The organism is Mesorhizobium sp. M0802 (genome assembly GCF_040320115.1).
Lineage (GTDB): Bacteria > Pseudomonadota > Alphaproteobacteria > Rhizobiales > Rhizobiaceae > Mesorhizobium.
Genome location: NZ_JAMYOY010000020.1, coordinates 1 through 112,000, shown reverse-complemented (window position 1 = coordinate 112,000; position 112,000 = coordinate 1). Strand labels below are relative to the sequence as shown.

Annotated in this window: 114 protein-coding genes, 2 tRNA genes and 1 pseudogene (1 of these 117 cut by a window edge); 72 read left to right on the top strand and 45 right to left on the bottom strand. The window is 62.5% G+C overall.

From position 1 onward, the window contains the following. Window positions 1-594 carry the 5' portion of a class I SAM-dependent methyltransferase gene (locus NKI10_RS24930; RefSeq protein ID WP_352862185.1) on the bottom strand. The gene continues 657 nt to the left of window position 1, outside the view, so only the first 594 of its 1,251 coding nucleotides appear in the window; its start codon is at window positions 592-594; its stop codon lies beyond the left edge, outside the window. 260 nt (window positions 595-854) lie between these two features. On the opposite strand from NKI10_RS24930, the gene NKI10_RS24925 reads away from it, so the two are divergent. The 6 genes from NKI10_RS24925 (at window position 855) to NKI10_RS24900 (ending at window position 3,944) form a co-directional block, all read left to right on the top strand. After that, window positions 855-989, top strand: coding sequence for a hypothetical protein (locus NKI10_RS24925; RefSeq protein WP_023668905.1), 135 nt, complete (start codon window positions 855-857; stop codon window positions 987-989). A gap of 113 nt (window positions 990-1,102) precedes the next feature. Next, window positions 1,103-1,393 carry a Dabb family protein gene (locus NKI10_RS24920; protein ID WP_023682566.1) on the top strand — a complete coding sequence of 97 codons (291 nt, stop codon included), beginning with the start codon at window positions 1,103-1,105 and terminating at the stop codon, window positions 1,391-1,393. 55 nt (window positions 1,394-1,448) lie between these two features. After that, window positions 1,449-2,321: a VOC family protein gene (locus NKI10_RS24915; RefSeq protein ID WP_023714175.1), complete on the top strand. Its 873-nt coding sequence runs from the start codon at window positions 1,449-1,451 to the stop codon at window positions 2,319-2,321. After that, the gene (kdsA, locus tag NKI10_RS24910; RefSeq protein WP_031196594.1) at window positions 2,318-3,196 is read left to right on the top strand and encodes a 3-deoxy-8-phosphooctulonate synthase; all 879 of its coding nucleotides are present in this window, start codon (window positions 2,318-2,320) and stop codon (window positions 3,194-3,196) included. Before NKI10_RS24915 ends, kdsA begins: the two co-directional genes overlap by 4 nt. 97 nt (window positions 3,197-3,293) lie before the next feature. Continuing rightward, window positions 3,294-3,497 carry a dodecin family protein gene (locus NKI10_RS24905; protein WP_023668908.1) on the top strand — a complete coding sequence of 68 codons (204 nt, stop codon included), beginning with the start codon at window positions 3,294-3,296 and terminating at the stop codon, window positions 3,495-3,497. Between the two features lie 81 nt (window positions 3,498-3,578). Next, window positions 3,579-3,944: a PRC-barrel domain-containing protein gene (locus NKI10_RS24900; RefSeq protein ID WP_023668909.1), complete on the top strand. Its 366-nt coding sequence runs from the start codon at window positions 3,579-3,581 to the stop codon at window positions 3,942-3,944. Between the two features lie 82 nt (window positions 3,945-4,026). Here the strand turns inward: NKI10_RS24900 and NKI10_RS24895 are convergent, their stop codons facing one another. Both NKI10_RS24895 and NKI10_RS24890 read right to left on the bottom strand, forming a co-directional pair. After that, window positions 4,027-4,149 (bottom strand): hypothetical protein, encoded by a 123-nt coding sequence (locus NKI10_RS24895; RefSeq protein ID WP_023682563.1) that lies wholly within the window; start codon window positions 4,147-4,149, stop codon window positions 4,027-4,029. Window positions 4,150-4,258: 109 nt separating this feature from the next. Next, entirely contained in the window at window positions 4,259-5,722 is a 1,464-nt protein-coding gene (locus tag NKI10_RS24890; RefSeq protein WP_352862184.1) for a glycoside hydrolase family 19 protein, read from the bottom strand. Window positions 5,723-5,946: 224 nt separating this feature from the next. On the opposite strand from NKI10_RS24890, the gene eno reads away from it, so the two are divergent. The 12 genes from eno to NKI10_RS24830 all read left to right on the top strand — a co-directional run bounded on the left by eno (window position 5,947) and on the right by NKI10_RS24830 (window position 16,587). Next, on the top strand, window positions 5,947-7,221 hold the full coding sequence (gene eno, locus NKI10_RS24885; RefSeq protein WP_023682561.1) for a phosphopyruvate hydratase: 1,275 nt from the start codon (window positions 5,947-5,949) through the stop codon (window positions 7,219-7,221). A 138-nt stretch (window positions 7,222-7,359) separates the two neighbouring features. Continuing rightward, complete coding sequence (locus NKI10_RS24880) at window positions 7,360-7,683, top strand: FtsB family cell division protein (protein ID WP_023682560.1); 324 nt, start codon at window positions 7,360-7,362, stop codon at window positions 7,681-7,683. A gap of 195 nt (window positions 7,684-7,878) precedes the next feature. After that, window positions 7,879-8,925: a pyruvate dehydrogenase (acetyl-transferring) E1 component subunit alpha gene (pdhA, locus tag NKI10_RS24875; RefSeq protein WP_023682559.1), complete on the top strand. Its 1,047-nt coding sequence runs from the start codon at window positions 7,879-7,881 to the stop codon at window positions 8,923-8,925. Window positions 8,926-8,940: 15 nt separating this feature from the next. Beyond that, window positions 8,941-10,362, top strand: a complete 1,422-nt coding sequence (locus tag NKI10_RS24870; protein ID WP_023696091.1) for a pyruvate dehydrogenase complex E1 component subunit beta — start codon at window positions 8,941-8,943, stop codon at window positions 10,360-10,362. A 26-nt stretch (window positions 10,363-10,388) separates the two neighbouring features. Next, window positions 10,389-10,694: a hypothetical protein gene (locus tag NKI10_RS24865; RefSeq protein ID WP_023714177.1), complete on the top strand. Its 306-nt coding sequence runs from the start codon at window positions 10,389-10,391 to the stop codon at window positions 10,692-10,694. Window positions 10,695-10,696: 2 nt separating this feature from the next. Continuing rightward, window positions 10,697-12,118 (top strand): pyruvate dehydrogenase complex dihydrolipoamide acetyltransferase, encoded by a 1,422-nt coding sequence (locus tag NKI10_RS24860; RefSeq protein ID WP_352763327.1) that lies wholly within the window; start codon window positions 10,697-10,699, stop codon window positions 12,116-12,118. Window positions 12,119-12,132: 14 nt separating this feature from the next. Continuing rightward, window positions 12,133-12,552, top strand: a complete 420-nt coding sequence (locus NKI10_RS24855; RefSeq protein ID WP_023832202.1) for a hypothetical protein — start codon at window positions 12,133-12,135, stop codon at window positions 12,550-12,552. Further along, complete coding sequence (locus NKI10_RS24850) at window positions 12,549-13,190, top strand: SGNH/GDSL hydrolase family protein (protein WP_023701742.1); 642 nt, start codon at window positions 12,549-12,551, stop codon at window positions 13,188-13,190. Before NKI10_RS24855 ends, NKI10_RS24850 begins: the two co-directional genes overlap by 4 nt. 22 nt (window positions 13,191-13,212) lie before the next feature. Then, window positions 13,213-14,661: a dihydrolipoyl dehydrogenase gene (lpdA, locus tag NKI10_RS24845; RefSeq protein WP_023682554.1), complete on the top strand. Its 1,449-nt coding sequence runs from the start codon at window positions 13,213-13,215 to the stop codon at window positions 14,659-14,661. A 102-nt stretch (window positions 14,662-14,763) separates the two neighbouring features. Beyond that, entirely contained in the window at window positions 14,764-15,021 is a 258-nt protein-coding gene (locus NKI10_RS24840) for a GlsB/YeaQ/YmgE family stress response membrane protein (protein WP_023668920.1), read from the top strand. A 127-nt stretch (window positions 15,022-15,148) separates the two neighbouring features. Further along, a complete protein-coding gene (lipA, locus tag NKI10_RS24835; protein ID WP_023688453.1) occupies window positions 15,149-16,114 on the top strand; it encodes a lipoyl synthase in 966 nt (321 codons plus the stop codon). An 11-nt stretch (window positions 16,115-16,125) separates the two neighbouring features. Then, complete coding sequence (locus tag NKI10_RS24830) at window positions 16,126-16,587, top strand: type II toxin-antitoxin system RatA family toxin (protein ID WP_023682552.1); 462 nt, start codon at window positions 16,126-16,128, stop codon at window positions 16,585-16,587. Here the strand turns inward: NKI10_RS24830 and NKI10_RS24825 are convergent. Together NKI10_RS24825 and NKI10_RS24820 are read right to left on the bottom strand one after the other, a co-directional pair. After that, on the bottom strand, window positions 16,563-17,072 hold the full coding sequence (locus tag NKI10_RS24825; RefSeq protein ID WP_023682551.1) for a CinA family protein: 510 nt from the start codon (window positions 17,070-17,072) through the stop codon (window positions 16,563-16,565). The two genes, NKI10_RS24830 and NKI10_RS24825, sit on opposite strands and share 25 nt — an antisense overlap. Then, a complete protein-coding gene (locus NKI10_RS24820; protein ID WP_352862183.1) occupies window positions 17,069-18,292 on the bottom strand; it encodes a bifunctional 2-C-methyl-D-erythritol 4-phosphate cytidylyltransferase/2-C-methyl-D-erythritol 2,4-cyclodiphosphate synthase in 1,224 nt (407 codons plus the stop codon). The genes NKI10_RS24825 and NKI10_RS24820 overlap by 4 nt, the downstream gene beginning before the upstream one ends. 139 nt (window positions 18,293-18,431) lie before the next feature. Here NKI10_RS24820 and dusB point away from each other — a divergent pair, with 139 nt between their 5' ends. From dusB to hflX, 8 genes are all read left to right on the top strand, one after another. After that, window positions 18,432-19,454, top strand: a complete 1,023-nt coding sequence (dusB, locus tag NKI10_RS24815) for a tRNA dihydrouridine synthase DusB (protein ID WP_352862182.1) — start codon at window positions 18,432-18,434, stop codon at window positions 19,452-19,454. Then, window positions 19,451-20,596 (top strand): two-component system sensor histidine kinase NtrB, encoded by a 1,146-nt coding sequence (locus NKI10_RS24810; RefSeq protein ID WP_023668926.1) that lies wholly within the window; start codon window positions 19,451-19,453, stop codon window positions 20,594-20,596. Before dusB ends, NKI10_RS24810 begins: the two co-directional genes overlap by 4 nt. Beyond that, window positions 20,593-22,050, top strand: a complete 1,458-nt coding sequence (gene ntrC / locus NKI10_RS24805) for a nitrogen regulation protein NR(I) (protein ID WP_023701735.1) — start codon at window positions 20,593-20,595, stop codon at window positions 22,048-22,050. Before NKI10_RS24810 ends, ntrC begins: the two co-directional genes overlap by 4 nt. A gap of 144 nt (window positions 22,051-22,194) precedes the next feature. After that, the gene (locus tag NKI10_RS24800; RefSeq protein ID WP_023688460.1) at window positions 22,195-24,483 is read left to right on the top strand and encodes a sensor histidine kinase NtrY-like; all 2,289 of its coding nucleotides are present in this window, start codon (window positions 22,195-22,197) and stop codon (window positions 24,481-24,483) included. Then, the gene (gene ntrX, locus NKI10_RS24795) at window positions 24,473-25,834 is read left to right on the top strand and encodes a nitrogen assimilation response regulator NtrX (RefSeq protein WP_023668929.1); all 1,362 of its coding nucleotides are present in this window, start codon (window positions 24,473-24,475) and stop codon (window positions 25,832-25,834) included. Before NKI10_RS24800 ends, ntrX begins: the two co-directional genes overlap by 11 nt. Window positions 25,835-25,936: 102 nt before the next feature. Then, window positions 25,937-26,797 carry a D-amino-acid transaminase gene (locus NKI10_RS24790; RefSeq protein WP_023682546.1) on the top strand — a complete coding sequence of 287 codons (861 nt, stop codon included), beginning with the start codon at window positions 25,937-25,939 and terminating at the stop codon, window positions 26,795-26,797. A 145-nt stretch (window positions 26,798-26,942) separates the two neighbouring features. Beyond that, entirely contained in the window at window positions 26,943-27,188 is a 246-nt protein-coding gene (gene hfq / locus NKI10_RS24785; RefSeq protein WP_006202172.1) for an RNA chaperone Hfq, read from the top strand. Further along, a complete protein-coding gene (gene hflX, locus NKI10_RS24780) occupies window positions 27,189-28,580 on the top strand; it encodes a GTPase HflX (RefSeq protein WP_352862181.1) in 1,392 nt (463 codons plus the stop codon). Window positions 28,581-28,586: 6 nt separating this feature from the next. Here the strand turns inward: hflX and mazG are convergent, their stop codons facing one another. The 3 genes from mazG to NKI10_RS24765 all read right to left on the bottom strand — a co-directional run bounded on the left by mazG (window position 28,587) and on the right by NKI10_RS24765 (window position 31,239). Further along, window positions 28,587-29,411, bottom strand: coding sequence for a nucleoside triphosphate pyrophosphohydrolase (gene mazG, locus NKI10_RS24775; protein ID WP_352862180.1), 825 nt, complete (start codon window positions 29,409-29,411; stop codon window positions 28,587-28,589). Window positions 29,412-29,487: 76 nt separating this feature from the next. Further along, window positions 29,488-30,672, bottom strand: a complete 1,185-nt coding sequence (locus NKI10_RS24770) for an amino acid aminotransferase (RefSeq protein WP_352862179.1) — start codon at window positions 30,670-30,672, stop codon at window positions 29,488-29,490. 129 nt (window positions 30,673-30,801) lie between these two features. Further along, window positions 30,802-31,239, bottom strand: coding sequence for a DUF3592 domain-containing protein (locus tag NKI10_RS24765; RefSeq protein WP_023706554.1), 438 nt, complete (start codon window positions 31,237-31,239; stop codon window positions 30,802-30,804). 175 nt (window positions 31,240-31,414) lie between these two features. Here NKI10_RS24765 and NKI10_RS24760 point away from each other — a divergent pair, with 175 nt between their 5' ends. From NKI10_RS24760 to NKI10_RS24720, 9 genes are all read left to right on the top strand, one after another. Then, on the top strand, window positions 31,415-31,948 hold the full coding sequence (locus NKI10_RS24760; RefSeq protein WP_023688465.1) for a sigma-70 family RNA polymerase sigma factor: 534 nt from the start codon (window positions 31,415-31,417) through the stop codon (window positions 31,946-31,948). Continuing rightward, complete coding sequence (locus tag NKI10_RS24755; protein ID WP_023736656.1) at window positions 31,945-32,721, top strand: anti-sigma factor family protein; 777 nt, start codon at window positions 31,945-31,947, stop codon at window positions 32,719-32,721. The genes NKI10_RS24760 and NKI10_RS24755 overlap by 4 nt, the downstream gene beginning before the upstream one ends. Window positions 32,722-32,759: 38 nt before the next feature. Next, the gene (locus NKI10_RS24750) at window positions 32,760-33,476 is read left to right on the top strand and encodes a Bax inhibitor-1/YccA family protein (protein WP_023710521.1); all 717 of its coding nucleotides are present in this window, start codon (window positions 32,760-32,762) and stop codon (window positions 33,474-33,476) included. A gap of 175 nt (window positions 33,477-33,651) precedes the next feature. Next, complete coding sequence (locus tag NKI10_RS24745; protein ID WP_023736654.1) at window positions 33,652-34,530, top strand: aldose 1-epimerase family protein; 879 nt, start codon at window positions 33,652-33,654, stop codon at window positions 34,528-34,530. A 23-nt stretch (window positions 34,531-34,553) separates the two neighbouring features. After that, window positions 34,554-35,330, top strand: a complete 777-nt coding sequence (locus NKI10_RS24740; protein WP_352546045.1) for a pyrroline-5-carboxylate reductase — start codon at window positions 34,554-34,556, stop codon at window positions 35,328-35,330. A 107-nt stretch (window positions 35,331-35,437) separates the two neighbouring features. Then, entirely contained in the window at window positions 35,438-36,217 is a 780-nt protein-coding gene (locus NKI10_RS24735) for a DUF8605 domain-containing protein (RefSeq protein WP_245265789.1), read from the top strand. Between the two features lie 52 nt (window positions 36,218-36,269). Continuing rightward, window positions 36,270-37,190 carry an alpha/beta fold hydrolase gene (locus NKI10_RS24730; protein WP_352862196.1) on the top strand — a complete coding sequence of 307 codons (921 nt, stop codon included), beginning with the start codon at window positions 36,270-36,272 and terminating at the stop codon, window positions 37,188-37,190. A 190-nt stretch (window positions 37,191-37,380) separates the two neighbouring features. Then, window positions 37,381-37,710, top strand: coding sequence for a hypothetical protein (locus tag NKI10_RS24725; RefSeq protein ID WP_352862178.1), 330 nt, complete (start codon window positions 37,381-37,383; stop codon window positions 37,708-37,710). 341 nt (window positions 37,711-38,051) lie between these two features. Then, a complete protein-coding gene (locus tag NKI10_RS24720) occupies window positions 38,052-38,813 on the top strand; it encodes a GNAT family N-acetyltransferase (protein WP_352862177.1) in 762 nt (253 codons plus the stop codon). Window positions 38,814-38,826: 13 nt separating this feature from the next. Here NKI10_RS24720 and NKI10_RS24715 read toward each other — a convergent pair whose 3' ends face one another. From NKI10_RS24715 to NKI10_RS24685, 7 genes are all read right to left on the bottom strand, one after another. After that, window positions 38,827-39,645, bottom strand: a complete 819-nt coding sequence (locus tag NKI10_RS24715; protein ID WP_352862176.1) for an MBL fold metallo-hydrolase — start codon at window positions 39,643-39,645, stop codon at window positions 38,827-38,829. A gap of 3 nt (window positions 39,646-39,648) precedes the next feature. Then, a complete protein-coding gene (locus NKI10_RS24710) occupies window positions 39,649-40,437 on the bottom strand; it encodes a TatD family hydrolase (RefSeq protein ID WP_352862175.1) in 789 nt (262 codons plus the stop codon). Continuing rightward, window positions 40,437-41,987: a methionine--tRNA ligase gene (gene metG, locus NKI10_RS24705; protein ID WP_352862174.1), complete on the bottom strand. Its 1,551-nt coding sequence runs from the start codon at window positions 41,985-41,987 to the stop codon at window positions 40,437-40,439. The genes NKI10_RS24710 and metG overlap by 1 nt, the downstream gene beginning before the upstream one ends. Window positions 41,988-42,078: 91 nt before the next feature. Continuing rightward, window positions 42,079-43,134 carry a DNA polymerase III subunit delta' gene (locus NKI10_RS24700; RefSeq protein ID WP_352862173.1) on the bottom strand — a complete coding sequence of 352 codons (1,056 nt, stop codon included), beginning with the start codon at window positions 43,132-43,134 and terminating at the stop codon, window positions 42,079-42,081. Beyond that, entirely contained in the window at window positions 43,131-43,805 is a 675-nt protein-coding gene (gene tmk, locus NKI10_RS24695) for a dTMP kinase (RefSeq protein WP_023668949.1), read from the bottom strand. Before tmk ends, NKI10_RS24700 begins: the two co-directional genes overlap by 4 nt. Window positions 43,806-43,877: 72 nt before the next feature. After that, window positions 43,878-45,044, bottom strand: a complete 1,167-nt coding sequence (locus NKI10_RS24690; protein WP_352862172.1) for a D-alanyl-D-alanine carboxypeptidase family protein — start codon at window positions 45,042-45,044, stop codon at window positions 43,878-43,880. Window positions 45,045-45,146: 102 nt separating this feature from the next. Beyond that, window positions 45,147-46,352, bottom strand: coding sequence for a septal ring lytic transglycosylase RlpA family protein (locus NKI10_RS24685; protein ID WP_352862171.1), 1,206 nt, complete (start codon window positions 46,350-46,352; stop codon window positions 45,147-45,149). Window positions 46,353-46,647: 295 nt separating this feature from the next. Between NKI10_RS24685 and NKI10_RS24680 the strand changes: the two genes are divergently transcribed. After that, on the top strand, window positions 46,648-47,127 hold the full coding sequence (locus NKI10_RS24680; RefSeq protein WP_352862195.1) for an MgtC/SapB family protein: 480 nt from the start codon (window positions 46,648-46,650) through the stop codon (window positions 47,125-47,127). Between the two features lie 212 nt (window positions 47,128-47,339). Beyond that, window positions 47,340-47,429, top strand: a tRNA-Ser gene (locus tag NKI10_RS24675). Between the two features lie 136 nt (window positions 47,430-47,565). On the opposite strand, the gene NKI10_RS24670 is transcribed toward NKI10_RS24675, so the two are convergent. Beyond that, window positions 47,566-47,727 (bottom strand): hypothetical protein, encoded by a 162-nt coding sequence (locus NKI10_RS24670; protein WP_023691300.1) that lies wholly within the window; start codon window positions 47,725-47,727, stop codon window positions 47,566-47,568. 186 nt (window positions 47,728-47,913) lie between these two features. Between NKI10_RS24670 and NKI10_RS24665 the strand changes: the two genes are divergently transcribed. After that, window positions 47,914-48,105: a DUF3606 domain-containing protein gene (locus NKI10_RS24665; protein WP_023668952.1), complete on the top strand. Its 192-nt coding sequence runs from the start codon at window positions 47,914-47,916 to the stop codon at window positions 48,103-48,105. A 347-nt stretch (window positions 48,106-48,452) separates the two neighbouring features. Here the strand turns inward: NKI10_RS24665 and NKI10_RS24660 are convergent, their stop codons facing one another. Beyond that, window positions 48,453-49,178: a hypothetical protein gene (locus NKI10_RS24660; protein ID WP_023706818.1), complete on the bottom strand. Its 726-nt coding sequence runs from the start codon at window positions 49,176-49,178 to the stop codon at window positions 48,453-48,455. 431 nt (window positions 49,179-49,609) lie between these two features. On the opposite strand from NKI10_RS24660, the gene NKI10_RS24655 reads away from it, so the two are divergent. The 6 genes from NKI10_RS24655 (at window position 49,610) to rimO (ending at window position 55,094) form a co-directional block, all read left to right on the top strand. Beyond that, entirely contained in the window at window positions 49,610-49,999 is a 390-nt protein-coding gene (locus tag NKI10_RS24655; RefSeq protein WP_352862170.1) for a sugar 3,4-ketoisomerase, read from the top strand. Window positions 50,000-50,042: 43 nt separating this feature from the next. Then, window positions 50,043-51,263, top strand: coding sequence for an FAD-dependent oxidoreductase (locus tag NKI10_RS24650; protein ID WP_352862169.1), 1,221 nt, complete (start codon window positions 50,043-50,045; stop codon window positions 51,261-51,263). Next, a complete protein-coding gene (locus tag NKI10_RS24645; protein ID WP_352862168.1) occupies window positions 51,264-52,190 on the top strand; it encodes a glycosyltransferase family 2 protein in 927 nt (308 codons plus the stop codon). It begins immediately after the preceding gene. A 119-nt stretch (window positions 52,191-52,309) separates the two neighbouring features. Then, entirely contained in the window at window positions 52,310-52,717 is a 408-nt protein-coding gene (locus NKI10_RS24640; protein ID WP_032904882.1) for a DUF930 domain-containing protein, read from the top strand. Window positions 52,718-52,979: 262 nt separating this feature from the next. After that, complete coding sequence (locus NKI10_RS24635) at window positions 52,980-53,639, top strand: TerC family protein (RefSeq protein WP_023668959.1); 660 nt, start codon at window positions 52,980-52,982, stop codon at window positions 53,637-53,639. Window positions 53,640-53,780: 141 nt separating this feature from the next. Further along, the gene (gene rimO / locus NKI10_RS24630) at window positions 53,781-55,094 is read left to right on the top strand and encodes a 30S ribosomal protein S12 methylthiotransferase RimO (RefSeq protein ID WP_023691314.1); all 1,314 of its coding nucleotides are present in this window, start codon (window positions 53,781-53,783) and stop codon (window positions 55,092-55,094) included. Between the two features lie 139 nt (window positions 55,095-55,233). Here the strand turns inward: rimO and NKI10_RS24625 are convergent, their stop codons facing one another. The 8 genes from NKI10_RS24625 to NKI10_RS24590 all read right to left on the bottom strand — a co-directional run bounded on the left by NKI10_RS24625 (window position 55,234) and on the right by NKI10_RS24590 (window position 63,518). Then, on the bottom strand, window positions 55,234-56,301 hold the full coding sequence (locus NKI10_RS24625; protein ID WP_023668961.1) for a BMP family ABC transporter substrate-binding protein: 1,068 nt from the start codon (window positions 56,299-56,301) through the stop codon (window positions 55,234-55,236). Between the two features lie 50 nt (window positions 56,302-56,351). After that, a complete protein-coding gene (locus tag NKI10_RS24620) occupies window positions 56,352-57,272 on the bottom strand; it encodes an ABC transporter permease (RefSeq protein WP_352519925.1) in 921 nt (306 codons plus the stop codon). Then, entirely contained in the window at window positions 57,272-58,396 is a 1,125-nt protein-coding gene (locus tag NKI10_RS24615) for an ABC transporter permease (protein ID WP_352862167.1), read from the bottom strand. Before NKI10_RS24615 ends, NKI10_RS24620 begins: the two co-directional genes overlap by 1 nt. Beyond that, entirely contained in the window at window positions 58,393-59,970 is a 1,578-nt protein-coding gene (locus NKI10_RS24610) for an ABC transporter ATP-binding protein (RefSeq protein WP_352862194.1), read from the bottom strand. The genes NKI10_RS24615 and NKI10_RS24610 overlap by 4 nt, the downstream gene beginning before the upstream one ends. Before the next feature lie 209 nt (window positions 59,971-60,179). Then, complete coding sequence (locus tag NKI10_RS24605; RefSeq protein WP_352862166.1) at window positions 60,180-61,157, bottom strand: quinone oxidoreductase family protein; 978 nt, start codon at window positions 61,155-61,157, stop codon at window positions 60,180-60,182. A gap of 17 nt (window positions 61,158-61,174) precedes the next feature. After that, window positions 61,175-62,005 carry a phosphatidylcholine synthase gene (pcsA, locus tag NKI10_RS24600; RefSeq protein ID WP_023668966.1) on the bottom strand — a complete coding sequence of 277 codons (831 nt, stop codon included), beginning with the start codon at window positions 62,003-62,005 and terminating at the stop codon, window positions 61,175-61,177. Next, complete coding sequence (locus tag NKI10_RS24595) at window positions 62,002-62,616, bottom strand: DUF1326 domain-containing protein (RefSeq protein ID WP_352862165.1); 615 nt, start codon at window positions 62,614-62,616, stop codon at window positions 62,002-62,004. The genes pcsA and NKI10_RS24595 overlap by 4 nt, the downstream gene beginning before the upstream one ends. A gap of 14 nt (window positions 62,617-62,630) precedes the next feature. Further along, window positions 62,631-63,518 carry a DUF2182 domain-containing protein gene (locus NKI10_RS24590; RefSeq protein ID WP_023702251.1) on the bottom strand — a complete coding sequence of 296 codons (888 nt, stop codon included), beginning with the start codon at window positions 63,516-63,518 and terminating at the stop codon, window positions 62,631-62,633. A gap of 95 nt (window positions 63,519-63,613) precedes the next feature. Here NKI10_RS24590 and NKI10_RS24585 point away from each other — a divergent pair, with 95 nt between their 5' ends. Then, window positions 63,614-64,825 (top strand): UbiH/UbiF family hydroxylase, encoded by a 1,212-nt coding sequence (locus NKI10_RS24585; RefSeq protein ID WP_352862164.1) that lies wholly within the window; start codon window positions 63,614-63,616, stop codon window positions 64,823-64,825. Here the strand turns inward: NKI10_RS24585 and NKI10_RS24580 are convergent. After that, the gene (locus NKI10_RS24580; RefSeq protein ID WP_352862163.1) at window positions 64,802-65,764 is read right to left on the bottom strand and encodes an AEC family transporter; all 963 of its coding nucleotides are present in this window, start codon (window positions 65,762-65,764) and stop codon (window positions 64,802-64,804) included. The genes NKI10_RS24585 and NKI10_RS24580 overlap by 24 nt on opposite strands. Window positions 65,765-65,988: 224 nt before the next feature. Between NKI10_RS24580 and hspQ the strand changes: the two genes are divergently transcribed. Further along, on the top strand, window positions 65,989-66,312 hold the full coding sequence (hspQ, locus tag NKI10_RS24575) for a heat shock protein HspQ (protein ID WP_023668971.1): 324 nt from the start codon (window positions 65,989-65,991) through the stop codon (window positions 66,310-66,312). Between the two features lie 81 nt (window positions 66,313-66,393). Here hspQ and NKI10_RS24570 read toward each other — a convergent pair whose 3' ends face one another. Continuing rightward, window positions 66,394-67,017, bottom strand: coding sequence for an invasion associated locus B family protein (locus NKI10_RS24570; protein ID WP_023668972.1), 624 nt, complete (start codon window positions 67,015-67,017; stop codon window positions 66,394-66,396). A 260-nt stretch (window positions 67,018-67,277) separates the two neighbouring features. On the opposite strand from NKI10_RS24570, the gene NKI10_RS24565 reads away from it, so the two are divergent. Continuing rightward, window positions 67,278-69,098 carry an extracellular solute-binding protein gene (locus NKI10_RS24565; RefSeq protein WP_352626257.1) on the top strand — a complete coding sequence of 607 codons (1,821 nt, stop codon included), beginning with the start codon at window positions 67,278-67,280 and terminating at the stop codon, window positions 69,096-69,098. Window positions 69,099-69,147: 49 nt separating this feature from the next. Further along, window positions 69,148-69,828, top strand: coding sequence for a DsbA family oxidoreductase (locus NKI10_RS24560; RefSeq protein WP_023755261.1), 681 nt, complete (start codon window positions 69,148-69,150; stop codon window positions 69,826-69,828). Between the two features lie 6 nt (window positions 69,829-69,834). Here the strand turns inward: NKI10_RS24560 and NKI10_RS24555 are convergent, their stop codons facing one another. Further along, complete coding sequence (locus NKI10_RS24555; RefSeq protein WP_352862162.1) at window positions 69,835-70,269, bottom strand: hypothetical protein; 435 nt, start codon at window positions 70,267-70,269, stop codon at window positions 69,835-69,837. 604 nt (window positions 70,270-70,873) lie between these two features. Here NKI10_RS24555 and NKI10_RS24550 point away from each other — a divergent pair. Both NKI10_RS24550 and mgtE read left to right on the top strand, forming a co-directional pair. Then, window positions 70,874-72,760, top strand: a complete 1,887-nt coding sequence (locus NKI10_RS24550; protein ID WP_023696128.1) for an ABC transporter ATP-binding protein/permease — start codon at window positions 70,874-70,876, stop codon at window positions 72,758-72,760. Between the two features lie 290 nt (window positions 72,761-73,050). Further along, window positions 73,051-74,421, top strand: a complete 1,371-nt coding sequence (mgtE, locus tag NKI10_RS24545) for a magnesium transporter (protein WP_352862161.1) — start codon at window positions 73,051-73,053, stop codon at window positions 74,419-74,421. Between the two features lie 73 nt (window positions 74,422-74,494). Here the strand turns inward: mgtE and gor are convergent, their stop codons facing one another. The 3 genes from gor to rpiA all read right to left on the bottom strand — a co-directional run bounded on the left by gor (window position 74,495) and on the right by rpiA (window position 77,364). Then, entirely contained in the window at window positions 74,495-75,886 is a 1,392-nt protein-coding gene (gene gor / locus NKI10_RS24540; protein WP_023825562.1) for a glutathione-disulfide reductase, read from the bottom strand. Window positions 75,887-76,010: 124 nt separating this feature from the next. Continuing rightward, window positions 76,011-76,646: a DUF2059 domain-containing protein gene (locus NKI10_RS24535; protein WP_023820740.1), complete on the bottom strand. Its 636-nt coding sequence runs from the start codon at window positions 76,644-76,646 to the stop codon at window positions 76,011-76,013. Then, a complete protein-coding gene (gene rpiA, locus NKI10_RS24530; RefSeq protein WP_023820739.1) occupies window positions 76,633-77,364 on the bottom strand; it encodes a ribose-5-phosphate isomerase RpiA in 732 nt (243 codons plus the stop codon). Before rpiA ends, NKI10_RS24535 begins: the two co-directional genes overlap by 14 nt. A gap of 155 nt (window positions 77,365-77,519) precedes the next feature. On the opposite strand from rpiA, the gene NKI10_RS24525 reads away from it, so the two are divergent. Together NKI10_RS24525 and NKI10_RS24520 are read left to right on the top strand one after the other, a co-directional pair. Then, the gene (locus tag NKI10_RS24525; protein ID WP_023818903.1) at window positions 77,520-78,203 is read left to right on the top strand and encodes a phosphoglycolate phosphatase; all 684 of its coding nucleotides are present in this window, start codon (window positions 77,520-77,522) and stop codon (window positions 78,201-78,203) included. Window positions 78,204-78,331: 128 nt separating this feature from the next. Beyond that, window positions 78,332-78,406 (top strand) — tRNA-Val (locus NKI10_RS24520). Window positions 78,407-78,444: 38 nt separating this feature from the next. On the opposite strand, the gene NKI10_RS24515 is transcribed toward NKI10_RS24520, so the two are convergent. Both NKI10_RS24515 and NKI10_RS24510 read right to left on the bottom strand, forming a co-directional pair. Then, a complete protein-coding gene (locus NKI10_RS24515; protein ID WP_023818904.1) occupies window positions 78,445-78,717 on the bottom strand; it encodes a hypothetical protein in 273 nt (90 codons plus the stop codon). Window positions 78,718-78,914: 197 nt separating this feature from the next. After that, window positions 78,915-81,179, bottom strand: a complete 2,265-nt coding sequence (locus NKI10_RS24510) for a DNA/RNA non-specific endonuclease (RefSeq protein WP_352758229.1) — start codon at window positions 81,177-81,179, stop codon at window positions 78,915-78,917. Between the two features lie 508 nt (window positions 81,180-81,687). On the opposite strand from NKI10_RS24510, the gene NKI10_RS24505 reads away from it, so the two are divergent. After that, a complete protein-coding gene (locus tag NKI10_RS24505) occupies window positions 81,688-82,374 on the top strand; it encodes a Crp/Fnr family transcriptional regulator (RefSeq protein ID WP_023668987.1) in 687 nt (228 codons plus the stop codon). Window positions 82,375-82,381: 7 nt separating this feature from the next. On the opposite strand, the gene NKI10_RS24500 is transcribed toward NKI10_RS24505, so the two are convergent. Together NKI10_RS24500 and NKI10_RS24495 are read right to left on the bottom strand one after the other, a co-directional pair. Then, complete coding sequence (locus NKI10_RS24500; protein ID WP_352862160.1) at window positions 82,382-86,704, bottom strand: cytochrome P450; 4,323 nt, start codon at window positions 86,702-86,704, stop codon at window positions 82,382-82,384. 129 nt (window positions 86,705-86,833) lie between these two features. After that, a complete protein-coding gene (locus NKI10_RS24495; RefSeq protein WP_023726586.1) occupies window positions 86,834-88,606 on the bottom strand; it encodes an adenylate/guanylate cyclase domain-containing protein in 1,773 nt (590 codons plus the stop codon). Window positions 88,607-88,962: 356 nt separating this feature from the next. Between NKI10_RS24495 and NKI10_RS24490 the strand changes: the two genes are divergently transcribed. The 3 genes from NKI10_RS24490 (at window position 88,963) to NKI10_RS24480 (ending at window position 90,606) form a co-directional block, all read left to right on the top strand. Beyond that, entirely contained in the window at window positions 88,963-89,220 is a 258-nt protein-coding gene (locus NKI10_RS24490; RefSeq protein ID WP_023726587.1) for a PepSY domain-containing protein, read from the top strand. 83 nt (window positions 89,221-89,303) lie between these two features. Then, window positions 89,304-90,044 carry a lysozyme inhibitor LprI family protein gene (locus tag NKI10_RS24485; protein WP_352534795.1) on the top strand — a complete coding sequence of 247 codons (741 nt, stop codon included), beginning with the start codon at window positions 89,304-89,306 and terminating at the stop codon, window positions 90,042-90,044. A gap of 91 nt (window positions 90,045-90,135) precedes the next feature. Further along, window positions 90,136-90,606, top strand: coding sequence for a hypothetical protein (locus tag NKI10_RS24480; RefSeq protein ID WP_023668992.1), 471 nt, complete (start codon window positions 90,136-90,138; stop codon window positions 90,604-90,606). 97 nt (window positions 90,607-90,703) lie between these two features. Here NKI10_RS24480 and NKI10_RS24475 read toward each other — a convergent pair whose 3' ends face one another. Together NKI10_RS24475 and NKI10_RS24470 are read right to left on the bottom strand one after the other, a co-directional pair. Then, window positions 90,704-92,584, bottom strand: a complete 1,881-nt coding sequence (locus NKI10_RS24475; RefSeq protein ID WP_023690750.1) for a L,D-transpeptidase family protein — start codon at window positions 92,582-92,584, stop codon at window positions 90,704-90,706. A 212-nt stretch (window positions 92,585-92,796) separates the two neighbouring features. Beyond that, the gene (locus NKI10_RS24470) at window positions 92,797-93,543 is read right to left on the bottom strand and encodes a 3-oxoacyl-ACP reductase family protein (protein WP_023726589.1); all 747 of its coding nucleotides are present in this window, start codon (window positions 93,541-93,543) and stop codon (window positions 92,797-92,799) included. Between the two features lie 100 nt (window positions 93,544-93,643). Between NKI10_RS24470 and NKI10_RS24465 the strand changes: the two genes are divergently transcribed. Together NKI10_RS24465 and NKI10_RS24460 are read left to right on the top strand one after the other, a co-directional pair. Continuing rightward, on the top strand, window positions 93,644-94,252 hold the full coding sequence (locus NKI10_RS24465; protein ID WP_023690748.1) for a TetR/AcrR family transcriptional regulator: 609 nt from the start codon (window positions 93,644-93,646) through the stop codon (window positions 94,250-94,252). Window positions 94,253-94,314: 62 nt separating this feature from the next. Continuing rightward, a complete protein-coding gene (locus NKI10_RS24460) occupies window positions 94,315-94,713 on the top strand; it encodes a rhodanese-like domain-containing protein (RefSeq protein ID WP_023690747.1) in 399 nt (132 codons plus the stop codon). A 45-nt stretch (window positions 94,714-94,758) separates the two neighbouring features. Here the strand turns inward: NKI10_RS24460 and NKI10_RS24455 are convergent, their stop codons facing one another. Beyond that, window positions 94,759-95,667, bottom strand: a complete 909-nt coding sequence (locus NKI10_RS24455) for an alpha/beta hydrolase (RefSeq protein WP_352597224.1) — start codon at window positions 95,665-95,667, stop codon at window positions 94,759-94,761. Between the two features lie 48 nt (window positions 95,668-95,715). Here NKI10_RS24455 and NKI10_RS24450 point away from each other — a divergent pair, with 48 nt between their 5' ends. Continuing rightward, complete coding sequence (locus tag NKI10_RS24450) at window positions 95,716-96,168, top strand: MarR family winged helix-turn-helix transcriptional regulator (protein WP_023668997.1); 453 nt, start codon at window positions 95,716-95,718, stop codon at window positions 96,166-96,168. Window positions 96,169-96,194: 26 nt separating this feature from the next. Here NKI10_RS24450 and NKI10_RS24445 read toward each other — a convergent pair whose 3' ends face one another. Beyond that, complete coding sequence (locus NKI10_RS24445) at window positions 96,195-96,806, bottom strand: pyridoxamine 5'-phosphate oxidase family protein (RefSeq protein ID WP_023726591.1); 612 nt, start codon at window positions 96,804-96,806, stop codon at window positions 96,195-96,197. Between the two features lie 64 nt (window positions 96,807-96,870). Beyond that, a complete protein-coding gene (locus NKI10_RS24440; protein ID WP_023668999.1) occupies window positions 96,871-97,224 on the bottom strand; it encodes a gamma-butyrobetaine hydroxylase family protein in 354 nt (117 codons plus the stop codon). A gap of 200 nt (window positions 97,225-97,424) precedes the next feature. Between NKI10_RS24440 and moaA the strand changes: the two genes are divergently transcribed. The 12 genes from moaA to NKI10_RS24380 all read left to right on the top strand — a co-directional run bounded on the left by moaA (window position 97,425) and on the right by NKI10_RS24380 (window position 106,793). Then, complete coding sequence (gene moaA, locus NKI10_RS24435; RefSeq protein ID WP_031193366.1) at window positions 97,425-98,420, top strand: GTP 3',8-cyclase MoaA; 996 nt, start codon at window positions 97,425-97,427, stop codon at window positions 98,418-98,420. Window positions 98,421-98,474: 54 nt separating this feature from the next. Further along, entirely contained in the window at window positions 98,475-98,945 is a 471-nt protein-coding gene (locus tag NKI10_RS24430; protein ID WP_023726592.1) for a hypothetical protein, read from the top strand. A 121-nt stretch (window positions 98,946-99,066) separates the two neighbouring features. Further along, the gene (locus tag NKI10_RS24425) at window positions 99,067-99,423 is read left to right on the top strand and encodes a hypothetical protein (protein ID WP_023669002.1); all 357 of its coding nucleotides are present in this window, start codon (window positions 99,067-99,069) and stop codon (window positions 99,421-99,423) included. Between the two features lie 228 nt (window positions 99,424-99,651). Further along, window positions 99,652-100,572, top strand: a complete 921-nt coding sequence (locus NKI10_RS24420; RefSeq protein WP_352543587.1) for a DMT family transporter — start codon at window positions 99,652-99,654, stop codon at window positions 100,570-100,572. 7 nt (window positions 100,573-100,579) lie between these two features. Next, window positions 100,580-101,212 (top strand): molybdenum cofactor guanylyltransferase MobA, encoded by a 633-nt coding sequence (gene mobA, locus NKI10_RS24415; protein ID WP_352862159.1) that lies wholly within the window; start codon window positions 100,580-100,582, stop codon window positions 101,210-101,212. Beyond that, a complete protein-coding gene (mobB, locus tag NKI10_RS24410) occupies window positions 101,209-101,712 on the top strand; it encodes a molybdopterin-guanine dinucleotide biosynthesis protein B (protein WP_023714210.1) in 504 nt (167 codons plus the stop codon). The genes mobA and mobB overlap by 4 nt, the downstream gene beginning before the upstream one ends. A gap of 317 nt (window positions 101,713-102,029) precedes the next feature. Then, the gene (locus tag NKI10_RS24405; RefSeq protein ID WP_023688509.1) at window positions 102,030-102,815 is read left to right on the top strand and encodes an ABC transporter substrate-binding protein; all 786 of its coding nucleotides are present in this window, start codon (window positions 102,030-102,032) and stop codon (window positions 102,813-102,815) included. Between the two features lie 74 nt (window positions 102,816-102,889). Next, window positions 102,890-103,606 carry an ABC transporter permease gene (locus NKI10_RS24400; protein ID WP_023669007.1) on the top strand — a complete coding sequence of 239 codons (717 nt, stop codon included), beginning with the start codon at window positions 102,890-102,892 and terminating at the stop codon, window positions 103,604-103,606. Beyond that, the gene (locus NKI10_RS24395) at window positions 103,603-104,433 is read left to right on the top strand and encodes an ABC transporter permease (RefSeq protein ID WP_023688511.1); all 831 of its coding nucleotides are present in this window, start codon (window positions 103,603-103,605) and stop codon (window positions 104,431-104,433) included. The genes NKI10_RS24400 and NKI10_RS24395 overlap by 4 nt, the downstream gene beginning before the upstream one ends. 104 nt (window positions 104,434-104,537) lie before the next feature. Then, window positions 104,538-105,407 carry an NAD(P)-dependent oxidoreductase gene (locus NKI10_RS24390; protein WP_352862158.1) on the top strand — a complete coding sequence of 290 codons (870 nt, stop codon included), beginning with the start codon at window positions 104,538-104,540 and terminating at the stop codon, window positions 105,405-105,407. A gap of 9 nt (window positions 105,408-105,416) precedes the next feature. Then, the gene (locus NKI10_RS24385) at window positions 105,417-106,121 is read left to right on the top strand and encodes a DNA alkylation repair protein (protein WP_352862157.1); all 705 of its coding nucleotides are present in this window, start codon (window positions 105,417-105,419) and stop codon (window positions 106,119-106,121) included. A 102-nt stretch (window positions 106,122-106,223) separates the two neighbouring features. Continuing rightward, window positions 106,224-106,793: a DUF3299 domain-containing protein gene (locus tag NKI10_RS24380; protein ID WP_352626180.1), complete on the top strand. Its 570-nt coding sequence runs from the start codon at window positions 106,224-106,226 to the stop codon at window positions 106,791-106,793. Between the two features lie 48 nt (window positions 106,794-106,841). Here the strand turns inward: NKI10_RS24380 and NKI10_RS24375 are convergent, their stop codons facing one another. The 4 genes from NKI10_RS24375 to NKI10_RS24360 form a co-directional block, all read right to left on the bottom strand. Next, on the bottom strand, window positions 106,842-107,333 hold the full coding sequence (locus tag NKI10_RS24375; RefSeq protein ID WP_023669013.1) for an Lrp/AsnC family transcriptional regulator: 492 nt from the start codon (window positions 107,331-107,333) through the stop codon (window positions 106,842-106,844). A gap of 143 nt (window positions 107,334-107,476) precedes the next feature. Next, entirely contained in the window at window positions 107,477-108,094 is a 618-nt protein-coding gene (locus NKI10_RS24370) for a uracil-DNA glycosylase family protein (protein ID WP_352862193.1), read from the bottom strand. Continuing rightward, window positions 108,094-108,705, bottom strand: a complete 612-nt coding sequence (locus NKI10_RS24365) for a glutathione S-transferase (protein ID WP_352862156.1) — start codon at window positions 108,703-108,705, stop codon at window positions 108,094-108,096. Before NKI10_RS24365 ends, NKI10_RS24370 begins: the two co-directional genes overlap by 1 nt. A 39-nt stretch (window positions 108,706-108,744) precedes the next feature. Continuing rightward, window positions 108,745-109,368: a thermonuclease family protein gene (locus tag NKI10_RS24360; protein ID WP_023750711.1), complete on the bottom strand. Its 624-nt coding sequence runs from the start codon at window positions 109,366-109,368 to the stop codon at window positions 108,745-108,747. A 75-nt stretch (window positions 109,369-109,443) separates the two neighbouring features. On the opposite strand from NKI10_RS24360, the gene NKI10_RS24355 reads away from it, so the two are divergent. Then, window positions 109,444-110,967: a sensor histidine kinase gene (locus NKI10_RS24355; protein WP_023825547.1), complete on the top strand. Its 1,524-nt coding sequence runs from the start codon at window positions 109,444-109,446 to the stop codon at window positions 110,965-110,967. Window positions 110,968-110,976: 9 nt separating this feature from the next. Here the strand turns inward: NKI10_RS24355 and NKI10_RS24350 are convergent. Next, window positions 110,977-111,975, bottom strand: a pseudogene (locus tag NKI10_RS24350) (nicotinate-nucleotide--dimethylbenzimidazole phosphoribosyltransferase). Window positions 111,976-112,000 lie beyond the last annotated feature (25 nt).

The following is a 112,000-nucleotide window of genomic DNA, read 5'->3' as shown; positions in this document are numbered from 1 at the left end:
GCCGGTATCCTTGGCCAGCGCGCGGTATTTGGCGGCCTGAGCGCTTTCCAGGTCGTTGGCGCCGGTCGCATAGAGCGCCGACGAATAGGTCATGCTGGGATCGAGCCATTGCTTGTAGAAGGCGTTGCCGAGATCGTAATGCGCCGAGATGTTGCGCTTCGAGCCGGTGCGGGTGTTTTCGTTGAACCAGTGGCGGATGCGCTGGACCGTGTTGATGAGCCAGTTGGCGCCGCCGGCAATGCGTTCCCCAACGGCCGAGTTGACGACGAACAGTTCGAGGAAGCTGGTTACATCAGGGCTTTCCCAGTCGCCGTCCATGTAGGATTCGGCAACGCCGATGGTGCCGCCGGAAAAGGCACGGCCGGGCAGGCGCCAGTTCTTCAACACCAGCTCGGCATCCGGCCCGGGTCCGTTGCCGCCGACAAGCACCGCCCGGCCATCCGGCATCCTCACCTTCAGCGAACCGCGCGGCAATTTCATCGCCGCCGACAGCACCATGCGCGCCTTGGCCGGCAGGCCCTTGACGATCTCGGCGAAATTGAGTTCGTCCAGCCTGATGGCGTCGCCGATGCCTTTGTATTCCCTGACAGCCATCTCACACCCCCCTGGACTTCCGCGGGGGCGGCGCAAGATCTGCCGGCCTCCACATCCTCCACTTTCATTCGCCAGGCGCGAACGCCGTAGCCTGCTTAAATTTTCGCCACAATCTTCCACCGCATCGACCGGAACTTCAAGAGGCAAGCCGTGCCCGGCAACTGGCCCAGGTGGCGTGCCTGGGGCCAGAATCGGTGAGGGCGAGCGACCGCCGGTGAAATCGCTATGGTTAGGAACAGCCACATACGTTAGTTTCAGCCATGCGTTACGTCATCGTCATCACCGCCATCGCCTTTTTCCTGATCTGGGATGGCCTCTATAATCAGGGCCGCTATCTCGACACGACGGTCAGGGAAATGTCGCGCGTCGTGCGCTACGTCACCGGCAAAGCCTAGCTTTTGCGCCTCTGCAAAGTCGCCTGCCGGCATTGCCGGGCGCGACATCGTGGCGGTTGACGCGACGGTCCCGCTCACACAAAACATGCCGCAAATCGAACGTGGAGGCAGGTGTGATCCGGCATATCGTTTTCTTCAGCGCGCGGCGCAAGGACGATGTCGAGGCCGTGCGCACGGGCTTGCTCGCGCTGGGCAAGATCCCGCATTCAAGCCTCTTCGAGGTGACGCTCAACACCAAGGTCGATCCGCTGTCGGATGCGATCGACGTGGTCGTCTATGCCGAGTTCGAGGATGATGCCGCGCTTGCCGCCTACAAGGCGCACCCGCTCTATGCCGAGACGACCAGTCGGGTCAAACCATTGCGCGAATTGCGCTATTCGGCCGATGTCGTGGCGATGGCCTGATCGGGCTGGCAAGAGGCCTTGAACCGATTTCCGGAATGATGCACACCGCGCCGGCATGACCAGCACGATCCATCCGCTTGACCATCTTGTGTTGCCGACGGCGAGCCTCGCCGTGGCGCGGGCGCGGCTGACATCGCTTGGCTTCATCGTCGCACCAACCGGCATCCACCCTTTCGGCACCGAAAATTGCTGCGTCTTCTTCGCCGACGGCACCTACCTCGAACCGCTGGCGGTCGGGAATGAACAGGCTGCAGACGAGGCATTTGCCGGTGGCAATGTCTTTGTCGCGCGCGACCGGCTCTATCGCGCCAGGCTGGGCGATGAGGGCTTTTCCGCCGTGGTGCTGGCCACCGACGATGCCGATGCGGACCATGCGCGCTTTATCAAAGCCGGCCTGTCGGCGGGAGACGTACTGAGCTTTTCCCGCGCCTTCACCGACACGGCCGGAAAGAGCGACATGGCCTCGTTCAAACTGGCTTTCGCCGCCGGCGCCGAGACGATGGACGCCTTTCTGTTCGCTTGCGAGCGGATCAACGCCCCTCAAATCGACCGTACGGCACTGCAGGCCCATGCCAACGGCGTGACCGGCATTGCCGAAATCGTCGCGGTCAGCGGCGTGCCATCCGAAAAGCGCCACCTGATCGAGACAGCGACGGGTTCGAGGCAGAGGAGCAGCACGGCGTTCGACCTGGCGAACGCGCGTTTGAGCGTTCTCAAGCCCGCGGCTTTCGCTGAGCGCTTCGGCATGTCGGCTGGCGCGCCGACGGACCTTCGCTTCGCCGCGATCGTCTTTTCGGCCCGCAGTGTCGGCGCTGTCGCGAGGCTGCTTGCAGACAACGCCGTCGGGCACGATATAGCGGGCAACGAAATCGTCGTGCAGCCGGCATCCGGACAGGGCGCGGCTTTCATCTTCCGGGAGACCCCATGAGCAAGCCGCAAGGGCCCAATTCGCTGGCGCCGAATTCGTCAGTAACCGTCGGCAACGTCGTCTTCGACAACAGCGGGCCCTTGGCGTTGATCGCCGGCCCGTGCCAGTTCGAATCGCGCCAGCACGCTTTCGACATGGCCGGCGCGCTGAAGGAACTGACCGGCAAGCTCGGCATCGGCCTCGTCTACAAGACCAGCTACGACAAGGCCAACCGCACCTCGCTGTCGGCAACGCGCGGCGCCGGCATGGACGCGGCGCTTCCGGTGTTCGACGAGTTGCGCAAGGCGTTTTCGCTTCCCATTCTGACCGATGTCCACACCGAGGAGCAGTGCGCGATCGTCGCACACCATGTCGATGTGCTGCAGATTCCGGCCTTCCTGTCGCGCCAGACCGACATGCTGGTCGCCGCCGCCAAGACCGGCAAGGTGATCAACGTCAAGAAGGGGCAATTCCTGGCGCCTTGGGACATGAAGAACGTGGTGGCCAAGATCACCGGTTCGGGCAACCTCAATGTGCTGACCACCGAGCGCGGCGCGTCTTTCGGCTACAACACGCTGGTGTCGGACATGCGGGCTTTGCCTGTGATGGCCGAGATCGGCGCGCCGGTGATTTTCGACGCCACCCATTCGGTGCAGCAGCCGGGCGGGCAGGGCGGTTCCTCCGGTGGTGAGCGCCGCTTTGTCGAGACGCTGGCGCGGGCTGCCGTTGCCGTCGGCGTCGCCGGCGTGTTCATAGAGACCCACCAGGATCCCGACAATTCGACCTCCTCCGACGGGCCCAACATGCTGCCGCTGAAGGACATGCCGGCGCTGCTCGAAAGACTGATGGCATTCGACCGCATCGCCAAGAATGCTGCTGACCTGAACCGAGGCTGATGGTTTCGGCTATGGCGCGCGCGCTGCCCTGCTTGTGGAAGGCATAAGCCGGCTGTAGGCTCGCTCCTGCAAATGAGCGTCTTGGCAGGAGGAAGCCATGTCCGTCGCCCGCGTCACCGAAATCACGTCGTCGTCGAAAAAGAGCTTTCAGGACGCCATCGAGAAGGGGATTGAGCGCGCATCCAAAACCCTGAAGAACGTCGAAGGCGCTTGGATCCAGGACCAGAAGATCGTCGTCGAGGACGGCAGGATCGCGGCGTATCGCGTCAACATGAAGGTGACGTTCATCCTCGCGGAGTAACCGCCCGCTCGAAAAAACGGGAACTTTCGCCCGCGCACCTCATTGTCAAAGTATAGATCAATGACATGAGGAGCATCAGCCATGACCACCCAAACAGGCCACACCGAAGCAATCGCCGCTTCGCGCGTCATCGGCACGTCGGTCTACAACACCGAGGGCACGAGCATCGGCAGCATCGAGGACATCATGCTCGACAAGACGTCGAACGGCATCATGTTCGCGGTGATCGGGTTCGGTGGATTTCTCGGCATTGGCGAGAAGTATCACGCCATTCCGTGGGCGAGCCTCGACTATGACGAGGACAAGGGCGGCTATGTCGTGCCGTTCTCGAAGGAGCAGCTGAAGGCAGCACCCGCCTATTCGATCAATGAACTGGCCGGCGCCGATGGCGAGGCCGCACGTGATGCTTCCTATGATTACTACAAGGTCACGCCGTATTGGCATTGATCAGCTGCGCTGACGCCTGACGTGAAAAGGCCCCCGAATTCCGAAACGGGGGCCTTTTCAGTGCAACCCGACAGTTTCTAAATTATTCTGCTGCATGAAGCGTAGACAGCTGCGTCGCCGCCCTGGGCGGCTGCTGCGTATCGCAGGACGTCAGGAACGCCGCCGCGATCAGGAACAAACTCACGATACCGCTCAACTCGGACATGGCGAAACTCCTCCTGTTTCGCCCCGCGCATCACCATCCTAGTCGACACAGAGATTGTTATCTCTGAATTATGATGACGTGGTGTTGTCGAACGTGATCCGAGGCATGCTCAGCCGAGGAGTCCGGCATTCTTCACCGCCTTGAAAACCTTTTCGTGCCAGGCGATCCGATCCGCTTCGCCATTGGCCTGCGTGGCGGAATTGGCGTTGCCGACGTTGATCGCGCGCGAGATCTTTTTGATCAGGCCGGCATCGGCAAAGGCATTGCAGCCTGACCCTTTCCATTCGGCGCAAGCTGCGAGCAGCGAAGTCTGCGGATCCTCGATCAGTTCAGGATGATTGGCGAGGTCAACCTTGGCGAGCTTGCCCTTGGCCGTGTACGCGTCGCGCCCGGTGGTCTGGAACGTGCCGCCGCCGCGGAAATTGAAGCCGTCCAACGTTCCTTTAACATTGCCCATGCGGCCGCCATAGGCCCAGTCGCCCAGGGCTTGCGGCTTGCGCAGCAGGTTGTCCCCGATCCACTGATCGGTCTTGCCCGCGGCTCGCGACCTCCATGCGTTCCGGATTGCCGCCACGGTCGTGTAGGTCAGGGATTCGCGAATGAGGGTGAAGCCACCGGTTTCCATCGCCGCTTGAGCGAAGAAATGCATCAGCCGATCATAATTGTTGCACACGCCATGATCGCCAAGTGCCTTGAGGCCCTTGTCGGAGGTAAAGGCGCCGATGTAACCGTCATAGATTGTTCGCTTGGAACCGCTTGCCGGTCTCGGCGCGAATTTCTGGAAGACCGCTGCCGGCAAACCCTTGTTCGGATCGCCCGCAACCGCTTCGAGCACGCTCTCGACACTCTCGGTCGACAGCACCGGTTCGCCTTCGACGACCACCGAAGCATTGGGAATTCGCTTGCCGTTGCTTTTCGGGAAGCCACCGCCGGCAAAGGTTTTCAGATCGTCAATGAGGGCGATTACGCGTGTCCGGCTCTCCGTGAAATCCATGTCGGAAAGCGGACCGCTCACCTTCTTCGTTGGGTTGATGCATCCGACGCTGGACAGGAAATTGACGCCCGGATGGATCAGGATTTCGGTGCGCTTGTTGGTCTTCAGCAGTTCGAGTCCAGGTTTGGGTGGCGTCTTGGCGCCAGTGTAGCCGATGGTCACATATTTGCCTCCGGCCTGTGTCGCCAGTGGATAGGTTCCGGGCTCGATGCGCCTGCCATTGTCTTCTTTGGAATTGTCGCCAGGGCCGCGAGATTCACACACGAACCCCGATAGACCCGTTACTGCCGTGCCGTTGTGGAAGACTTTATAGGTACCGACCGTCCTGCGTCTGGTGCCCCTCATATGCTCGACTCTGCGGCTAATAAGAAGTTCCCAGCCAGTACCTGAAATCGCTGCCATTGCCACCTCCCCAAAGAGTTCAAGTTTGTTGATTTCACTGTCGTCGTCAAATAGTCCGCGTTGTAGATGTGACCCTAACATCTTCGAATTCTCTGCATTGTGAAGTTTGTCACGTTGGCGGTAGCCTCTTTTGAAGCATCGGCTGGAGTTTGTGTGCCGTCTGGTATTTCGTGACAAAGGCATTGCCGCGATAAAAGGGGGAGGGGCATCCGCCCCATGGGCGTAGACATATGAGGTCAGGTAGGGGTTGTTGTTTGCGTCAGATGGCGTCGCCCATGGCCCCTGGGCCTGGCCGCATGGGGCGATCGTCGCTATTATTTCATGCCATTCCTGATTGCCTTTTGCGGCACTTTGGCTAAGAGGGGCGCGACGCTTTCAATCGATCAATCGGGGACATCGCAATGACCGCCATCATCGACATTGTCGGGCGTGAAATCCTGGACAGCCGTGGAAATCCGACCGTCGAGGTCGACGTCGTTCTCGAAGACGGCTCGATGGGCCGCGCCGCGGTGCCGTCCGGCGCGTCGACCGGCGCGCATGAGGCCGTCGAACTGCGCGACGGTGGCGCCCGCTATCTCGGCAAGGGCGTGCTCAAGGCGGTCGAGGCCGTCAATGGCGAGCTGTTCGAGGCGATCGGCGGCATGGAAGCCGAAAACCAGATCCACATCGACCAGACCATGATCGAGCTCGACGGCACGCCCAACAAGAGCCGGCTCGGCGCCAACGCCATTCTCGGCGTTTCGCTGGCGGTCGCCAAGGCAGCAGCGGAAGCCGCCGGCCTGCCACTCTACCGCTATGTCGGCGGCACCAAGGCGCATTTACTGCCGGTGCCCATGATGAACATCATCAATGGCGGAGCGCATGCCGACAATCCGATCGATTTCCAGGAATTCATGATCCTGCCGGTCGGCGCGCCGACTTTGCGCGAAGGCGTGCGCTGGGGCTCGGAAATCTTCCACACGCTGCGCAAGAAGCTCAAGGATGCCGGCCACAACACCAATGTCGGCGACGAAGGCGGCTTCGCGCCCAATCTGAAGAGTGCGCCGGTGGCGCTCGATTTCATCATGGAATCAATCGAGAAGGCCGGCTTCAAGCCGGGCGAAGAGATCGCGCTCGGTCTCGACTGTGCGGCGACCGAATTCTTCAAGGACGGCAATTACGTCTATGAGGGCGAGAAGAAGACCCGCGATCCGAAGGCGCAGGCCAAGTACCTGGCCAAGCTCGCCGCCGACTATCCGATCATCTCGATCGAGGACGGCCTGGCCGAGGACGACTGGGAGGGCTGGAAGTACCTGACCGATTTGATCGGCAACAAGACGCAGCTGGTTGGCGACGACCTCTTCGTCACCAACACGGCGCGGCTGCGCGACGGCATCCGCATGGGTGTCGCCAATTCGATCCTGGTCAAGGTCAACCAGATCGGCTCGCTTACCGAAACGCTCGACGCTGTCGAGACCGCGCATAAGGCAGGCTACACCGCAGTCATGTCGCACCGTTCGGGCGAAACCGAGGATTCGACCATCGCCGACCTCGCCGTCGCCACCAATTGCGGGCAGATCAAGACCGGTTCGCTGTCGCGCTCGGATCGCATGGCCAAGTACAACCAGCTGATCCGCATCGAGGAAGAGCTCGGCAAGCAGGCGCGCTACGCTGGCAAGTCGGTGGTCAAAGCCTAAATTCTGCCGAACTGGCGAAAACGATGGAAGGGCGGGATTTTCCCGCCCTTTTTCGTTGCGGCCGCTGGCTAATGCACCTGTCCGTAACCGTCCATTAAGCACAATCGAGCGACAAATGGCGGTCAAAGGATTGCGACCATGTGGACACGCCAACACAAGCAGAGAAACACCGGCCGGCTGATCATCCCGTCGCTTTGCGTGGCGTTCCTGGCCTATTTCGGCTTCCATGCCTATCATGGCGAGTTCGGCATCAATTCCAAATATCAGCTCGAAGCGCAGACCATCGAATTGCAGGCCAAGTACGATGCCATCAAGGCGCGCCGGATCGATCTGGAGCGACGCGTCCAGCTGATGCATGAGGGCACGCTTGAAAAGGATATGCTCGACGAGCAGGCACGCCGGGCGCTCAATCTGTCCCAGCCCGATGAAATCACCATCATGCTGCCGGCCAATTCGAAATAACCTAATTTCGGTTAATCGCTTTTATTTCCAATGATTCTAGACGTTTAGATGCATGCCAGCCATGCGTTTTTCTGCATGGCGAAACGCGGTCTCGCATGTTAGCTTCCTTCCAATCGGTGGGGAGGAGCTGATCCTCCCCGGAGCAGACATGGTCTGCTTTAGTGTCCGCAAAGAGACGCCAACAGGGAGTGATGCATGGCCACCGCCGCCAAAAAAGCGCCTGCCAAATCCGTTAAATCGACATCCGCCAAATCAACCGGGCTTTCCGCCCCCAAGCCGGCCGACTTCACCAAGGACGAGGAGCTTGCCGCCTACCGGCACATGCTGCTTATCCGCCGCTTCGAGGAAAAGGCCGGCCAGCTCTACGGCATGGGCTTTATCGGCGGCTTCTGCCACCTCTATATCGGCCAGGAAGCGGTCGTCACCGGCATGAAGATGTCGCTGATCAACGGCGACCAGATGATCACCGCCTATCGCGACCATGGCCACATGCTGGCGATGGAACTGTCACCGCGGGGCGTCATGGCAGAGCTGACCGGACGCCGTGGCGGCCTGTCGAGGGGCAAGGGCGGCTCCATGCACATGTTCTCCAAGGAGAAGCATTTTTACGGCGGCCACGGCATTGTCGGCGCGCAGGTCTCGCTCGGCACCGGTCTCGCCTTCGCCAACCGCTACCGCGACAACAACAATGTGTCGCTGACCTATTTCGGCGATGGCGCTGCCAATCAGGGTCAGGTCTATGAAAGCTTCAACATGGCCTCGCTGTGGAAGCTGCCGGTGATCTACATCATCGAGAACAACCGCTACGCCATGGGCACTTCGGTGTCGCGCTCGTCGGCCGAAACCAATTTTTCGCATCGCGGCGCCTCGTTCAAGATTCCCGGCATCCAGGTCGACGGCATGGATGTGCGTGCGGTCAAATCCGCCGGCGATCAGGCGACCGAATGGTGCCGTGCCGGCAACGGTCCGATCATCCTCGAGATGCAGACCTATCGCTATCGCGGTCACTCGATGTCGGATCCCGCGAAATACCGCTCCAAGGAAGAAGTGCAGAAGATGCGCTCGGATCATGATCCGATCGAGCAGGTCAAGGCGCGGCTGACGGCCAAGAAGTGGGCGACCGAGGACGAACTCAAGAACATCGACAAGGAAGTCCGCGACATCGTCGCCGACGCCGCCGAATTTGCCCAGCACGACGCAGAGCCGGATCCGTCCGAGCTCTGGACCGACATCGTATTGTAACGGGAGGGCAAGGACATGCCGATCGAAATTCTCATGCCCGCTCTCTCGCCGACCATGGAAGAGGGCAATCTTTCCAAATGGTTGAAGAACGAGGGCGACAAGGTCGTCGCCGGTGATGTCATCGCCGAGATCGAAACCGACAAGGCGACGATGGAAGTCGAAGCCGTCGATGAAGGCACGATCGGCAAGATCGTGGTTCCCGCCGGCACCGAAGGCGTCAAGGTCAATGCGGTGATCGCCGTGTTGCTGCAGGACGGTGAAAGTGCAGGCGATGTCGAAAAGAGCGGCAAGCCTGCGTCCACCCAGGATGCCGTTTCCGCTGGCGGTCAGCGGACCGATGCAGCCGAGGAAGGTTCAAAAGCGGCTCCCCAGGATGCCGGCGAGGCTCCGAAGGCAGTTCCCGCCGCTCCGGCGGCCAAACCTGCGGCCGATCCCGATATTCCCGCCGGCACCGAGATGGTCTCGACCACGGTGCGCGAGGCCTTGCGCGATGCCATGGCCGAGGAAATGCGCCGCGACGGCGATGTCTTCGTCATGGGCGAGGAGGTCGCGGAATACCAGGGCGCCTACAAGATCACGCAAGGCCTGCTGCAGGAATTCGGGCCGCGCCGCGTGGTCGACACGCCGATCACCGAGCATGGCTTTGCCGGCGTCGGCGTCGGTGCGGCGATGGCGGGCCTGAAGCCGATCGTCGAATTCATGACCTTCAACTTCGCCATGCAGGCGATCGACCAGATCATCAACTCCGCCGCCAAGACGCTCTATATGTCGGGCGGCCAGATGGGCGCACCGATCGTGTTCCGCGGACCGAACGGGGCTGCCGCCCGCGTCGGCGCCCAGCATTCGCAGTGCTATGCCGCCTGGTACAGCCATATTCCCGGGCTAAAGGTGGTGATGCCGTATACGGCGGCCGACGCCAAGGGCCTGCTCAAGGCAGCGATCCGCGATCCGAACCCGGTCATCTTCCTCGAAAACGAAATCCTCTACGGCCAGTCCTTCGACGTGCCGAAGCTTGACGATTTCGTGCTGCCGATCGGCAAGGCGCGCATTCACAAGCAGGGCAAGGACGTCACCATCGTCTCGTTCGGCATCGGCATGACCTATGCCATCAAGGCGGAAGCCGAGCTGCGCGGCATGGGCATCGATGCCGAGATCATCGATCTCAGGACCATCCGCCCGCTCGACCTCGACACCGTCATTGCCTCCGTAAAAAAGACCAACCGCCTGATCGTGGTGGAAGAAGGTTTCCCGCAAAGCTCGGTCGGCGACCACATCGCCAATCAGGTGTCGCAGCGCGCCTTCGACTTTCTCGACGCGCCGGTCATCACCATCGCCGGCAAGGACGTGCCGATGCCCTATGCGGCGAACCTCGAAAAGCTGGCCTTGCCCAATGTCGGCGAGGTCATCGAGGCGGTCAAAGCCGTCACGTATCGCTGACGGTCTTTCTTGCGGGGGAGGCAGAAATGGCGACGATGGCAGATGTGAGGAGAATAGCTTGGTCTCTATTTTGGCGGAGCTTCCTGTCTAGTATCGCTTGTGGATTTGTTGCTGGCGCGATTGTTGGGTTCGTCATTGGGTTCATTGGCGGTTTTTTTGGACTTCGCCATGAGGCAATTCAGGTACTGAGCTCTGTTGGGGGAGCATGCCTTGGGCTTGTAGCATCATTCCTTTGTTTGAATTTCTTCTTGGCCCGATCGATTGGCAAGGAATTCAAAGGCAAACGTCTAGAACTTGCCGTGGTTAGCCCGGCTGGCTTGCAGGGAGAGTAACTATGCCAATCAACATCACCATGCCGGCACTCTCGCCCACGATGGAAGAGGGCAATCTTTCCAAGTGGCTGGTCAAGGAGGGCGACAGGGTTTCGCCGGGCGACGTGATTGCCGAGATCGAGACCGACAAGGCGACGATGGAAGTCGAAGCGGTCGATGAGGGCACCGTCGCCAAGCTGGTCGTTCCGGCCGGCACTGAAGGCGTCAAGGTCAATGCTCTGATCGCCATTCTGGCTGGCGAAGGCGAGGATGCAGGGGCGGCGGCAAAGGGCGGCGGCGATGCCGCGCCCGCGAAAGCCGATGCCAAACAGGATAAGGCGTCAATCTCCCCACCCGTGGGGGAAATGTCGACGAAGTCGACAGAGGGGGGCGCTGCCCCGCCGACCTCTCAGTCTGTCGCGCCCCCCTCTGGCCTGCCGGCCATCTCCCCCACAAAGGGGGAGATCAGCCAATCGTCAGGCGAGCGCACCCTCGCCTCGCCGCTAGCTCGCCGCATCGCCAAGGACGCCGGCGTCGATGTGTCCGCCGTGAGTGGCACCGGCCCGCATGGCCGTGTCGTCAAGGCCGATGTCGAGGCGGCGATTGCCGGCGGTGGCGCCAAGGCTGCACCGGCCGCGAAAGCCGCACCTGCCGGCGCTCCGGCACCTGCGGCTCCGGCTGCGGCACCCAAGGCGATGTCGGACGAACAGGTGCTGAAGCTGTTTGCCGAAGGATCCTACGAGCTCGTCCCGCACGACAATATGCGCAAGACCATTGCGCGCCGCCTGGTCGAGGCCAAGACAACCATCCCGCATTTCTACCTGACGCTCGACTGCGAGCTCGATGCCCTGCTGGCGCTGCGCACACAGATCAATGCGGCGGCTCCGATGAAGAAGACCGACAAGGGCGAAGTGCCCGTCTACAAGCTGTCGGTCAACGACATGGTGATCAAGGCGATGGCGATGGCGCTGATGGCGGTGCCGGATGCCAATGCATCGTGGACCGAAAGCGCCATGGCCAAGCACAAGCACGCCGATGTCGGCGTTGCCGTGTCGATCCCCGGCGGCCTGATCACACCGATCATCCGCCACGCCGACGAAAAGACGCTGTCCACTATCTCCAACGAGATGAAGGATCTGGCGAGCCGTGCGCGCAGCCGCAAGCTGAAGCCTGAGGAATATCAAGGCGGCACGACGGCGGTTTCCAATCTCGGCATGTTCGGCATCAAGGACTTTGCCGCCGTCATCAACCCGCCGCATGCGACGATCCTGGCCGTGGGTGCGGGCGAGCAGCGGCCGGTGGTCAAGAATGGCGAGATCAAAATCGCCAACGTCATGTCGGTGACGCTGTCGACCGATCACCGCGCCGTCGACGGAGCGCTCGGCGCCGAACTTCTGGTCGCCTTCAAGCGCATGATCGAAAATCCGATGGGCATGCTGGTCTAGGAAGGAAAAAGGCTGTGCGGAAATTCGTCACCAGCCTTTTCGCCCTGATCCTTTCCGGCCTGGCCGGCGGGCTGGTGGCGCTGTGGCTGGCAATCGTCACCAATGCGAATTCCGAATACATCCTGGTCTTCATGGTTTCGGCGCTGGTCACCATCGTTGCGACGGTGGCGTTTTTCATCGCGCAGTTCGTGCCAAACCCGCAAAGGGCGATAAACCTGACGGGGCTTGTTGGGATTGCGTTGTTCGTGCTGGCCGGGATCGGGCTGATTGCCTGGACCTTCTCTCAGCCGCCGGGCAAGGCCCAGTGGTCGGGCGATCTCCCCGTTGTCGCCGGTCTGATTTTGCCAAGCATCGCCACGGTTATCGTGCAGTGGCTGCTCGTGGGATGGCGCGTACGGCGCGGGCTTAGGGCGGAGGCGGGTGCGGGTGCATGAAGACGATCCTCTGCTACGGCGATTCCCTGACCTGGGGCTATGACGCGGCGAGCCTCGGGCGCCATGCGCTGGAAGATCGCTGGCCGAGCGTGCTCAAGGCGGCGTTGGGCGACGATGATATCGAAGTCATTGCCGAAGGTCTGAACGGCCGCACCACGGCTTTCGACGATCACCTGGCTGGTGCCGACCGCAATGGCGCCAAGGTGCTGCCGACGATCCTGACCAGCCATGCGCCGCTCGACCTGATCATCGTCATGCTCGGCGCCAACGACATGAAGCCCTGGATCCACGGCAATCCGGTCGCGGCCAAGCAGGGGGTGCAGCGGCTGATCGACATCGTGCGCGGCCACGATTATCCGTTCGACTGGGCCGCGCCGCAAATCCTGATCGTCGCGCCACCAGCGGTCAGCCGCACCGACAATGCCGAATTCAAGGAAATGTTTGCCGGCGGCGACGAGGCCTCGAAGCGGCTGGCGCCGCAATATTCCGCGCTCGCCGACGAGGCCGGCTGCGGCTTTTTCGATGCCGGCACGGTGGCCGAGACCACACCGATCGACGGCGTCCATCTCGATGCCGAAAACACGCGAAATATCGGCCAGGCGCTGGCGCCATTGGTGCGCGTGATGCTGGAACTCTAGAGAAAAATCAGGGAGAAACCCCGTGGCTGAATCCTACGACGTGATCATCATCGGCTCAGGCCCCGGCGGCTATGTCACGGCGGTGCGCTCCGCCCAGCTCGGCTTCAAGACTGCCATCGTCGAGCGCGAGCATCTCGGCGGCATCTGCCTCAACTGGGGCTGCATCCCGACCAAGGCGCTGCTGCGCTCGGCCGAGATCATGCACTATTCCGATCATCTGAAGGACTACGGCCTGAAGCTCGAAGGCGGCAAGGTCAGCGCCGACACGGCCGCTGTCGTCGACCGCTCGCGCAAAGTGTCGTTGAGGCTCAATGGCGGCGTCGCCTTCCTGATGAAGAAGAACAAGGTCGACGTTATCTGGGGCGAGGCCAAGCTCTCCAAGCCGGGTGAAATCGTCGTCTCCAAGACGGCCAAGAAACCGATGGAGCCGCAGCCGCCGGTGCCCAAGGGCGTCAAGGGCGAGGGCACCTATACCGCCAAGCACATCATTCTGGCCACCGGCGCCCGGCCGCGCGCGCTGCCCGGCATCGAGCCGGACGGCAAACTGATCTGGACCTATTTCGAGGCGATGGTGCCGAAGGAGATGCCGAAGTCGCTGCTGGTTATGGGTTCGGGCGCCATCGGCATCGAGTTCGCCTCCTTCTATCGCACCATGGGCGCCGAGGTGACGGTGGTCGAGCTTTTGCCGGCGGTGATGCCGGTCGAGGATGCCGAGGTCTCGAAATTCGCGCAGAAGCAGTTCGAGAAGCAGGGCATGAAAATCATCCTCGAGGCCAAGGTGACCAAGGTCGAGAAGGGTGCCAACTCGATCACTGCCCACGTCGAGATGAAAGACGGCAAGGTCGAGAAGATCACCGCCGACCGCATGATCTCGGCCGTCGGCGTGCAGGGCAACATCGAGAATCTCGGCCTCGAGACGCTCGGCGTGAAGACCGATCGCGGCTGCGTCGTCATTGACGGCTATGGCAAGACCAACGTTCCCGGCATCTACGCTATCGGCGATGTCGCCGGACCGCCTATGCTTGCCCACAAGGCCGAGCATGAAGGCGTGGTGTGTATCGAAAAGATCGCCAATTTCCCCGGCGTGCATGCGACAGACAAGCTGAAGATCCCGGGCTGCACCTATTGCAACCCCCAGGTCGCATCGGTCGGGCTCACCGAAGCCAAGGCCAAGGCCGAAGGCAAGGACATTCGTGTCGGCCGCTTCCAGTTCGGCGCCAACGGCAAGGCGATCGCGCTTGGCGAGGACCAGGGCTTCATCAAGACCATCTTCGACAAGAAGACCGGCCAGCTGCTCGGCGCGCATATGGTCGGCGCCGAGGTGACGGAGCTGATCCAGGGCTTCGTCGTGGCGATGAACCTGGAGACCACCGAGGAAGAACTGATGCACACCATCTTCCCGCATCCGACGCTGTCGGAGATGATGAAGGAAAGCGTGCTCGATGCCTATGGCCGTGCGCTCAACGCGTGATAAATTGCTGCCGCGAGACTCAGACGCATGCGCCGGAGGAACCTTACGGCAAGACAGTTCGTTTCCGGATGCATTTTCACCTGACACTGGAGGAGTTGGCATATGGACGTGAATGGCGTGGGCTGGATTGCGGCCATCATCATCGGCGGTTTGGCCGGGTGGCTGGCCGAGATGGTCATGAAGAGCAATACCGGCGTCTTGATGAACATCATTATGGGCATTGTCGGCGCGGTGGTGCTGAACGCAATTCTCAGGGCGCTCAACATCGAACCCTTCGGAGTCGGCTGGCTCGCCTACCTGATCACCGGCTTCATCGGCGCCTGCCTGCTGATTTTTGCCGGGCGGCTGATACGCCGCTAGACTACCGCTATGCGAAAAAGGCTGTGGCGGCATGCGCCGCCGCGGCCTTTTTCTTTGCACCGAAAAGTCCTAGATGACGTCAGGAGGGCGAATGCCGACGGGCAGACGCCAACAAGTCAGGTTTGAGATGGTCACCGTCCTCGACACGATCGCCAACGCGCCGCGCCTGCGGCACCCCGAGAAGGCGCACAAGCCTGATCAGGACGTGCTGCGCAAACCCGACTGGATCCGCGTCAAGGCGCCGATGTCCAAGGGCTATGCCGAAACCCGCGAGATCGTGAAGTCGCACAAGCTGGTCACGGTGTGCGAAGAGGCCGGCTGCCCCAATATCGGCGAGTGCTGGGAAAAGAAGCACGCCACCTTCATGATCATGGGCGAGATCTGCACGCGCGCCTGCGCGTTCTGCAATGTTGCCACCGGCATTCCGACCGCGCTCGATGCCGATGAGCCGGCGCGTGTCGCGCATGCCGTAAAGCAGATGGGGCTGACCCATGTCGTCATCACCTCGGTCGACCGCGACGATCTCGCCGATGGCGGCGCGCAGCATTTCGCCGAGGTTATCCGGGCGATCCGGGCAGCGACACCTCTGACCACGATCGAAATCCTGACGCCCGATTTCCTGCGCAAGGAAGGCGCGCTGGAGATCGTCGTGGCGGCCAAGCCCGATGTCTTCAACCACAATCTCGAAACCGTGCCGTCGAACTACCTGACGGTGCGGCCGGGTGCCCGCTATTTCCACTCGATCCGGCTGTTGCAGCGGGTCAAGGAGCTCGATCCGTCGATCTTCACCAAGTCCGGCATCATGGTCGGCCTCGGCGAAGAGCGCAACGAGATCCTGCAGCTGATGGATGACCTGCGCTCGGCCAATGTCGACTTCATGACCATTGGCCAGTATCTGCAGCCGTCGAAGAAACACCACCCGGTGATCCGCTTCGTCACGCCGGAGGAGTTCAACTCCTTCGCGACGATCGGCAAGACCAAGGGTTTCCTGCTGGTGGCGTCGAGCCCGCTGACGCGCTCCTCGCATCATGCCGGTGACGATTTCGCCAGGCTGCGGGCGGCGCGTGAGGCGCAGCTCAAAAAAGCCAGTTAAATCCTGCTTCAATGCCGAAATTCGAAGCCACACGCCGCGTTGCCCACACGCCGGAGCAGATGTTTGCTCTGGTCGCCGATATCGAGACCTATCCGCAATTTCTGCCGCTTTGCGAGGCGCTGACGGTGCGCTCGCGCAAGGAGCGTGACGGCCGCACCATTCTCCTCGCCGATATGAGCATCGGCTACAAGGCGATCCGCGAGACCTTTACGACGCAGGTGCTTTTGAAGCCGGACGAGAACACAATCGATGTCAAATACATCGATGGACCGTTCAAATATCTCAGCAATATCTGGCGCTTCGAGCCGGCCGACGGCGGCGGCTGCAACGTCCGCTTCTTCATCGACTACGAGTTCAAGAGCCGCATCCTCGGCGTGGTGATGGGCACCATGTTCGATCGCGCCTTCCGCATGTTTTCCGAAGCCTTCGAAAAACGTGCGGACGTCATCTACGGAACGACGCCCATCTCATGAGTGTCGCCGAGCGCGCGCAGCCCGATCTCCAGCGCATGCTTGACCGTCTCGCGGCGGATGAAGTCGCGGCCATTGTCGGCAAACATATTGAGCTCGGCAGCCACCGGCCCACGTCTTAGGGCAACTCCGAACCAGACGAGGCCGACCGGTTTTTCCGGCGAACCGCCGCCTGGGCCGGCAATGCCGGTGACGGCAAGCGCCAGCCCGGCGCGCGAGCGCGCCAGAGCGCCCGCCGCCATCTCCAGAACCGTTTCGCGCGAGACGGCGCCATGCGCCTCGAGTGTGGCGGGCGAGACGCCGAGCATCTCCATCTTTGCTTCATCGGAATAGGTGATGAGGCCGCGATCGACGACAGCGGACGAGCCGGCAATGTCGGTCAGTGCCGAGATGATCATGCCGCCGGTGCAGCTCTCGGCCGTCGCCAGCATGATGCCGCGCTGCTGGCAGACCTGGAGCAGGGCGTTGGCAAGATCGCTGTTGTTCATGCGGGAACCTCCCCGGGGAAGACGACACTGGCTGTGGCGATGGCGGCGATGCCTTCCTCGCGGCCGACAAAGCCGAGTTTTTCGTTGGTAGTCGCCTTGATGGAGATGCGATCGCTGGAAATGCCCAGCATCGCCGACAACGCGTTGGTCATGGCCTCGCGATGCGGGCCGACGCGCGGAGCCTCGCAGATCAGCGTGATGTCGGCATTGGCGATGCGGCCGCCGCGTTCGCGCACCAACCTGGCCGCATGCTCGACGAAGATGTTCGACGCCGCGCCCTTCCATTGCGGATCGGAAGGCGGGAAATGCGTGCCGATGTCGCCGGCGCCGCAAGTGGCGAGCAGCGCATCGGTCAGCGCGTGCAGGCCGACATCGGCATCCGAATGTCCCGAAAGCTTCTTGCCGTGCGGAATGGCGACGCCGCACAGAGTGACATGGTCGCCTGCCTCGAAGGCGTGCACGTCATAGCCATTGCCGGTGCGAATGTCTGGAAAACGCTCGCCAGTAAGCCGCTGATCCGCCATCGCAATATCCCTTGCCCAGGTCAGTTTGACGTTGTCCGGCGACCCCTGAACGATTTTCACCGGAATATGCGCCCATTCGGCGATCGCGGCATCGTCGGTGAAATCCGTCTTGCCGAGATGATGGGCTTTTTCGTGCGCGGCGAGCAACGGCCAGAACGGAAAGCCTTGCGGCGTCTGCGCGGCATGAAGGCCGGCCCTTGGCACCGTCTCCTCGATCATGCCGGTGGCCGACTCGCGCTTCAGCGTATCGGCGACGGGCAAAGCGGGCAGCGCGCCCTGGCGCTCGCCAATGGCGGCGATGATACGGTCGATCAGGGCCGTGTCGACAAACGGCCGCACCGCGTCATGGACAAGGACACGGCCGGGCGTACGTTCCCTCAGCGCCAGCAGGCCGAGCCGGACCGAGGCCTGGCGCGACTCGCCACCGACCACGGCGGTAACCCGCTCGGCATATACGCCCGCTGCCTTGTCAAAAAGCGCGTGGTCATCGGCATGGATCGCGACGACGACGGGACCAATTTCGGGATGCGCCAGGAAAGTCTCCAGCGTGCGCGCGATAACGGCACGGCCGCCGATGCGCTGATATTGCTTCGGCCCGTCGGCCTGTCCGGCACGCGCGCCGCGGCCGGCTGCAACGATGACCACGCCGACCTTGTCGGTCGTCGCCTCGGCCGGTTTTTCGCTTGCGTCTGTCATGCCGAGAGGCTTAGTCGCGGCTTATGGCGAAGGCCAGCATTTTCCCAAATGCGCCGCAATGTGACGTCATTGCGCGTTGCACAATGCCTTTCTTATGGCTAGAGAATGTGCAGCAATCCGATATGCTTGGTTTTTGTGCATGCCTGAAGTGACAAAAATGGCTTCGCCGCTCGACGTTGGCGGCGTGACGATCCGCAACCGCGTCTTCCTCGCGCCCATGTCGGGAATAACGGACGAGCCGTTCCGGCAGCGCGCCGACGCGCATGGCGCGGGCCTGGTCGTGTCGGAAATGGTGGCGAGCGGCGAGCTTGCCAAGGGCAGGGTCGGATGCGACCTGCGCATCCGTCATTCCGGGCTGCCCGTCCATATGGTTCAGCTTGCCGGCCGCGAGGCCGAGCACATGGCCGAGGGCGCGCGCATCGCTGCCGGCGAGGGCGCCGACATCATCGACATCAATATGGGCTGCCCGGCCAAGAAGGTGACCGGCGGCTATGCCGGCTCGGCGCTGATGCGCGATCTCGACCATGCGCTGTCGCTGATCGAAGCGGTGATCGGCGCGGTCCAGGTGCCGGTCACGGTCAAGATGCGGCTCGGCTGGGACGACAATGCGCTCAATGCACCCGTTTTGGCGCGCCGCGCCGAAGAGGCCGGTGTTAAAATGGTGACCGTGCATGGGCGCACGCGCTGCCAGTTTTATCAAGGCAAGGCCAATTGGGGCGCCATCGCCCGCATCAAGGACGCCGTCTCGATCCCGGTCGTCGCCAACGGCGATGTGGGCTCGCCCGCGGAGGCCGCCGAAATCCTTGAACAGTCGGGCGCCGACGCGGTGATGATCGGTCGTGCCCATTATGGCGCGCCATGGACGGCGGGCCGCATTGCGGCGACGGCTGCGGGCGACGCGCTCTCCGGCGTGCCGGAAAGCCCGCAAGCCATGGCCGACTACATCGTTTCCCACTACGAGGACATGCTGACGCTTTACGGCGTCGAAAGCGGCTTGCGCCAGGCGCGCAAGCATCTCGGCTGGTATCTCGACCGCCACGCTGCTGGCGTTTCCGATGAGCGGCGGAAAGCCATCCTCACCTCTTTCGAACCCGCCCGCGTCATTGCCTTGCTGCATGAGGTGTTTTCCGGCGAAGCCACGCCCTTGCGGAGCGCCGCATGAACGCCACCGTCACACCGAGCTCCGACATGGCGGATGCCGCCAGTATCGTGCTGAACACCATCCGCCGTCCGGTCATCATGGTCGATCCGGACGGGTTCATCACCTACGCCAATGCCGATGCGGAAGACTTCTTCCGTTCAAGTGCCAACATGCTTGCCCGCAACACACTGTCCAAGCTGATCCCGTTCGGCAGCCCGTTGCTGCAGCTGGTCGATCAGGTGCGCGAGCGCCGTGCGCCGGTCAACGAATACCGTGTCGACGTGTCGTCGCCGCGTCTCGGCATCGAGAAGGTCGTCGATCTCTATGTCGCGCCGGTGCCGGAATTCCCAGGCTCGATCGTGGTGATGTTCCAGGAACGCTCGATGGCCGACAAGATCGACCGGCAGATGACACACAGGGGTGCCGCGCGTTCGGTCACCGGCCTTGCCGCCATGCTGGCGCATGAGATCAAGAACCCGCTGTCCGGCATTCGTGGCGCCGCACAGCTGCTCGAACTCTCGGCGTCCGACGAGGATCGCGCGCTGACCCGCCTCATCACTGACGAGACTGATCGCATAGTCTCCCTCGTCGACCGCATGGAAGTGTTTTCCGACGAGCGGCCGATTGACCGCTATCCTGTCAACATCCATGTCGTGCTGGACCATGTGAAGGCAATCGCGAAGAACGGTTTTGCCAAGAGAATCAGGATAATGGAGGACTATGATCCATCATTGCCTCCGGTTTTCGCCAACCGCGACCAACTGATCCAGGTGTTCCTCAACCTGGTCAAGAACGCCGCCGAGGCCATCGGCGGCGACCCACAGGGGGAGATCGTGCTGTCGACCGCGTTCAGGCCGGGCATCCGCGTGTCCGTTCCCGGAACCCAGGACCGCGTGTCGCTGCCGCTTGAATTCTGCGTGCGCGACAATGGTTCGGGCGTTTCGGAAGACATTCTGCCGATCCTGTTCGATCCGTTCATCACCACCAAGCCGAACGGCTCGGGGCTCGGCCTGGCGCTGGTGGCGAAAATCGTCGGCGAGCATGGCGGCATCATCGAATGCGATTCGACGCCGCGCGGCACCACCTTCCGAATCCTGATGCCGGCCTGGAAAGAAACACCCATCGACACTGCCGATGATGAAGGCGAAGGAGACCGCAAATGACGGTTCGCGGCAATATTCTCGTCGCCGACGACGATGCGGCCATCCGCACCGTGCTCAATCAGGCGCTGTCGCGCGTCGGCCATGAGGTGCGCGTGACCTCCAACGCCTCGACGCTGTGGCGCTGGGTGGCGGCGGGCGAGGGCGATCTGGTGATCACCGACGTTGTCATGCCGGACGAGAACGCCTTCGACATGCTGCCCCGCATCAAGAAGGCCCGGCCGGAGCTGCCGGTCATCGTGATGAGCGCGCAAAACACTTTCATGACGGCGATTCGTGCTTCCGAAACAGGTGCTTATGAATATCTGCCGAAGCCGTTCGACCTGACCGAGCTGCTCAACATCGTCAATCGTGCGCTGTCAGAGCCGCGCCGACCGAAGATCGATACGCGACCGGAAGAACAGCCTGACGCCATGCCGCTGGTCGGCCGCTCGGCCGCCATGCAGGACATCTACCGCATGCTGGCGCGCATGATGCAGACCGATCTGACGGTGATGATCTCGGGCGAGTCCGGCACCGGCAAGGAATTGGTGGCGCGCGCGCTGCACGAATATGGCCGCCGCCGAGGCGGTCCGTTCGTCGCCATCAACATGGCGGCAATCCCGCGCGACCTCATCGAATCGGAACTGTTCGGTCATGAGAAGGGTGCCTTCACCGGCGCACAGAACCGCTCGACAGGCCGCTTCGAGCAGGCCGAGGGCGGCACGCTGTTCCTCGACGAGATCGGCGACATGCCAATGGAGGCGCAGACGCGGCTGCTGCGCGTGCTGCAGCAAGGCGAATACACCACTGTCGGCGGGCGCACCCCGATCAAGACCGATGTGCGCATCGTCGCCGCCACCAACAAGGATCTGCGCACGCTGATCAACCAGGGGCTTTTCCGCGAGGATCTGTTCTATCGCCTGAATGTCGTGCCGCTTCGGCTGCCTGGCTTGCGTGAGAGATCGGAAGACATTCCCGATCTGGTGCGGCATTTCTTCAAGATCGGCGCCAGCGAAGGCTTGCAGACCAAGCGCATTTCGACCGGCGGCATCGAATTGATGAAGCGCTATCCGTGGCCGGGAAACGTGCGCGAGCTGGAAAACCTGGTGCGCCGGCTTGCGGCGCTCTATTCGCAGGACGAAATATCAGCCGAAATCATCGAAGCCGAACTGAAGACAGGCGAAAGGCCGGTCGTTCCCGGCGGCGGCAATTTGATCCCGGACGATCTGTCCATCGGCCAGGCGGTGGAGCACTTCCTGCAGCGCTATTTCGCCTCTTTCGCCGGTGATTTGCCGCCGGCAGGTCTCTATCAACGCATCTTGTCGGAGGTCGAATATCCGCTGGTGCTCGCTTCCATGACGGCAACGCGCGGCAACCAGATCAAGGCGGCCGAATTGCTCGGCTTGAATCGCAACACGTTGCGCAAGAAGATTCGCGAGCTGGGCGTCAACGTCTACAAATCGTCGAGACCATGAGCGCCTGCTGCCCGAAGTGACGCGAGGTCATCCCCTTTTCAGGGGATCGGCGGCCGAAAGATTTCCGTCACGGCCACACTTGTTGCATAATCGCCACAATGCGTTGCATACATCCAACGCAATCACTGGCTCTTAGACGGCGACATGGCTTCGCAAGCTCTGACATCAAACGAACCGCTTTTCAGCAGACCCGGCCAGAGGGATGGACGGCGGCTGCTTGCGTTGCCTGGCGTTGTGGCAATTGCCGGCGCGCTGGTTACGGCGGCAATCTCGTTTGCGATTCTTGTCGGCGCCACGCCGATCACGCCAGACGCAAACACAACGCTGACGCTGATTGCGGCCAATGCCTTATTTGTGCTGGCGCTGATTGCTCTGGTCGGCCGCGAGGTGCATCGCATCACCATGGCGCGCCGGCACGGCAAGGCGGCGTCGCGGCTGCATGTGCGCATCGTGACGATGTTTGCGCTGGTCGCGGCCATCCCAGCCATCATGGTGGCCATCATCGCCTCGATCACGCTCGATATCGGCCTCGACCGCTGGTTCGAGATCCGCACCAAGGCGATCGTCAACTCGTCGCTGTCGATCGCCGACGCCTATGTGCAGGAAAACGCTCGCAATCTTCAGGGCACGACGCTGTCGATGGCCTACGATCTCGATGCGTCGCGCACGCTTTACGGCCTCGATCGAACCGGCTTTCTCGACCTGATGAACAAGGAAGCCGTCGGCAGAAGCCTGGTGCATGCGGCGCTGGTCAGGGAAGACGGCTCCTTTGTCGTGAGTGCCCAGACCGATGCGGACTTCGCCATGCCGGCACCGCCTGAGGGCGCGGTGGCAAGTGCGGCCGACGGCAAGCCGGTGCTGATCGAGCCGAAGACGCGCAACATCATGGGCGCCATCATCAAGCTGCGGGAGATCGAAGGCCTCTACCTCTACACCAATCGCCTGGTCGACCCCGAAGTGATCAAGGCGAGGGCGATCGTCCAGTCCAACACCGCCGAATATCGCGGCCTGGAAGACAACAGGCGGACGTCGCAGGTGGCGTTCGCGCTGCCCTATCTGTCGCTGACGCTGATCATCATCCTGTCGGCCATCTGGACCGGCATAGCGGTGGCCGACCGTCTGGTGCGGCCCATCCGTCAGCTCATCGGCGCGGCTGACGAGGTTGCGACCGGCAATCTCGATGTCGCCGTGCCGGTACGGCCTTCCGACGGCGATGTCGCCTCGCTTGGCGATACGTTCAACAAGATGCTGCTGGAGCTTAAATCGCAGCGCAACGAGATCCTGTCGGCCAAGGATTTGATCGACGAACGGCGTCGTTTCTCGGAAGCGGTGCTGGCCGGCGTCACCGCCGGCGTCATCGGCGTCGATCCCTACGGCATCGTCTCCATCGTCAACAAATCGGCCGAAACGATGCTGGCCATATCGGCCACGGCGGCGCTGGGGCAGAACCTGTCCGCCGTGCTGCCGCATGTCGGCCGTGTCTTCGAGATCGGCCGCAAATCCGGCAAGCCGGTCTATCGCGAGCAGGTCACCTTCTATCGCACCGGCGCCGAGCGTACCTTCAACGTGCAGATCACCATCGAGGCCGGCGACGACGGCGAGGAGGAGAAATCCTACGTCGTGACTGTCGACGACATCACCGATCTGGTCCAGGCACAGCGCTCGTCGGCCTGGGCGGATGTGGCGCGGCGTATCGCACATGAAATCAAGAACCCGCTGACGCCGATCCAGCTCTCGGCCGAGCGCATCAAGCGACGCTTCGGCAAGGTCATCACCGAGGACCGCGAGATTTTCGACCAGTGCACCGACACGATCATCCGGCAGGTCGAGGATATCGGCCGCATGGTCGACGAGTTCTCGGCTTTCGCCCGCATGCCCAAGCCCGAGATGAAAGCCATCGATCTGCGTGAATCGCTGCGCGAGGCGTCGTTCCTGGTCGAAGTCAGCCGCGCCGACATTGCTTTCGAACGCGTGTTCGGCAACGAGCCGCTCAAGGGCACGTTCGATAGCCGATTGATGGCGCAGGCTTTCGGCAACGTCATCAAGAACGCGGCCGAGGCGATTGACGGGCTGGAACAAAAGGACGGTTCGCACGGCATAATCCGGATTCAAGCTGCCCGGCAGAATGGCGCGATCAGAATCGACGTCATCGACAATGGCAAAGGCTTGCCGCGCGAGAACCGCCAAAGGCTGCTCGAGCCCTACATGACGACGCGCGAGAAGGGCACCGGGCTCGGTCTCGCCATCGTCAAGAAGATCGTGGAGGACCATGGCGGGCGGCTCGAATTGCACGATGCGCCCGCGGATTTCCACGGTGGACGCGGCGCGATGATCTCGATCATCCTGCCGCCAGCTGCCGCAACCGCGCCGCCACGCGGTCAAGGCGAAACGGAACACGAACGAGAAACTGAAAAGGTCGGTAATGGCGTCTGATATTCTCATCGTCGATGACGAGGAAGACATCCGTGAACTCGTCGCGGGCATATTGAGCGACGAAGGGCATGAAACCCGCACGGCATTCGATGCCGACAGCGCGCTCGCGGCAATCGCCGACCGGGCGCCGCGGCTGATTTTCCTCGACATCTGGTTGCAGGGCTCGCGCCTCGACGGGCTGGCGCTGCTCGACGAGATCAAGACGATGCATCCGAGCCTGCCGGTGGTGATGATCTCCGGCCACGGCAATATCGAGACAGCGGTGTCGGCCATCCGCCGCGGCGCCTATGATTTCATCGAGAAGCCGTTCAAGGCCGACAGGCTGATCCTGATCGCCGAGCGGGCGCTCGAAACCTCGAAATTACGGCGCGAGGTCTCCGACCTCAAGCAGCGCAGCGGCGAAACTTTCGACTTGATCGGCATGTCGTCGGCGATGAGCCAGCTGCGCCAGACCATCGAGCGCGTTGCGCCGACCAACAGCCGCGTCATGATCATCGGTCCGTCCGGTTCGGGCAAGGAGCTCGCCGCGCGCGCCATCCACACGCTGTCGACGCGCAAGGGCGCGCCGTTCGTGACGCTGAGCGCGGCCAACATCACGCCCGAGCGCATGGAGATCGAGCTGTTCGGCACCGAATCGAACGGCACCGAGCGCAAGGTCGGCGCGCTTGAAGAGGCGCACCGCGGCATTCTCTACATCGACGAAGTGGCCGACATGCCGCGCGAGACGCAGAACAAGATTTTGCGCGTGCTGGTCGAACAGCAGTTCGAGCGGGTCGGCGGCACCAAGCGGGTCAAGGTCGACGTCCGCATCATCTCCTCGACCTCGCAGAACCTGGAGGCGATGATCGCCGACGGCCGTTTTCGCGAAGACCTCTATCACCGCCTGGCGGTGGTTCCGGTCATGGTGCCGGGACTGGCCGAGCGACGCGAGGACATTCCCTACCTCGTCGACAATTTCATGAAGCAGATCGCGCGCCAGGCCGGTATCAAGCCGCGCCGCATCGGCGACGATGCGCTTGCCGTGCTGCAGGCGCACAACTGGCCGGGCAATGTCCGCCAGCTGCGCAACAATGTCGAACGGCTGATGATCCTGGCGCGTGGCGACGATATCGATGCGCCGATCACCGCCGACCTGTTGCCGTCGGAGATCGGCGATGTCATGCCGCGCACGCCGAACCAGTCCGACCAGCACATCATGGCGCTGCCGCTGCGCGAGGCGCGCGAACAGTTCGAGAAGGACTATCTGATCGCCCAGATCAACCGTTTCGGCGGCAACATCTCAAAGACGGCGGAATTCATCGGCATGGAGCGCTCGGCGCTGCACCGGAAACTGAAGTCGCTGGGGGTCTGATCCCCATTGTTGTTGGTCCAGCGGGCCGTGGCCCGTGCAATTGCCGGTTACGGCAGCGGCGGAATCGCCTAGAAATAGCGAGACTGTTCTGAGGGATAACCCATGCCGCGCATTGCCTATGTGAACGGGCGCTATGTCGCCCATGCCGACGCTGCCGTGCATATCGAGGATCGCGGCTATCAGTTCGCCGACGGCGTCTACGAGGTCTGCGAGGTGGCGCAGGGCTTTGTCGTCGACATGCCGCGCCATCTTGCCCGGCTGAACCGCTCGCTTAGCGAATTGTCGATCAACTGGCCGGTCACCAAGGGCGTGCTGCCGCTTCTTCTGCGCGAAATCGTCCGGCGCAACCACGTCGTCAACGGCCTGGTCTATGTCCAGGTTACGCGCGGTGTTGCCAGCCGCGACTTCGTTTTCCCGGCCGATACACCGTCATCGCTGGTGATTACGGCCAGAAAGGCCGACCCGGTGGCGGCCGCCAAGCGAGCCGAGGCGGGCATCAAGGTCATCACCGTGCCGGAAAACCGTTGGGACCGGGTCGACATCAAGAGCACCGGCCTGCTGCCCAACGTGCTGGCCAAGCAGAAGGCCAAGGAGGCCGGCGCCCAGGAAGCCTGGTTCGTCGACACCGATGGCAACGTCAAGGAGGGCGGCTCGTCCAACGCCTGGATCGTTACAAGGGACGGCGTTCTGGTCACCCGGCCGGCGGAGCATGGCATCCTTCGCGGCATCACCCGCACGACCATGTTCGAAGTGGCGGCAAAGCTCGGGTTGACGATCGAGGAGCGCGGGTTTTCAGTCACTGAAGCCAAGGCGGCGCGAGAAGCTTTCATCAGTTCGGCAACGACAATCGCCATGCCGGTCGTGGCAATCGACGGTGCCGCGGTCGCCAATGGGCACCCCGGTTCGATAACACTTTCATTGCGGCAAGCCTTTTTTGACGTTGCGGAAAAAAGTCCAGCCTGATAACCGCACAGACGGACTGCACATCAATATATCTCGTTCTGCTTGTCGTTACTGACGGCAAGGGGGTGTTTGCAAGCTTGACATGTGCCCGCTAATTTGGCGCATTAGCCTGCAAACCGAAGGGGATCGGCGAAAGACAAGAACAATGGCGGAACGATCGCAAAACCTTCAGGACCTGTTCCTGAATTCTGTTCGCAAGAGCAAAAATCCACTCACCATCTTTCTCATCAACGGCGTCAAGCTGACCGGCGTGGTCACTTCCTTCGACAATTTTTGTGTTTTGCTGCGCCGTGACGGCCACTCCCAGCTCGTCTACAAGCATGCCATTTCCACGATCATGCCGAGCCAGCCGGTTCAGATGTTCGATGGCGAGGAAAGCCAGGGCGCCTGATTGGCACGTGAAAAAGACGCGGACCGCGGCGTCCGCGGGAAACCAGCACATAATTCCGGGACGGAAGCCACAGGTCCGACCCGGGCGGTTGTCATTGTGCCGGTGCTTACCCGGCATCAGCGCAACGATGACGAAACGAACCGTCCACGGCTGACGCGTTCGGCGGATGCGCGCCACGACGAAGCTGTCGGCCTTGCCCGCGCCATCAACCTGGATCTGATCCACACGGCGGTGGTCACCGTCAACGATCCACGCCCGGCAACCTTGCTCGGCAGTGGCAAGGTCGCGGAATTCGCCGAGATCGTCAAAGAGGGTCACGCGGAGGTGGTCATCGTCGACCATCCGCTGACGCCGGTGCAGCAGCGCAATCTCGAAAAAGAAATGAATGCCAAGGTGCTCGACCGCACCGGATTGATACTGGAGATTTTTGGCGAGCGCGCGCGGACCAAGGAGGGCACGCTGCAGGTCGAACTTGCCCATCTCAACTACCAGAAGGGCCGCCTGGTGCGGAGCTGGACCCACCTTGAACGCCAGCGCGGCGGAGCCGGCTTCCTCGGCGGCCCCGGCGAAACCCAGATCGAGTCGGACCGGCGGCAGCTGCAGGAAAAAATCATCAAGCTCAAGCATGAGCTGGAAACGGTGCGCCGCACCCGCGACCTGCACCGCGCCAAGCGCAAGAAGGTGCCGTTCCCGGTGGTGGCGATTGTCGGCTACACCAATGCCGGAAAGTCGACGCTGTTCAACCGGCTGACCGGGGCCGACGTGCTGGCCGAAGACATGCTGTTTGCAACGCTCGACCCGACGCTGCGCCGCGTGCGCCTGCCGCACGGCACGCCGATCATCCTGTCGGACACAGTCGGCTTCATTTCGGACCTGCCGACGCATCTGGTCGCCGCCTTCCGCGCCACGCTGGAAGAGGTCGTCGAGGCCGATCTGGTCATCCACCTGCGCGATATTTCGGATCCGGATACCGCAGCGCAAGCCGAGGACGTCGAGCGCATTCTCGCCGATCTCGGCGTCGATGCCGGCGATGCCAAGCGCGTCATCGAAGTGTGGAACAAGGTCGACCTTCTCGACGACGGCAACCGGGAGCGCCTGCTCGCCGACGGCACTGACGCCAACAAGGCGCCGCCGATCGCCATCTCGGCGGTCACCGGCGAAGGCATCGATGCGCTGAAGGCGCTGATCGAGACCAGGATGTCGGGCGAACTCGAGGAATTGACGGTGACGATCGAACCGCCGCAGTTCGGCCTTGTCGACTGGCTATACCGCAATGGCGACGTCGTTTCGCGGGTAGACAATGAGGATGGCAGCGCGACCTTCGCACTCAAGGCCACGCACACCGCCCGGCAAGAGATCGAAAGCCGATTGCACCGCAAAAACAGGCAGTAAGCCTGATTATTTCACGCCCTTGGCCTGCTGCCAGAGCACTTCCATCTCGTCCAGCGTGGCTTTTTCGAGCGTGCTTCCCGATGCATCGATCGCGCGCTCGACATAGTGGAAGCGCGAGCGGAACTTTTCGTTGGTGCCGCTAAGCGCCGCTTCCGAATCGAGCTTGAGGTGACGCCCCAGATTGACGACGGCAAACAGCATGTCGCCGAATTCGTCCTTGATCTCAGCCGTTTCGCCCTTAGCCAGTGCCTCGCGCAGCTCGCCGATCTCTTCCTCGATCTTGTCGAGGATGGGTGCTGCCTCGCTCCAGTCGAAACCGACACGCGCTGCCTTTTCCTGCAGCTTTAGCGCCCGCGTCAAAGCGGGCAGGGCGACGGGCACGCTGTCCAGGAAACCCTTGCCATGGTCTTCGGGGTCGAGGCCGCGGGCGAGGCGCGCACTTCGCTTTTCGGCTTTTTCCTCAGCCTTGATCTTTTCCCACATGCCCTTTGCAATGCCGGCGCTGCGCGCCTTCTCGTCGCCGAAGACATGCGGATGGCGCCGGATCATCTTGGTGGTGATGGCCTCGACCACATCACCGAAGGCAAAATCGCCGGCTTCCTCAGCCATCTGCGCGTGGTAGACGACCTGCAGCAGGAGATCGCCGAGTTCGTCGCGCAGATCGTCGAGATCGCCGCGCGCAATGGCGTCCGCCACCTCATAGGCTTCCTCGATCGTATAGGGCGCGATGGTCGAGAAATCCTGCTCGATGTCCCAGGGACAGCCGGTCTTCGGCGCCCTGAGCGCCGCCATGATCTCGATCAGCCGGGAAATGTCGCGCGAAGGTTTCATGCGGCGAATGCTATCCCGCTGCCTGTCGTGCGGCCAACGGCGTCAGCCGGAGAGGGGAGATTGTCCACAGCGAGCTTCAGCCGAGTACCGACACAACCGCCTTGGCGAGGTCATCCATGCCGTCCTCGGGCAGGCCGGCGACGTTGATGCGGCTGTCGCCGACCATGTAGACGCCACACTCGGCACGCAGCCGCTCGACTTGCGCCTCGGTCAGGCCAAGCCTGGAAAACATGCCGCGATGGCTGGCGATGAAGTCGAAGCGGTCGGAGTTGGACTGCCGGCGCAGCGCGTCGGCGAACTGGACCCGCAGCCTCAGCATGCGCAGCCGCATCTCCTCCAGCTCCGCCTCCCAGTCGGCGCGAAGGCCATCATCTTCCAGCACCATGCGCACGGCGGCGGCGCCGTGGTCCGGCGGCATCGAATACATGGCGCGCGCCGCCGCCAGCATCTGGCTCATCGCCACATCGGCTTGCGCACCATCCTTCGCCAGGATCATCGCCGCGCCGACGCGGTCGCGGTAGATGGCAAAGTTCTTCGAGCAGCTCGAGGCAACGACCATTTCAGGCACCTTGCCCGCGAGAAGGCGCAAGCCGGCCGCATCGGCGTCCAGGCCTTCGCCAAAGCCCTGATAGGCAATGTCGACAAAGGGCAACAGCCCGCGCTCGACGACAAGATCGGCGACGCTGGCCCATTGCGCGATATCGAGATTGGCGCCGGTCGGGTTATGGCAGCAGCCATGCAGCAGCACGATATCGCCGGGCTCGGCTGCGCCAAGCGTTGCCAGCATCTCGTCGAAGCGCACCGCGCCGGATGCGGCATCGAAATAGGGATAATCGCGCACCGTGAGGCCGGCCCCGCGCATCACCGGCGGGTGGTTCGGCCATGTCGGGTCCGACAGCCAGACGGTTGCGTCGGGGCGGGTCCGCTTCAACAGCTCCGCCACCAGCCGCAGCGCGCCGGAACCGCCAGGCGCTTGCGCGGCGCGGATGCGCGTCATGTCGGCAGCGGGGCCGAAGGCCAGCTTGACCATCGCCGTGTTGAAGCCGGTGTCGCCGGCAAGACCGAGATAGGTCTTGGTGTCCTGGTCCTGCAGCAACCGCTTCTCGGCCTCGCGCAGGGCGCGCATGACCGGCGTCCTGCCGTCGCGGTCCTTGTAGACGCCGACGCCGAGATCGATCTTGCCGGGGCGCGGATCGGCGCGATAGAGGCCGATCAAGGCGATGATCTTGTCAGCCGGGGCAGGTTGCAGGGTCTCGAACATCAATACGGCTCCAATGGCGGCGGAGTAATACGCAAAGCGGCCGCGTTTCGCCAGTGCTTCCATCTGCGCCAGTCCGCTAGCGTACTGGACCGTTACGCCAAGCTTTGTCTGTACGGCAGGGGTCGGCGGCTATGGCGACGGGTTCATTCCAATCCGCCGGATAAGCACCCGTCCAATCACGGCGAGACCGATGCCGGTCAGCAGGGAGAAACCGCCGAGCATGCCGGCCAGCCCGGCAAGGAACCAGCGTCCGGCGAAGCTGTCGACGGAGGCATTTTGCGGATTGGTTGGGTCGTAAGCGACAGGGACGCTGTCGCCATCACCCCAGAACGAGCTGTGGACGGCATTGTTGAAGCGGATGACGGTGCCGTCGGCGGTCGAGAACTCGATGCGGGGATTGTATTCGGCGGCGACAATCCTGCCTGTCGCCGAAGCGGTACGAGGGCCGTACATCTCGACGATGGCCAGCACGCCGGAAGCGATCAGTCCGACAATGCCAAAGATGATGAACACCCTGCCGACGATCGGCAACGCTGCAAAACCCGTTACACGACTACCATTGGCCATCTTTTGCTCCTGGGACAGACGGATAAGGCTAGACTTCATCCATAAAGCAAACATCTGCCGCACGGGAGATGGGTAAGTGCGCAGCGGACTTCTGATTGCATGATGCCTATTGTGGCGACGCAAAAAAGTTTTGGTGGCGATGGATTAAGATCCCCGCCTGTTTCGTAAACGGGGCATGAAACGGTCGATGCCACGCTTCGATATTGTCGGACAGCTGGGTTCGCTCAGGCGCTACGCACGCTCGCTGACGCGCGACGGGACTGACGCCGAGGATCTGGTGCACGATGCGCTGGTGCGCGCCTACGAGCGGCGCGACACATTCCGCTCGGGCGGCAATCTGCGGGCATGGTTGCTGTCGATCGTCCACAACGCTTTCATCGACAAGATGCGCTCGCGCCGGTCGGAAGCAGCGCGTGTCGAGCAGGCCGGCTATCTCACCGATGCCAGCACGCCGGCGCCTCAGGAACATTCCGTGCGACTGGCGCAGGTGCGCGAGGCCTTTTTCAGTCTGCCGGAGGAGCAGCGTTCGGCGCTGCATCTGGTCGCCATCGAGGGCCTTTCCTACCAGCAGGCCGCCGACGCCAGCGGGGTGCCGCTGGGCACGCTGATGTCGCGCATCGGCAGGGCGCGCGCAGCACTGCGCGAGATGGAAAACGCTGCACCTTCGCCGGCCAAAAGCCATCTGAGGATCGTGGGAGACCCGTCATGACCGACCTGTTGCGGGACCCGGTGACCGATACCGATCTCGATTCTTATGTCGACGACCAGCTGGATGTCGCGCGCCGCATCGAGGTCGAGGCGTTCCTCTCGGTTCGTCCGGAGGCTGCGGCGCGGGTGATGTCCGACTTGAGGACGCGCGACGAACTGCGCCTGGCGCTGGCTGCTTCCACAGGCATGGCGCGGCCGGCGACGACTGAAGTCGCGCGCCGGCTGGGCAGGGGACTGGCCAGTCGCCGCGTCTTCGCCGTGCTGCAGCGGGCGGCCGCGGTCGCCGTCTTTGTCGCTGCCGGCTGGCTGGCGAACGGCCTCTTCGGGCCGCTGCTGGTGACCAAGGTCGTGGCTTCGCCGCCGCCGCCCGCCTATGTCGAAGAAGCGATCCGGGCGCACAAGACGACGCTCATGCGCGAGGCGATGCCCTCGCAGCTGGAGGCGCCCAACTACAATGGCGACGAAATCCGCGCCGCCACCGCAATCGTCATGCCATCGCTGCCCAAGGACTGGAAGGTCCGCGACGTGCAGATCTATCCGTCGCGCTTCGGGCCGAGCGTCGAGGTGGCGCTGGAGACGAAGGATATGGGGCTGGTCTCGCTGTTTGCGATCCGGCCCGGAACCTTCGACGTGGTCAAGCCTGCCATCGCGCCCTCCGGCGACATCTCCTCTGCCTATTTCCAGATCGGCGAGGTCGCGTACGCGGTCGTCGCGCGCAGCGGTGTCCACGACCTCGACCGCGCCGCCGAGACGCTTGCCAAGACACTTTACTGATCAGGACACTTTACTGAGACCACATAAGGAGAACCCGCATGAATACCCCTGACCTCGGATACCGCATGGGCACTGGCGCGCGCGCCGGCGCCGTCTATGACGAGGGCCTGCGCAGCCACATGCTGCGCGTCTATAACTATATGGGCATCGGCCTCGTCGTCACCGGCATCGTCGCCATGGTGGTCGCTTCCACGCCGGCCCTCTACGTGCCGATCTTTTCCAGCCCGCTGAAATGGGTGGTGATGCTGGCGCCGCTCGCCTTCGTGTTGCTGTTCTCGTTCAAGATGCAGACGATGTCGGCGGCGAGCGCCCAGTTGATGTTCTGGGCCTTCTGCGCGGTGATGGGCCTGTCGCTGGCTTCGGTGTTCCTGGTCTTCACCGGCACCAGCATCGCGCGCACCTTCTTCATCACCGCCACGATGTTCGGCGCCACCAGCCTCTACGGCTACACGACCAAGCGCGACCTGACCCAGTTCTCGTCCTTCCTGATCATGGGCCTGATCGGTGTGGTGATCGCCAGCGTCGTCAACATCTTCCTTGGCTCGACCGCGCTGCAGTTCGCCATCTCGGTGATCGGCATTGCCGTCTTTGTCGGCCTGACCGCCTGGGACACGCAGACGATCAAGGAACAGTATGCGGAGAATTTCGATGCGGAATCGCAGCAGAAGCTCGCCGTCTTCGGCGCGCTGTCGCTGTACCTGAACTTCGTCAACATCTTCCAGCTGTTGCTGAATTTCACCGGCGAGCGCGAATAGTCGAACCGTAGCAGGGCAACAATCTCGATCTCGCAGTGGCCGGAGGAGAATCTCCGGCCACCGTCGTTTTTGCCGTCGAGACATCGCTCCTCTATCAGCGCGATGTCGCTGCGCCCTTGAGTCCATGCGGGCTTTTGCTAACCTGCCGCTCGCACGCAGCTTTCCGCGAGAACGCATGGAACAAGTGACGCTTCACGGCGACGGCATTTCGGCGACCATTGTCGGGCAGGGGGCCGAGCTCGTCTCCTTGCGCAATGCCGAGGGTCTGGAGTTTTTGTGGCAGGCCGGGCCGGAATGGCGGCGGCATTCGCCGGTGCTGTTTCCGATCGTCGGCCGGCTGAAGGGCGACCAGCTTCGCCATCGGGGCCAGGTCTATCCCCTGACGCAGCACGGATTTGCCCGCGACAAGCCGTTTGTGTGGGCTGACGCGAGCCCCCGATCCTGCACGCTGGTGTTGACCGACGATGCCGATACACGCACGCGCTATCCGTTCGCCTTTCGCCTTGCCATCACCTACACGCTCGAGCGTCGCGAACTTGGTGTGAGCTTCGAGATTGCCAACACCGGCGACGAGACGCTGCCAGCCTCCATCGGTGCACATCCGGCTTTCAATTGGCCATTGCAGCCGGGGCTCGCCAAGACAGACTACCACCTGACCTTTGCCCAGGACGAGCCGGCGCCGATCCGCCGGCTGAAGGATGGCCTGGTGGTGGCTGCACCACAGCCGACGCCCATCGAAGGCAAAACGCTGGCGCTTTCCGAACAGCTGTTCGAGGCAGACGCCGTGATCCTCCACCGGCCGGCCAGCACCAGCGTGCGCTATGCCGCCGCGAACGGTGCGGCGATCGAGATGTCGTGGCAGGGTTTTAGGGAATTGGGCATCTGGTCGAAGCCGGGCGGCGCTCCGTTCCTGTGCATTGAACCCTGGCACGGGCTTGCCAGCCCCGTCGATTTCGATGGCGAGTTCGCGGCCAAGCCGGGCGTGATGCTGATCGCGCCCGGTGAAAAGCGTGTGCTGAGCTATCAGGTACGGCTCTACCATGCGCCACTGTGACCGATGAACCAGAGATAGGCGCGATGAAACTTGGCTTCATCGGTACGGGTGCCCTTACAGCGGCCATTGTCAGCGGGCTCAAATCCGTCGCGGATAACTCCGTCTCCGTGCTGCTGTCGCCGCGCAATGAAGAGATCGCCGCAGAGCTGGCGGCCCGTTATCCGGATGTGCGTATCGCTGATGACAATCAGGCGGTTCTCGATCAATGCGAACTAGTCATGCTGGCTGTCCGGCCGCAAATTGCGCATGACGTCCTGCCGGGTTTGCGGTTTCGGCGCGAGCATCACCTCATCAGCTTGATCGCCACGCTGCCGCGCGAGGAGATTGCCGGCTTGACCGCACCCGCGCACCAGGTGACGAAAGCGCTGCCCATGCCGATGATTGCCCACCGGCTGGGGGCAACGATCATCTGCCCGCCGGATGCCACTGTCGCTGCCTTGTTCGGCAGTCTGGGGAAAGTGATCGAGGTCGAGAACCCAGCCGAATTCAATGCGCTGAGCGTGGTCACCGCGACCTATGCCAGCTACTTCAGATATCTCGATACGATCAACAGCTGGCTCAAGAAGAATGGCGTCGAGGAAGGAAAGGGGCGCGATTACATCGCATCGCTTTTCAAAGCCTTGGGAAGCGCTCCTGATATGTCGCCGGATGCCGACTTCATGCATCTGGCGCAGGACTATGCGACGCGCGGCGGCATCAACGAACAGGTTCTTCGCGAACTCACGGCGCGAAACGTGTTCGAGGCGCTCACCGAGAGCCTGGACGGCGTACACCGGCGCATCGTCGGCGATACGCCTTGATGGGCGGCACCTTGAAATTCCCTGATGATCAGGAGTATGGCTCCAACGGATGTTCCGGACCGTTTCGGGAGGGTCGGCGGGTGCCTGGATGCTTGAAATTGGGCTTTGTGGCAGCGGCGCTGGCTGTGCTGATTGTCTTTCCGGTCGCTGCCGCCGACATCGACCGCGCCGCCAGCCTCTACCGCGCGCAATCGGTGACCAGCGGCACTGGCGAGGAGAACCGGGCGTGGGGCCTGGCGCCGTGCCTTGAAGAGGTGCTGGTCAAGGTTTCCGGCGACCCGCGGCTGATCGGCGACCCGCGTGTTGCGGACATGAGCCGGCACGCGGCCGACTATGTCACTGGTGTCGGCTACCGCGACCTGCTCAACAACCGCCCACCGCATGACGAGCAGGGCACCCACGACCGGCCGCATTACATCACCGCCGATTTCGACCCGGACAAGATCGATGCCTTGCTGGCGTCGCTCGGGCGCAAACCGTGGGCGGTGCCGCGGCCAAAAATCGTCGCACTGCTGGATGTAAGGCCGATGAAAGGCGACGGCTTCACGCTGGTGCGCGATGGCGGCGGCGAGCTTGCGGCGGATATGCGCGTTGCGCTGGCGGACGCGGCGCACCGGACCGGTTTGCCGCTGGAGTTGCCTCGGCCGTCCGACGTCGCGCTCGCCGACGTGGCCAACACGCTGGATGGCGATGCCCTGCTTGCCGGCACTTTGGCATGGCGCCAGGAAGCGCTGGGTTGGGTCGGCGACTGGCGGCTCAGCTTCAAGGATAAGGACTATCGCTGGCAGGTACGTGGCGTCAGTTTCGACGATGCGTTCCGCAACGCCACGCGCGGAACGCTGCAGATCCTGTCGGGCAATGGAGAGCCGGAAGCCGTCACGCCCTGACTTCAAGGGAACCTTCTTGCCGGAGCGCCGTAAACAAAGTGGCGGGCAAGCTTTGAGCAAGGAGGTAGAATTGCAACATCGCCGGATCGACGTTGACGGAAACAGCATCTTCTATCGCGAAGACGGCCCGCCTGATGCTCCCGTCCTCCTGCTGCCGCACGGCTATCCGTGCTCGTCCTATCAATTCCGAAGGTTGATGCCGGCACTTGCCGATCGCTGGCATACATTCGCGCCGGACTTTCCCGGCTTTGGCTACAGCGGCACGCCCGAAATGTCGGACTTTGGCTATGATTTCGATGCCTATGCCGGGTTTCTGACAGCTTTCGCCGATGCGCTCGGCACGTCGCGCTATGCGCTCTGGCTGCACGATTATGGCTCTCAGATCGGACTGCGCCACGCCATCGCACATCCCGAGCGCATCGCCGCACTCATTATCCAGAACGGTGACATCTACGAGGACGTTCTCGGGCCGAAATACGCCGCCATAAAAGCCTATTGGAATGAGAAGACGCCCGAAAAGCATCGGCCGTTGGAAGAGGCGGTAAGCGAGGAGGGCTTCCGGCACGAGTTTGTCGGAGAGGTGGATGACGCTGTAGCCGAGCGCGTGCCTCCCGATCTTTGGAAACTCCACTGGCCTTTGATGGACACGCCGATCCGCCGGCGGCTCGCGGTCGGCCTGATGGAGAAGCTGGAGGCGAACCTCGGCTGGTTCCCGCGCTATCAGAGCTATCTGCGCGAGCACCAACCGCAGACGCTCATTGTCTGGGGCCCCGAGGATGGTTACATGCCGGCGCAATCGGCGCATGCCTACCACCGCGATTTGCCGGAAGCAGAACTTCATCTCATCGGCGGCGCCGGCCACTGGTTGCTCGAAACCCATTTCGATGAGGCGCTTCCGCTGGTGCGCGATTTTCTGGCGCGCGTCCACAGTCAGGAAGCGAAAGGGACGGGCCGGGCGGCCGGCCGGGCGTAGACCCCTCCGTTGCGGCCACCCGATCAATCTGCAACCATGGCGTCATGATGGAGAAGTCTGCCGCGCCCTGGCCTCTGCTACAAATCGCGATCGAGCCGAAGTCGCGGGCCGATCAGGAGAAGCTGCTTGTCGCTTCGTCCAAGCTCGCGCCTGACGACCGCGACCCGTCCGCTGCCATGGCCATGGCCAGATGACGTCGCCAAGATTCTCCTCGCGGGCAGGGTTCCTTGTCGGCCTCGGCATCACGCCCGTCGCCTTTTTCCTGACGCTCTATTCGGCCGGAGCCGGGCATGGCGACTATGGGCTGGCGCGACTTCTCCATCCGGTCCCCATGCTGGCAACGCTGTTGACCAACACAACGATCACCGGCCTTTCCATCGGATTGGCTGCGCTGCAGTTTCCTGCCTATGGGGCATTTGTTGCGGGCGCCGGCGGCTCCAGATGGCTGGCCCTTGGCGTCTTCCATCTTGTTGCAATCGCAGCAGCCTTCAGCGGCCTCCTGGAAAGCTTTTCGGGATGACGCTCCTGTTCGTTATCCTGGTGCCAGCCCGTCGAGCAGGAAGTCGAGGCCTTTGCGAAAGGCGCCATCCCTTGAGAAATGAAGACCACGCCAACTCATTTCGCCACTGCTTCGTCAACGTTCCTCCCGCCAAGCGATCAGAGCCGCCGGCCTGCATCTCAGTCAGCAGGGCGTATATTGGCACGCCCCTAATGGAAGCAGCAGCCACATATGAAAGTCGCATAAGATAGATTATGGAACTTATGCATCAGGCTGCAGTTGGGAAATGACGCGGACTTTCATAGGTTTGGCATGATCGACGCGTGTTGCCTTGAGCCGATGGCCAACGCTACGCTGTGTCGATGACGACAGCAACGCGTGACATCGAAGCGGCGATCGAAGTGTTCGTGCACGGCTTCAGTACCGATAAGAGCCGTTCCTTTCCCTACGAGGCCAGCCGCGTCGGACCCTTGTGGCTGATGCGCGATGCCGAGCGCAAGAATGCACGCGACTACCGTGGCGAAGAATGGATCGTCCATGACGTCGCCGCCGAGGAAGCCGATGCCATCGTGCGGCAGCATGCGCGGCCAAGCTTTGCCGTTTCGGTCGTGATCGCGAATGACGGCCCGGACGAACCGACGCGAACTGCCTACAAGGCGCTCGGCTACCGGCTGCTGCGGACGGAAGGCTTTTTCGTCCAGTCGCTGCGCCAAATTCCAGACCCGCCAGCAATCGTCTCTATCGAACGCGTGAGGACGGCTGAACGCGCTGCACAACTGGGAAAGGTCATACGCAGGCGGCCACTTCCAGACGATCAACTCGGCGACGATGCGCCGTTTCGCCAGTATGTGGCGCTCGATGGCGACGCCATCGTCGGGCGTGTGCGCAGCATAGACGCCGTCGGCGCCACATGGTGCTCGGCAATGTTTGTCGAGCCTTCGCACCGGCGTCGAGGCATCGGCCAGGCGCTGATGGCCAAAATGCTGCATGACGACAAAGCGCATGGGTCGCGGTGCTCGATGCTGTTGGCGACGCGTGCCGGAGCGCTGCTTTATCCCCGCATGGGCTATGAGCGGATTGGAACGCTGCTGATCTTCGCGCCGAAGAACCGAACGTCCTTATAAAGAGCTGTTCGTATCATGCTGACTCATAAGGAATTTCGATCACCATGCCGTCATAGGCCGGAGTGACGTTGGCCGGCACCTCGGCCTTGACCGTGGCATAGTCGAGCGGCACATGCATATGCGTCAGCACGGCCTGTTTCGGCGCCAGTTTTTCAATCCAGCCAAGCGCCTGACCGAGCGACAGATGACTGGGATGGGTATGGTACTGCAAGGCATCGATGACCAGCATGTCCAGGCCGCGCAGCCGCTCGGCGGTGGTAGCCGGGAAGTCGCTGATATCGGGGCAGTAGGCCAGCCCGCCGATGCGGAAGCCGAGCGAAATGATGTCGCCATGGATCTGCGGCAGCGGCTCGAGGGTGAGGGCACCGCCCTCGCCTTCGATCGTCACCGCCCTTGCGTGATCTATGATGTGGGGCCTGACGATCGGCGGATAGGAACTGCCAAGCGGCGTCTCGAAGCAATAGCCGAACGCTTCGCGCAGCCTGAGCATGGTCGGCTGGTCGGCATGGACATCGATCAAATGGCGCTGCTCCAGCACGTAGCCGCGCAGATCGTCGATGCCGTGGATGTGGTCGGCGTGGGGATGCGTATAGACGACGGCGTCGATGCGCCGGACGGCCGCCATCAGCATCTGCTCACGGAAATCAGGCCCGGTGTCGATGACGACCGTGGTTCTGGCGCCGTTGCCTGCTATCCGCTCGACGAGCGCGGCTGAGCGTGTACGCCGGTTTTTCGGATTGGCCGGGTCGCAATTGCCCCAATCGCCGGTGATGCGCGGCGTGCCAGGTGACGAGCCGCAGCCGAGGATGGTGAGGCGCAGCCGGTCGCTCATGCGTCAGAGCCCGGCGGGCCGCGGCATCTTGCCGAACAGCCGGAAGAAGTTCGCCGTCGTCAGCGTCGCGATCTCGGCTTCGCCAACGCCGACCGTCTCCGCCAGCACCTTGGCTGTATGCGCGACATAGGCCGGCTCGTTGCGTTTGCCGCGGAACGGCACCGGCGCCAGATACGGCGCGTCGGTCTCGACCAGCAGCCGGTCATGCGGCACATCGGCTGCGATGGCGCGTAAATCGCCGGAGTTCTTGAAGGTCAGTATGCCCGAGAAGGACACATAGCCACCAAGCGCCACGCCGACCTCTGCCAGCCGTCGCCCCGACGAAAAACAATGCAGAATGAAGGGGAAGGCGCCCTTCCCTGTTTCGTCTTCGAGGATGGCAGCCATGTCGTCATCGGCATCGCGCGAATGGATCACCAGCGGCAGCCCGGTCTCGCGCGCAGCTGCTATATGAGTGCGAAAACCCTGCGCCTGCGCATCGCGTGGCGCCTTGTCGTAAAAATAGTCGAGCCCGGCCTCGCCGATCGCCACTACCTTCGGGTGCGCGGACAGGCGCACAAGGTCCTCAGCCGTCACATCCAGCTCTTCGCCGGCATTGTGAGGATGGGTGCCGACCGAGCAATAGATTTCGTCGAAACTCTCGGCAATCTCAAGCACTTGCGCAAACCGCTTCACGCGTGTCGAGATGGTCACCATGTGACCTATACCGGCAGCCTTTGCGCGGGCGACGATGGCCGCCCGCTCCTCGGCGAAATCCGGAAAGTCGAGATGGCAATGGCTGTCGACGAGCATCAGGCGCTCGCCTCAGGGTTTTCGACATAACGCGGAAACACGCCCTCCGGCGCGGGCAGCGCCGTGCCGGGCACCAGCGCATAGTCGGCATGGACATGCGCGAAGTCACGCTTGTCCGCCGGCACCGCCAGCAGGTCCAGCAGCTTGCCGGCCGACCCCGGAATGTAGGGCTGGCACAGCAATGCCACGCGCCGCACCAGTTCGGCGGTCGTCCACAGCACTGTTTCCATGCGCGCCGGATCGGTCTTCTTCAGCGCCCAGGGCGCCTGCGAGGCGAAGTAGCGATCCGCTTCCGCCACAACGCCGAAGATCGCCGCCAACGCGAGATGGATGCCCTGTTCCGCCATCGCGTGGCGCGCGGTACCCAGCGCTTCCACCGCCTGGTCGAGGATCGCGCTGTCGGCTTCGGTCAGCTCGCCGCGATGCGGCACCACGCCGCCGCAGTTCTTGGCGATCATCGACAGCGAGCGCTGCGCCAGATTGCCGAGACCGTTGGCGAGATCGGCATTTGTGCGGTTGACGATCGCGTCATGGCTGTAGCTGCCGTCCTGGCCGAAGGGCACCTCGCGCAGGAAGAAATAGCGCACCTGATCGAGGCCGTAATGCTCGACCATGGTGAAGGGGTCTACGACATTGCCGACCGACTTCGACATTTTCTCGCCGCGGTTGAACAGGAAGCCATGCGCGAAGACGCGGTTCGGCAGTTCGATGCCGGCCGACATCAGGAAAGCCGGCCAGTAGACAGCATGGAAGCGGACGATGTCCTTGCCGATGATGTGCGTGGCCGGCCAGTAGCGCCATTGCTCGGCCTTGGTGTCGGGATAGCCGGCAGCGGTGATGTAGTTGGTCAAGGCATCGACCCAGACATACATCACATGCTTGTCGTCGCCGGGCACCGGCACGCCCCAATTGAAGGTCGTGCGCGAGACCGAGATGTCCTTGAGGCCGGACCTGACGAAGCTCATCACCTCATTTCGGCGCTCGGCCGGACCGACGAAATCGGGCTGGCTTTCGTACAGCGCAAGCAATTTGTCCTGATAGGCGGAAAGCCTGAAGAAGTAGCTTTCCTCCTCATTCCACTCGACCGGCGAGCCAAGCGGCTCGCGCCGCACGCCGTCGTCGCCGAGCGTGGTTTCGCTCTCTTCGAAATAGGCTTCCTGGCGGACCGAATACCAGCCGCTATAGCGGTCGAGATAGATGTCGCCATTGGCCGCCATAGCCTTCCAGATCGCCTGGCACGACTCGTAGTGGCGTGGTTCCGTCGTGCGGATGTAGTCATCATTCGAGCCGCCCAGGACCTCTGTCATCGAACGGAAGATCGCCGAGTTGCGGTCAGCAAGCGCGAGTGGCGTTATGCCTTCCTTCTCGGCCGTCTGCTGCATCTTGAGGCCATGTTCGTCGGTGCCGGTGAGGAAGAGCACGTCCTTGCCGTCCAGGCGCTGGAAGCGGGCCAGCGCGTCGGTCGCAATGACCGTATAGGCGTGGCCGATATGCGGCTTGCCGTTCGGATAGAAAATCGGTGTGGTGATGTAGAATGTGTCGCGTGACATGAATGAACCGTCATGAATGTCCGAATTGAGTGTGAGCGGTGGATATCGCATCGAGACGGCGATTGCCATCCCGACCCGAGGCCGGATCCGGTCACATTTGCATTGCGGAATTCAGTCGGTCGATCATGGTCAAGGCGTGCTGCTTCTTGTCAAGATTGTAGGTGTCGGTCTCAGATATGGCGTTCAGCGCCTCGTGCCAAGTGTCGGACAGCGTTTTCGCCCGCGCGAGATCCCCAGCCAGAGCGGCTTCACTGGCGCCGGTGGAGAGCAGATCGAGCGCGCGGCGGTTGAAGATGTCGAACTGGATCGCCTGGTCGCGGCCGGCGACGGCCTCGGCAAGGCGATAGGCGCCGGCGATGTCGCTCTTGCCCGACGTGACCAGGGCGTCGAGGGTGCCGGCAATCTCCAGCCCGCCATATTGGGTCAGAAGGATCGCATTGCGGGCGCTGCCCCCTGCCCGTTCCGCTAGTGCCGCGCGCGCAGCAGGATCGGAAGGTGGCGGCGGCTCGACGGTCTCCAGAACACTCATCAGGCTGCCGGCATCGAGCGGCGTCAGCCGCACCATCTGGCAGCGCGAACGGATGGTCGGCAAAAGGCTGCCCGGCGCCTGCACGATGAGGATGAACAGCGTGCGGCTCGGCGGCTCCTCGAGGTTCTTCAGCAAGGCATTGGCGGCGTTGGTGTTCATGTCGTCGGCCGGATCGACGATCACCACCCGGTAGCTGCCGTCATGCGAGGTCAGCGACAGGAAGCGGTTGACCTTGCGGATCTCGTCGACGGTGACGACGGTCTTGAAACTCTTGGTCTTGTCGTTCAGCGGCCGGGTCAGGTGCAGCACGCCGGGATGCGCCCCGGTGGCGATCTGGCGAAACAGCCGTGAGGCCGGATCGGGAACGGCAAACGTGTCCGGCGCCTGGTCGAAGGCCGGATGCTTCAACAGATGGTGCGCCAGGTGAAAGGCAAGCGTCGCCTTGCCGATGCCGACCGGCCCGGCAAAGATCAACGCATGCGGCAGTTTTCCCGAGCGATAGGCGGCAGCGAGCATCGCGGCCGCCTGCTCATGGCCGACCAGGCGCAGCGTCTCGGACGGCTCCGGTACACCGTCCAGCGTGTCGTGCTGCTCGGGAGCGATGCGTTCGAAGATCATGCGGGCGCCGCCTGTCGGTTGCGCGCGGGCGCCCTCGCCTCAAGTGCGGCGAACACCACCGCGGTGATGACATCCTCCACCGCAGCGGGAGGCGCCGACGCGTCGATCACGATGCAGCGGTCCGGCTCGGCGGCTGCGATCGCCAGGAAGGCGTCACGGCGGCGCTGGTGGATGTCCAGCGTCTCCTTTTCGAAGCGGTCCGGACCGTCCTCGGCGCCACGCCGCGCGGCGGCGCGCCGCAAGCCCTCGGCGGGGTCAATGTCAAGGATCAGCGTCATGTCCGGCATCATGCCGTTGATGGCGACCTCCTCCAGAGCTTCCATGAAAGCCGGATCGAGGCCGCCGGTGACGCCCTGATAGACGCGCGACGAATCCAGGAAACGGTCGCAAAGCACGATGGAGCCGCGCTCCACCGCCGGCCGGATGACCTGCTCGACATGGTCGGAGCGTGCGGCGGCAAACAGCAGCGCCTCCATCTTCGGCCCGAAAGGCTCGGCGGCGCCGGACAGGAGCACGTGCCTGACCGCCTCGGCGCCGGGTGACCCCCCGGGTTCGCGGGTGAGGAGGACATCGTATTTCTTGGCGCGCATCTTCTGGGCCAGCCGCTCGATCTGCGTCGACTTGCCGGCGCCCTCGCCGCCTTCGAAGGTGATGAAAAATCCGCTTGCCAATCGAAAGGCCTTTGTCCTGCTTTGCGCTGGTGTCTTAGTCCGCGCCCGAGAAAAGGTCCACGCCGCAGGAACTCAACGCAGCCAGCCTACGGCCAGTTCCCTGGCGGCATCAAACGCGCGTTGCGGCAGTGTGCCGACGCCGACCGATTCGGCGGCGAAAAGCGGGGTTTCCTGGCTCAGCGTGTCGCCGATCCAGACGCGCAGCGCGCCGACGGGTTGCCCCTCCTCCACCGGGGCCGATACCGGCCCCTGATAGACGATCCTGGCGGTCAGCTTGTCGCGGTTGGCGATCGGCAGCAGGACGTCGATCGGCGCCTTTGCCTTCAGCGCTACGCTGGATTTGGCGCCGCCGAACACCTGGGCCTCGCCGACCACTTCGTTGCTGGCGAAAATCTCGGTCTTCTCGAAGGAGCGGACGCCCCATTCGAGCAGCTTGCGCGCTTCCTCGGCGCGCTCGCGGTCATTGGCCAATCCGCTCATCGCCGCGAACACCCTGGTCCCCTCATGGCTGACCGAGCCGACGATGCCGAAACCGCCCGCCTCGCTTGACCCGACCGCCATTCCGTCGGCGCCGATGCCCATGGCCAGCAACGGGTTGCGGTTCTTTTGCGAGATCTTGTTCCAGGTGAAATCGGGCCGGCCGTAATAGAGATAGAGATCCGGATATTCGCGCCATATATGCAGGCCAAGCTGCGCCAATTCGCGCACCGTCGTCTGCTGGCCGTCGGCCGGCAGGCCGGTGGAATTGACGAATGTCGATTTCGCCAGCCCGATCTGGCGCGCGCGATCGTTCATCTGCACTGCGAAATTCTGTTCGGAGCCGGCCATGCCTTCGGCCAGCACCATGCAGCCGTCATTGGCGGCCTGTATGGTGACCCCCTGGATCAGATCCTCGACCCGGATCGCCGATTTGAGCTTGGCAAACATGGTCGACGTTCCCGAAGGCGCACCGCCCTTGCGCCAGGCATTTTCCGAAACCACGAAGGTGTCGTCGAGGCTCATGCGCTTCGACTTGATGGCGTTGAAGACCATCTCCATCGTCATCAGCTTGGCCATCGAGGCCGGCGGGATCGGTTGGTCGGCATCCTTGGAAAACAGCACCGTGCCGGTTTCGGCATCGATCATGAAAGCCTGCGTGGCCTTGGTCTCAAAAAGCTGCGCGTTGGCCGGAACCAACGCGGCAAGCAAGAAGCCAAGGCCAAAAAGCCCGGCAAAAGGGTGGAAAAGGCGAAATCGCATGAAGAGGCTCGACTGTTAGCCGGCAGAAACTTGCCGCAACGCTATCAGGCTTCTTCCCGGCGGATCAACCGCGCAATGACAAAACCGGCGTGCCTTTGTTGGTCAGTTGCGCACAGCCAGCGCGTCCGGCGCGCCATGCGACCATGCCGCGCGCAAGAGGTCGTCGACATTGCCATGGCCATCCGGATAGAGATTGACCGCGTACCAGTCATTGCCGTCGAGTTCGGTGCTCTGGATTTCGGTCCTGCCGAACGGTTCGAGAGCCGCAGCCACCCGCTTTGCCTCGGCAGCATCGTCGAAGGATCCGGCGGCGACATAGTCGGAAACGGCAGGCGATGCCTGCGGGTTGGATTTCTTCCACGATTGCAGGATGTCGGCTGGCGACATGCCCTGGTCGTCAAGCGCTGCAAAGACGTCGGCGCGCTGTACGCGCTCATCCGCATAGGAGAGCGAAGCCACGGCAAAGGACGATTCCGGGCGCTGAGGCACGATCGGCCCGAATTCAGGCAGCGTCACATCGCTTGAGGCCGGTGCCTGCATCGACATCACTGGCTGTGTGTCGGAATTCGTCAACTGACCAGGAAACGGCACTGCGGCAGGTGGTGCGCCAACAGATAGGCTCGGCGAAGGTCCGTTCATCGCCACCATGACGCCGGTCGGCAAGCCATCGGACGGGTCCGGGCGGTTGCCCGGGCGGTAGGAGGCGACCAGATATTGGTCGTCGTCGCCGTCGAGCGGTGCGCGGCCAATATATTCCACCTTGACCCTGGCCGTGCCGACCTTGGCATAGTCGAGCATTTGCGCGGCGCGTTCCGAGACATCGATGATGCGTCCCTCGTGATAGGGGCCGCGGTCGTTGACGCGCACGATGACCGAGCTTCCGGTCTCGGTGTTGGTGACACGGGCATAGCTCGGCAGCGGCATGGTCGGATGCGCCGCCGTCAGATGGGTCATGTCGTAGACTTCGCCATTGGCTGTGAGACGACCGTGGAAGGCATCGCCATACCAGGAGGCGAGACCGACCTTGGCGTAGCGCTTGTCTTCCTTGGGGTAATACCACTTGCCGCGCACCTGATAGGGCTTGCCCAACTGGTCGCGGCCGCCGCCGCGCCGCATGTACTGAACGCGCGGGCTGGCCTTCACACCGTATTCGGTCTCGGCAAAATATTCCTTCGAGCGAGGCTTCTTGTAGACCATGGCTTTCGGCTCGGACTGCGGCGACGCGCACGCGGCCAGCAACGCAGCCGAAAGAGCGCACAACACCAAAGCAGGAGCGCGACGAAGACGCCGATGCGTCGTGGTCTGCATGTTTTCCGATGTCCCCTACCGTCTCGACACAGGCGCCGCTTCTAGAATTTCGGCGGAGCCAGATGAGCAATGCCTGCGACGCGCCAATCCCCATCCCTTGTGCGCAGGAATTGTTTATCAGCGTATTAATCGATTGTGTCCGGAACCGGGCAGGAATGTGGCGGCCAGGTCCCGGGCTGGCCGGGCGCCTGTGAGGAGGCATCCGGGACCTCTGTCCTTTGGAGTCTGGAAGTGAACCTGTGGCATGAAGCGCGGCTGCCTGGAACCGACCGACCCGAGATACGTTCTGCGCCTCATGGATGAATTCTTTGAACGTTTCGGGCAACAGACGTGGCTGCCCTTTTCCGTAATTTCAGCCAGGCTTTTACTCGCGGCCGTCCTTGGCTCCATCGTTGGGATCGAACGCGAATGGCGCAACCGGCCGGCCGGATTGAGGACACACATCCTCGTCTGTGTTGCGACGGCTCTAATTGCCATCCTCACGATCGAGATTACTCACCTTCACGTCTTCGATGGTCAGGAAATCGCCATTGATCCTATCCGCTTGATCGAAGCCACGACTGCCGGCGTGGCATTTCTGGCCGCGGGCTTGATCTTCTTCTCCAAGGGCGAGGTTCAAGGGCTTACCACTGGGGCGGGCATGTGGCTGGCAGGCGCCATAGGCCTGGCGGTTGGGCTCGGGTTCTGGCAGATCGCGGCTTTGGCAACTGTGCTCGCACTTGTCGTGCTGGGCCTTCTGCAACTGGTGCAGGTCGGCAGCAAGGATCGCAATTAGAGCCCTTGCGCTCGAACAAAACGGGCTCGCAGCTCCGTTCGGGCACCGAACGCCACCCCCTGTTATCCATGGCAGCGCCGATGGTTGACTTGGCGCTGGGCAACGCTCTAGAGAAATGAACCGCAAGCTGGTCCGGAAGCATAGGTATCATTTGATACCAACTGTCGTTCACTGGGTCGGTTGATGTTCCTGAATGATTGAAAAATCACGACGGAGGGATGGCCGAGCGGTTTAAGGCACCGGTCTTGAAAACCGGCGTGGGTGCAAGCCCACCGTGGGTTCGAATCCCACTCCCTCCGCCAGATATTTGGCTACCGTGCTGAATTGCCTCTCTATTTTCAAAGAGGGCCAAATCTTTCCTAAGTTATTCCTAACTTCCTAAAACGAAGAAGCCTGCCACCGCGAGGCGTGAGCGCAAACGTTGCGCCAGCCTCAGGATCAACGTTCGTCCTGGCGATAGAGCCGTTTGGTCGCGCGGTCGCTTTCCATGCGTTCTGCAGGACCACGGTGGCGTCGGGTCATAAGAACGTATGCCATCAATAGGGCCAGCAACAGTGGCCCACCAGCAACGACGATCAACCACATCACACTTTCAAACATGAGGCATCTCCTTCACGTCACAACCGTCAAGGAGAAGAACCGTTCCGTTCAAAGTTACAGCAACACCAGCACCTCCTGCGACTGAGGGCCGTTTTCCCATGTGACCGTTTCGGAAATCCGGGCTCCGCTGCAACAAAAGGCTGCGGCTGCACGTTGCGGTTGATCATTCAACCAGGAGCAAAGCAAATGGCCGACGACAAAACGAAGACGGACTTCCGCGATCGGGACCGCGTCTCTGCCGATGAGGATTATGAAGTCGAGTATTTCGCCACCAAGGCCGGCATCACCCCGCAGCAGGTCAAGGAATTGATCGCGAAGCACGGCAACCGACGCGAGACGCTGGAGCGGGAAGCGAAGGCTCTGGGGAGCGGTAGGTAGGCCGGCATGCCAGAGTACCAGGTGGAAGAGTGGCATGGAGAGGAGTGTGTCTCAACTCAGGCCACGAGCGCCGATGATCCGTTATCTGCGGTAGAGAAGGTCACGGGCCAAAGGGTGTCGCCTAGAGCGCTTCAGGAGCATTGGTTTCGTGTGGTCGATGAAGATGCGCGAAGCACGCATGAATTCAGCCTTGAGGACGGCGGCCCGGCTGGAGATTTCGCAAAATAGCCATGACCAGAATCTCGGACCTGCATTGGGACCAACGCTGCAGATAGGCGAGAAAGGTGCAGCCGCCGGGCGGACCCGACGGCTTATCGTCGATTGGATCGCTGCCGCCGCATAGGGCCTTAAGGCGCGGCCGGCGCCAGCTTGGCGGCTACTTGGTCGATCTTGTCGGCAAGTACGCTATTGGCCCAATCTGTCACCTCAGGGTCAACGGGCTTGTTGGCCATTTGGGCAAGGGCTGCATCGATCGATGGGACGTTGGCAGCGGCAGCTGTGGCGGCGGTCTGAGCAGCGGCCGCATCCTGGGTGGCGTCATCGAGCGCTGCCTGTGCTGCATCGAGGTCGGCCTGCGTCGGGACATCTTCGGGCAGGGTATTCGGGTCAGCCGCTTTCGCATTCAGCGCGTCGAGCGCCGCTTTGGCGTCGGTAACCGCCTGATTAGCAGCATCGAGCGCCGATTGAGCGTTCTTGGCTATTGCCGACTGTGTCACAAAAGCCTGCACGCCAGCGAAGTTCTTGCTCTTGGAGTGCATAAAGGCGTTGGCGTTGCGCTGCAGCGAGTTCAACCGGCCGAGCTTGGCATGGATATTCTTTTCCTTGGACACAGAAGGGGTAGCGGCCTTGGCGACCTGGCCCTTAGGGGCCTGGCCCTTGGCGGATGCCGACTTGCCGACCGAACCGCCGCCTCCGCCATTGCCGCCAGCATTACCGTTTCCTCCGCTATTGCCATTGCCGTTACCATTGCCATGGCCGTTACCATGGCCGTTGCCACCAGCAGCAGCCAGGGCCGGCGACACCAGAAGCGAGAACACCGCAAATGCAGCAAAAAGGGTCTTTCGGGATGTCATAACTACCTCCGAGATTGCCACCGCCACTAACCGCTATAGCGGGCAACATGAGGAATCGCTAACACAAAGGGTAAACTTAGATATAGATGTGTTTTCATTGCGAGAACGAAGCGGCCGGCCGGCGAAACGCCAACCAGCATAACTCTTTGAAATTGCTGAAGTAGATCACCCTCCTTGGAACCGGCCGGCCTTCCGAACTCAAAGGTCCTAGACCGCTCAGACCAAGGTCTTAAGCCGTGGTTTCGGCCGCGACTCAGAAGTCGTGACGGCGCGGCGACCTTCGGTAGTCGGCACCTATCGGCCTGAGGCCGAGCTCGACATCGATCCGCTGCAGTGTTCCCAAACACCGCCTAAGTGGTTGTATTCCCTGTCTTTTGATATAAGCGCTAGTCTGAGGTAAAATTTCGACCGGCATCTGGCGGGCTTACGTTATGCAGCATCGAACGTTCTTTGGCGGCAAGGTCACCGAGATCCCCACTTCGTTACATAGCGATCCCAGGGGAATGCTGACCGCTATCGAGTTCAGCGGTTACAATTTCCAAGCCGTGCGGGCGTTCATCGTCACCGCGCCGCGCGGCACGTCGCGGGGCGGACATGCACACGGCTCGGGCCGGCAATTGATGATGCAGCTGTCGGGCGAGATCGGCATCGAATTTCGCTACCAGGAACAGGTCGAACGGCTGACGCTCACCGCATCGAACCGCGCGGTGCTGGTCGATGCCGCGGTGTGGGCGCTGCAGACCTATGAAGGCGAGAACCCGGCTTTGCTGGTTTTCTGCGATACCGAATACGACCCTGAAAACTACGTATCGAACCCCTGATGACACTCATCGCGAAAGGAGAGGCCGCGATGCGCGCCAGGACATGACAGCGCCTCGCGGCAGAATGGCTATTCTCGGCGCCGGCATCATGGGCGCCAGCCTCGCTCTCATGATGGCCCGCAGAGGCTACGCGGTGTCCCTCTTCGACAAGGAGAGCGAGCCGATGGCCTGCGCCAGCCGTTGGAACGAGGGCAAGATTCATCTCGGCTATCTCTACGGGAACGATCCCTCGTTGCTGACCGCCCGGCATCTGCTTTCGGGAGGACTGCGTTTCGGCAGGCTTGTTTCCGAGTTGATCGGAAGCAATCTGGAAGCGCACACGACCTTTTCGGAAGATCTTTATCTGGTCCATCGCAACTCGATCGTCGCTGTCGAGGCGCTGGGGGCGATCTTTGAAAGTGTGGATGTATTGGTGCGCAGCCACGCTGACGCCACCAGCTACCTTGCCGACGTATCGGCGGCGCGATCGAATCGGCTTTCCAAAAATGAATTGGCCGATGTCACCAACTCGGACCAGATCGTCGGCGGCTTCCAGGTGCCGGAGCGATCCGTCAACACGCGATGGGTTGCCGACCGGCTTTGCGCCGTGCTTCGGAGTGAACCCAACATCAGCTTGCGAATGGCGGCCAAAGTCCTGTCGGCACAGCCGGTGGATGCAATTGACGGGAAATGGCGCGTGGCGGTCGCAGGCGAGAAAAGCGAGGCGTTCGACATCGTCGTCAATTGCCTATGGGAGGGGCGGCTGGCTGTCGACCGCACGGCCGGCATCGAGCCGGTTCCCGGATGGTCGCACCGCTACCGGCTTTGCCTGTTCGGCCGCACCAGCCAGCCTGTCGATGTGCCGTGCGCGGTCGTCGCCCTTGGCCCGTTCGGCGACATAAAAAACTATGACGGGCGCAACTTCTATCTCTCCTGGTACCCGAGCGGGTTGCTTGCGGAGAGTGGCGAATTGTCGATCGAAACGCCGCAAGCGCTCGATGCCGACGCACGACAGCGGTTCATCGGCGACGTTCGCGCCACGCTCGCCCGGTTGGTGCCCAGTGTTTCCAGCATGTTCGACGATGCCGAGGAGCTTGAGGTACGCGGCGGCTTCGTGTTTGCGCAAGGGCGTGGTTCGCTCAGCGACCCGAAAGCCACGATCCATCGCCGCGACCAATTCGGGGTCAACCGCCTGGGCAACTACATCTCGGTCGACACAGGTAAATATTCGACGGCGCCGTGGCTTGCCGACAGGCTGGCGCGGCAAATCTGCGGGATCGAGTGAATGGGTGAGACGGAACAGGGCGGCGCGAAGCAGGTAGCGCAGAAACAAGTCCAGCTTCGATCCGGCTGGCGGCCGAAGGTCACGGCGCTGGTGCCATGCTACAATTCGGCGGCATTCATTTCGCGTACGCTGGACAGCCTCGCCGCGCAGACCTGGGACAATATCGAGATCCTGGTCGGCGAGGACAATTCGACCGACGCGACATTCGAGATCGTTTCAGCCTTCGCCAGCGGCCGCGACGATGTCCGTATCCTGCGCCGGGACAAAAACCTGGGATGGCTGAAGAATTCCAACGATCTGATGGCCAATGCCAGCGGCGAATTGATGTTCTTTGCCTTCCATGACGACGTCATCGATCCAACCTATATCGAGGCGCTGGTGCGGGCGCTCGATGCCAATCCCGAGGCCGTACTGTCGTTCAGCGATGTCGAAGTGATCGAAGTCAGAGGCGAAAGTGCCACGTGGAAGTTCGACCTGCTGGAGGGCTTGCAGGACGGTTTTGCGCGTGGCCGGGTGATGGCGCGCCAGCCGCATGGATGGTGGGTTCCCAATCGTGGGATATTCAGGGCCTGGGCGTTCCACCGTAGCGGCGGGATCAAGCCCAACACCCAAGGCGAATTCAGCGCCGACTGGACCTGGCTTCTGCATCTGTCGCTGCTCGGCGGCTTTGTCCGCGTGCCGCAAGTGCTCTGCCACAAATACTATCGGGCGGGCAGCATCAGCCGGCGCTGGGAACGCAACAGCACCCAACGAAGGGCATTGAGGGCGGCGGGGATAAGGGAGGTCTGGCACAGCGAGGCCGGCCTTGCACAGAGAACCTTCCTCGCTGCCTATATCGCCTTGCGGCCGTGGCGGTGGCTGCCGCGCTCGCGAGAAGCGGAAAGACGGGGAAACAGGCAATCGGTGCATGGCAGCCCGGACAATTAAGAATGGCGCCGGCGACGTGTCAAAGCGGCTGCGTCAAGACACCCTGCCCGGCCAACGACGATTTCCGCGCATATCCGGCTGCCCCAAAATGGCACTCCGGTTGATTTTTCACGCGAGTTATGGTCGTTCTCCCGCCCATGAAAAAACTATTCCTTGCGGCGCTGGCCTCGGTGACGCTGGCCTGGCCCGCCCACGCGATGGACGCCGCCCTGCGCGCCGGCCTGCTGAAACTCGACCCGGAGACCCGGCTGGAGCAGAGATGCGACGCCGAAGTGCTCGACCGCATCAGCCATGACGACCACAAGTACAAGGCAGACCGCGTCGTCGCCTACGCCTTCGCGACGCCGGAAATGAAAGCCGATGTCATCCGCAGCCCGGGTGCTGCCTTCCGCAGCAAGGGACAGTGGTACCGGCTGAAGTTCAAATGCGAGACGGCGCCGGACCATATGGAGGTTCTGCAGTTCCGTTACCGCATCGGCGACGAGATTCCAGAAGCCGACTGGGCGAAGTACAATCTCTACGACTGAATTCGCTGCGACCAGAATTCTCTCTGGCAGAACGACCTTCCCTATTCCCGTGGCTTTCAGCGTCGGCCGTTAGAGCGGTTCAGCTTTTTATGGAGCAGCTGACCCACTCTAACTCTTTGTTTTTGCATAATTCCGGACGGAAAACCGCTACGCACTTTTCCTGGAATTGCGCCGGCAGGCTCTTGACGCGCGGGAACCATACACGTTAGGGCGTCGGCATATCCGACGACGAACACGCCGATACAGCAAGGGGCTCCGGTCGATGGACATTTTCAGCGCAGCAAGCATGACGGCCCTCCTCCAGGTCATCGCCATCGATCTGGTGCTTGCCGGCGACAATGCCATCGTCATCGGCCTTGCCGCCGCCGGTCTGCCGGTCGAGCAGCGCAAGAAAGCCATCCTGATCGGCGTGTTGGCGGCGACTGTGCTGCGCATCCTGTTTGCCGCCGTCACCGTCAAGCTTCTTGCCATTGTCGGCCTGCTGCTGGCCGGCGGCATCCTTTTGTTGTGGGTGTGCTGGAAGATGTGGCGCGAGCTGCGGACGTCGCATGCCGACGAGTTCGAGGCGACCGAGGCGCTCTCCGATTCCGACCTCAACAGCGACAGAACGGTGGGTGGCAAGGCGCCGCGCAAGACGCTCGGCCAGGCGGCCCTGCAGATCGTCGTCGCCGATGTTTCGATGTCGCTGGACAATGTGCTGGCGGTCGCCGGTGCGGCGCGCGATCATTTTCCCGTGCTTGTCATAGGCCTGGTGCTGTCGATCGCCTTGATGGGCTTGGCCGCGAGCTTCATTGCCAAGCTGCTGCATCGCCACCGCTGGATCGCCTATGTCGGCTTGCTGATCATTCTCTACGTCGCGATCGATATGGTCTATCGCGGCGTTGTCGAGGTCTGGCCGCATGTCAGTCCTGTGGTGAGCTGACGCTGCCGGTCCCACAGCTTCTGTAGCAGCATGGGTATCTGCCGGAGGCAGTGGTCGCGTTCGCCGCAGCCGCTGCCCATACCAATGCCGCAATAAGTGTGGTACTGGCCGCCGATCCCGAAAAACCCCGGATGTTTTCTCATGTCTGCGCCTCGCGTCAGTTTCGTCAGCCTTGGATGCCCGAAGGCGCTTGTGGATTCCGAGCGCATCATCACGCGCCTGCGCGCCGAAGGCTATGAGATCGCACGCAAGCATGACGGCGCCGACCTTGTCGTCGTCAACACCTGCGGCTTTCTCGACTCAGCCCGCGACGAATCGCTCAACGCCATTGGTTCGGCGCTTTCGGAAAACGGCCGGGTGATCGTCACCGGCTGCCTCGGCGCCGAGCCGGACGTCATCCGAGAGAAGCACCCCAACGTCCTCGCCATCACCGGCCCGCAGGCCTATGAGAGCGTGATGGCCGCGGTGCATGAGGCGGCGCCGCCCAGCCACGATCCCTATATCGACCTTCTGCCGCCGCAAGGCGTCAAGCTGACGCCGCGCCACTACGCCTATCTCAAGATTTCCGAAGGCTGCAACAACCGCTGCACCTTCTGCATCATTCCCGCACTGCGCGGCGACCTCGTCTCGCGCCCGGCGGCCGATGTGCTGCGCGAGGCCGAGAAGCTGGCCAAGGCCGGGGTCAAGGAATTGCTGGTCATCTCGCAGGACACCAGCGCCTACGGCATCGACATCAAGTACCAGACGTCGATGTTCGGCGACCGCGAAGTGCGGGCGAAATTCCTCGACCTGTCGGAGGAGCTGGGCAAGCTCGGCATCTGGGTACGCATGCACTATGTCTACCCCTACCCGCATGTCGCCGATGTCATCCCGCTGATGGCGGATGGAAAAATCCTTCCCTATCTGGACATCCCCTTCCAGCACGCCTCGCCGCAGGTGCTGAAGAACATGCGCCGTCCAGCCCATGGCGAAAAGACGCTGGAGCGCATTCGCGGCTGGCGCGAGGTGTGCCCGGATCTGGCGATACGCTCGACATTCATCGTCGGTTTCCCCGGCGAGACCGACGAGGATTTCGAGATGCTGCTCGACTGGCTGGACGAGGCCAGGATCGATCGCGCCGGCTGCTTTAAATACGAGCCGGTCCGCGGCGCCCGCTCCAACGATCTCGGCCTCGAACAGGTGCCGCAGGAGATCAAGGAAGCGCGCTGGCATCGCTTCATGCAGCGCCAGCAGAAGATCTCGGCGACGCAGCTGGCCAAGAAGGTCGGCAAGCGCCTGCCGGTGCTGATCGACGAGGCGCATGGCACGTCTGCCAAGGGCCGGACAAAATACGACGCGCCCGAGATCGACGGTTCGGTGCATATCCAGTCGCGCCGGCCGCTGCGCCAAGGCGACATCGTCACGGTCAAGATCGACCGCGCCGACGCCTACGACCTTTACGGCTCGGCGGTTTAGAAAATTACCAAAAAGGGCGCCTCCCGGCGCCCTCGGATTTTTGGCACAGCCCTCGGCGCGGTTTCGCAGTCGAAGCGTGCAGCCCGCGAAGTGAAAAAGGGCGCCGGGCGGCGCCCCTTCTCTTTTGCGTTTCCGATACTTACTGCGGCAACTTGTCGTCGACGCCCTTCACATAGAAGTTCATGCCGAGCAGCGTGCCGTCGTCGGCTACTTCGCCGTCCTTGAGCCACGGCGTGCCGTCCTGCTTGGCGACCGGTCCTGTGAAGGGGTTCCAGCCATCTGCGATTTTCTTGGCGGTTGCCTCGGCCATCGCCTTCACATCGTCCGGCATGTTGGTGAAGGGCGCCAGCTTGACGGCGCCGTCCTTGATGCCGAGCCAGACATTGTCAGGCTTCCAGGTGCCGTCGAGCGCCGCCTGAACGCGGCTGATGTAATACGGCCCCCATTCGTCTGTCAGCGAGGTCAGCTGCGCGTTCGGCGCGAACTTGATCATGTCGGAGGACTGGCCGAAGCCGTGCAGCTTGCGCTCTTCCGCCACCTGCAGTGCCGCAGTGGAATCGGTGTGCTGGACGATGATGTCGGCGCCCTGGTCGAACAGCGCCTTGGCCGCGTCGGCTTCCTTGCCCGGATCGAACCAGGAGTTCACCCAGACGATCTTGGCCTTGAAGTTCGGGTTGACCGACTGCGCGCCGAGCATGAAGGAGTTGATGCCCATCACCACTTCGGGGATCGGGAAAGAAACGATATAGCCGGCGACCCCTGCCTTCGATTCCTTGGCGGCGATCTGGCCGAGCACGTAGCGGCCTTCATAGAAGCGCGCATTGTAGATGCCGAGATTGTCAGCGGTCTTGTAGCCGGTGGCGTGCTCGAACATCACTTTGGGGAACTTCTTGGCGACCTTCACTTCCGGGTCCATGAAGCCGAAAGAGGTGCCGAAGATGATCTTGCAGCCTTCGCGCGCCAGACGCTCGAAAGCGCGATCGGCATCGGGACCTTCCGAGACGTTCTCGAGATAGGCGGTTTCGACCTTGTCGCCGAGCGCCTTCTCCACCTCGAGGCGGCCTTGGTCGTGCTGGTAGGAATAGCCGAAATCGCCGATCGGGCCGGTGTAGACCCAGCATGCCTTCAACTTGTCGGCGGCCTGCGCCGACGCCGCCAGTGACATGGCGGCGGTCGTGGTCATCAACGCGATAAACAGTTTTTTCATTGTGTTACCTCTCTGAGTTTAGCCTTGGAGCTTCCCGTTTGTTTTTGTTGTCAACGATCCGGAACGAATGGCTGCCCCAAGGAAGCCGGCGTGTTCATCATCGTCAGACGCTTGTTGCGCGAGATTAGAACGAGAACCACGACGGTTGCCAGATAGGGCAGAGAAGAAAGCAGCTGCGAAGGCACCGGAATGCCAAATGCCTGTGCATGAAGCTGGCCGATCCACACCGCGCCGAAGATGTAGGCGCCGGCGAGCACGCGCCACGGCCGCCAGGAGGCGAAGACGACCAGCGCCAGCGCGATCCAGCCGCGGCCCGCGCTCATGTTCTCCACCCATTGCGGCGTGTAGACCAGCGACAGATGGCCGCCGGCAAGGCCGGCGCAGGCGCCGCCGAAGATGACCGCGAGATAGCGGTAGCGGATGACCTTGATGCCGAGCGCATGCGCCGATGTGTGGCTGTCTCCGATCGAGCGCAGAGTGAGGCCGGTGCGGGTCTTGAACAGGAACCACATGACGGCCGCCGTCAGCGCGATCGAGATGTAGAAGATCGGGTCCTGGCCGAACAACAGCCTGCCGACCACGGGAATGTCGGTGAGCACCGGAACGTAGAGGTTTGGCAGCCGCTCGCCGGGCTGGCCGACGAAGCTGGTCCCCATCATGCCGGAAAGGCCGAGGCCAAGCAGCGTCAACGACAGGCCGGTCGCCACCTGGTTGGTGGCGAGCGACAGCGTCATCACCGCAAACAGCAGCGAGAACACCGCGCCCATGGCGATTGCCGCCAACAGGCCGATCCAGGGCGATCCCGTGAGATAGCCGGCTCCGAAGCCGCCGACGGCGCCCATGATCATCATGCCTTCGACGCCGAGGTTGAGCACGCCGGAGCGCTCGACCACCAGTTCGCCGATTGCCGCGATCAGCAGCGGCGTCGCCGCGGTCGCGATGGTCAAAAGGATGTTGATGGCGATGTCCATCAGCGGGCTTCCTTCAACTTCGGCGCGGCTTCAAGCTTCGCCGCGCTTTTCGTCAGCGCCATGCCGACCAGGCGAATGCGGTAATGGATGAGCGTGTCGCAACCGAGCACGAAGAACAAAAGCATGCCCTGGAACACACGCGCCACCTTGTCGGAGATGCCGAGCGCGCTTTGCACCGCCTCGCCGCCGAGATAGGTCAGCGCCAGCACCAGGCCGGCGGCGACGATGCCGAGCGGATTGAGCCGGCCGAGGAACGCGACAATGATCGCTGTGAAGCCGTAGCCGGGCGAGATCACCGGTTGCAGCTGGCAGATGGCGCCGGAGACTTCCGAAATGCCGGCAAGCCCCGCCAGCGCGCCTGACAGCAGGAAGGCGAAGAACACCATGCGGTTGAGGCCGAAGCCGGCGAAGCGCCCTGCCCTCGGGCTGGAGCCGAGCACGCGGACCTCAAAACCCTTGAGCAGGCGGCTCATTAGCACCCAGATCAGCACGGCTGCAACAAGCGCGAAGACAAAACCCCAATTGGCACGGCCGGCATCCGGCATCAGTTCCGGCAGGACCGCCGAGTCATTGAACTGGATCGTCTGCGGGAAACCGTGGCCCTGTGGATCGCGCCAGGGGCCGCGCACCAACCAGTCGAGGAAAAGCTGGGCGACATAGACCAGCATCAGGCTGGTCAGGATTTCGTTGGTGCCGAAGCGCGTCTTCAAGAGAGCCGGGATTGCTGCATAGGCGGCACCGCCGACCATACCGAACAACAGCATCAGCGGCAGCACCAGTGGGCCTTCGAACCCGGGAAACAGCACCGGAATGGCCGAGCCGAAAATGCCGCCGAGGATGAACTGTCCCTCAGCGCCGATGTTCCAGATGTTGGCCTTGTAACAGACCGACAGGCCGACCGCGATCAGGATCAACGGCGCGGCCTTGATCGCCAGCTCATGCAGCTGCCAGACCTGGCTGATCGGCTCGATGAAATAGATCTCGAATGCGCTCAGCGGGTTGACGCCGAGCAGCGCGAACAGAACCGCGCCGGCGATGATCGTTAGGGCGAAGGCGATGAAAGGCGACAGCGCCGAAAAGAGCATAGAGCGCTGCGGGCGTTTGACGAGTTCGAGGCGCATCATGCCGTCTCCAGAACATGTTCGGCGTGGCCGGGCTCGGCGCCGCCCATCAACAGGCCGATCTTTTCGAAAGTTGCCTCGGCGATCGGCAGCGGCTTCGACAATTCGCCGTTGTGCATGACCGCGATCGCGTCCGAAATCTCGAACAGCTCATCGAGGTCCTGGCTGATGACCAGAACCGCCGAGCCACTGCGCGCCAGTTCGATCAGCGCCTGGCGGATATGAGCGGCGGCGCCGGCGTCGACGCCCCAGGTAGGTTGGTTGACGACCATGACGGCAGGGCTGCGGTCGAGTTCGCGACCGACGATGAATTTCTGCAGATTGCCGCCCGAAAGGGCCGCAGCTTCCGGATCGGGCGCGCTCTTGCGCACATCCATCGCCACGATGATGCGCTGGGCGGCGGCATAGACCGCACCGCTTTTGACGGCGCCGCCGGCGCCGACAAAAACCTTGCCGTCGGTGGCGTGCCGCGACAGAAGCAGGTTTTCCGAAAGCTTCATGCGTGGCGCCGCGCCATGGCCGAGGCGTTCTTCCGGCACGAAGGCAGCGCCCATCAGCCGCCGGCCTGTGATCGAGAGCGAGCCGGCATCCTTGCCGCGGATGCGCACGGATGCGGCGTCCTGCTGCAGCACCTCGCCGGAGACGGATTCGAAGAACTCGCCCTGGCCGTTGCCGGCAACACCGGCAATGCCGATCACCTCGCCGGCGCGCACAGTGAGGTTGATATTCTTCAGCGGGATCGAAAACGGGGTTGCCGGCTTGCGGCTGAGGGCGCGGATTTCGAGCAATGGCTGCGCGGTCTCGATGCCTTCGGCCGGCGCACGCACCACGGCCTTCACCTCGCTGCCGACCATCATGCGGGCCAGCGACGAAGCCGTTTCCTCGCGCGGGTTGCAATGGCCGACGACCTTGCCGTGACGCAGCACGGTGGCGCGGTCGCAAATGCGTTTGACCTCTTCCAGCCGGTGCGAAATGTAGAGGATGGATTTGCCCTCGGAGCGCAGGCGCTCCAGCGTCTCGAACAGCTTGTCGGCTTCCTGCGGCGTCAGCACCGAGGTCGGCTCGTCGAGGATGATGAGCTGCGGCGTCTGCAACAGGCAGCGGATGATCTCGATGCGCTGGCGTTCGCCGACCGAGAGATCGCCGACCAGCGAGTCCGGATCGAGCGGCAGGCCATAGCTGAAGGAAAGCGCCCTCGCCTTGGCCGCGATCGAGCTGATCGGTGAGCCGTCATCCAGAGACAGAGCGATATTCTCGGCCGCGGTCAGCGCCTCGAACAGCGAAAAGTGCTGAAACACCATGCCGATGCCGAGCTTCTTCGCCATGCCCGGACTGGTGATCCGCACCGCTTCCCCGTTCCAGAATATCTCGCCGGAATTGGGCTCCAGCGAGCCGAACAGCATCTTGACCAGCGTCGACTTGCCGGCGCCGTTTTCGCCAAGCAGCGCGTGGATCTCGCCCTTGGCGATGTTGAGGTCGATATGATCGCACGCCGTCAGCGTGCCGAATATCTTGGTCAGGCCACGAACCTCAAGCAGGTTCGCTCCATCATGATCTGCACTCACAGTGCCTCCCATCCGGTTCCCGGACATGTTCTGTGTTCCCGCCAGCATGGTATGCGCTGGCCGCTCTCGTGCGAAAGCAGCACCCACCTTGAAAGAGCTTCAAGAATTTCAGCGGAAACTCAAGGGGTAAAGACCGACCTGCTTCGCACAACAGACCGATCGCCCGGTTTTTCGTGCAAACAGTGCCTGGCGTCGCGGCAAAACGCTGAAAGCAAGGCAGATCAGGGGATCAGTATGGTCGTGCCAGTGGTCTTGCGCCCTTCGAGATCGGCTTGCGCCTTGCCCGCGTCCTTCAGCGCATAACGCTGGTTGATCTTGATCTCGACCGCACCGCTCAACGCCACGTCGAACAATGCCGCGGCGGAGACTTCGAGGTCTTCACGCTTGGCGTTGTAGACGAACAAAGTCGGCCTGGTAGCGAACAGCGAGCCCTTCTGCGCCAGCAGCGACATCGAAAATGGCGGGATCGGTCCAGAGGACTGACCGAAAGAGACGAACATGCCGAGCGGCTTCAGACAGTCGAGCGAGGCCGGGAATGTGTCGTTGCCGACCGAATCGTAGACGACGTCACATTTCTTGCCGCCGGTGATGGCGGCGACCCCGGCGACGAAATCCTGCTCCTTGTAGTTGATGACATGGCCGAAGCCATGCGCCTTGGCGAGCTCGATCTTGTCGGTTGAGCTTGCCGTGCCGATCACGGTGGCGCCGAGATGTTTTGCCCATTGTCCCAGGATCAGCCCGACGCCGCCGGCGGCGGCATGGAACAGGATGGTGTCGCCTGCCTTCACCTTGAAGGTCCGGCGCAACAGATACTCCGCCGTCATGCCTTTAAGCATCATGCCGGCGGCCTGTTCGTCGCTGATGCGGTCCGGCACCTTGACGACGCGGTCGGCGGCGACGACGCGCTGTTCGGCATAGGCGCCGACGTTGACGGCATAGGCGATGCGGTCGCCCGGCTTCAGCCAGTCGATGCCTGCGCCGACCTCGAGAACCACACCTGCCGCCTCGCCGCCGGGGATCAGCGGGAAGCCGCCGGGCGGCGGATAGAGGCCGATGCGGTGATAGACATCGATGAAATTGAGGCCGATCGCGGTGTGCCTGACCAGGATCTGCCCGGCGCCGGGTTGTCCCGGATCGGCGTCTTCATAGGTCAGGACTTCCGGACCGCCATGGGCGTGGATACGGACTGCTTTGGACATTGTGGGCTTTCCTGCGGTCAGGCTTTCTTAGTGTCCGGCTTGGCGCCGAGTTTGGGGAAGAACTGCATGATACCGCCGATGCAGGCGAGGTAAAGTCCGGTGATGGTGATGCCGACCTTGGTAAAGACGCTGACCTGTTCGCCCAAAACGCCGATCTGGTCGTAGAAGGCGGCAAGGGCCGCCTGCGCCAGCGCCAGCGCACCGAAAGCACACCAGAGCAGCGTCATGCCAAGATTAATTGGCCGCAGCCGCACCACCCGCACGGGGTGAATGAAGTTGATCGGCACGAAGGTGAGGATGCCGGCCGCCACGACGACGCCGAAGGACACCCACTGTCCCGGCTCGATGACGAACAGCGTGAACACGACCATGTTCCAGACCACCGGAAAGCCTTTGAAGAAGTTCTCCTTCGTCTTCATTCCGGTGTCGGCATAATAGATGGCGCTGGACACCACGATGATGGCCGCCGACAGGAACGACAGCCCTTCGCCCATGAAGCCGCGCTGGTAGAGCGCGAAGGCGGGGATCAGCACATAGGTGACATAGTCGATGATGTTGTCGAGGAGTTCGCCCGACCAGGTCGGCAGGATCTCCTTGACCTCGAGCTTGCGCGCGATCGGCCCGTCTATGCCGTCGACGAACAGCGCCAGCCCCAGCCACCAGAACATCGCCGTCCAGCGTTGCTCGCTTGCCGCCACCAGAGACAGGAAGGCCAGGAACGAGCCAGACGCGGTCAACAGATGCACCGAGAATGCCCGCGCCTGCGGCCAGGTGACCTTTTTCTTCGGCCTCGGAATCCGGTCGGTGATCTTTTTGGCGGCGTTTCTGGCGGTTGTGTTCTTGCTCACGGGCCCCGCCAATCCAGTTTGCAGATTTCGGCCGAGCGGCCGGCAAAGTTCCAGTTGCGGCCGAAAGCCCGCATCTTGCTCTTGTCGGACCTGGCCACGATGATCTCCGGCGCGATCCAGTATTCCGAGTTGCCGATCACGGTATCCTTCTCGCGATCCTTGCCGGGAATCGCAGTGACCGCCCCGTCGATGATCTTCGGTATCTGGAAAATGCGGGTCTTGTCACGCGTCTCATAGGTGATCGGCACCTGCTCGACGCCGAGGAACTTGCCGACAAGGATCGACAACAGCGCGGTGGTTCCGCCGGCCTTTCCGGTGAAGATCCTTGTCAGCGCTTTCACCGCGTAGACGGAGGCGCGCTTGTCGATGAACAGGCCTGCGGTCCAGTTGCCGCGGCTCATATAGCCGGGGATTTCCATGACCAGACCGAGATTGAGGCCGGACAGGTCGACCTCGCCGAAATGGCCTGCGTCGATGCGGAAGCCCGCCCAGGTCTGGCAATAACCCTCCGTCGGCGGATGGCTGCCAAGCGACAGCACGCAAGGACAAAAAACCGTGCAATTGCAGGAGAGTACGAGCTCTCCTTTCATTGCCCAGCCTTGCTCTGCCATGGAATTATCCCCCGTCATGCCGAGACTACTAGCAGGGCGACTACCCAGACAAGCAGTATCGCACCGGCCACTCGGGTTGGAAGGCTGCCGGTGGTCTGTTTTTCGATCAAGGTGAACAGGCCGATCAGCGCCATCCAGAACACGTTCATCGCGCCGACGGCAAACATCACCAGCATCAGCGCCCAGCAGCAGCCGAGGCACCACAGGCCCTGCTTCAGCCCTAGCCGGAAGATGCCACCAGGCTCCGCGCTCCAGTTGGAAAACAGTGTCGAGAACGGGTTCCGGCATTTTGTCAGGCAGGCCTGCTTGAGGCTGCTGAACTGGTAGAGGCCGGCAACCAGCAGCGCGGCCGCCGCGGCAAGGCCGCTCACCGGATCGAGCAATCGAGCGGAGGACGCAAATGCGTGGACGAGCAACGTCAGCACCGCGAAGCCGATAGAGGCGACAAGCCATGTCGAGAGGTAGCCGGCAACCAGGACCAGCGGGTGGGCCACCGGCTCGCCCTTGATGCGGGCGGTGTCGGCGATTTCACAATAGGTACGGATCATCGGCGCCGCCGACGGCAGCATCGTCGCCACGGCCATCAAAAACCACATCACGATCAGCGCCAGAACCGGTGCGCCGCCGGCATCAAGTGGTGCGGGCGTCAGGCACATGCCGAAGAAGCGGTCGAGGACATCCGGCAGCGGCAGTTGCGGCAGATATCGCAGGACCACATCGCCTGGTACGCCGGGGAGCCGGCCTTCGGCGCCGCGGATCGCCATGGCGCCGAGAATGAACCAGGCGAGCAGAATGCCGCCGGCGATGGCGATGTTGACCGTCAGGCGGGGGCTGCGGGCCAGGCTTGCCGTGGCGCGGCCGGCGCGGTCGAGATGGCTGAAATCGTCCTGCTGGCCGGTCATGACAACCGAATGAGCCTAATCGCCGCGTTGATCAAGCCGCATGGTCTGACCTATATCCATGGGTAGACACCTGCATCGCAAACTGGAAGTCCAATTTGGATCATCGCGAGACAGCACGGATACTGGTAGCCGGCAGCGGCCCTGCCGGACTGATCGCGGCGCTCGGTTTCGCCGAGGCGGGCTTTCCGGTAACCCTGGTCGGACCCGAAGCAGGCGGGCCCGATGGCCGGACCACGGCGCTGATGAACCCTGCTCTCAAGGTTCTCGATCGGCTGGGCGTGCTGGCCGAACTTGCGCCGAAGGCCGCGCCGCTGAAGGTCATGCGCATCGTCGATGCGACCAGCCGGCTGATCCGCAGCCCGGTGGTGACTTTTCGCGCCATAGAGATCGGCGAGGAGCAGTTCGGGCTCAACCTGCCCAACAGTGCGCTGAACCCGACGCTGGCCAAGTCCGTCGCGGCGCATCCCGGCATCGAATGGCTGACGTCGATGGTCGAGAGTTGGCGTCTGGACGCCGATCAGGCGCATGCCGTCTTGACTGATGGTCGCGAAGTCTCGGCCGCGCTTGCGGTCGCTGCCGATGGGCGCCTGTCGCCGGCGCGCGAGGCGGCAGGCATAGTGGCCTCGGTGCGATCCTACCGCCAAGCGGCGCTGGTGCTGAATTTTGGCCATCGCAGCGAACACGGCTTCACCTCGACCGAGTTCCACACAGAGACCGGGCCGTTCACCCAGGTGCCGCTGCCCGGCAACCGCTCCAGCCTCGTCTGGGTGGTGAAACCGGAGACGGCGAAGGACCTCGCCGCACTCGATGACGCGACGCTTTCCGAGCGTGTCGAGCAGCAGATGCAGTCGATGCTGGGCCGGGTGTCGGTCGAGCCCGGTCGGCAGATCTACCCGCTGTCGGCGGCATCGCCCGGGCGCTTCGCGCAAAACCGTGTGGCGCTGGTCGGCGAGGCTGCACATGTGTTCCCGCCGATCGGAGCCCAAGGTCTCAACCTCGGCATCAGGGACGTCGAGGATCTGATTGGAATCGCTGGTGAAAATCGCGGCGACCCTGGCGCCGCAAGGGCTTTGGCCGCCTATGATTCCAGGCGCCGTCCCGACGTTCTGGCGCGTTCGGGCGCGGTCAACCTGCTTAACATGTCGTTGCTGTCGGACATGTTGCCGGCGCAGATGGCACGCAGCGCCGGCCTCAATGTGCTCGGCAGTTTCGCGCCGCTGCGCGCCTTTTTCATGCGCGAAGGCTTGAGGCCGGGCAGCGGCTTTGCGGCGCTTACCGGCGGTTCAGGGAAACAGGTCCGGCGGTAAGATGCCGTGGCGGATCATGTAGAGCAGCCCGGTCACCGTCAGCACCGAGAGGCAGTTGGTGATCAGCACGCTGGCCGACGCGCGTTGCACCCAGACGCCATATTGCTGGGCGATGACGAAGACGTTGGTTGCGGTCGGTAATGCCGCCAAAAGCACGGCTGAAAAAACCCAGATTTCGGAAAAGTTCCCGATCCAGCTCAGCACGACGTAGCAGAGCGATGGATGCAGGATCAGCTTCAGCGCCGCGATCGACGCCAACTCATGCGGCACGCGGTTGAGGGGCCGGAGCGCAAGCGTCACGCCCATGGCAAACAGGGCGCAAGGGGCGGCCGCCCGAGACAGATATTCGAGCAGGCGATCGACCGGCTGCGGTGGGTGAAAGCCGAGATAGGCGGCGCCGACGCCAAGCGCGGTCGCGATGATGAACGGGTGCAGGACGATTTTCCTGACTACGCCGAGGATGAGCCGCCACGGCGATGTCTTGTCGTCGCCCGACAGCGCCATCATCATCGGCGCGATGGCGAAATGCATGATATTTTCGAAGCAGAAGATCAGCGCGACGGGAACCGCCGCCTGTTCGCCGAAGGCGAGCAGCGCCAGCCCCGGCCCCATATAGCCGATATTGCCGTAGGCCGCGGCCAGCGCCTTGATCGTCGACTGGGCGATCTCGCCGCGCGACGCCGTCACCGACCATACGAACATGATCGAGAAGATCGTGTAGGTGGAAAATACCGAGCCGAAGATGAAGCGCCATTCGGTCAACTGTTCGAACGGCGTGCGGGCCAGCAATTGGAAGAACAGGGCAGGAAGCGCGACATAGACGATGAAGGTGTTCATCCAGCCAAGCGCTTCCAGCGGCTGCCTGGTCATGCGCGCGACCAGAAAGCCGATGAAAATCAGCCCGAAGAACGGAAGAACAAGACCGACAATGTCAGACATTTTTGCCCTGGCCCGAAACCCCGGGACCGGGCTAGCCCGTAGCTTCATCAGGCGTCAAGCGCTTCGGCATTGAACTGACACGCTATCTGCGCCAAATAAAGCCTGATCCCAGACCTAAGTCGGGCTCGATTTTTGGCCACGGTGTGTGTAAATTCAAAGTCTTAGAGCGCTCTTCGCACATTCGAGGGGACGCCGGGCGCTCTAGAGGCTTAGTGGTGAGTATGATGAAAACGGCCAAATTTTCGATCGGACAGGTGGTTCGTCATCGGCTGTTTCCGTTCCGCGGCATCATTTTCGATGTCGATCCGCAATTCGCCAACACCGACGAATGGTACGAAGCCATCCCGGCCGACGTGCGGCCGCGCAAGGACCAGCCGTTCTACCATCTGCTCGCCGAGAATTCGGAAACCGAATACATCGCCTATGTCTCCGAGCAGAACCTGCTCGAGGATCAATCGGGCGAACCGGTCCGGCATCCACAGATCGGCGAGATGTTCGACAAGCGGCCCGACGGACGCTATGAGCCAAAACGCCAGTCGAGACACTGACATCACCTTGCATCGACGTGACGACAACAAAAAAGCGGGGCATGACCCCGCTTTTTGTCGCTCCGGTATCTGTCCCGGCGATTAGTTGGCGGCTTTGGCCTTGGCCTGCTCGTCCTTGAGCTTCTTGGCGAAGTCCTGGTTGTTCTTGACGACGAAATCCTGAAGTTTTTTCTGCCGGTCCTCGATGTCCGACTGCTGCAGCGGCGCGCCGTCAAAGGCGCCGCTGAAGCCGGTCAAGGCAACCTTGATTGGATTTGGCTGACTCTGGAAGTTGATCGAGGTCAGCGTGATCGCCTGTCCCTTCTTGAAGGAAGCGACGAGCGCGTCGGTCAGCGGCACTTCGGCAACGCAACGGTCGGCGAAGCAAATGACATAATCCAGCTTCGTCGCCTTGCCGGCGTCTATTTGCAGGGCGATGCCGGGGGGCACCAGGCGACCTGGGGGAACCGTGACCTGGAAGACCTTGCGGTTTACCTTGCCCTTCAACTCGATCAGGCTGACGCCGGTGACGAACTGGCCGTTGCCGGCAGTGATGATGTTCTGGACATTGCAGATGTCGACATCTTCCTGCTTGGTGCAGGCCTTGAACCAACCCTGCGGAATCTGTTGCTGTGCCGAAGCGGTGGGAAGTCCGGCGCCCAGAAAGCCGACCACGCCCGCGGCCAGGACCGAAAGGCGGTATGCGTTGCTGTTCAGGCTCGTCATGTCGTGCATTTCCTCTCAAATGATCCCGGGACCGGCTTCTTCGCGCCGTGTGGTCCTGCTACCTGTTGCCGAATTGAGGCAACAGAATGACTTCGGAGCGCGTGTTACACTGCATGAGCAGCCGAATCCAGCCCGCCGCCTGCAATTCTTGGCCTCGCAATTTGGGTCGTGCGATTTGGATTAATGTATCTGGCCGGAGCGCCGCGGCGCCATGTTAGGGTGCACTCCGAATCATCAAGCCGCCCAGTAAGGAGACGGTCATGGGCCGCATTCTTGTTTGGCTGATCGCCGCAATCTCGTTCTTCGCCTTTGCACCCGGCGTGGCGATGTCGGAACCGAAACATGCCATCGCCATGCAGGGCGAGCCGGCGCTGCCAGCCGACTACCAGCATTTCGACTACGTCAATCCCGATGCGCCCAAGGGCGGCAACATCACTTACTGCGTCGTCGGCAGCTTCGACAATCTGAACCCGTTCATCCTGAAGAGCCTGCGCACCACGGCGCGCGGCATGCAGGACCTCATTTTCGGCAATCTCGTCTTCGAGCCGTTGATGATGCGCAACTACGACGAGGCCTTCACCCTCTATGGCCTGCTCGCAGACACAGCCGATATGGACCTGGAGCGCAAATCGATCGAATTCCACCTTAATCCAAATGCGAAGTGGTCGGACGGTGAGCCGGTGACGCCGGATGACGTGCTGTTCACCTACGATGTCTTCACCGACAAGGGCCGCCCGCCCTACAGGGATCGCATGAGCCTGATCGCCAAGCTCGAAAAGACCGGCGATCACAGCGTGCGCTTCACCTTCAACGACAAGGCCAATCGCGAGACCCCCTTGATCATCGCGCTGACGCCGATCATCCCAAAGCACGCCTTCAACAAGGATACCTTCGACAAGACGACGCTGAAGCCGGTGATCGGCAGCGGTCCCTACACCATCGACAAGGTGCAGCCGGGACAGCGCATCGTCTTCAAGCGCAATCCGAATTACTGGGGCAAGGACATCCCTTCCAAGCGCGGCTTCGACAACTACGACCAGATCACCATCGAGTACTTCCTCAACGCCAATGCCAAGACGGAAGCGTTCAAGAAAGGCATCTGCGCCATTTACGATGAGGGCGATCCGGTCAAGCGCGAGCGCGATATCGATTTTCCCGCCTTTCATCGCGGCCAGGTGATCGCCGAGACCTTCGACACCGGCATACCGCCCGTGGTGACCGGGTTCCTGTTCAACACGCGGCTGGAGAAGTTTTCCAATCCGGAGGTGCGGCGCGCGCTCGGCATGCTCTACGACTTCGAATGGGCCAACAAGAACCTGTTCGGCGGTAAGTACACGCGCACGATGAGCTACTGGCAGAATTCCGAACTTTCCGCGCTCGGCCATCCCGCCAGCGACAGGGAAAAGGCGCTGCTGGCGCCCTACCCCGGCCGCGTGCCGGCCGATGTCATGGACGGCAGCTGGCGCCCGCCGGTGAATGACGGCACCGGCCAGGACCGTAAGGTGCTGAAGGTGGCGTTCGACCTGCTGAAGAGCCAGGGCTACACCGTCAAGGACGGGGTCCTGCTGGACCCAAAGGGAAACCCGTTCGGTTTCGAGATCCTGACGGCCTCGCAGGACGAGGAACGCTTTGCCGCCATCTATCAGCGCTCGCTGGAAAAGATCGGCATCGCGGTGACCATCCGCAGCCTCGAGGCCGACCAGATCCAGTCGCGCAAGCAGCGTTTCGACTTTGAGGTTCTTGTCGGGTCGAGCGGGTTCAGCAACTCGCTGTCTCCCGGTATGGAGCAGAACCTTCGCTGGGGTTCTTCAGAGGCCAAAAGAGAAGGTTCATTCAATCTGGCCGGCGTCGCCGATCCGGCGGTCGACGCGGCGATCGACGCGATGCTGAGAGCACGGACCAAGGAAGACTATGTCGCCGCCGTGCGCGTGCTCGACCGATTGCTGATCTCCGGCAATTACATGGTGCCGATGCAGTACAACGCGCAGCAATGGCTCGCTTACTGGAATTACCTGGACCATCCCAAAAAGACGCCCATATTCGGTTATCAATGGCCGACCTGGTGGCGCAAGCCGAACTGAGCGTGGCCGAGATCGGTCTCGCTGAAACGTTCGGCTGCAGGAGATCAAGATGAGCGATGACAATTCCATTACCGTCGACGTGGTTTCCGACGTCGTCTGCCCCTGGTGCTTCGTCGGCCAGAAGCGGCTGGATAAAGCGATTGCCGCTGCCGGCGACGTTGAGGTTCATGTGCGCTGGCGGCCGTTCCAGCTCGACCCGACCATCCCGCCCGAGGGCAAGGACCGGCGCGAATACATGCTGGCCAAATTCGGCAGCGACGAGCGCATCCGTCAGATGCATGCCCGCATAGAGCCGCTCGGCGAAGCCGAAGGCATCGATTTCGCTTTCGACGCCATCAAGGTGGCCGCCAACACGCTGGACGCGCATCGTGTCATCCGCTGGGCCGGTGCCGCCGGTGAAGCCGTGCAGAACCGGCTCGTGCGCCGGCTGTTCCAGCTGTATTTCGAGGAAGGCGGCAATATTGGCGACCACGCCGTGCTGGTCGATGCCGCCCGCGAGGCAGGCATGGACGCTGCCGTGGTCGAAACGCTGTTGCCGACCGATGCCGACGTCGAGGAGGTGCGCACAGAAATCGCCACGGCATCGCGGATGGGGATCACCGGCGTGCCGTGTTTCCTGCTCGAAGGCAAATACGCCGTCATGGGCGCGCAGGACCCCGACACGCTGACGGATGCCATCCGCCAGGTCGCGGCTGCAAAGGCCAAGGGCGAGCTGGAAAAGGCCGGCTGACCGAAGTTATTTCACCGTCACCTTGGCTTTGCTGAGGAAGAAGCCATGCCCGTTGCTGCCCGTGCAGGTCAGTCCCTTGGTTGACGACTGGCAGGTAAACGGCCCTTTGCTCCAGCTGTTGCCATAGGCCAGCTTCGCGACATCGCTGCAGCAGCCCTGCTCTCCCGGATTCTTGATCAAGGTCGCCGGGCCGTTCGGCCCAAGGATCACGGTGACGTAGCTGGGCTCGACGCGCGAACAGCTCAGTTCCGGAACGCCATCCTGTGGTTCGTAGGTGCTGGTGCCGCCCTTCGGCGTGTAGATGCAGCCGATGTTGCCGGACGGAGCATTGAACTCGATTTGCCCTTCGGCGCTTGCCGGAATGGTCTGGCTGACGGCATGCGCAAGAGGCAGCCAGGCAAAGAGCGTCACCATTGCGGGAACGGCTGCGCGTGCAAGCATTGGGGAGCTTCCTTGTTGGGGACCGGACATGCATCGGTGCCGACAGTGCCCGGCAAGGTTCATTCCAGTGCGCTTGATTGTCAAACGGTGTTGAGCTGCAGCTAAAAAGCGTGGGCCAACTCATGAGCAGTCGCCGTGCAGGAGCGACGATCTTGCGTGCCCAACCATGATGGCCGGTGAAATGATTCGGGCGGCCTGGGGCGATCACGGACGGCAATTTTTCGGGCGATCCGGTTAGCGCGCGGTGGGAAAACCGGCCGACGGGCAGGCCTTTTGGTCACAAAGCCGTGTATGAGCCTTCCCTCAGGGAATATATTCGCACATCTGAGCGTTCTCGCAACACATTGAAACAAAGGACAAATTCGGCCCAAAGACGGCGGTCTCGCAGCACCAACTGTTGCCTCATGGCAACGGCGGGTGGGCTGCTTCACATTCGCCGGGATAAAATTCATAGAAAATGATCAATTGGTGTTACTATCCGTAACAAAACTAAAAAGGTTTGGGCGGGATTGTGATTCGGGTCGACAGACCGCGACGTTCAATATCGGCACTTTGGAACCGCGACGCCCCCGCCGGGCCGTCGCCCCTGACGCCAGTATCGTCGATGCGGACCTTCTGGGGACTGATGCGGGCCTACTGGTTCTCGGATCGGTGGAGAGAGGCCTGGGCTCTCACCGTCGTCCTCGCACTCATCATAGCCCTGTCGAGCAAGGCCGACGTCTGGTTTACCGTGTTGGCGGGCGAACTGGCAGCCTCAATCGCTTTTTTCCACGACGCCGCGAATACCACGCCCCTTGAATCAGTGCTTACCAATGCCGGCCTGCTTGTGCTGCTGGTCGTGTTCAAGGACATGGGAATCATAGGCGCCTGCAAATTTGTATCGGCGACATTGCATCGCAAATGGCGCGCCTGGTTGAACGCGCGTTTCAATGCGGCGCTGCTTGATACCAACCATACTCACTACCACGCTCAGAATGGCTCGCCAGATGCGCCAGCGCCCGACAACATCGATCAGCGCGTGCAGGAATCCATCAAAGACATGGCGGGCGGCGCCATCGGGCTTGCCCAAGGTGTCTTCGGCGTCTTCACCTCACTTTATTTTGTCGGCGGCGCTTTGCTGGCGAATTCCGTGGAGGTAAAAGGCCTGGATGCCCTCGGCAGCTATGGCAGCGCCGTCCTCGCTCTGCTGGCGGTTGCCATCTATGTGCCCGTCAATACCTGGATCGCGATCAAACTCGGCGGAATGCTGGAGTGGCTCAATGTCAGGATGCAGAAGGCCGAAGGCACCTATCGCAGCGAGCTGATCACCTTGTTGCGCCGCAGTTTCCATGTGTCGGCGTCGCAAGGCGAAGACGTGCAAAAGACGATACATGGACGGCTCTATCTCGATATCGATACCACCTGGTCGAAGCTCAACATCGTCAACACCCTCTATGCGGGATTCGAATCGGTCTATAATTTCGTCGGGGCCAAAGTTGTCGCCTACGGACCTGGTCTGGTGCCGTTCATCCACAACGGCGTCGACCTCAAGGGCTACATAACCGGTTCCGAGCAGGTCAACGCGCTGATCAGCAAATGTTCCTGGTTCATCCATGTCATGCCGAGTCTCGCCACCTTGCGGGCCAACAGCCAGCGCGTCATTGAATTGGCGCACGCCATTGAAAACGTCCAACAGCCGCAGGAATTCTACAGCCAGACCGGCCGTTCCGATTTCCACTATGCCAGCCAGAACCCGGTCTTCGGCCTGACCATCCAGAAGCTTGAACTGGCGCATCAGGGTGAAGACGCCACGCCGTTCCTGAGCGCAGCCAATCTGCGCTTTCGGCGCGGCGAGTGGGCATTCCTCAAGGGCGAATCCGGCTGCGGCAAGACTTCGCTGATCAAGGCGATCAACGGCTTGTGGCCTTATGGCCGCGGCACCATCGTCTTCCCTGACGGTGTGAGGAGCTTCTATGCCGCACAGGAGGTCAAGCTGCAGCTGGTGTCGCTGAAGCAGCTGGTGTGCCTGCCCGGCTCCGAGGACGACTATGGCGATGCGCAGGTCGCGGCAGCCCTGCACAAGGCCGGCCTTGGCGATTTCATCGAACACATGGCCGATGAAAGCCGCGAGGGAAAGATCTGGGACCAGCTGCTGTCCGGCGGCCAGAAGCAGAAGCTGGTTGTGGCCCGCATCGTGCTGCAGCAACCGGGACTGTTGTTCCTCGACGAAGCGACCGGCGCGCTCGATCCGGATGGCAAGATCGCCTTCCACCAGGCCATCAAGGACAACTGTCCCGATGTCACGGTGATCAGCATCATGCATGAGGCGGTGCCGCCACGTTCGGCCTCGGGCGAGGAATTCTACCATAGCGTGGTCGCGATCGCCGACGGCGTCGCCACCAAGAGGCCGCTTGTTCCGAACCTTCCGCGCGAGCTCACCACCATCCTTACGCAGCCGCGGCCGGTCGAGGACAAATGGATGCGTTTTTCACGCCGGCTGAAGCAGAAATAGCAGCCACGCCGAAGCGCGTTCCGCCACTGGCGGCGGGGCACTCGCTCCCTCCCCCTTCAATAATCATCACAGTCTCGCGATTGGGCCGGCTCCCGGCTGTTTTCCGCCACCCCCGCGATTGACTCGCCAAGATGCGCTCCTATGTTGCGCCCGCTCGCTGAATTCCAACTCGAACCCGCGAGCAGAAAGGTCACCGCGCCATGCCTGGCGACAGTAGTCGAACGCAACCGCCGTCCGCCTCGATGTGACCTCTAACGGCTCACGTCCCGCCGGACGGCAAGGAGTGAGCCATGAACGAATTTACCCCCGTCGTAGCGGGCGACGATGCCGTCGCTATCGCGCGTATCCTTGCCAATGATCACGTCGCCGATGTCGTCGAGGCCCTGAACCGGGAAGCTCGCGATACCGCGATAGAACTGCTTTGCGAAATGCCGTTCGAGCGGCTGGTCGAGATCTTCGACCAGCCTGAACTCGACGGCGCCTCCGATCTGGCCGAGGCGCTGCCGCGCGCCAAGGCGTGCAAGCTGCTGACCGCCATGTCGGTCGACCGCGCCGCCGATATTCTGCGAGAGCTGGATGAGCCGACGCGCTCCGAGCTGCTCGGCGGGTTGGTCCCGCCGCTGCGGGCAACGCTGCTTTCCATTCTCGGCTATCCCGAAGGCAGCGCCGCCTCAATCATGACGACCGAATTCGTCAGCGTGCCGTCGGACTGGTCCGTCGGGCGCACGCTCGACTACATCCGCAAGGTGGAGCGGACGCGGGAGACCGTCTACGCCATCTACATCGTCGATCCAGACACGCATGTGCTGGTGCGCTCGACCGGCCTGCGCCGGCTGATCACCGGCGAGCCGGACGATCCGATCCTGTCGGTGGCGCCGGATCGCGCCCCGGTGACGGTGACGCCGCTGACCGATCGCGAGACACTGGCGCAGACGATCTCCAAATATGACCTGCTCGCGGTTCCCGTCGTCGACCACGGCAAGATCCTCGGCATCGTCACCATCGACGACATCATCGACACCATGATCGAGGAGACGACCGAGGACGCGCATCGTTTCGGCGGCATGGAGGCGCTCGACGAGCCCTACATGAAGATGAGCTTTCTCGCGATGATCAAGAAGCGCGGCGGCTGGCTGTGCGCGCTGTTCATCTCGGAGATGCTGACCGCCAACGCCATGCAAAGCTATGAAGGCGAACTGGAGAAGGCGATCGTGCTCACTCTGTTCATTCCGCTGATCATGAGCTCGGGCGGCAATTCCGGTTCGCAGGCGACCTCGCTCGTCATTCGCGCGCTGGCGCTGCGCGAGATCGGCCTTCGTGACTGGTGGCGGGTGGCGTTGCGCGAATTGCCAACCGGCCTGGTACTCGGCGCCATGCTTGGCGGCGTGGTCGGCATCTGCCGCATCGCGCTCTGGCAGTATATGGGCTTCTACGATTATGGGCCGCATTGGCCGCTGATCGCGGCGACCGTGGGGGCAGCCCTTGTCGGTATCGTCACCTTCGGCTCGCTGTCGGGGTCGATGCTGCCGTTCGCGCTGAAACGGATCGGCTTCGATCCGGCGAGCGCCTCGGCGCCGTTCGTCGCCACGCTGGTCGATGTCACCGGCCTGGTGATCTATTTCTCGGTGGCGCTGGTCATCCTGCGCGGCACTTTGTTGTAATAAGCTTCAGGCCTCCCATCGCGGTGGCACAGCGGCTGCCATGGGGGGTTCTTCAAGATCGAGCGCGCGGGCGTCAATCGACCCGCACGCCGTTCTTCACGCGGTAGGTGGGCTTGTACATGGTGACCAGTTCCTCCGCTGCCGTCGGGTGGACGGCCATGGTGCGGTCGAAATCATCCTTGGTGACGCCGGCCTTCAGCGGAATGCCGAGCAACTGCGCCATCTCGCCGGCGTCCGGCCCGAGGATGTGCGCGCCGAGCACTTTTCGCGTGGCGCCATCGACCACCAGCTTCGTCAGCATCCTTTCGTCGCGGCCCGACAGCGTGTGCCGCATCGGCCGGAATGTGGCGCGGTAGATTTCGATATCGGCGTAGCGCTTGACGGCATCGTCCTCGGACAGCCCGACGGTGCCGATCTCCGGCTGTGAGAAGACGGCGGTCGGAATGGTGTCGTGGTCGGGCGCGGTCGGATTGCCCTTGAATGCGGTCTCGATGAAACACATGGCCTCGTGGATCGCCACCGGCGTCAACTGCACGCGGTTGGTGACGTCGCCGATCGCCCAGATGTTGTCGATGTTGGTGCGGGAATATTCGTCGACAACGATGGCGCCGGTTATGCCGAGCTCGATACCGACGCCTTCCAGGCCCATATTCTCAGTGTTTGGGAGGCGGCCGATGGCGAGCATGACCTGGTCGATCGTCAGTACCTTGCCGCCGGTGACCAACGCATCCAGCCTGCCGTCCGGCCGTTTGCGGACCCATTCCGACACGGCGTGGCAGAGGATCTTGATCCCCTTCTTTTCCATGGTTTCGTGCAGCATGTGCCGCAGGTCCATGTCGAAGCGTGACAGTATCTCCTTGCCGCGATAGACCAGCGTGGTGTCGACGCCCAAGCCATGGAAGATATTGGCGAATTCGACGGCGATGTAGCCTCCGCCCTCGATCATGATCGCCTTCGGCAGTTGCTTGAGGTCGAAAACCTCATTGGAAAAGATGCAATGCTCGTGACCGGGCAGCGCCGGGTGCGGCGCCGGCCGGCCGCCGGTGGCGATCAGGATCTGGTCGGCGGTGACGGTGCGGTCATCGCCCAGGAGATGCACGACATGCGGGTCGACCAGCATGGCGCGCGAGTGGAACGTCTCGCCGCCGGCGCCTTTCACGTTCTTTTCGTAGATCGCTTCCAGACGGGCAATCTCGCGGTCCTTGTTGGCGACCAGCGTCGGCCAGTCGAAGCTCGCCTCCGGCACCGTCCAGCCATAGCCGGCGGCGTCGGCAAAATGCTCGGGAAATTGCGAGGCATAGACATAGAGTTTTTTCGGCACGCAGCCACGGATGACGCAGGTGCCGCCATAGCGGTATTCCTCCGCGATGCCGACACGCTTGCCGAGCGCTGCCGCCACGCGCGCCGCTCTCACCCCGCCGGAGCCGCCGCCGATCACGAAGAGATCGTAGTCGTAACCGCCCATGCTGCTGTTCCTTGCCTCAAGAAATGTTTGAGACAGGTAGGCCGCATGAAGCCAAAAGAAAAGCCCGGTTTCCACCGGGCTTTCTGGTCCAGCGGCAAGGATGCCGGTGGCGAAATCAGACGTCTTAGTTCTTCGGCGCTTCCGGCTGGTCACCGTCTGCGGGCGCATCGCCGTCGGCAGGTGCAGCGCCATCGGCAGGTGCAGCGCCATCGGCGGGGGCAGTTGCGTTATCCGGCGCAGGCGCGGCCGGAGCAGCGGCCTTCGCGGCTGCTGCCAGCGTTTCGCCGACCTGCTGGGCGAGATCGCGCGCCAGGCCGTTCTGCCAGATGTCGGCGGCCTTGACCAGTTCGCGCGTCACGTTGGGGCCGTTGTCGAGCAGCTTCTTGCCGGCATCGGAATTGTAGAAGGCGGCGATGTCGGTGAGATCCTTCTCGGAGAACACCTTGGCATAGGCGAGCGCTGCTTCCTTCTCCAGATCGGCACGGCGCGAGGCCAGCGCCAGTGCCTTCTCGCTGACGGTCTTGCCGATCAGCTCCTGCATATCAGGGTTCTTCTGGATGAGCTGCTGCTCGAGCGAGGCCGCTGCTTGCGGCAGGATGTTGTCGAACGAGTCGGTCGCGTGGATTGCCGTGACCGCCGCCCGTGCCGCCTTCAGATGCGATTCCGTGATCTCCTGCGAGAACGCCGGGGAAGAGAAGGCGAAAACGGCCGAAGCCGCCAGAACGGCGCAAAGATTGCGAACCCGGTTATGCAACATCATGATCGGTAGAACTCCCTGGTTTTCGGGCGGCATGGACGGTTTGGATGCCGTCGCCGCCGGCGATGATGGCCGCTGACGCCAGCCCGATGAAAAGACCATGCTCGACCACACCAGGAATGGCATGGAGAGCATTCGAAAGCGCTCTTGTATCCGGAATGCGGCCAAAAGATGCATCGAGGATAAAATGGCCGCCGTCTGTAACAAAAGGCTGGCCCCCCGTCATCCTCAATGTAACCGGGCCGGAAAGGCCGAGACTTTTGGCCGCTGCCGCGACCGCGATTTCGGTCGCGCACAGGCCGAATTGGTTGACTTCGATCGGCAAGGGAAACCGGCCAAGGGTGTCGACCATCTTCGAGCGATCGGCAATGACGATCATGCGCTGAGATGCCGCCGCGACGATCTTCTCGCGCAGCAGCGCGCCGCCGCCACCCTTGATCAGCGTCAGCGCCGCGTCGATCTCGTCGGCGCCGTCGACGGTAAGGTCGAGCTCGGGCGTTTCCTCAAGCGTCGACAGCGGCACGCCAAGTTCGCGGCAAAGGGCTGCGGTGCGCTCCGACGTCGGCACGCCGATGACGGACAAGCCGGTGGCGATCTTTTCGGCCAGCAGCCGCACGAATTCGTCGGCCGTCGTCCCGGTGCCGATGCCGATGCGCATGCCGTCGCTGACATGGGCAAGGGCTGCCCGCGCGGCCTCGACCTTCAACTGCCTCGCATCCATGCTCGCCCCGGGGATTTGGCTTGGTTCTGATTTTTCTGGATGCGCGCTCCTAGCACTTTTGCCCGCAGGGTCAAAGACTTTGGCTCGCACCGGCTTGCCTGAAAGAAGCGCAGCCGCTATCGCCTGCCTGCAATGCATCAGCCACAGGACAGGCCATGACCCAACCGATCATCGTGTTCGACCTCGACGGGACGCTGATCGACACGGCGCCGGATCTGCTCGACAGCCTTAATCACAGCCTTGCCGCCAGCGAGCTTGCCGCTGTCGACGAAGCCGGCTTCCGGCGTTTTGTCGGCCAGGGCGGACGGGTGATGATCGAGCGCGCACATACCGCGCAACAGAAGTCGCTGGCGGTGGACGAGCACGACAGGTTGCTCAAGCTGTTCCTCGACCATTACACACTCAACATCCCCGGCAAGTCGCGCCCCTACCCCGGCGTCGTCGAGGCGATCGCCCGCTTCGAGAAGGCCGGCTATTTGCTTGCCATCTGCACCAACAAATATGAGGCGAATTCGAAAGCGCTGATTGGGGCGCTCGGCCTGACAAAGCATTTCGCCGCGATCGCCGGCCAGGACACGTTCGCCTTCCGCAAGCCCGACCCGCGCCATCTCACCGAAACCATCCGGCTCGCCGGCGGCGACCCGGCCCATGCGCTGATGGTCGGCGATTCGCAGACCGACATCGACACGGCCAAGGCCGCCGGCATTCCCGTGGTTGCCGTCGATTTCGGCTACACCGACCGCCATGTCAGGGAATTCGAGCCGTCGGCGGTGATTTCGCATTTCGACGCGCTGACGCTCGACCTGGCGGAACGGCTGATTGCTGCGGCGGCCGGCTGAACGAAACGGGCGATTGCGCGGCAGCGTCCGCCCTTGCCTATTTCAGGCGTAGAAGGCAGGCGCATCGCCTTGACTTCAACGGCCTGCCTCCCTTATATCGCGGCTCGCTTGGCCTTCGGGCAACGAGCGGGCGATTAGCTCAGCGGGAGAGCACACCCTTCACACGGGTGGGGTCGCAGGTTCAATCCCTGCATCGCCCACCATTTTCTTTCCCGGAACAGCACACTCCAAGCCAGCACTCCTAGCAGCTGCAACTCGCCCCTTCCCCACCAAAATTCTTCTGCGCAAAGTTCAACGCGCTTGAGTAGCTCGTATAGCTCTGGAACTGGCAGACATCGGAGCCGTTCCGCACCTTCATCTGCTCGAGATCCCAGAACGTGACCTCGATGTGATCGTTGGCGCAATAGACCGTGTATTTTTCAGGCTCCAGCGCGCTGGCTTTCTGCAGCGGCATGGAGACGGCAGGAATGGAAAGTACGGAAAGTGCAAGCATGACGGCGTGACGCGTGCGCATGTAAAAACCCCGAATGAAAACCAGCCCGTATTATTGCCGCTATCTTGAAGCGCTGCATCACGGCTTTTTGACGAACGACTTCTTTCCGGTGCCCGGCTCGCCGCTCGGGGGCGCGTGGCCGGCAGCAGGGAGGTCGGCTTGGATTGCGTCCATTCGGTCATGGTGTTCCCTGCAAGGCATCGCAGCGCCGCGCGAGCCTAAGCCTTCTTCTTTCGTCTCCGTGATCCCGCCCGCATCGCAATTTCGGTGCCGCGAACCGTTTCGTACTGGTCGGCATCGACCAGCGACTGGTCGAAGCTGACGCCGGTCATTTCGGAGATTTCGGTCAGCGGGTACATGGCGCCGATGAACTCGTCGGAGACGGCAAACTCAAGCTGCGTGTCCGACAGATCCTGTTCGAGCACGAAGCCGTAGCTGGCGATGCCGTCACTGACGCGGGCGACCACCACCTTCCAGAAGCGGCGCGGCACTAGCGCGCGAAGACTGGTGCCTTTGGGACCCTTGCCGGCAAAGGTCCGGTCGTCTTCGGCGAGGACCGGCCCGGCGAAGACGCAAAGCCGCTCGCTCGCCGCCTCCGACAGGACGTGGTTCTCAAGATCGCCCCAGTTCTTCTCGCCGCTGTCGGAGCGGTTGTAGCCTTCGACCTGGGGCGAGCAGTTGGTGACATGGAAGGAGCAGACATTGCCCCTGAGCAGCAGCTCGAAGGTGCTGCCCCAGGCCACGTCATCGCGCCTGACGATATGGCCCTTGTCGAAGGCGCCCTGATCCTGGGTGTAGAAGACATCGGGGATCTGATACTTGTCGTCGAGCCGCAGATCCGGGAACCAGCGCTCGCTGAACAGGCCGCCACGCGAATAGTTGCGGCCCTTTTCCGGCTCGCGCAGATTGCTCTCCTCGGTGACGTTGGAGGCGGTGAACAGCGCCAGCCGCCGCTTGGCGTGCATCTTGAGTGAAAAATTCTGGTAATCTAGCCGCGTGCCCCCTGCCTTGAGCTGCGCCAGCACGGACAGGTCGGTGGCCTCCGGCATCGGCACCACGACGGGCGCGAGTTTAGTGCCGCCGGACAGGAATTTTTCGTCGTAGCCCTTATAGCCGGCATAGTCCGCGACCGTTTTGGGAACGAATGCGCCGCCTGGAGGGGTCGGCTTGGCCGCTTCCAGTTCGACCGATTCCGTGACCGCTTCATGGCCAGGCGTTGCGCCGAGCGAGACGGTGATGCGCAACGGCACTTCGAAGGTGACGCTGCCGCCCGGCGAAACGACGACGCCTCCGGATGGAGGCGTCTGGGTGGCGACGCCCGGGATCTGCTGGGCGCCGCCGACTTCAACCAGGTTTACGCCCTCGGCCGGCGACCCACTGTCCGCCTTGTTCCACCATGCGCCCCAATCGTTGGGGCCGCCGCTGGCGGCGCCGGCGAAATTGAGGCCGAGGTCGACGACACGCTGGTCCTTGGCGAGCGCGCCGGTGGGCACGGCGTAGTTGCGCTCGAGATAGCGGCCGGCAAAATGCAGCGCCACGACCTCGCCGGTGGCGAGGTTGATCATGGCGGTGCCGGAGTTGCCGCCAGTGGTCGAGCAATCATGTGTCGCCGCGCTGACGATCTTACCGAAACTCTCCGTATCGAAGCCGCCCTGCAGCATGCCCGGTTGCAGGCGCTTGACCTGGAAACGATTGCGCATGAGCTCGTTCTGGACATCGACCGCGTTGCGATTGTCGAACGCGGGATAGCCGATGGCGACGACTTCCTGGCGCAGCATATCGCGCGCGTCGGCGACCGCGAGCGACAGCGGCGTGATGTTGTCGGGCAGGCCTTCGACTTCGAGGATCGCCATGTCCCAATAGGGATGGATCATCCGGACATTGCGGATCTTGAAGACGTTTCCCGCCGCCGAATCGCGCTTGAAGTCGATGCCGGCGGCGCGGCCGTTGATGAATTGCACATTGCGGTCGCCAAGGCCGTCCGCAAATATCTGCGCCACATGACGGTTGGTCATCAGCAGGTTGCGGCCGACGACGAAGCCCGTGCCGCCGTAAGGGATATTGGTGTTCCACAACAGTTCGATACGCCCGATCGCCGGCAGGGCGGCTTCGATGCGCTGCTTCAATGCGGCCTCGCTGGTAAGCTTCGTCCACAGCGAATGGCCAGGTGTCGGAGCGCCGTCGAAAGTCAGCGTCGTAAAGGTGCCATCCTTGATGTCATAGACCGGCCGCAACTCCGGGATGATTATGGCTTCCAGATCGGAAAGCTGCTCGGGCGCGACTTCGGCGCCCCGCGCGAGGCTCTCCATGCCAGCGCGCGCCGATTCAAACGCCGCCTCCGTCTTGCCGGCTTCCGCAGGCGCAAGGGATTCCAGTCCGCCGCCTGCCATCGTCTCCATGTTGCCGAGGACCGATTCAGTCCCCTCGCCCCCGGTGACGAGATCGAGATATCGACGGATTCGCTGCTCTCTGCTGACCGGCATAGTAGCCCTCTAACGTTCTGTCGAAGTAAAGAACTGTATTGCCCCATTTTAGACTGGTGCAATTCTGACCGGCAGGCAAGGAAACAAATCAACTCGCGTCGAAGATGACCGCAGCGCAACGTCGGCATGTCTCTTTGCGGCAGTCGCTCGCGCGATGTATGACGCTCGCATTATTTCAGCGATGCCGTATGTGATCTCCGTCACAGACGCTCACGCTGTTTGCCCCCACCTATCGCAACGGGTGGAAGGGCCATTGCGGCCGCTCGGTTTTACAGAAATTTTATCACCTATCCATTTTTATCAGTTGGCGCCTGCACGCGCGGCTCCTCCCGCCGGGCGTGCAGGCGGCTTTCCGCCCGGCACGAGCCAGGCACTGGGCGCGACCACTGCGCCACGCCTTTACAAGGCGTAATCGCAAGGGATGAACGCCGGCCTTTGACGCGGTGCACTCTTGCCTTAGACTTCGGCCCTTAAACTTCGCCGATTGCGGCAATTGGGAATTTGGAACATGGCTTTTGGCGGCCCTAACGACAGAAACGATCTGCCGCGCCTGGCACGCATCGATCCAAAGCTGTTCGATATCCTGTTCAGCGGCTGCAAGGTCGAGCGCTACGCCGCCGGCCAGCATCTGTTCGTCCAGGAAGATGCCGCCGACCGGATCTACGGGGTGATGAGCGGCACGGTGGAAATCTCGATCTATTCGCCTGGCGGGCAGAAGCTGGTGGCCAATATCGAGCTGTCGCGCAGCCTCGTCGGCGAGATCGGCGCGCTTGACGGGCGGCCACGCACCGCCACCGCCATCTGCCTGACCGCTTGCGAGCTGGTTTCGCTCAGCAGGACACAACTCTTTGATCGCATTGAGAGAAATCCACCGCTGGCACGCGCGATGATCGAACTTCTGTGCGCCCGGCTGCGCTGGGTCAGCGGCGAACTCGGCGACCAGGCCTTCTTCGGCATCGAGGCGAGGCTCGCCAAACGCCTGGTCTTCCTGGCCAAGGTGATGGCCGACAGCGCCGGCTGGATCCCGATCTCGCAATCGGAACTCGGAGAGTTCCTCGGCGCCACGCGCGAGTCCGTCAACAAGACGCTCAACGACTGGCGCAACCGCTCGTTCATTGCCATCAAACGCGGCGGCCTGCGCATCACCGACACCGGGGCACTGCGCCACATCGCCGAGTCGCAGGACGACGACTGACGCCGAATCAGAGCCGCGAAATCAGGTAGCGCAGCGCCGAGCGGCTGGGCATGAAGAAATATCCACCCCCCTTGGTGGTGACGAATTGCGGCATGTCACGGAGCGTCGTGACCTTTTCCCATGACGGAATGGTGAACCTGCCATCGCCGCCGCGCGAACCAATCGTCGGGTCCTTTTCAGCGACGAGGCCCTGGAACGTGGCCGACGAAACCCAGGTCTGCTGAATGAATTCGTACTGGCGCTCTATGTCGGCGTTGAGGCACATGAACAGCAGCCCCTTTTCGACCTTGCCATTCTTGCCGTCCTGCTTCTGATAGGTGCGGCCGACCCGCAGGATACGATGGCGCTTGCCGATATTGATCTGCGTATCGCGGTCCTCACCCAGCGAGTCGCGTGGGTTGGAACGGCGAATGTGGGCACCAAGCGGGCAGCGATGGCCTTGCGGATCCTCGGCGCCAGCGGCGAAGTTGTTGTCGATGACGCGTCCCGGATGATCGGGGTTGCGCACCAGCGAGCTACCGTTCTGCCAGCGGCCGAGCATCTTGGCGGCAATCCAGTCTTGCGTGATGGCTTGGTTGCCGAGTTGGCTCGCGACCAAGGCTGCAGCCTTTTTGCAGTAGTTGTTGAAGACGTCGACGTGCTGCTCGAACTGGCGAATAACCAGGAATGAACCGTTGCGCCCGAAATCGCGCGGCGGTGGCGGCAGGCCCGGAATCAGCCGGCTACGGCGCACCTGCGAAAGGATTCCAGTCCGATCGCGTGATGCGCTTACCGAGGGCGAGGCTGGATAGAACCCATGCTCATCACGATAGCCGAACAGGAACTCGCCGGGCGCGACCAGATGCATGGGCGCGGCGCCCCTGCTGGCGCGGGTCGTGCCCCGGACAATCGGCTGCGAAATCCCGTCCGCGAAACCGAAATGCTCGTAGGCTGGCCCACGTTCCGACCGATCGTCACGCTTTGCCCCGTCGGACGATTTCGTCTTCGTGTCGGTCGGACCCCGGTTTACGGCGAGCGGCAGTTCGGCAACGACCTTCATGCCTGCACCGGTCGTCTTTCGTCTCACGGTGGCAATCTCGGTCTTCAACCGTCCCGGGTCTTCAGCATAGCAGACGATGACCAGGTCCACAGGGTTCTCCAGCGACCCCCACTCCCATTCGTCCGGGCCGTCGCGGCCTCGGTCGTCCAGTATGCGCCCACGCTCGGGGTTGCCCATGCCATGGCGAAAGGCGATCGGAAATGTTTCCAGTGGATCGCCCTCCACACCCTCGTCGAGCCCAAACTGCCGCAGGCCACCGGGACCAAAGGCGACTATCATAGCGCGCCCGGCGGGCCTGCCTTCGCCGAAACTCGTCTGCTCGACAACGAAATCGAGCCAGGCTCTGCGCTTGGGCGCCGGCAACTTGTCCGGCACCCGGATCGCAAGCATATGCGAATAAGCGAGCGGGCCGAGCGGGCCGAAGAAGATGGACTGGATCTCGCCGGTTTCCAGCTGCTGTTCGAGAGGCGCCGGAAAGGCAGAGCTGATATTGGCCAGCAGCGAAGTGGTCTTTTGAACGGTGGTTGTTTCGCTCGCCGGGCGCCGTAGCGAACCGAACAAGCTCAGCCAGTCGCGCGCCTCGTTGCCGACGGCGGAAGCAATGCCGCGCCTGACCCGGGAATTGATCCGGATGCGCTCTGTGTTGATTTGCGGATAGGCGGAGTACCAGAACAGGGTCGGCACCTGCTGGCGCCGCGCCCAGCGCTTGAAACGATCGCCGTCGCGCGCGCCGTCCAGGAACAGCCATCGTGTGCGTGGATAGCCCACGGTGTTGCTCCACACGCCGGTCAGGCCAGCGGACGCCTTGGCGATGAAGTCCTCAAGATAGCTTTCCCAGCTGCCGCCGTAGTCGGAGAAGAACATCAATCGGTTGGAGCCGGGCAGCAGTATCCAGCGGGCGAAATGGATGGTGCTGATGGTGTTGAGGAAGCCTGGCTTGAATACCTTCTGGGCAGCTATCGAGATCAGGTAGAAAGAAAACCTGAGCGCCAGCCGCCGCAGAATGCCGGCCTTCATCGTCGAAATCGCAGTCAGATGGTTTTGTGCCGCGTGGCCCTCCTTGACGAGTATCGCGTTCAATTCAGATATGCCGATCGATGTGCTTTCCGGCCGATCCCTGTCCTCGCGGCGTCGCAGCGCCAGCAAGCACGAAAACGCCAGCAGCGCCGCTGCCACCAACACTCCAAGTCCCGACAACAGAAGTGAGGTGATTGCTACCGCTATGGCGGTGAAGGAGATTTCCTGGGAACTGATGTCGATAGATCTGCCGAACACCACACTGTAGGTCATGTACCAGCAAGCAGCCCAGATGATCGCCACCGTGACGAAGACCGGTGGTACCAGCAACGTCGTCATCAGGGCACGGCCCCAATGACCCGGCGGCTTTTCGAGCAGGCTTTCGGCCGGCTCGAACGCCCAGGCAAACGTCCCTAATGACTGGACACGCTGGCGAACTTCAGCGAGCACGGCAGGAGCGTTGCCGGCCCCTTTGCGTGGCCGCTCGACGATGTCGCGCACGGCTTCGAAAAGCTGCTGCTCGGCCTTGATACGCTGGACCGAGTGCCCCGGCGTGCCCGAAAACACCAGTCCGGCATTGCTGCCGAAGGACGGCGATATGTCGACATTGTGCTTGCGCAGGAAATCGTTCAATGCGCCGCCATCGCGCAGATCGCAGACATCCTTGAAGATCGGCCGCAGCCGGTGCCCGATGGCGTGCGTGACCGCATCGATGACATCGTCGATGCTGCCGTCACCGGAAATCTCGAGAACCAGAGCTCCTTTTTCCTGACCGGAATCAGCGCCGATCTCGCCGGTGCCGACCACGGTCAGGCTGGTGAAGTGGACGGTGCCGGCAATGTCGAGCGCGGTGCGGATCTCTTCGACGGCCGGGTTGCCGAGGCTGGCAACCTTGTCGCGGACAGCATCCAGCGACGCGGACCGGGTGACCGGGCAGACCACCGTCACCATAGACTGCGTTACGGTGCGGCAGAGTTCTGCCCGTTCGAAATCGACCTTGAGGGTTTCGGGATAGGCGCCGATGCGGGTCATGCGCCCGGCCTTGCCGGGCATGCGGCGCACGCCCTGCTTCTGGAACAGGGCGCGCAGGCTTTCGCCGATCTGGATCCTGGCGATCTCGGCGCCGATGCACTGATGAATGCCGTGGCCGAACACCATGTAGTCGCGATGCGGGCGCGATGTGTCGAACTGGTCCGGGTTCTGCACGGCGTCGGCATCGAACATCGCCGACAGCGTCGCCGGCATCACCACCGTGCCGGCCTTCACCAGGCGCTCGCGGCGCGTACCCTTGCCGATGATCGCGTCGCGGGCCGTGTAGCGCCAGGGGCCGACCCAGATCGGCTTGAAGCGCATGGCTTCAAGGACGGCCCTGTCGAGCTTGGCGGTATCGTTTTCGGCCAATGCGGCATCGATAGCCTGCCGTGCGTCGGGCCGCGACAGGATCACGTCGAGGCAATTGCCGGCGGCCAACACATTGGTCGGGACGAAGCCGGCGATCATGCCCAGCATGATCGAATTGAGGTCGTCCCGCGACAGGCGGCCCTGATCCATCTGGACAACCAGCCTCGCCAGCGGTTGCTCGGCCTTCAAGCCCCGGTCCCTGGCCGACTGGATGGAGCGATCGATGACTTTGAGAAGACGGTCGCCCGCCACCACTGCGAGTTCGCGCATGACGGGGCTCGCCGTCGGGTCCGAAAAGAACAGCGCACTCAGCGCGATCGCCCAGTCGGCGAATTCGGATTCATCGTCGATCTCGACGCCGAAATAATCTCGACAGATGTGCACCGGGACGATCTTCATCAACCTGGAGATCGCATCGAAGCCGGGGCTAGCGCGCATCATGATCTCTTGCGAATGACGCGCCGCGATCGGCCTGACGGCGGCTTCGACCTCGGCCGGCGGGAATGCACTCAGCACCGACGATTTCATGCGCCGGTAGTCGGCGCCGTCCTGCATGCCGAGGATGAAGTTGGATCCCCGGGCAAGCTCGGTCATTTCCGGGCCGTATGGGGTCTGGAATTCGTCGCCGCGCTCCAATATGTCGCGGACATCGGCGTTCTTGGTGACCACGAGAACACCGAAGAGCTTGCCGGTCGGCCGGAAACGCCGCAACAAGGAAAGCGCCCAGCGGGGGTCTTCGGCCAGAGACCCGACGATGCGCGCAATCAGCCCTGTCTTCCGGATCCGGCCGAGATCGAAGGGCGGCATTTCCGACAGCGGGCGCTGGTTTTTCTGGGCCGCGCGAATAGCGTCGAAATACTTCAGTTCGGTCATGCGCGTTCAAGCCCCCCGGCTATCCACGTTATTGCGATGCCGGCCGTTCAACGCCTAGGTTTGCATCGGTTGCACGTATGTGAATCTTTTCACAGTTGGTCCATGTTCCAGCCAGCATTGACGCCATGTTCATTTGGCCAGTCGGAAATTGGCGACGAGGATCTCGTTCGCGGCCTTGTCGGTGAACGGTATCCAGCGCACACGCTGTTCTGAAAAATCGGGATGCCGGGTGGTGAAAATGGTCATCTCGCGCCGCGCCTGTTCCGGCCGGCCGCTTCGCATCAGCGCGCCGATCTTCAGGAACCTGGAATAGAAATAGCCGGGAGACAGGTTGAGCGAGCGGTCAGCGGCAGCGATCGCCGCCGGCCAGTTCTCGACCAAACAATAGGCCGCCGTCAGTTCCCCCAGATTGTGGAAGCGGTAGAGGTCGAACGGGCTCAATCGCTCGGTATCGAGAAAGAACGGTATCGCGGTCGCGGCATTGCCGAGCAGCAGCTGGGCGCTGCCCATGGCCGAGCGCGCGAAGGCAAAGCTCGGATTGATGTGGATCGCTTCCTCGAGATGGTCGACGGCCGACCGCGGTTCGCCGCGCATGATGTCGACGGCGCCGAGATGGGCGTGCGGGCGCGCATCCAGGCTGTCCACCAGCAACGCCTTGCGGGCAAACTGCTCGACCTTGTTCAAATCGTCGCTGTCGCCGAAACGCAGCCATGCCCGCCAGAAATACCACCACGCCAGTTCGTTGAGCACGGCGCTCGAGTTGGCGTCCTCGCGGTAGGCCTTCTGGAAGAACTCGAGTGCGGTTTCGGTGTCGCCGCGGGTGCGCCGGTTCATGTGCCAGCGGCCCCGTCGCACCAGTTGCCAGGTCTCCAGGCTTTCCCAGGGAACCTGGAAGGTGCGTGCCTGTTCCGCCCGGTCGACCTCCTTGTCGAGGATCGAAACGATCTCAGCGCCGATCTGGTCGCGCAGGTTGAAGATGTCGACCAGATCGCGATCGAAGCGCTGCGACCACACCAGCCGCCCGTTGGACGCGTCGGCCAGCGAGGTGTTGAGGCGGATCTGGCCACCATTGCGCATCAGCGTGCCGCTGACGATGTAGCGCGCGCCGAGCGCGTTGCCGATCACCCGCGTGCCCAGCGTGTCGTCGCGGAACTGGAAGCTGGAGCCCTTGGCGATGACCGAGAGCCATCTGGTGTTGGATAGACCATAGATGATGTCCTCGGCGATGCCGTCGGCCATGTAGCCGATGTCATGCTCGCCGCCATCGGCGTGGAAGGGCAGGACGGCGATCGCCGGCGGCCCCTTGGACGACAGCTTCTGCTGCGCATTGGCCTGGGGAATGGCCGCGAACGACGCCGCCGGCGAGGATCCGTTGCCGCTGCGGCCGGCGATCAGAACGCGCACCGGCAAGGCGATGTTCTTCAGCATGAATTCGCCGAGATCGGTGAAATCGGCCGCCGTCTTGTCCTTCACATGGTGCCAGGTCGTCTCCGAAACGGCGAGACCGTTGCCCGGCGCGAATTCCTGGATTCTCGCCGCGATGTTGACGTCGTCGCCGTAGAGGCGGCCACCACGCACGATGACGTCGCCGGTGTTGATGCCGGCGCGAAACGGCATGCGCATATCGTCGGCAACCTCGGCGTTGAGGGCGACGATGCGGCCCTGGAAATCAAAGGCTGCGCGCAACGCCTCGATCGGATTGCCGAACTCGGCCATGATGCTGTCGCCGGCGTCGCCGAACGTGCGGCCGCCAAATGTGCCACAGCTGTCGGCGATGATGTCGCGCCGTTCCTCGAATGCCGCGACAGCAGACTCGTCGTCGATGCCCATCAGCCGCGAGAACCCGACGGCATCGATAGAAATGATTGTCGCCAGCTGACGGGTGTAGTTCCGTACAGCCATGTTCGAGCCCCCGCTCCCTTTCTGGTTCTGGTCCAGCACAGGCGACGACCCGTTCCTGAAACACTTCGCCGCGCGCTGAGAGATGAAGATTCCGGCGGGGTTGGCGCGCCATGCCACCCCGCCAGGACCAGAAGTCTAGCAGGGTCTTTGGCAAAGCTCTACCACCATCGGGTTGTCCAGCGCGGGCCGTGGCAGCACTCATGGTTGGCCGGCCGTTGGCGCAAATATGGGCGTGCCGTCGCTCTGATCGCCGCGATCCAGGGCTTCACGGAACCTGCGCGACGTCAGCTATCGGAACAAACTGTGCTGCCTGCGAGTTTCCGGTGCGGTTCAGCCAACGTGAAATGAGGGTAATCATGCGAAATCTTGTTCTGGCGACCGGTGTCGTCGTTGTTCTGGCCGGCTCGACGGCCTTTGCCGCGGATGACAGCCCGCTGCCGCCGACGAATGCCCAGAAACTGTCGGCAATCATCGCCAAGGTCGAGCAGCGCGACGGCTTTCGCTATGTGAAGGAGGTCGACTGGGACAAGGACGGCTACACCGTGACCTATTACACCGCCGACAAGGCGAAAGTCGAAATCACCTTCGATCCCGTGACCGCCGAACCGAAATAGCGCCGATACCGCACCGCTTCGGCAATTCCGTCCGCCGCGTTTTTTGCCTACGATGGTTGCAGTTGTCGGACAACGGGGCGACCATGCTTTCTTCCAATCGAATTGCCAACTCGCTTGCGCTTGTCGTTGCACTGGCTGGCGCGGCGGTCTGCCTTGGTCCAGCGCGTGCCGACGGGCCATCCTTCGACTGCCGCAAAGCCAGCCTGCCGGTGGAAAAGGCGATCTGTGCCGACCCGCAACTGTCGGCAATTGATGCCTTGGTGGCCGAGGCCTTTACGGGTTTCGAGCCAGCCTTTGGCGGCGACAAGCGCAAGATCGCCCGTGCGCTCATCGACGACAGGAACGCCTGTGGGCAGGATGCCGCCTGCATCGTCAGCGCCCAGAACAATGCGCTGCAGACCTACGGCAATGCGCCGTCCTGGGTGCAGGATTACAACATCGCCCTGATCGGCAAGAAGGCGCTCGACACCGCGGCCCGCCATCCGGGCAGCCCCGACCAGCCCCTGCCCTCGTCGATCGGCCAATGCGCCTTGACCCACATCACCGCGCTGACGACGCGGCTCGGCGACGACCCGCTGGAAACCGCCGGCCCTGAAGCCGGCAGCCTGGCGCGGTTCAGCAATGGCGGCGCCGGGGTTTCCTACGAGCGGGAGCCTGGCCTTGCCAGTTCGAAAGCCGGCGATCCTGTCGTCATGTGCCTGATATCGATCCCGAGGGATTGTCCGCAGGGCGACGAGCGCGGGCGGGTCTATTACGGCGTCGACCTCACGATAAAAGGCACATGGGTTTTGCCGGATTCGCAACATCTATGCGGCGGCGCCTGAAGATTTGCCGCAAAGCACTGCTGGATGCACTCTTGCGCCGATCCGCCTTTGATGGCTGAGTGCGCGTAACAGTTGCAGGGCACGGGGGTGCATGGCCATGGTTAAGCATGTTTTGAAGCGCATCCTGATGATGCTTGCCGGCTATTTCGTTTCGGTGCTGATCGGATTGTTCGCGGTCGTGGCGATATATTGCGCACTCGCCGTATTGCCCAACGCGCCGGACTATTTCGGCGCCATGCAATTTTCGCCCATTGTCGTGCTGCTGTGGCCGCCGCTCGGCATGGTCGTCTATTTCCTGACGATCGTGCTGACCGGCCTGCAGACGCTGATCTTCGCGCTGCTCGCCGAATTCTTTGCCCTGCGCAATTTCCTGGTGCACATGCTGTTTGGCGCCGCTGCCGCTGCAGCCGGCTTCTTCCTGGTCTGGCCGGCCGCGGAAGAGGATGCCGGACGCTGGGCCGATATCGGCATCATCGCCGCCGCCGGCCTCGTAGCCGGTCTGGTCTATTGGCTGATCGCGGGCCGCGACGCCGGCTTCCGGCGTCCGCTCATCCAGCGCTGATCGCAGGAAACGGGTGACCGTCCATCGGCCAAAAATCTAATAAAACCAGATAGACAAAGTGAGTTCCTCGTTTCGTTGAACGAGGAACTCCGCTGGTTCAGCTCGTCGGCGAACGCACCGCTTCGATCGCGTCCAGCGCCTGCATCAGCCGCGTGTCGCGGTCGTAGACGTCGTTGAAATATTCGACTTTGCCGGACATGTCCGGCCAGGCAGTGAAGTAGGAGACATAGACGGGAATCGTGCGTGTCACGTCTTCGCTGGCATGGCCGTGCTTGAGCTTTTCGGCGATGTCGTCGACCGAGACGCCGAGCACCGCCGCCGCCATCCCACGTGGATCCTGAAGGCGAATACAGCCATGGCTGAGCGCCCGCATATCGCGCTGGAAGAAGGATTTTTGCGGCGTGTCGTGCATGTAGATGGCGTGCTTGTTGGGGAACAGGATCTTCAGTTCGCCCAGCGCATTGGCTTCGCTCGGCTGCTGGCGCACGCTGTAGGGAATGTTGGCGCCGTAGGCGCCCCAATTGACCGAGGAAGAGGGAACCCGCCTGCCGCGCGAATCGGTCACCTCGTAGCCGGCACGGTCGAGATAGCCCGGATCGCCACGCAGCCTTGGCAGCATCTCGTTGACGATGATCGACTGCGGCACGCCCCAATAGGGATGGAAATCGACCTGCTTGATCTCCTTGAAGAAGAAGGCGGTCTGGTTGGTGGTCCGGCCGATGACGACGCGGGTCTTCAGCTTCTCCTCGCCATTGTCGATATAGCTGGCGGTGAAGGCGGGCTGGTTGATGAAGACCCGCGGGCTGCCGAGATCGGACGGCATCCAGCGCAATTCTTCCAGCGCGACCTGCACCTTCTGCAGCCTGTCTGCCTTGGATGCGCCGGCGAGCGAGGCGACGGTGCGCGGGCCGATGACCCCATCGCCCTTCATGCCGGCCTTCACCTGCACGGCCTTGATGATCGGAACCAGTTCGGGAACATAGACATCGCTGGTGCCGAGACGAGACAGGATCTCGCCATAGGCGCCGCCCATCTCGTCGTCGAGATTGCGCGCGATCAGCGTCAGCAGCTTCGGCAGTTCGGCGCTGGTCTCGCCGGGCTTCAGCAACAGCTTGGGATCGACGACGATTTCGTTTTCGGCGCTCGCCTGCAGCGATTCAAGTTCGACGCGCAGCGCCTGATATTCCGCGTTCTGCGGGTGCCGCGATTCGAGGTAGGTGCGCACTTCCTGGGTGTGGGCCAGTGTCTTGAGCGCGCCTTCCATGTCGACCGGCTTCGGCGGAAATTCATAGTAGCCGGTGATGCGATTGGGATCGACGCGTCCGCTCTGGGCGTCACGGGCATAGCGCAGCACGCGCGCCGACAGCGCCATCTCGAAGCGGACGAGTTCCTTCAGATGGGCGTCGGCATCGACTGCCGATGCGTTGGCTGCCGGCACCTCGACCGTGTAGTCGGCCGACGTGAGACCATAGCTTGCGGCTTCGCCAAGCACCCGCACCGCATCCTGGGCGCGGGCATTGGGATTGCCCTCGTTCACCCAGATGAAATCAGGATTGGCAGAGTAATAGGCAATCAGTGCCTTGGCGATATCGGGCTCGGCATAGAGTTCATAGTCACTAAGGCCTGCAACGGCTTCGCGGAAGGCAGTGCTGGTCGCCGACGGCACAAAGGCGGCGTCTTCAGCTGTTGCCACCTGGGGAGGTGCTGCCACCAACGCGGCAAAGTCGACGCGCACCAGCCGGTCGGCCTTGTAGGTGTAGTAGGACGGGCTGCTGATCCTGGTGCCGCCGCCGCCCGATACGGCGGGCTTCGGCTTGCGCTTTGGCGGCGGCGGGAATTCGCCTTGCGGCCTGTGCTTGACGCCACCGCCGAACAGCATGTCGAACAGGCCTTGCGCGCTTGCCTGCGGCACACCGAAGGCCAGTGCTGCCGCCACTGCAAGCGGCATCACGGTGGCTTTATTTCCGAGGAATTTCATTAATCACCCGCTCCGGCTGCAAGCCGGCTCCCGTTCCGCGCCGCTAGACGATCTTGCCAACCGCATGGCGGATGTAAGGCGCTACTATACCGATTCATACCGATTTCGTTAAGCTTCCATAAATTTCCGCAGGCCTGTTGCAGAACGGTTTCACAACATCGTGACGTCTGGAGCGGCGTTGCCGCTCCAGACCGGTCAAAGCGGCTGCTGCTTCAGGCGTTGGCGCCACCGTCGATGGTGAGCGCGGCGCCGGTGACGAAGCGCCCTTCCGGACCGGCGAGCCAGGCAACCATGCCGGCGATCTCGTCAGCCTTGCCGAAGCGGGGCGTCGCCATCTTCCGCCGCTGGTGTTCGGCATGCGGGCCTTCGGCCGGGTTCATGTCGGTGTCGGTCGAACCGGGATGAACGACGTTGGCGGTGATGCCGCGCGGACCGAGGTCTCGCGCCAGCGCCTTGGTCAGGCCGACCAGCGCAGCCTTGCTGGTCGAATAGGCGCTGAGGCTGGTGTCGGTGACGCGCTCGGCCAGATTGCTGCCGATCGAAATGATGCGGCCGCCCTCGCCCATGTGAGCCGCTGCCGCCTTCGAGGCCACGAACGGCGCTCTCAGATTGACCTCAATGGTCTCGTCAAAGTCGGCCAGCGACATCTGTTCGATGGGCGCCGCGCGCCAGATGCCGGCGCTGTTGACCAGGATGTCGAGCCGGCCGAAGGCATTCACCGCCTCGGTGACCGAATTTTCGATGGCGGCAGCGTCGCGATTGTCGGCTTGGATGGCGATCGCGCGACCACCTGCCGCTATAATCTCGGCGACGACAGCTTGGGCCGGCGCCGAGCTGTTGACGTAGGTGATGGCGACGTCGGCGCCATCGGCCGCAAGCCGTTTTGCTATCGCAGCACCTATGCCGCGGCTGCCGCCGGTGACCAGTGCTGCCTTGCCGTTCAATCCGTTCGCTGACATGTCATTTCTCCGTTATGTAACGATCGATACATAAATATCTGGCAACCTTGCCTGGCGACGTCAAGTGAATTATGTGTCGATCAACACAGAAAAGATCGTCATGCCGGAAAGAGGCCGTCCCCGCACCTTCGATCGAACCGCCGCCTTGCGGCAGGCGATGGAGCTGTTCTGGGCCAAAGGCTATGAGGGCACCTCGATCGCCGACCTGACCGCGGCGATGGGGATCAGCTCGCCCAGCCTCTATGCCGCCTTCGGCAGCAAGGAGGCGCTGTTTCTGGAAGCGACCGAGTATTACACCCGCAACGAAGGCACCGAGATCTGGAGCGCGCTGGACGAAGCGCCGACGGCATGCCAGGCGATCGAGAATTTCCTGCGCCAGACGGCAATAGCGTACTCTCAGGACGACCGCCCGCAGGGCTGTCTCATCGCGCTGGGCGCACTGCACCAGGATTCAAGCAGCGGCGCGATCTGCGATGATTTGCGCCGCCGCCGCGCCGAAAACCACACCCTCTTGCTGAGACGGCTGGAACGCGGTGTGGCGGAAGGCGAATTGCCGGCGGGCTTCGACAGCAACGCGGCGGCGACCTTCTATGCGACGGTCCAGCACGGCATGTCGATCCAGGCCCGCGACGGCGCCTCGTGCGAAGCGCTGATGGCCACAGTGGCCGGAGCGATGGCGGCGTGGCAGGGGCTGGTCGGAACAGCGTGACAAAGCGCGGAGCTTGTGCTGGAAATCCAGTCGGCGGCGAAATGCGCCGGGAGGGATCATCCGTGAAAAAAGGGTATCGCGAGTTGCTCGACGAGGCCAATGCCGAGATCGAGGTGGTCTCGCCCGAGGAAGCGGCCGGGCTGCTCGACGACGAGGACACCATCTTCGTCGACCTGCGCGATCCACGCGAGATCGAGCGGGACGGCCAGATCCCCGGCGCCAAACATGTCACTCGCGGCATGCTGGAATTCTGGATCGATCCCGAAAGCCCCTACCACAAGCCGTTCTTTGCCTCGGGCAAGAGCTTCGTCTTCTTTTGCGCCGGCGGCTGGCGCTCGGCGCTGGCCACCAAGACGGCGCAGGATATGGGGCTGTCGCCGGTCAAGCACATCCTTGGCGGCTATACCGCCTGGAAGTCGGCCGGATTGCCCGTCGAGCCGGGCGGCAAGAAGAACGGTTAGCTCACCGCTCCGGCGTTGTCGGAGTCGACAATACACCCATTGGAATCAATGCAGTATCGGCTCGCGCTCGTTTTTGACAAAGGTGACGGCGCGTTCGATGACACCTTTGTCAGCGAGAATGCGACGGTGGCCGAGCCCATCGGCCCAGTGCAGCCGCACATGGCTGCCGGCGCCGGCGTAGCGCCTGGCATGGTCGGCCGGAACTTCGCGATCGTCCGGCGCATGGATGACCAGCGTCGGCACCGGCGCTTCGGCCAATTGGCGGTCGCCGGTGAATTCGTGCAGCGGCCGGCCCGACAACCTTTTCACCTGATCGGCCATGGAAACCTGCGAACGCGGGCCGACGTTGAGCATGCGGCTGAAGTCGGCGAAGATCGCCGGCAGGGAACTTGGCGCGGCCACCAGCACCAGCCGCTCGGCCGCCACTGGGTGGATACCCCTGATCGAACCGGCAATGGCATTGGCGGCGACGGCGCCACCGAAGGAATGGCCGACGATCGCCTTGAACGGACCGAACCATTCGCTGGCGACCCTGACCGCCTCGACCGCATTGACCATGTTGAGATGCCGGCCCAGCGACTGGCCATGGCCCGGCAGGTCGAGCGAGGCGACCCGGTAGCCCACATCGCGAAAACCTTCGATCAGAGCGCGCATATATTCCGTGCGCGAACGCCAGCCATGGACGACCAGCACCGTGCCGGCGGACGCCCTGCCCGGCTCGGGCCGGAATTCGTGCACCATGACGCAGCCGGCCTTGGTCGTCAGCCGATGATGGCGCGCCTCGGCCATGAAGCCGGCGGCGCGGTCGACCGCACGCCGCTCGCCGTCGCTGAGCGCCTTCACGCTCGGCGTGCGGCAGAACAGTTCGAAGGCCGCGCGCCCGCTAAGACGCGGCGCCACAAGCTCGGCCGCGCCGAACACGCCCCGGATGACCTTCAGTCCAAATGATGCCATAGTGGCGATCCATCCATTCCGTTCAAGCATGAACATAATAGTTCAAACATGAACATTAAACAAGAGCTGCCCTGGGACAACCCGCGCTTTCGCAACTGGGTCGCGGTGGCGCGCGCCTGCCATGTGCTGGAGCGTGCGCTGGCGGTAAAGCTGGCGCCGCTGGATCTCAAGCCGGCGCAGCTCGACGTGCTGATGAACCTCTATCGCCATCCCGGCATGTCGCAGCACGATCTCGCCCGCAAACTGCTGGTCGGCCGCTCCAACATCACCATGCTGTTGCCGCAGCTCGAGGCGCGCGGCCTGCTGCGCCGCGAAGGCGATGAGAAGGACAAACGCGTGCTGCGGCTGACGCTTACCGAGGCCGGCACGGAGCTTTTGATGAAGGCGCTGAAGGTGCATATGGCGCTGATCGAAAAGGCGATGAGCCAGTCGACAGCGGAACAGTGCGATATGATCGGCGAACAGATGCGCAAGATCTATGACGTGCTGAAGGATACCTGAGCCGTTCGATCCACGCGCCTCCCACCTCACCACATCGTCTTCTTCGCCCGCTCCGGCCATTCCTTGTCGTAAGTACCGGCATCGATATTCTTGCGGCTGGTGACTTCCAGGATTGTTCCGGGTGTCGGCAGCGATTTCGGGTCGACGTGCTTTGCCGGGTTCCACAGCTCCGAGCGAACGATGGCGCGGGCGCACTGGAAATAGACCGAATCGACATCGACCACGGTGACCGAGCGCGCCGGCTTGCCTTCGACGGCGAAGGAGGCGCAAAGCGCGGCGTCGGTGGCGATGCGGGCGCGGCCGTTGACGCGCAGCGTCGTGCCCGAACCCGGCACAAGAAACAGCAGCCCGACGCGAGGATCGCGGATGATGTTCTTAAGCGAATCGGCGCGGTTGTTGCCGCGTCGGTCCGGCATCATCAGCGTTCTCGGGTCATGCATGCGCACAAAGCCGGCGAGATCGCCGCGCGGCGAACAGTCCAGCCCTTCCGGCCCGCTCGTCGCCAGAGCGACAAAAGGCGAGGCTTCGATGAAGGCGGCATATTCGGGAATGACGTGGTCGAGTTCCTTGATCGTCGACGCTTCGCCGGGCAGGCCGTAGAGGGCTTCGAGCTGTTCGACCGTGGTGATGTCAGACATTTTCCCGTCTCCGAACCTTTGCCGGCGTTACCCCCAGTCAATGACGTTTTGCGGACAGTGCCGACTAGCGGTCGCGGCTCAGTCCCTTCTCCTGGAGCTCGGCGAGATAGGCATTCCAGCGCGCGTCCTTTTCGTGGCCAAGCGTGTGCAGGTAATTCCAGGTGAAGATGCCGGTGTCGTGGAAATCGTCGAAGGTGATGCGCACGGCGTAGTTGCCGACCGGCTCGATCTTCAGGATAGCAACGTTACGCTTGCCGGGAACCGTCACCCGCTGGTCCGGCGAATGGCCCTGCACCTCGGCCGAGGGTGAAGCGACGCGCAGCAGTTCGGCCGGCAGTTCGAACGGCCGATGATCGGGAAAGGTGACGGACAGCAGTTTTCTGTCCTTCGAGACCCTGAGTTCCTTCGGCGCCGTCATTGTTCTGCATCCCGCATCAATCCGCCCTTCCCTACGCTGCTTCGCGCGAGCGGAAAAGGCCATTTGGACCCGGCCGACATCGGATGTCGGCCAGGGAATGTCACCAAAGATCGAGACCGGCTATCTTGAATGGCGGGTTGGATCGTATCACATAGCCGTATATAACGGCACCACTCGCAGCATTGGAAACGCTTGAACGCATGGACATGATCGATCCCTTCGGTCGCACGATCAGCTACTTGCGCGTGTCGGTCACCGACCGCTGCGATTTCCGCTGCACCTATTGCATGGCCGAGGACATGGCGTTCCTGCCCAAGAAGGACCTGCTGTCGCTCGAGGAACTCGACCGGCTCTGCACCGTCTTCATCGAAAAGGGCGTGCGCAAACTGCGCCTCACCGGCGGCGAGCCGCTGGTGCGCAAGAACATCATGCATCTGGTGCGCCAGTTGTCGCGGCACTTGAAGAGCGGCGCGCTGGAAGAGTTGACGCTGACCACCAATGGCTCGCAGCTGTCGCGCTTTGCCGCCGAGCTTGCCGATTGCGGTGTCGAGCGCATCAATGTCTCGCTCGACACGCTCGATGCCGACAAGTTCCACGCCATCACCCGCTGGGGCCATCTCGGCAAGGTCATGCAAGGCATCGATGCCGCGCAGGCGGCGGGGCTGAAGGTGAAGCTCAACGCCGTTGCGCTGAAGGACTTCAACGACGTCGAGCTGCCGGAGATGATGCGCTGGGCGCATGGCCGCGGCATGGACTTGACCGTCATCGAAACCATGCCGATGGGCGAGATCGACGCCGACCGGACCGACCAGTATCTGCCGCTGTCGCTGCTGCGCGCTTCGCTCGAGCGCCAGTTCACGCTGAGCGACATCCCCTACAAGACCGGCGGTCCGGCCCGCTACGTCCATGTCGCAGAGACCGGCGGCAGGCTGGGCTTCATCACGCCGATGACGCATAATTTCTGCGAAAGCTGCAACCGCGTGCGGCTGACCTGCACCGGCACGCTCTATATGTGCCTGGGCCAGGAGGATGCCGCCGACCTGCGCGCCCCGCTGCGTGCGTCCGAAGGCAACGAACTGGTCGCTGCTGCCATCGACGAAGCGATCGGCCGCAAGCCGAAAGGCCATGATTTCATCATCGACCGCCGCACCAGCCGCCCGTCGGTGTCGAGACATATGAGCGTCACCGGCGGCTGATTTTCTCCGCGATTGGTGCAAGGAATGTCTCCCATTGTCGGCTGGAGACATCGAATGAAGCGTCTTTCCATTGGATTGGCAGTTGCACTGATCGCGGCAGGCAGCGCCAATGCAGCGCCGTTCACCTACACCAATGCGCGCTTCGGCACGGTCTGCACCTTTCCCGACGACATCTTCACCGATCGCCAGCCCGAGCCGTACAATGGCGACGGACAGCAGTGGCTCAGCGCCGACGGCGCCAGCCTGATCTGCTCCGGTATTTTCAACGTCAGTGACGACACCCCAAAGAGCTTCGTCGCCGAGGAGAAGGCAATCAAGGAAGCGGGCTACCAGATCAGCTACAGCAAGACCGGCAAGAACTGGGCGGTGCTGTCGGGACTGAAGGATGGCAAGATTTTTTACGAACGGCGCCTGTTCGGCAAGGACGGCGTCATCCGCACCGTGCGGATCGACTATCCGCCGGCCGTTAAAGCGAAATACGATCCGCTGGTCGGCGCCATTGCCGGCAGCCTCAAAGGACCGTGAGCTTTTCGGACACACACCAGAAAAAGTCTCATGCGCATATAGCTGGCGGATTTACCGCAAGCGCGTTCGAGCCTAGATTCCTGGACATAGCGGCTCGTCGCTCGGTTTGGGGGAATACGACATGCGCACATTCTTACTTTCTCTTGCAATGCTTGGGTTTGCCGCCGCGCCGGCAGCAGCACAGTCCATCGGTGGCAGCTACACCGTCGCGGGCACCAATTTCGACGGCTCGAAATATGGCGGCGAAGCCACCATCACGCTGACCAGCGAGACCACCTGTACCATCCATTGGGAGACCGGCGGATCATCGTCGGACGGCATCTGCATGCGCAACGACGATGCCTTTTCCGCCGGCTATGTCATGGGCAAGGAAATCGGTCTTGTCGTCTACAAGGTAGAGGATGACGGCTCGCTGCACGGCCTGTGGACCATCGCCGGCAAGAACGGCAGCGGCACCGAGGTGCTGACGCCGAAATGAGCCTGCTGGTCATCCAGCCAGCCCTCTCAGGGATTTCTATTGGCCACGGGTGAAAATCCTTGGCCTATTTCTTTGACGTTGCTGTCTTGCCGCCGGCTGCTACAGGCTTGAGCGGTTCACCGTTTCGCCGAAACGTCGAACCGCTTTATTCTTTGTTTTCACGCAATTCCGGACGGAAAACCGTTTCACACTTTTCCTGGAATTGCTCTTGCAAAACCGGTAACGCCCTTGCCTCTTTCCCCAAACATTCGCGGCGCGCTGTGCATGATGGTGGCCATGATCGGCTTCACCCTCAACGACGCCATTACCAAGTTCTCGTCGGAATCGATGAACATGGCGCAAGTCATGCTGGTGCGGGGCGCCTTTGCGTCGCTGCTGGTCGGCCTGCTCGCCTGGCAGCAAGGTGCGCTCGCACGGCCGGGCTCGATGCTGCAGCCGCTGGTGGCGCTTCGCGTGGTCGCCGAGGCCGGCGCCACCGTCGCCTTCCTTGTCGCATTGGCGCATCTGCCGATCGCCAATGTCTCCGCGGTGCTGCAGGCGCTGCCGCTGGCGGTGACGATGGGGGCGGCACTCGTATTCAGCGAAGCGGTCGGCTGGCGGCGCTGGCTGGCGATCGCCGTTGGCTTCGGCGGCGTGCTGATCATCGTGCGGCCAGGCTTCGAAGGCTTCAGCGTCTATTCGCTGTACGCACTCGTCAGCGTCGCCTGTTGCGCAGTACGTGACCTCGCCACCAAGCGCATCCCGAGGGCTATCCCGACCTTGCTGGTGTCGACGGCAACGGCAATCGCCATGACCATCGTTGGCGCCGTGCTGCTGTCGCCGATGGGTGGCTGGACGCCGATGTCCGGCAAAGGCACGGCACTGTTGGCATTGGCGGCGGTGCTGGTGCTGATCGGCTACCAGTTCATCATCATGGCAATGCGGGCCGGCGACATCTCCTTCATTGCGCCATTCCGCTACACCGCCCTCTTTTGGTCGATGCTGCTTGGCCTCATCATCTTCGGCGATGTTCCCGACCTGCCGATGATCTTCGGCTCCGCCATCATCATCGGCTCCGGCCTCTACGCGCTCTATCGCGAGCGGGTCGCCGGCCGGCAAAAACCCGCAGCCGAAAGCGCTGGACCCGACATGGCGCCGGACGGCATATAGTTTGGCCATGAGCCAAGACATTGCAGGAATTATCCTGGCCGGAGGCCTGTCACGGCGCATGGGCGGCGGCGACAAGACTTTGCTGGCGCTTGGCGGGCGTCCGCTTCTCGACCATGTCGTTGCCCGCCTGGCGCCGCAGGTCGGATCGCTGGCGCTTAGCGCCAATGGTGACCCGGCGCGCTTCGCCGCGGCCGGTCTTCCGGTTCTCGCCGATATGGTCGAAGGCTATGCCGGACCGCTTGCCGGAATCCTCACCGGCCTCGAATGGGCGGCAGCGAATACCGCTTTCAAGGCATTGGCGACGGCCGCCGGCGACACCCCGTTCCTGCCGGTGGACCTGGTCGTGAGGCTGGCTGCGGCTGTTGACGAGCGACCAGGCTCGATTGCGGTTGCCGGTTCCGGCGGCCGGCAGCATCCGACCTTCGCGCTGTGGCCGCTCGGGCTGCGTGAGGCCTTGCGTCATTTCCTGATCGACGAGGACAACAGGCGCGTCTCCGCCTTCATCGAGCGGCACGACTGTGTCGAAGTGGAATTTCCGTTGCTGGCCCACGGCAGTGACGAGATCGACCCGTTCTTCAACATCAACACACCGCACGACCTTGCGGTGGCCGAGCGTCTGTTGCAGAGCATCGGCCCATGAACATCTTCGGCATCACCGGCTGGAAGAATTCCGGCAAGACCACACTGACCGAGAAGCTGGTCACAGAGCTCGTCCGGCGCGGCTGGACGGTGTCGACGGTCAAACACGCCCATCATGAGTTCGACATCGACAAGCCTGGCGCCGACAGCTTTCGCCACCGCCAGGCGGGCGCCACCGAAGTCGCGGTGGTGTCGGGCAAACGCTGGGCGCTGATGCATGAATTGCGCGGTGAGGACGAGCCGACGCTGGAGACGGTCCTGTCGCGGTTGGCCCCGTGCGACATCGTGCTGGTCGAAGGCTACAAGCGCGAGGCGCACAAAAAGATCGAGACCCGGCGGCGGGAGGCCAAGGACCGCTCGCCGCTGTCGGCCAACGACGGACATATCGTGGCGATTGCCGCCGACTTCGCGGTTACCGGCGAAAGCCTGCCTGTGTTCGATCTCGACGACTCGGGAGGGATAGCCGACTTCATCGAGCGCATGACCGGCCTCAAACCTTGAGGCCCCTGCCCTCGCCCGGGTCAGCCGCCCTCTTCAGCCGTTGCATTGTCTAAGCGCGTCGCGCCTGAACGGCCTCATGCGACGCTTCAGGTTGTTTTATTTATGCATGTCGTCGTCCCAAAACCGCTGCGCACTTTTGGGCGACATGCATTAACCCGGCGTCGGCATTGGCTGGACCCGCAAATCCCGCAAGCAACGGTTTTGCAGTTGCTTTTCTCCCGAAAACAGTGGGAGTATCGCGCCAGCGGGCGGTCAAAAGCACCGCCCCACAGAGCCGTTCCGGAACGACGGCCGGGAGCCATAAAGAGAGGACTATCATGCGTATTGCACTGCGTATCGCGCTCGCCGCATCGGCTGCGCTGCTGACGCTCGGCGTCGCCCAGGCTCAGGAAACGACCCTGAGAATCGGCACCGAAGGCGCCTACCCCCCATTCAACAACCTGACCTCCGACGGCCAGCTCGTGGGCTTCGACATCGACATCGCCAAGGCGCTCTGCGACGAGATGAAGGTCAAGTGCACCTTCGTCGCCCAGGATTGGGACGGCATCATTCCGGCCCTGCAGGCCGGCAAGTTCGACGCCATCGTCGCCTCGATGTCGATCACGCCGGAGCGCGCCGAGAAGGTCGACTTCACCCACAAATACTACAACACGCCGTCGGCGATCGCGGTACCCAAGGATTCGACCCTCAAGGGCGTGACCAAGGAAGACCTGGCCGGCAAGACCATCGGCGTCGCAACCACCACGACGCATTTCAATTATGCCTCGAAAACCTATACGGACAGCACGGTCAAGGGCTATCCGAGCAGCCCCGAAGAGCAGGCCGATCTCGCCAATGGCCGTCTCGACGCGATCGAGGACGATATCGTCGTGTTGCAACAGTTCCTGGATTCGCCTGATGGCGCCTGCTGCAAGATTCTCGGCCAGCCTTCGCCGCAGCCGGTCGATATCTTTGGACCGGGCGCCGGCATCGCCGTGCGCAAGGGCGAGACGGATCTGGTCAACAAGTTGAACAGCGCCATCGACGCAATCCGCGCCAACGGAAAGTACAAGGAAATCAACGACAAGTACTTCAAGTTCGACGTCTTCGGCGCCGAGTCCTGATCGTCTGAACAAGGCGGCAGGGGAAGTTTCCTCCTGCCGCCTTGGCCTGACAGAAGTGGAGACAAGACCCGTCAATGCCAAGCCAGAACATATGGATACTTCTCACTTGGGGACCCGATGGCTGGATTGACGATATTGCCTATGGCGCACTGGTCACCATTGCGCTCGCGCTGGCGACACTGCCGATCGGCCTGACGATCGGCTTTTTCGTCGCCTGGGCGAAACAATCCGAAGAGCCGTCGCTTCGCGTGGCTGCCAACATCTACACCACGGTGTTTCGCGGACTGCCGGAACTGGTGACGCTTTTCCTGTTCTTCTTCGGCATGCCGATCCTCTTGCAGTATGTCATCCGTCTGTTCAGGCCGGAAGCGACGGTCGATGTCGACAGCTTCCTCGCCGGCATGATCGTGCTGTCGCTGATCTTTTCGTCGTATTCCAGCGAAGTCTTCCTGTCGGCCTTTCGCGCCATTCCGAAGGGCCAGTATGAGGGCGGCTATGCGATCGGGCTGTCGAAATGGCAGACGATGCGCAAGGTGATCCTGCCGCAGCTGCTGCGCATCGCCTTCCCCGGCCTTGAGAATTGCTGGCTGAGCCTGCTCAAGGACACGGCCCTGGTGTCGGTCGTCAACCTGGCTGAAACCTTGCGCAACGCCGGCGTGGCGGCCCGTGTCACCAAACATTCCTTCCTGTTCTACAGCGTCGCGGCGATGGTGTTCCTTATCCTTGCCATCCTGTCGTCGATCGCCACCGGCTTCATCCTGCGTTCGCTCGGGAGGAGGGAGGCACGATGAGCGTCGTGACGCGCGCCGCCGTCGACATCGAGAAGCCACCACCACGGGCGCGAGGCTGGCCGCGGGCCCGTATCGTCGGCTACGCGCTGGTCGGCTTCTGGATCCTGTTCGGCATCGGCATCGCCGTCTATCTGGTTTACGCTTGGAATGGCGAGTTCTTCGCCAGATACGCGCCGGCCTATCTGCAGGGCTTGGGAACCACGCTTGCGCTGGTGGCCATCTCGATGGTGCTCGGCGCGCTTTTTTCGCTGCCCGTCACCTATGCCCGCATGTCGAAGAACCGCTATCTGTCCGTCCTGGCCTATTGCTACGTCTACTTCTTCCGCGGCACGCCGCTGCTGGTCCAGGTCTATCTCGTCTATTACGGCCTGGGCTCATTCCGGGTGCAGCTCGAATCCGTCGGGCTGTGGTGGTTCTTCCGCGACGCCTTCAATTGCGGTGTGTTCGCCTTCGCGCTCAACACCGCCGCCTACCAGGCCGAAATCCTGCGCGGCGCCATCGAGAGTGTTCCGAGGGGCCAATGGGAGGGCGCTGCTTCGCTCGGCCTGCACAAGCTGCAGACGCTGCGCAAGGTCATCCTGCCGCAAGCGTTTATCGTGGCGCTCCGACCCTACGGCAACGAGCTCGTCTTGATGATCAAGGCCTCTGCCATCGTTGCCATCATCACCGTCTATGATTTGATGGGCAACGCGAAGCTCGCCTACGCCAAGTCCTTCGACTTCCAGGCCTATGTCTGGGTCGCCATCGTCTATCTGGTGATGGTCGAGATCCTGCGCCACGGCGTCGAATGGATCGAGCGACGGATCACCATTCATCTGATCCGCTGAGCGGTCGGCTGTACCAGTCGATCGGCTCATGCGCGTCTTGACGAATTGTGTGCAGTGCCTAGAGCTTGCGCTGACAATTTCGCTTTCATCTGAAGGGCAAACCCATGGCATCTGTGGCATTTCTCGGTCTTGGCGTGATGGGCTATCCCATGGCCGGGCACCTCAGGAACAAAGGTGGCCATGAGGTCACCGTCTACAACCGCACCGCAGCGAAAGCCGAGCAATGGGTTGCCCAGCATGGCGGCAAGCTTGCTTTGACGCCGGCAGAGGCCGCAGAGGGCCAGGATTTCGTCTTCTCCTGCGTCGGCAATGACGACGATCTGCGCTCGGTGACGACCGGGGCCGATGGCGCCTTCGCCGCGATAAAAAAAGGCTCCGTTTTCATCGACAACACCACCGCCTCGGCCGAAGTCGCGCGCGAACTGGCCGACGCCGCTGAAAAGGCCGGCTTTTCCTTCCTCGACGCGCCGGTTTCCGGCGGGCAGGCGGGCGCCGAGAACGGCGTGCTGACGGTGATGGTCGGCGGCGAGCAGGCTGCCTTCGACAAGGCCAGGCCGGTCATCGACGCCTTTGCCCGGATGGTCGGGCTGATGGGTCCGTCGGGCGCCGGCCAGCTCACCAAGATGATCAATCAGATCACCATTGCCGGGCTGGTGCAGGGACTGGCCGAAGGCATCCACTTCGGCAAGAGGGCCGGGCTCGATATCGAGAAGGTCATCGAAGTCATCTCCAAGGGCGCTGCCGGGTCCTGGCAGATGGAGAACCGCCACAAGACGATGAATGCCGGTAAATATGATTTCGGCTTTGCCGTCGACTGGATGCGCAAGGATCTCGGCATCTGCCTCGATGAAGCCGACCGCAATGGCGCGAGACTGCCGGTGACCGCCCTTGTCGACCAGTTCTACAAGGATGTGCAGGCGATGGGCGGCAAGCGCTGGGACACCTCGTCCCTGCTGGCGCGCCTGGAAAAATAGGCGTTCGCAATGGCCGAGCTTTCGCCCCAATCGAGCGCCGATGAGATCGTCGCCCATTTGCGCTCGATCGGCACGGAGAACAATCGCCGCGGTATGCTGCGCTACGGCATCAAGATCGAGCGCGCGCTCGGCATCTCGCATGGCATGCAGCGGCAGATCGCCAAAAAGATCAAGCGCAACCACGAGCGTGCTTTCGAGCTTTGGCAGACCGGCATCATGGAGGCGCAGTTCATCGCTTCCGTCACGGCCGACCCGAAGCGCTTCTCAGCCGCGGATGCACGACAATGGGCCGCGTCCTTCGATTCCTGGGATATCGTCGACGGCGTCTCCGATCTCTTCGTCGACACGGACGCCTGGAAGGAGCTGATTGAAGAGTTCGCGGCGGACGAGCGCGAGTTCGTTCGACGCACGGCCTTTGCCATGATGGCGTGGTCCGTCGTGCACCGGAAGCAGGAGCCGGTGGCGACTTTCCTCGGCTTCCTGCCGATCATCGAAGCGCATGCCGCCGACAGCCGCAATTTCGTGAAGAAGGCGGCAAACTGGGCGCTTCGTTCGATCGGCAAGCGATCGTTGGAGATGCACGGTGCTGCCCTTGCCGTGGCCGAACGGCTGGCCCAGTCGACCGACAAGACGGCTCGCTGGATTGGCAAGGACGCCGTACGGGAACTCACCAATGCCAAGATCATCGAGCGGATCGCCGCCAGAAAAGGCTGACCTGGCAACCCGTTTGCCGACGCAACCTGGCCGCCGGCTCTCGCCGACATATGATGCGGCTCAAGCGTTGACGCAACTGGCCAGGACGTCTTTACTCGGCCTATGACCAAACATCTCCAATCGACCCTCGCGCTTGCAGCCGCGTTGTTGACAGCCGGTACCTTCGACGCCTCAGCGCAAACCGCGCGCATCTTCTGGAAAGATCTGCGTCCTGCGACGCAGGCGGTGGCCGAAGATGCCGGCCTGCCGATGATTGCGGCAAAACTGCCCGATCGTGGCGAGACATTGTCGCTCAACCTGCAGGACAAGACCGTACAATTAGCCGGCTATGCATTGCCGGTCGACCGTGATGGCGATCTCGTCTACCAGTTCCTGCTGGTGCCGTGGACAGGCGCTTGCAGCCACATGCCGACGCCGCCGCCCAACCAGATCGTGCTGGTGACGCCGTCCCGTCCCTACAAGATGTCGCAGGCCTATGAGTCGGTTGCCGTGACCGGCGCCTTGCGGCCCGGCTTGGAGAAGAGCCAGTTGTTCATTCTCGACGGCGTCAGCATCATCCAGTCCGGCTACACCGTACGCAAAGCCGATGTGGTGGCAGTCGACACGGTGCCGGACACGATCACGCTGCCGGTCAACTCGCCCTGGAGTTTCCTCAACAAAAAGAAAAACTAAGCGCCGCCTGCTTGTGCAGCGTCACCGCCCAGTCACGGACAACCGCGCTCAGGCAGCGTTGGCGCCGGATTCCTTGTCCAGCAGCATGTAGTCGAGCGGCATTTCGGTCGTGTACTTGATCTGCTCCATGGCGAAGGACGACGATACGTCGCGGATCTCGATCTTGGCGATCAGCCGCTTGTAGAAGGCGTCATAGGCGGCGATGTCGGGCACCACGACGCGCAGGAGATAGTCGACGTCGCCGCTCATGCGGTAGAATTCGACCACTTCGGGAAATTCCTGGATGACTTCCGAGAAACGCCGCAGCCATTCATGGCTGTGCGAATTGGTGCGGATCGACACGAAGACGGTGACGCGCACATTGACCTTTTCGTGGTCGAGGATGGCGACGCGCCGCTTGATGACGCCCTCTTCCTCCAGCTTCTGGATGCGGCGCCAGCACGGCGTCGTCGACAGGCCGACTTTCTTGGCGACATCCGCAACCGCGAGCGTCGCGTCCTCCTGCAGGAGGCGGAGAATTTTTCTGTCGAGGCGATCCATTGAGGTGCTCCTGATGCAGGCCGCGTTCCCTCGGGCGCGACGCGCTTTGGGAATAGATTGGCTATACTCCCTCTTATTTCGACCTTTAACAAGAAAGAAATTCTGCCGGATGGCACAAAAGCGAGTGATATCTTGCTTAAAGTCTAATCTATGCGATAGCGGATTTCCGATCTCAGAAACGGCAGCAAATCCATTTCAAACCATGGATTCTGCTTCAGCCATCCTGAGTTGCGCCATGACGGGTGTGGCAGCGGCAGCACTTTCGGGCTGGCCAGCGCATCCCAGATGGTGCGCCAGTCCTTCACGGTTTCGGTCAGCGACGGCCGGCGCGTGGCGCCCATATGCCAGGATTGCGCGTAGGAGCCGATTGTCAAGACGAGGTCGATCTGCGGCATCAGCGCCATCAGCGGCGCGCGCCAGGCCAGCGCGCATTCTCGGCGCGGCGGCAGGTCGCCGCCCTTTGCGTCCTGGCCGGGGAAGCAGAACCCCATCGGCACGATGGCGAATCTTTCCGTGTCGTAGAATTCCTCGCTGGTTACGCCCAGCCAGCTTCGCAAGCGGTCGCCGGACGCGTCGGTGAACGGCATGCCCGACAAATGCACCTTTGTGCCTGGCGCCTGGCCGGCGAGCAGGATGCAGGCGCTGGATGATGGCAGCAGCACCGGGCGCGGCTCGTGCGGCAGTGGCCTGCCGACTGGAGTGTCGACGCAGATGCGGCAGGCGCGGACCTTTGCCGTCAGGCGTTCGAGTTCCGCCTCCATCAGGCGGAAGCGCTCGGGCGACTGGAGACGGCGCTGTACCAGCGCAGCACGTTGGTGCACTCGTCCGGCACTTTGATGCGCGCCGGTTTCATGAAATCCATGGCGATCATGCCGGTGATATCGGCGATCGAATAGGCGTCAGCGGCGGCGAATTCGCGGTTTGCCAGTTCGGGCTCGAGCAGGTTCAGGAATTCAACCGCTTTCGCCTTGTTGGCCTCGCCCCATTCGGGGATCTGCGGAATTTCCCATTCCTTCATCGCCGGATGGATGTGGCGAAAAGCCTGGGCGACGCAGCTAAGCAGATTGAACTCCATGCGCCTTTGCCACATCTCGACCTTGGCCTTGCCGAGCGCGCCTTGCCCGAACAGCGCCGGTTCGGGATGCAGTTCCTCGAAATAGCGGCAGATGGCGACGGATTCGGTGAGGATGGTGCCGTCGTCGAGCTCCAGCACCGGCAGCCGCTGCAGCGGGTTGCGCGACCTGACCGGCTCCTGTTTGTGCCCCATCGCACTCATATCGACCGGCACCAGCGGCACTGCGATGCCCTTTTCGGCGAGGAAAACCCGTACTCGCCGCGGGTTGGGGGCGCGGCCGCCGTCGAACAGTTTCATGCTTATCCTCCCGATCTGGTCCTTCAACTATAGTGCTCGTCACCAGAAGCGAAACATCTCTCGCAAGGCGTCACCGACCGAAGCCAGGGTGCCGTGCTTTCTTTCGAGCGGGCCGCCGTGGTGGCTTTCGCGCCAGTCTTGCGGCTGATCGAAAGTGCCGGCCCAGATGCCAACCTTGCCGGCGCGGGCAATGGCCTGCTCGGTGTCGAAATCGCCATAGGCAATTGCCCAGCCGGCCTCAACCTGGGCCCGGTTGAGATCCTTTCCACCGGCCTTGCAATCGCCGAGCAGGCGGCCGTAGCGGTCGCGCTGCCAGCCGCTGCAGGTCACCGGATTTCCTGATATCAGCCGCACCAGCGCCTGGCGCGCCAGCCTGCCGCAGGCGTAGTCTGCGCCATCCCTACGGCAGATCTGCTGGTATTCCGGAGCGTCGATGCCGCGCATGCGGATACGTTCGGTGCCAAGAGTGAGTGAATCGCCATCGTTGACGATCGCCACCCCTTGCGCCTTGCGCGTCTCGAAACGGTCGAGGCGTGCGGCGAGCAGGATCAGCAGGCCGAGCAGAATGACCGTCAGCGCGTAATCCAGCAGCTTGCGCCACAGGCTTCGCGGCGGCGGCGGATAGTATCGCCGGCGCGGCCTTGGCGACCACGAACGGCTCATATGGCAAACAGTCTCTTAATCATTCGAACGTAGCTTAACGAATTGAGATCGCTGCGCGCATAAATCGAAGTTTCCATGCCTCTGCTACGCTCGAACACAGCGGATAAATTCATTGTGGACCGCCGGAAACCGCACCGCAACAGCGATGTGGCGCGCGCGGTGCGCAAGACGCGGGACCGTCTTTCGCAGCAGGTCGGCAATCTCGACTTCGACCGTGAACTGCTGAAGCTGCATGCCGGGACCATGGTGCGCGGCGCAGCCGTCATCCCACTGCTGGTGTTGGCGGTCGCGGCGGCCGGGCTGCTGGCCGGTGTGGACAAACAGATCAGCGTCTGGGCGCTGTTCACCCTGATCTGCTATTCGATCGTCGCCTTCATGGCGCGCCGCGTCGAGCGCACCGAAGCCGCCGAGCTCAATCCTGTTCGCACCCGCAGGGATTTCCTGATCGGACATTCGCTGTGCGGCCTCGGCTGGGCGTGGTTCGCATGGCTCGGCTGCGCCACCTGCCAGATCGACCAGTTCCAGGCCGCCAAGGCGGTGGTGCTGCTGCTGGCCATGGCGGCGACCGCTATCATGGCGTCGTCCTTGCGCGGCTCTCTGCTTGCCACCTTCGTCGTTCCGGTGGCGGTCTATGCCTATGCTGAAACGAAATTTTGGGTGCCGGTCGGGACGATCATGGTCGCCCTGCTGGTCGCGGCATTGCCGTTCTTTGCCTATATCGCGCGCCATCTCAACCGCTCGTCGCTGATACTTCTGTCCTTCCGCTCCGAAAAGGACGCGCTGCTCGCCGAGGTGGAGACAGCGAAATCAATGTCGGACGAAGCTCGTCGGCGGGCCGAAGACGCCAATCTGGCGAAGTCGCGCTTCCTTGCTTCTATGAGCCATGAGCTGAGGACGCCCCTCAACGCCATTCTCGGGTTTTCCGAGGTGATGGCCAATGAGGTGCTCGGGCCGATGAGCAACCCCACCTATCGCGACTACGCCCGCGACGTGCACGATTCCGGCCAGCATCTGCTCGACCTGATCAACGAAATCCTTGATCTGTCGCGCATCGAGGCCGGCCGCTATCAGCTCAACGAAGAGCCGGTGATGCTGCTCAACATCGCCGAAGATTGCTGCCACATGATGGAATTGAAGGCGCGCAACAAGGACATCCGCATCGTCCAGGATTTCGAAAGTGCCCTGCCGCGGCTGTTCGCCGACGAGCGCGCGGTGCGGCAGATCACGCTCAACCTCCTGTCCAACGCCATCAAATTCACCGCCACCGGCGGCGAAGTTCGCGTGCGCGTCGGCTGGACGGCGGGCGGCGGCCAGTACATTTCGGTCAAGGACAATGGGCCGGGCATACCGGAAGACGAAATCCCGATCGTGCTGTCCGCCTTCGGCCAGGGCTCGATCGCCATCAAGAGCGCCGAACAAGGCACCGGGCTCGGACTGCCGATTGTGCAGGGCCTGCTCGCCATGCATGGCGGCGAATTCGAACTTCAGTCGAAATTGCGCGAAGGCACCGAGGCAATCGCCATCTTCCCGCTCGCCCGAGTGATGGAGGAACTGCCGGCGCTGCCAACCAAGACCGTGGCGGCGGCCCGCCGACGTTGACAGCTTGTTCTAGGCTTTGACCGCCGCCGCCATGCCCGAACTGGTAAGCGCCGCCGCCTTGACCAGACCGGCGGCAAGGGCGGCCCCTGCCCCTTCGCCGTGGCTGATGCCGAGATCGAACAGCGGCCTGAGGCCGAGCCGCTCGGCGGCAAGCCTTTGGCCGGGTTCGGGCGACTGGCTGGCCAGCAGGCAATGGTCGAGCGCACCCGGGTTGGCGGCATGCAGCACGGCAGCGGCAGCGGTCGCGGCGAAGCCGTCGAGCAGCACCGGGATTTTTTGCATCCGGGCGGCGAGGATGGCGCCGGCAATGGCCGCAAACTCGCGGCCACCGACCCGGCGCAGTGCTTGCAGGGGGTCCTTCAGAGCCGCACCATGCAAAGCGACGGCTGCATCGACTACATCAGCCTTGCGCGCCTGCATGGCCGCGTCGGCGCCCGAGGCGGGGCCGACCCAGTCGGCGCCGCTGCCACCGAACAGGGCAGCGCACAAGGCCGCCGCAACGGTGGAGTTGCCGACGCCGAGATCGCCGAGGCAAATCAGATCGGCGCCACCGGCGATGGCTTCCATCCCGAAGGCCATGGTGGCGGCGCAGCCGCGTTCGTCGAGGGCGGCGTCCTCGGTGATGTCGGCGGTCGCAATGTGCAGCGCCAGATCGAACACCTTGAGGCCAAGATTGTTGGCGACGCAGATCTGGTTGATTGCCGCACCGCCGGCAGCGCACAGCTCAACGGCGTTGGCGGTCGCAGCGACAGGGCGCGGCGAGATGCCGTGGCGGGCCACGCCATGGTTGCCGGCGAAGATCGCCACCAGGGGCCGGTTCACCGCCGGCGGGGCGCGCCCGCTCCAGGCAGCAAGCCAGGCGGCGATGTCCTCGATACGGCCAAGCGAGGCTTTCGGCTTGTCGGCCTTGGAAAACAGGGTGCGCACCCTGTTTTACACGACTGTATCGGCCGGCGGCAGGCGGGCCCGCCGATTGGGAAAATAGTCGAAGGGGAGCGCGCGGGTGATGTGGGTCCAGAACATCACCAGTGGG

Coding starts and splice junctions, on each gene's coding strand:
- NKI10_RS24925 (WP_023668905.1), top strand. CDS start 855: ATGCGTTACGTCATCGTCATCACCGCCATCGCCTTTTTCCTGATCTGG.
- NKI10_RS24915 (WP_023714175.1), top strand. CDS start 1,449: ATGACCAGCACGATCCATCCGCTTGACCATCTTGTGTTGCCGACGGCG.
- kdsA (WP_031196594.1), top strand. CDS start 2,318: ATGAGCAAGCCGCAAGGGCCCAATTCGCTGGCGCCGAATTCGTCAGTA.
- NKI10_RS24905 (WP_023668908.1), top strand. CDS start 3,294: ATGTCCGTCGCCCGCGTCACCGAAATCACGTCGTCGTCGAAAAAGAGC.
- NKI10_RS24900 (WP_023668909.1), top strand. CDS start 3,579: ATGACCACCCAAACAGGCCACACCGAAGCAATCGCCGCTTCGCGCGTC.
- NKI10_RS24895 (WP_023682563.1), bottom strand. CDS start 4,149: ATGTCCGAGTTGAGCGGTATCGTGAGTTTGTTCCTGATCGCGGCGGCG.
- eno (WP_023682561.1), top strand. CDS start 5,947: ATGACCGCCATCATCGACATTGTCGGGCGTGAAATCCTGGACAGCCGT.
- NKI10_RS24880 (WP_023682560.1), top strand. CDS start 7,360: ATGTGGACACGCCAACACAAGCAGAGAAACACCGGCCGGCTGATCATC.
- pdhA (WP_023682559.1), top strand. CDS start 7,879: ATGGCCACCGCCGCCAAAAAAGCGCCTGCCAAATCCGTTAAATCGACA.
- NKI10_RS24870 (WP_023696091.1), top strand. CDS start 8,941: ATGCCGATCGAAATTCTCATGCCCGCTCTCTCGCCGACCATGGAAGAG.
- NKI10_RS24865 (WP_023714177.1), top strand. CDS start 10,389: ATGGCGACGATGGCAGATGTGAGGAGAATAGCTTGGTCTCTATTTTGG.
- NKI10_RS24860 (WP_352763327.1), top strand. CDS start 10,697: ATGCCAATCAACATCACCATGCCGGCACTCTCGCCCACGATGGAAGAG.
- NKI10_RS24850 (WP_023701742.1), top strand. CDS start 12,549: ATGAAGACGATCCTCTGCTACGGCGATTCCCTGACCTGGGGCTATGAC.
- NKI10_RS24840 (WP_023668920.1), top strand. CDS start 14,764: ATGGACGTGAATGGCGTGGGCTGGATTGCGGCCATCATCATCGGCGGT.
- lipA (WP_023688453.1), top strand. CDS start 15,149: ATGGTCACCGTCCTCGACACGATCGCCAACGCGCCGCGCCTGCGGCAC.
- NKI10_RS24830 (WP_023682552.1), top strand. CDS start 16,126: ATGCCGAAATTCGAAGCCACACGCCGCGTTGCCCACACGCCGGAGCAG.
- NKI10_RS24825 (WP_023682551.1), bottom strand. CDS start 17,072: ATGAACAACAGCGATCTTGCCAACGCCCTGCTCCAGGTCTGCCAGCAG.
- NKI10_RS24820 (WP_352862183.1), bottom strand. CDS start 18,292: ATGACAGACGCAAGCGAAAAACCGGCCGAGGCGACGACCGACAAGGTC.
- dusB (WP_352862182.1), top strand. CDS start 18,432: ATGCCTGAAGTGACAAAAATGGCTTCGCCGCTCGACGTTGGCGGCGTG.
- NKI10_RS24810 (WP_023668926.1), top strand. CDS start 19,451: ATGAACGCCACCGTCACACCGAGCTCCGACATGGCGGATGCCGCCAGT.
- ntrC (WP_023701735.1), top strand. CDS start 20,593: ATGACGGTTCGCGGCAATATTCTCGTCGCCGACGACGATGCGGCCATC.
- NKI10_RS24800 (WP_023688460.1), top strand. CDS start 22,195: ATGGCTTCGCAAGCTCTGACATCAAACGAACCGCTTTTCAGCAGACCC.
- ntrX (WP_023668929.1), top strand. CDS start 24,473: ATGGCGTCTGATATTCTCATCGTCGATGACGAGGAAGACATCCGTGAA.
- NKI10_RS24790 (WP_023682546.1), top strand. CDS start 25,937: ATGCCGCGCATTGCCTATGTGAACGGGCGCTATGTCGCCCATGCCGAC.
- hfq (WP_006202172.1), top strand. CDS start 26,943: ATGGCGGAACGATCGCAAAACCTTCAGGACCTGTTCCTGAATTCTGTT.
- mazG (WP_352862180.1), bottom strand. CDS start 29,411: ATGAAACCTTCGCGCGACATTTCCCGGCTGATCGAGATCATGGCGGCG.
- NKI10_RS24770 (WP_352862179.1), bottom strand. CDS start 30,672: ATGTTCGAGACCCTGCAACCTGCCCCGGCTGACAAGATCATCGCCTTG.
- NKI10_RS24765 (WP_023706554.1), bottom strand. CDS start 31,239: ATGGCCAATGGTAGTCGTGTAACGGGTTTTGCAGCGTTGCCGATCGTC.
- NKI10_RS24760 (WP_023688465.1), top strand. CDS start 31,415: ATGAAACGGTCGATGCCACGCTTCGATATTGTCGGACAGCTGGGTTCG.
- NKI10_RS24755 (WP_023736656.1), top strand. CDS start 31,945: ATGACCGACCTGTTGCGGGACCCGGTGACCGATACCGATCTCGATTCT.
- NKI10_RS24750 (WP_023710521.1), top strand. CDS start 32,760: ATGAATACCCCTGACCTCGGATACCGCATGGGCACTGGCGCGCGCGCC.
- NKI10_RS24745 (WP_023736654.1), top strand. CDS start 33,652: ATGGAACAAGTGACGCTTCACGGCGACGGCATTTCGGCGACCATTGTC.
- NKI10_RS24740 (WP_352546045.1), top strand. CDS start 34,554: ATGAAACTTGGCTTCATCGGTACGGGTGCCCTTACAGCGGCCATTGTC.
- NKI10_RS24725 (WP_352862178.1), top strand. CDS start 37,381: ATGACGTCGCCAAGATTCTCCTCGCGGGCAGGGTTCCTTGTCGGCCTC.
- NKI10_RS24720 (WP_352862177.1), top strand. CDS start 38,052: ATGACGACAGCAACGCGTGACATCGAAGCGGCGATCGAAGTGTTCGTG.
- NKI10_RS24715 (WP_352862176.1), bottom strand. CDS start 39,645: ATGAGCGACCGGCTGCGCCTCACCATCCTCGGCTGCGGCTCGTCACCT.
- NKI10_RS24710 (WP_352862175.1), bottom strand. CDS start 40,437: ATGCTCGTCGACAGCCATTGCCATCTCGACTTTCCGGATTTCGCCGAG.
- metG (WP_352862174.1), bottom strand. CDS start 41,987: ATGTCACGCGACACATTCTACATCACCACACCGATTTTCTATCCGAAC.
- NKI10_RS24700 (WP_352862173.1), bottom strand. CDS start 43,134: ATGATCTTCGAACGCATCGCTCCCGAGCAGCACGACACGCTGGACGGT.
- NKI10_RS24690 (WP_352862172.1), bottom strand. CDS start 45,044: ATGCGATTTCGCCTTTTCCACCCTTTTGCCGGGCTTTTTGGCCTTGGC.
- NKI10_RS24685 (WP_352862171.1), bottom strand. CDS start 46,352: ATGCAGACCACGACGCATCGGCGTCTTCGTCGCGCTCCTGCTTTGGTG.
- NKI10_RS24680 (WP_352862195.1), top strand. CDS start 46,648: ATGGATGAATTCTTTGAACGTTTCGGGCAACAGACGTGGCTGCCCTTT.
- NKI10_RS24670 (WP_023691300.1), bottom strand. CDS start 47,727: ATGTTTGAAAGTGTGATGTGGTTGATCGTCGTTGCTGGTGGGCCACTG.
- NKI10_RS24665 (WP_023668952.1), top strand. CDS start 47,914: ATGGCCGACGACAAAACGAAGACGGACTTCCGCGATCGGGACCGCGTC.
- NKI10_RS24660 (WP_023706818.1), bottom strand. CDS start 49,178: ATGACATCCCGAAAGACCCTTTTTGCTGCATTTGCGGTGTTCTCGCTT.
- NKI10_RS24655 (WP_352862170.1), top strand. CDS start 49,610: ATGCAGCATCGAACGTTCTTTGGCGGCAAGGTCACCGAGATCCCCACT.
- NKI10_RS24650 (WP_352862169.1), top strand. CDS start 50,043: ATGACAGCGCCTCGCGGCAGAATGGCTATTCTCGGCGCCGGCATCATG.
- NKI10_RS24645 (WP_352862168.1), top strand. CDS start 51,264: ATGGGTGAGACGGAACAGGGCGGCGCGAAGCAGGTAGCGCAGAAACAA.
- NKI10_RS24640 (WP_032904882.1), top strand. CDS start 52,310: ATGGTCGTTCTCCCGCCCATGAAAAAACTATTCCTTGCGGCGCTGGCC.
- NKI10_RS24635 (WP_023668959.1), top strand. CDS start 52,980: ATGGACATTTTCAGCGCAGCAAGCATGACGGCCCTCCTCCAGGTCATC.
- rimO (WP_023691314.1), top strand. CDS start 53,781: ATGTCTGCGCCTCGCGTCAGTTTCGTCAGCCTTGGATGCCCGAAGGCG.
- NKI10_RS24625 (WP_023668961.1), bottom strand. CDS start 56,301: ATGAAAAAACTGTTTATCGCGTTGATGACCACGACCGCCGCCATGTCA.
- NKI10_RS24620 (WP_352519925.1), bottom strand. CDS start 57,272: ATGGACATCGCCATCAACATCCTTTTGACCATCGCGACCGCGGCGACG.
- NKI10_RS24615 (WP_352862167.1), bottom strand. CDS start 58,396: ATGATGCGCCTCGAACTCGTCAAACGCCCGCAGCGCTCTATGCTCTTT.
- NKI10_RS24610 (WP_352862194.1), bottom strand. CDS start 59,970: ATGGGAGGCACTGTGAGTGCAGATCATGATGGAGCGAACCTGCTTGAG.
- NKI10_RS24605 (WP_352862166.1), bottom strand. CDS start 61,157: ATGTCCAAAGCAGTCCGTATCCACGCCCATGGCGGTCCGGAAGTCCTG.
- NKI10_RS24595 (WP_352862165.1), bottom strand. CDS start 62,616: ATGGCAGAGCAAGGCTGGGCAATGAAAGGAGAGCTCGTACTCTCCTGC.
- NKI10_RS24590 (WP_023702251.1), bottom strand. CDS start 63,518: ATGACCGGCCAGCAGGACGATTTCAGCCATCTCGACCGCGCCGGCCGC.
- NKI10_RS24580 (WP_352862163.1), bottom strand. CDS start 65,764: ATGTCTGACATTGTCGGTCTTGTTCTTCCGTTCTTCGGGCTGATTTTC.
- hspQ (WP_023668971.1), top strand. CDS start 65,989: ATGAAAACGGCCAAATTTTCGATCGGACAGGTGGTTCGTCATCGGCTG.
- NKI10_RS24570 (WP_023668972.1), bottom strand. CDS start 67,017: ATGACGAGCCTGAACAGCAACGCATACCGCCTTTCGGTCCTGGCCGCG.
- NKI10_RS24565 (WP_352626257.1), top strand. CDS start 67,278: ATGGGCCGCATTCTTGTTTGGCTGATCGCCGCAATCTCGTTCTTCGCC.
- NKI10_RS24560 (WP_023755261.1), top strand. CDS start 69,148: ATGAGCGATGACAATTCCATTACCGTCGACGTGGTTTCCGACGTCGTC.
- NKI10_RS24555 (WP_352862162.1), bottom strand. CDS start 70,269: ATGCTTGCACGCGCAGCCGTTCCCGCAATGGTGACGCTCTTTGCCTGG.
- NKI10_RS24550 (WP_023696128.1), top strand. CDS start 70,874: ATGCGGACCTTCTGGGGACTGATGCGGGCCTACTGGTTCTCGGATCGG.
- mgtE (WP_352862161.1), top strand. CDS start 73,051: ATGAACGAATTTACCCCCGTCGTAGCGGGCGACGATGCCGTCGCTATC.
- gor (WP_023825562.1), bottom strand. CDS start 75,886: ATGGGCGGTTACGACTACGATCTCTTCGTGATCGGCGGCGGCTCCGGC.
- NKI10_RS24535 (WP_023820740.1), bottom strand. CDS start 76,646: ATGATGTTGCATAACCGGGTTCGCAATCTTTGCGCCGTTCTGGCGGCT.
- rpiA (WP_023820739.1), bottom strand. CDS start 77,364: ATGGATGCGAGGCAGTTGAAGGTCGAGGCCGCGCGGGCAGCCCTTGCC.
- NKI10_RS24525 (WP_023818903.1), top strand. CDS start 77,520: ATGACCCAACCGATCATCGTGTTCGACCTCGACGGGACGCTGATCGAC.
- NKI10_RS24515 (WP_023818904.1), bottom strand. CDS start 78,717: ATGCGCACGCGTCACGCCGTCATGCTTGCACTTTCCGTACTTTCCATT.
- NKI10_RS24510 (WP_352758229.1), bottom strand. CDS start 81,179: ATGCCGGTCAGCAGAGAGCAGCGAATCCGTCGATATCTCGATCTCGTC.
- NKI10_RS24505 (WP_023668987.1), top strand. CDS start 81,688: ATGGCTTTTGGCGGCCCTAACGACAGAAACGATCTGCCGCGCCTGGCA.
- NKI10_RS24500 (WP_352862160.1), bottom strand. CDS start 86,704: ATGACCGAACTGAAGTATTTCGACGCTATTCGCGCGGCCCAGAAAAAC.
- NKI10_RS24495 (WP_023726586.1), bottom strand. CDS start 88,606: ATGGCTGTACGGAACTACACCCGTCAGCTGGCGACAATCATTTCTATC.
- NKI10_RS24490 (WP_023726587.1), top strand. CDS start 88,963: ATGCGAAATCTTGTTCTGGCGACCGGTGTCGTCGTTGTTCTGGCCGGC.
- NKI10_RS24485 (WP_352534795.1), top strand. CDS start 89,304: ATGCTTTCTTCCAATCGAATTGCCAACTCGCTTGCGCTTGTCGTTGCA.
- NKI10_RS24480 (WP_023668992.1), top strand. CDS start 90,136: ATGGCCATGGTTAAGCATGTTTTGAAGCGCATCCTGATGATGCTTGCC.
- NKI10_RS24475 (WP_023690750.1), bottom strand. CDS start 92,584: ATGAAATTCCTCGGAAATAAAGCCACCGTGATGCCGCTTGCAGTGGCG.
- NKI10_RS24470 (WP_023726589.1), bottom strand. CDS start 93,543: ATGTCAGCGAACGGATTGAACGGCAAGGCAGCACTGGTCACCGGCGGC.
- NKI10_RS24465 (WP_023690748.1), top strand. CDS start 93,644: ATGCCGGAAAGAGGCCGTCCCCGCACCTTCGATCGAACCGCCGCCTTG.
- NKI10_RS24455 (WP_352597224.1), bottom strand. CDS start 95,667: ATGGCATCATTTGGACTGAAGGTCATCCGGGGCGTGTTCGGCGCGGCC.
- NKI10_RS24450 (WP_023668997.1), top strand. CDS start 95,716: ATGAACATTAAACAAGAGCTGCCCTGGGACAACCCGCGCTTTCGCAAC.
- NKI10_RS24445 (WP_023726591.1), bottom strand. CDS start 96,806: ATGTCTGACATCACCACGGTCGAACAGCTCGAAGCCCTCTACGGCCTG.
- NKI10_RS24440 (WP_023668999.1), bottom strand. CDS start 97,224: ATGACGGCGCCGAAGGAACTCAGGGTCTCGAAGGACAGAAAACTGCTG.
- moaA (WP_031193366.1), top strand. CDS start 97,425: ATGGACATGATCGATCCCTTCGGTCGCACGATCAGCTACTTGCGCGTG.
- NKI10_RS24430 (WP_023726592.1), top strand. CDS start 98,475: ATGAAGCGTCTTTCCATTGGATTGGCAGTTGCACTGATCGCGGCAGGC.
- NKI10_RS24425 (WP_023669002.1), top strand. CDS start 99,067: ATGCGCACATTCTTACTTTCTCTTGCAATGCTTGGGTTTGCCGCCGCG.
- mobA (WP_352862159.1), top strand. CDS start 100,580: ATGAGCCAAGACATTGCAGGAATTATCCTGGCCGGAGGCCTGTCACGG.
- mobB (WP_023714210.1), top strand. CDS start 101,209: ATGAACATCTTCGGCATCACCGGCTGGAAGAATTCCGGCAAGACCACA.
- NKI10_RS24405 (WP_023688509.1), top strand. CDS start 102,030: ATGCGTATTGCACTGCGTATCGCGCTCGCCGCATCGGCTGCGCTGCTG.
- NKI10_RS24400 (WP_023669007.1), top strand. CDS start 102,890: ATGCCAAGCCAGAACATATGGATACTTCTCACTTGGGGACCCGATGGC.
- NKI10_RS24395 (WP_023688511.1), top strand. CDS start 103,603: ATGAGCGTCGTGACGCGCGCCGCCGTCGACATCGAGAAGCCACCACCA.
- NKI10_RS24390 (WP_352862158.1), top strand. CDS start 104,538: ATGGCATCTGTGGCATTTCTCGGTCTTGGCGTGATGGGCTATCCCATG.
- NKI10_RS24385 (WP_352862157.1), top strand. CDS start 105,417: ATGGCCGAGCTTTCGCCCCAATCGAGCGCCGATGAGATCGTCGCCCAT.
- NKI10_RS24380 (WP_352626180.1), top strand. CDS start 106,224: ATGACCAAACATCTCCAATCGACCCTCGCGCTTGCAGCCGCGTTGTTG.
- NKI10_RS24375 (WP_023669013.1), bottom strand. CDS start 107,333: ATGGATCGCCTCGACAGAAAAATTCTCCGCCTCCTGCAGGAGGACGCG.
- NKI10_RS24370 (WP_352862193.1), bottom strand. CDS start 108,094: ATGGAGGCGGAACTCGAACGCCTGACGGCAAAGGTCCGCGCCTGCCGC.
- NKI10_RS24365 (WP_352862156.1), bottom strand. CDS start 108,705: ATGAAACTGTTCGACGGCGGCCGCGCCCCCAACCCGCGGCGAGTACGG.
- NKI10_RS24360 (WP_023750711.1), bottom strand. CDS start 109,368: ATGAGCCGTTCGTGGTCGCCAAGGCCGCGCCGGCGATACTATCCGCCG.
- NKI10_RS24355 (WP_023825547.1), top strand. CDS start 109,444: ATGCCTCTGCTACGCTCGAACACAGCGGATAAATTCATTGTGGACCGC.